Below are 115,343 nucleotides of genomic sequence, written 5' to 3'. Positions count from 1 at the left end.
AAGCGGTTATCATCGTGTACTTCTGGATGCGAACGTATATGGACAATTAGAGCTTGATTGCGACAGATGCGGGGTGACATATACCTCCCCGGCAGACTATGCACTCAAGCTCACGTTGAGCGATATGTTCTCAGAAGATAAAGATGATTTGGATATAATTGAGTTTTTAGATGGCGTAATAGACCTTACGTACATTCTTGAAAGTGAAATTAATGCACTCAAAGAGAGTTATCACTACTGCAGTAAATGCGATGACAGCGATGAAGACTTTGAGATAGAATACTAAAATTTACATAAAGGATATACCATGGCAGTACCTAAGAGACGAGTGAGTCATACAAGAGCAGCGAAAAGAAGAACACACTACAAGTTGACACTTCCTATGCCTGTAAAAGATGCAGACGGAACATGGAGAATGCCTCACCACATGAACATGACAACCGGTGAGTACAAAACGACCAAAGCATAATAGCAATGATTAGAATTGCAATTGATGCAATGGGTGGGGATTTCGGTCCCGAACCTATCATTGAAGGTGTCGTTCAGGCACTTGAAGAGAAAACATTCCAGCCTATTCTTGTAGGCGATAAAGAAGAGATCCTCTCACTACTCCCCCAATATTACATAGACAAAGTAGAGATCGTAGAAGCAACGGATGTGATCGATATGAGCGATCAGGCAACCAATGCGCTTAAACGCAAAGATTCTTCCATTTACAAAGCGGTAGAACTGGTGCGCAACAAGGAAGCCGATGCTGTACTTTCCGCCGGACATAGCGGTGCGACGATGACACTGGCGACATTGCGTATGGGGCGTCTGCCACATATTTCCAAGCCGGCTTTGGCAACTTTGATGCCAAGTCTGGGGAAGAATAAAACCCTTGTGTTGGATGTAGGTGCGGTGACAGACTGTACGCCGCAGAACCTGTATGAGTTCGGTGCCATGGGTGAAGCCTATGTGGAAAAGATACTCAATATTAGAAATCCCCGTGTCGGCCTGCTTTCGAACGGTTCAGAGGACAGCAAGGGGAATGCCCTGACAAAAGAAGCGTTTGTCCTTCTCAAGAACCTCCGAGGATTTGTCGGGAATGTTGAAGGGAAAGATATTTTTAACGGCAAGGTGGATGTGGTTGTCTGTGACGGTTTCACGGGAAATATCATGCTTAAAGCCAGTGAAGGTGTTGTCACGACTGTTTTCGAACTGATGAAACAGTATATCCGTAAGTCACTGCCGGCAAAGATCGGTGCGCTGATGATGCGAAAAAAAGTTTTTGCCAATATGAAAAGACAGGTTGATAAAGACGAATACGGTGGTGCACCACTGCTTGGAGTGGATGGCTGTGCCATCGTATCGCACGGAGCTTCCAATGCCAAAGCGATCAAAAATGCCATCTTCCAGGCGATCCTCTTTACAGAGTCAGGTGTCAACTCCCAGATTGAAGAACTGCTCAGCGAAAAAGAATAATCAGAGACGATTTTTGACGTTATACTCTTACTCTTTGTAGCAGGAGTGTAGCTCTTTTTGCTTTCCCAAACCCCTTTTTTAGAACCCTCCTTAGTGGTGCCCTTAGAATATTATGGTAAAATACAGCTATTATTTTGCTAAGGATAACTATGTCACAAACTAAGCCAGTCTATGCTTCCTTCCGTTCGATCGGTGCCTATGTCCCCTCAAAGATCTTAAGTAATGCAGATCTTGAAAAAATGGTAGATACTACTGATGAGTGGATCGTAAAACGTACAGGTATCAAAGAGAGACATATTGCAGCTGACGATGAGTATACCAGTGACATGGGTGCCAAAGCAGCGAAACTGGCGATCGAACGTGCAGGGATAGAGAAAGAAGATATTGATCTTGTACTCTGTGCAACAGTGACACCAGACTATTTCAATATGCCTTCAACCGCCTGTATCATTTCTGATAAACTGGGAATCAGAAATGTTCAGGCCTTTGATATTTCTGCGGCATGCAGCGGCTTTGTCTATCTGCTTACTGTTGCGAAGGCTTTCATTGAATCGGGCATGAAGAAGAATGTACTGATCATCGGAGCGGAGAAATTCTCCTCAGTGGTGGATTATACGGACAGAAGCACCTGTATCCTTTTCGGAGACGGTGCCGGTGCAGCAATAATCTCGGCAACAGATAAGAAAGAAGAAGGTTTCATTGATGTTCATGCCTCTGCGGATGGATCGTATGCGGATTTCCTGGTAACACCGGCTCCGGGAGCGATCAACCCTGCAAGCCAGAAAGTGATCGATGAGGGACTGAATTTTGTACAGATGAAGGGGAATGAGACTTTTAAACTGGCAGTCAAGACCCTGACGAAAGATGTCAAAGAGATCCTGGCAAAAAACAAGATCGATTCAGGTGATATCCCTCATTTCATTCCGCATCAGGCAAATTACCGTATTATCAAAGCGGTAGGCGATGCTTTGAAGATGCGTGAAGACCAGGTGGTACTGACAGTTGGGAAATATGGAAATACATCTGCAGCATCCATTCCTATGGCTATTAATGAGATCTGGGAATCGGGCAGACTGAAGACCGGTGATCTGATGTTGCTCGATACTTTTGGCGGTGGGCTCACCTGGGCAAGCGCATTGTTGCCGTTTGCCGGGGAGAGCGTTCAGCGTTAAGCGCTTAGCGTTCAGTATTTATTCTTTGTCACTGAGCATTTGGTGTGCCGATGCGAAGGCGTGCAATATTGCGTAGCAACACGCCGAGAGCAGCGAAGCACACTTGCGAAGTGACGCTTTTTTGTCTACTTTTTATAAAAAAAGTAGGTAGAAAGACCTTACAAAAGATACAGCATGTTTTTCAGTAAAAAGGCTTATATTTGAAAATCGGATTTATAGGGGATGTGGTCGGTAAGCCCGGTCGGTTAATGATCAAGCGGCATCTCAGGCGTCTGCAGCAGGAACACTTCATCGATTTTACCATCGCCAATTATGAGAACGCTTCGCACGGTTTCGGGCTGACGCAGAAGAACTGTGATGAACTGCTGGGATACGGTATCGATATGATGAGCGGGGGGAATCACAGTTTTGATAAAAAAGAGATCCTGAATCTTTTTGGGGACTATCCGCTTATCCGTCCCGTGAACTATCCCAGAGAGACACCGGGTGAAGGTCTTTTTAGAACAACACTGTTGGGTAGGGAATTGGCCGTGATCAACCTGATGGGATATTATACGATGCCTATGGTGGACAATCCTTTTACGATGATCAAAGGTATCGTTGAAGAACTGAAGGCAGAGGGTGCCCGGCATATCATTATCGATATGCATGCCGAAGCTTCCAGTGAAAAACAGGCACTGCTTCATATGCTTAAAGAGGATGTTTCTGCCATCTTGGGGACACATACCCATGTGGCGACGGATGATCTGCATATTGCGGAAGGCTGCTGTTATGTGACTGATGTAGGCCTGACAGGTTGTAGGGATGGGGTGATTGGTATGGATACAGAAGTTCCTATAAAACGCTTTTTAACCGGTCTTGGCGGACATTTTGATGTACCGGACAAGTGTAAAGCGATCTTTCAGATGGTCGTTTTTGAGTTGGATGAGAATGGCAGGTGTATTGATGCGGAGAAGATCAAGATCTATGACGACAGACCCAAGATCGTGACCAAGGCCTGGCAGGAATCTTAGGGTGCGTAAACACGCACCATTTATACATTTTTCTTTATTCTGACCTTCTTGGGGTTCAAAAGTTCCATGGCTGCCTTGACCATAGGTTCTTCCAGCAGTGTTGAAGGATCTTTCTCTTTGGCTGCTTCCGTTTCCCCGGCATCGGGAGCGATACAGGAACTTTTCATCTCCAACTCTTCGATCATGGAACCGCTGTTTGCATCGTTATGGATCTGTTTAGGTGATTCGGCATTGAGTGTTGAGTGTTGAGCGCTTAGGGAAGAAATTTTTTGTGAATCAGGCCTTTCGTTGCTATCTGCTACCTCTTCATTGCTCGTTGTTATCGTTTTTTTTTTAGCGATATTGACTATTTTGGTCTCAAAGCCGAAAAGGTCTTTGACGAACATGTTGATGAGGCCCCAGTTGTTGATGAGCATCTTTTTGTCGTCACCTTCTGCGGTGGAGTTCCATGTTAGTTTATTGTCGGAAAAACTTTCAAATTCGATGTTTCGCTCAAAGCAGCTTCCCAGTTCATAGTTTCTATCATAGATCTTTGAAACAAGTTCTTTGAACTTGTCAGTGTTTAGCGTTGAGCGTTGAGCGTTGAGGGAGGGTGCAGCTGTTATTTGGGTTTCTTCTTTTGCCTTTGGTGCTTCCGTGACTGGTGTCTCCGGAGATTTTTGTTCCTGTTCAGTAGTTTCTTCAGATACTGTTTGTTTATCTGGTTTCATCGTAGGAGTGGGGGCACCCCGACCTACGGTTTCTTCCGGTCTGTTTTGTTCTTTTATTGTATTTTCAGGAGAAGTTTTTGGTAATGGTTCAGTTGTTTCTTCTTCCTTTTCAGCGCTGAACGCTGAACGCTGAACGCTCTCCGTCTGTGACGGAGTTAATATATCCTCTTCGGTGATGGTAATGACTTCTGAGGGTGTGGAAAGGTCCGGAACCGGTGTGGAGACCATGATTTCGCTTACTTCAACACCTTTAAGCTCTTTCTCGAGACCGCGGATCATCGTGTCGATATCTTTGATCTCAAGGGCTTCCATCATTTTAAAGAGCGCCAGTGAGAGTACGAACTCTCCGTCACTTCCCAACGCGAGCAGGCTTTTTGACTCGGCAATGACACGGAAAAAACGCTCAATGATCATTGGATTTAGCTTGCCGCTTCCCGTAAGCAGGAGTTCCTTGAGATAGAGGGTCAGTTCATCGAGGATCATCTCCGCTTCATAGTCCGATGCTAGCTTAATAAACTCGAGTATCTTCGTAGTATCCTTTTTTACAATATTACCAAGAAGTGCCTCAAGCAGGCTGGGTTCGATGATCCCGAGCATACCGGTGACCGTACCGACATCCACAAAATTTTTGGAGTAGACGATGGCCTGGTCAAGCAGGGTAAGGGAGTCTCTCAGGCTTCCCGCACCCGAACGGGCAATGATCTCAAGTGCCTCTTTCTCATACTCTATCTTTTCAAGGTTCATAATGTGCTCAAGATGGCTCAGCACAAGGTTCTGCGGGATCTTTTTGAATCTGAAATGCTGTGTACGTGAAAGAATGGTCGCAGGCAGTTTCAGCGGATCGGTCGTTGCCAGAATGAACTTGACGAAATCGGGTGGTTCTTCCAGTGTTTTGAGCAAAGCGTTAAAGGCCTGTGTGGTCAGCATATGGACTTCATCGATAATGAAGATCTTGTATCGTGCCGAACTCGGTTTGTACTTGGTATGCTCGATGAGATCTTTGATGTCGTCGATCCCCCTGTTGGATGCGGCATCCATTTCTATAATATCCATATGGCGGTTCTCCGCTGCCATGACACAGTGGGTGCAGGTACCGCAGGGGTGGGAGGTCGTTCCCTGTTCGCAAAGCAGCGCTTTTGCAAAAATACGGGCCGTGGAAGTCTTGCCGCTTCCTCTGAGACCGGAGAAGAGGTAGGCATGGGAGAGTCTGTTCCCGTCAAGCGCAAGAGAGAGTGTCTGCGAGACGGAATCCTGCCCGATAAGGTCATCGAAAGTGGCAGGACGGTATTTTCTTGCTAAGGCTAATGACACGGACACTCCTCATTTTTCAATGCATATATTGTAGTTAAATTTTACTTTTGATTGGTATAATCAGATAAGAAATAATAATAAAGGGTCTTTCATGAGAATGGATGATGAGCAAGAGAGCCGTAATGTAGACGACAGGCGTGCCAGTACCGGTAGGGGTGGACGGATGGACATGCGTACGATGCTGATGCTCTGGCCGCTTATCCGGCCGTTGCTGCGTTCGAAGCTGGGACTGTTGATCATCGGAGTGGGTGTGGCGGCCTATCTGATGGGCTATAATCCGCTGGCGCTGGTAGGCATAGGCGGCCATTCTGCCCAGCCGGTCAACAAGGCCGAGGATGAAAAACGGGCAGTGTTCATCAAAAAAGTGCTGAAAAGTACGGAAGATGTCTGGAGTCAGATCCTGCCAAAATACGGACTGCGCTACACAGAACCGGTGATGGTCCTGTATCGCGGCTATACGCAAAGTGGCTGCGGCGGGGCACAGTCACAGATGGGTCCTTTCTATTGTCCAAGAGACAAGAAGGTCTATCTGGACCTCGGTTTTTTCGATGAGTTGGCGAAACGGCACAATGCACCGGGAGATTTTGCACAGGCTTATGTACTGGCACATGAGATAGGCCACCATGTACAGGACCTTCAGGGTACACTTGACAAGGTACAGCGTATGAAACAGAGTTGGGGCGGCAACAGCAAAAAAGCCAATGCGCTGCAGGTACGGGTGGAACTGCAGGCGGACTGCTATGCCGGTATCTGGGGGCACTACGCCCAGAAAAAATTCCATATGCTTGAGCCTGGAGATATAGATGAAGCCCTCAATGCGGCAAGTGCCATAGGTGATGACAGGTTGCAGAGAGAAGCGACCGGGCGTGTGCGCCCCGATGCCTTTACCCATGGTTCTTCGAAACAGAGGGTAGAGTGGTTCAAGCGTGGATTTGAATCCGGTGATCTTCGACAGTGTGATACGTTTCGATAAATATTAAATGAATTGGTGTTGTCGGGGGACAACACCCTACAGTTTTATAATAAAAGTACAATCAATTACAAATTGCTGCCGTAGGGTGTTGTGCCCTCACAACACCAGGAGCAAGAGACAATATAGCAACCATTAACCCCATCTTCGATATAATCCTTTCAATTAAATAATCATACAAGAAGCGAGAAAACAATGAGTTACAATCCAAATGAGATTGAAGCCAAATGGCAGAAAAAATGGGATGAGGAACAGGCCTTCGAGCCGTCGGATTCGCATGAGCAGAAGAAAAAGTATATCCTGAGTATGTTCCCGTTCCCCAGCGGCCGTCTGCATATGGGGCATGTGAGAAACTATGCCATTGGCGATGCCTTTGCACGCTATTACAGAAAACAGAACTTCAATGTCCTGCATCCCATTGGCTGGGATGCCTTCGGTATGCCTGCCGAGAATGCGGCGATCAAGCATGGACGCCATCCCAAAGAATGGACCTACAGCAATATCGACTATATGCGCAAAGAGCTGAATACCCTGGGACTCTCTTTCTCCAAAACACGTGAGTTCGCTACCTGTGATCCGCTCTATACCAAACATGAGCAGAAGTTCATTATCGAAATGTTCGAGAAGGGGCTGCTTTACCGCGAATCGACCACGGTGAACTGGTGTGAAAGCTGTCATACGGTCCTGGCGAACGAGCAGGTCGAAGAGGGGTGCTGCTGGCGCTGCGACAATGAAGTAGAGCTTAAAGAGATGCCGGGGTATTATCTGGACATCATCAAGTATGCCGATGAGCTGCTGGATGATCTCGCACAGCTTGAAGGCAAATGGCCTTCACAGGTCATCGCGATGCAGCGTAACTGGATAGGGAAGTCACAGGGACTGGAATTCACGTTTAAACTGAGCAAAGAAAGCAAAGCCAAACTCGGAGGCAAATTCGACGGATACAAAGTGTTCACTACACGTCCCGATACGATCTACGGTGTGACCTATTCGGCATTGGCAGCAGAGCATCCCATTACCAAATACCTGGTGGAACATGGTTTGCTGGATGCCGAGGTAGCGGAGAAGATTACGGCAATCAGCAATATGACCGAAGTGGAGCGTGCGCAGGAGGGCAAAGAAGGCTATCCTTTGGGGATTAGTGTGATCCATCCCCTGACGGGAGAAGAGATACCGGTATGGACAGCGAACTTTGTACTGGCCTCCTACGGCGGTGGAGCGGTCATGGCCGTTCCGGCGCATGACGAGCGTGACTTCGAATTCGCTACCAAATATGATCTTCCCATCAAGCGTGTTATTCAGGGGGGTGATGAATTGCCATATACTGGAACAGGTAACCTGATGGACAGTGGCCGTTTCTCCTGTGTTGGCAGTGAAGAAGCGAAGATTGCGATCACCAATATCATGGAAGAGGAAGGCAAAGGAAAGGGTACGACCAACTACAAACTCAGGAACTGGGGTGTGAGCCGACAGCGCTACTGGGGTGCGCCTATTCCTTTCGTGCATTGTCCCAACTGCGGACTGGTACCCGAAAAGAAAGAGAACCTTCCTGTCGCCCTGCCTGACGATGTAGAGATCACCGGAGAAGGGAACCCGCTGGAGAACCATCCGACATGGAAACACTGCTCCTGTCCGAAATGCGGTGCCGATGCGATACGCGAGACCGATACGCTTGACACTTTCGTACAATCAAGCTGGTATCAGTTCCGTTATGCGACCAACCCGAAGAAGTGGGAAGAGGTAGGCATAGACAAAGACGATGCAAACTATTGGCTGGGAGTGGACCAGTACATCGGGGGTATCGAACATGCGATCCTGCACCTGCTCTATGCACGTTTCTTTACCAAAGTACTTCGTGATCTCGGCCATCATGACATTGATGAGCCGTTCACAAGACTCCTGACGCAGGGGATGGTACTGATGGATGGTGCGAAGATGAGCAAGTCCAAAGGCAATACGGTTGACCCGGATGCCCTTGTAGAGAAGTACGGTGCCGATACGGCAAGACTCTTCATCCTCTTTGCCGCACCGCCGCAAAAAGAGCTGGAGTGGAATGACTCCGCAGTAGAAGGTGCGTTCAGGTTCATCAAGAAGCTTTATGACAGAAAAAGCAAAGTAACAGGCAACATGCTGATAGACATCGACCACAGCGGGCTATCCAAAGAGAGTAAACTGGCACGTGTCAAAGTCTATGAGGCTCTGCAGAAATCAACGGATGTCTATGAGAGTACCTTTGCGTTCAATACCCTGATCGCAGCCTGTATGGAAGCACTCAATGCTTTGGACAAGCAGGACAACGGCGATGTCTGGGCAGAGGGAATGTACATCATGCTCAATCTGCTCGAACCGATCATCCCGCATGTGACTGCAGAATTGAGTGAACAACTTTTCAACAGAGAGAATCTTGCTGCCGTACTCGAAGTCAAAGAGGAGGTCTTTATACAGGACAGTATTCTTTACGTTGTTATGATCGGTGGCAAGAAACGGACCGAAATAGAGGTCAGCCCAGGTGCATCAAACGAGGAGATACTGGCTGCTGCCAAAGAGGCTGGAGACAAGTGGCTACAGGGTATGCAGGTCGTAAAAGAGATCGTCGTACCCAATAAATTGGTGAATTTGGCAGTTAAGCCAGCGTAAATAATAAATGAAGGTCTTGGCATGCATAAAAGTTTTTTGAAAAAAAACATACTGAAATTTTTAATTTTTAATTTTTCATTATTAATTCTTGTGAGTTGCGGCTACAAGCCTTCTTCACATCTTATCAGTAATATTTTTTCCGATTCGGTTTATGTCGAAGTAGTCATTGACAGGGTGGAACCGGAAAATGCGCCGTATGTCAAAGATGAGATGAACCGTCTGGTCTATACGCGTTTTAAAGGACATATCGTTCCAAAAGATCAGGCAGAGAGCCAGATACGCATCGATTATAAAGGCAGTACCTTTACCCCTTTGACTTATGAAGACGGATATGTTGTCCGCTACCGTGCCAACATCAGAGTGAAGTTCGATATGGTGACCAAGAAGGGCAAGCTCTCCAAAACGATCGTTTCGGTATTTGAATCTGATATCGAAAAGAGTTCCCTTAGCTCTTCAGCCCTCAGAACGGAAGCGATCCGTAAAGGACTGGAGAAATCACTCAATGAGTTCCTTGCCTATGCCAGTGCGAAGGGAATGTTGATAGAAAGTAGTAGGTAACAGTGAAGGATTTGACATTTGCGGAATTTTTAGACAAAAAGCCGCTTTATTACAAAGAGATTGACCATGAGCGGGTACATGTCGCCTATAGGATGCTCAAGCCGCATATCGACCGACCAAAGACAGTGCATGTTGTCGGAACGAATGGCAAAGGATCGACGGGACGCATGATCAGTCACCTCGCTTACCAGGGAGCAGGTTTGTCTGTTGGCCATTTCTCCTCTCCGCATATTCTGAAATTCAATGAGCGTATCTGGATGAATGGCAGTGATGCCTCTGATGAGGTTCTGGAAGCGGCGCATCAAAAGCTTTTTGCTATTTTGGGTGAAAAGATGAGTCATGCACTGAGTTATTTCGAGTATACCACTCTGTTGGCATTCGTTGTATTTGAGAATTGTGACCTGATGGTATTGGAAGCGGGTCTTGGCGGAGAATTTGATGCGACTAACGTCTGTGACAAGGAGCTGAGTGTCATTACTCCAATTGGGATCGATCATCAGGTTTTTTTGGGAGATTCCATAGAAGAGATTGCTGCAACTAAAATACGCAGTATCCAGTCCGGTGCTAAAGTACTGATCGCTCCACAGCCTTATGAAGAGGTAGTGGAGGTGGCAGCACAGATCGCAGAGAAGAAAGGAGTGGAGTTTTTTCTTAGTGAGCAGAAAGCAGAGACCAGGGAGCAGTTAGAGTATGTTGCCTTGGAAAAATCTTGGGGCAGTTATCTTGTGGATAATGCAATGGTGGCGTTGCAAGCACTGGATATTCTGAATATTCCATATGATATAGAAGCGCTTGGAACATTGGAACTTTTCGGGCGTTTCTATCCTTTAACGAAGAATATCCGTATCGATGTTGGACATAATCCTTTGGCGGCAAAGGCGATCGTCGGAGCGATGGAGCCGGATACGGTGCTTATCTACAACTCTTTGGATGATAAGGACTATGAAGAGGTTTTGAGAACATTGAAACCCAAGGTTAAACGGGTAGAGATTATCAGGATCGATTCCCAAAGAGCGACAACCGTAAAGGATATTGAAGCTGCATTGGAGAAAGTTGGTTTACCGTACAGTGATTTTCAAAATAGCATGGAGGATGATCAGCATTATCTGGTGTTTGGTTCTTTTTATACGGTGGAAGCATTCTTGAAAAAATTAAAAATTAAAAATTAAAAGTTAGAAATTAAAATGGTGTATCAAAGTAATATCTATGAATATTTGGAGAACGTAAAAGAAGAAAAGCTTCTTTTGTGCAAAGACGATAAGGAAGCCTTGCAAATAAGAGATGTAGCACAACTGCTAGGGTTCGATACCTTTGTTCTACCCGATATCAGGGTCAATATGGGTGAAGACCTTCGTGCCTATGTGGAGGACCTTCAGCTCTTTTTTGCACAGCTTTCCGCCTATCATGCTTCCGACAGAAAAAAGATTCTCATCTCGCCAGTCCGGACTGTACTGCTGCCATTTCCAAAACCTGAATTTTTCAGGAATAAAGTCCTGGAATTCGGCGACACGGTCGACCTGAATGAACTGAAAGATACTCTGTATCAGTGGGGATACCACTTTACAGATATTGCTGCAAGCAGAGGTGAGGTTTCTTTTCGGGGGGACATCATCGATATCTTTCCCATCGATGCTGAAAAACCCTACCGTATTTCCCTTTTTGATGATGAAATAGAGTCAATACAGCATTATGACGAAGCGACACAGAAGCGTTTCGAAGAGGAGTTGGACAGTGTAGAATTTACGCCGGCTTTCCTTGCGCTTGACAAGAAGCAGTATGAGGCCCTTAGAAAAAGAGTAGAGCGAAGCCGTTATGATACTTTCGTCAAAGATATAGATTCTCTTGGATTGTGGCATCTTGAAGATCTCGGTCAAAGTGCACTCGAACAGTTCCCTGCCGTTTGGGCAAGCAATCTGGATGAGGAACTTAAAGAGATCTACGAACTGGGTGAACCGCTGGTACCAAGAAAGGAATTCCTGCTCCCTGCCATTCCCGAAGGCAGCCGCTACCGTGACCTTGAAGTCGTCGATCCTAACAAACTGCTTGAGGCCCACAAAGACAAAAAGATCACCGTCATCGCCCGTAACGAGAGTATCGTCCGAGGCTCTGAGCTGAGCACTTTTGAGAATATCGAGTTTGTCTACCAGGACGGTATTGTCAATATCATGGGGGATGACAGGCTCATCCTCTCCCTGAACAAACCGCTCAAGAAGAAACGGGTCAAGAAAGCGACGATCATCCTTGATGAACTCAAGCCCGGTGACTATGTGGTACATGAGAACCACGGTGTGGGTATCTTCAAAGGGATAGAAAAGCGTGATGTTCTTGGGGCGACCAGTGAATTTGTGGTGATCTTTTATCAGAACGAGGATTCTCTGCTCATCCCGGTCTCCTCTCTTGAAGTGATCGACCGCTATGTGGCAGAGGGCGGGGCTCTGCCTGTTCTGGACAGGCTCGGCAAGGCAAGTTTTAAAAAGCTCAAAGGCAAGGTCAGGGAGAAACTTTTTGCCATCGCTTCCCAGATCATCAATCTCTCTGCCCAGAGGCACCTGAAAAAAGGTATCAGGATGAAGATCGACAGAGAGGAGCATACGCTTTTCATGTCCAAAGCCGGGTTCCTGCATACCGAAGATCAGGAAAGGGCGATCAACGATATGCTCGATGATATGAGTTCGGGCCGGATGATGGACCGTCTGCTCTCTGCCGATGTGGGCTTTGGAAAGACCGAAGTGGCGATGAACGGGATGTTCGTTGCCGTCAGGAACGGTTATCAGGCCATGATGATCGCACCGACCACACTGCTGAGTTCCCAACACTACAAAAGCCTCAAGGAACGTTTTTACGATTACGGCTTCAAAGTGGCCAAACTGGACCGTTTTTCTACGACCAAAGAGAAAAATGCCATCCTGAAGGGACTGGCGGAAGGGACTATCGATGTGGTAGTGGGTACCCATGCACTACTCAAGGCAAAGTTCAAGAACCTTGCTCTGGTAATCATAGACGAAGAGCACAAGTTCGGTGTAAAACAGAAAGAGGCACTCAAAGAGATGAGTATCGATGTGCATCTGCTCTCGATGTCTGCCACACCTATACCGCGCTCGTTGAACATGGCGCTTTCAGAGGTCAAGAGCTTTTCTGAAATACTTACACCTCCGACAGAACGCCAGGGCGTCCGTACTTTTGTGAAGAGTTATGACGACAAAGTGATCAAAGAGGCCATTCTGAGGGAGATGCGGCGCGGTGGGCAGATCTTCTATGTCTTCAACTCCATTGCCGGGATAGACGAGAAAAAGAAACAGTTGCTTGAAATTCTGCCTAAGCTTCGTGTTGCCGTACTGCACTCAAAGATCTCCGCCAAAGAGACGGAAGATGAGATGCTGAAGTTCGAGGATGGAGAGTATGATGTACTGCTCTCCACCTCCATCGTCGAGTCAGGCATCCATATGCCACATGCCAACACGATGATCGTCGAAGGGGCGGACAATTTCGGTATCGCCGACCTGCATCAGCTCAGAGGCCGTGTCGGACGGGGCGGAAGGGAAGGGTACTGCTACTTCATGGTAACGGACAAGGACAGATTGACCGAGAATGCCAAAAAGCGCCTCATTGCGCTGGAATCGCACTCCGATCTCGGTTCGGGTGCCGTGCTGGCTTTCCATGACCTCGAGATTCGTGGTGGTGGTAACATTATCGGGGAAGCACAGAGCGGACACATCAAGCAGATCGGTTATTCGCTCTACCTGCGTATGCTTGAAGATGCCATCAAAGAATTGAGCGGACAGGACAAAGAGGTGGCGCACAATATCGATATGAAACTTTCGATTGATGCCTACCTGAACGAAGAGCTCATCGAGGAGGACAGGCTGCGTTTGGAGCTCTATCGGAGACTTTCGCTTTGCGAAACGACGGGAGAAGTTTATGAGATAGAAGCCGAGATCGCAGACAGATTTGGTAAACCGGATACTATTACAAGACAGTTCATCGATGTCATGGTGATGAAGGTACTGGCAAAACAGCAAGAAATCTCCAAAGTTTCTTCTTATGGTGAAAATGTGTTCATCGAATTCAGAGAAGAGGGGAAAGAACGTGTGGTGTTGAAATCAAACTCAAAAGACGATGATGATATCATTGCTGCAGCGATGGGGTATCTAAAGGGAAATAATATTTAGTCAACCCTGAAAAACCTACTTCTCAGACAGACCAACTATTCTATACCATCAATTCTACCACAACCTGTAAAGTATCAGATAAAGATCAGCATATTTTCGTCTTTCTTCGGCTCTGATATGCAGCATAAAGTAAATGACATATGCAATTTTGACTAAAAAAAGCACCACCGAGAAGTTATTCATCCACTTCTTGAGATTGAATGCCGTTGCAGCCAGTAAAAGGTTGATCTGATCTTCCACAAATCCTTTCAAATAGTTCCTTTGCAACCTATGGTCTGATTTTATGTGACCAATGATGGGTTCAATGGCAGCCCGTCTTCTGAACTTCTTTCGTTTTTGTTCTTTCTGGTATTTGGTATCTCGTTTCTTTGGAGTATCAGGAATGCAGATAGCTGTACTGCCTACTTCTTTTTTGCCACGGTATCCGCTATCACAGATGGCTTCAACAATAGGTTTGGTTCTGTGCTTGTTTGCGTGTGATAGTGCAGCTTCCAGTGTTTTGGAATCGTGTTCATTCTTTTCGTGTACCACAGCACCGATAATCACGTTACTCTTCATAGTGGTCACCAGTGAAGCCTTGGTGCCATACTCATATTTCTTATGGTCTTTGCCTTTGTTTTAAGGAGGTGTTTGGGTTTTTCAGGGGTAACTAGATATACTTCAAAACATCTCAGAACTTTTAAGGTATCAGACATTTATAAAATCTGCTAGTTTCCATGGTTATGTTTCCCGTTTAGAACCAGCATGTAGCCATGTGTCGGGACTGTTTGGATAAACTTGTGTTTCAGTTTCTGTCGCAGTCTTCTTACCAGTGTCCGTATGGTATTGTTGTTGGTTTCTCTCTGTGGCCATATGGTACTTTCAATACTGTAGAAATCTACCACATGATCTTTCCGGTCGATTAAGAGCTTTAAAAGTTCCTGTTCTTTTTTGGTTAGCAAGATCATTTCATCACAGCAATAGAGTATTTGCCTGGGGAGATCATAGGAGAATTCCCGGTCCAGTACGATCCGGTCTTTTTGCTTTGTATTGGTTTCATTGTCTTTCTGTATTTTGTGGACAGCGATTTTTAAAAATGCTTTTAACTCCTCTCTTTTAAAAGGCTTGGAGAGATAGGCGGTAGGGTTGAGTTCTACCGCTCTGTCCACATTGTAGTCATCTAAATGGGCGGTTAAAAAAATGATCTCAGTATCAGGATATTTTTCTTTTATTAGTGTGGCAGTTTCGACTCCATCCCTCTTTCCTTTAATGCAGATATCCATTAAAACAATGTTGACATCATTCTCTGAAACGACCTCGAGTGCATCGTCTGCATGGGAGCATATGCCGGCTACTGCATATTCAAGTTTTTTGATATAACTTTCTATTTCCATTGCAACGATGCTTTCATCTTCGACAATGAGTATGTTGATGTTATTCATATTGTAAACTTTATTGTGTATTTTGTATGTTCATTTGTTTCTGTTTCCAGAGTCCCTTCAAGCTGATCATAGATCAAAGTATGTATTAGCTTCAGTCCAAGACCCTGTTTTTGTTTTTCATGTATATAACCTTGTCCGCTATCTCCCACAATAAGCACATATTGATCTGCTTCTTTGTTCAGTCTAATGCTGATATGCCCCTGTTGGTCTATAAAAGCGTGTTTGTAGGCATTGGTCACGAATTCATTGATAATCAGGCCTATATAGATGGCTTTTTGCAATGGCAGTACAGCATTGATATCTGTTGAAGTAGAGATATGATGATATCTGAAATTGTAAGCTTCAGAGATATCTAAAAGCAGGGTTTCGATATAGGGTTTCATATTGATCCTTTCAAGGTTGTCTGTAGAAAGAAGCATCATGTATGTTTTGGCAATGGCATTGACTCTCTGTTCGAGATTGGTCAATTTATCATTGATTTCAGGATTGTCGATCTCATCATTTTGCAAACGTAACATGGAGAGAATGATCTGCAGATTGTTCTTAACCCGATGGTGTATCTCCTTGATCAGAAGTTCTTTTGTCTCGACTGCCTGCTTGAGCTCTCTTGTCTTTTCGATCACTTCTTTTTCAATCATCGAGGCTCTGTTTTTTGATTCCAGCAGTATGCGGGCATCCGCTTTTTCTTTTGCAGTATGCAAAAGAGTATATTTGTCTGCAAATGCCAAAGAGAGTATCATCGCTTCAAAAGCGGTACTGAACATAAGGAGATTTCGAAACTGTTGCATTACAGAAGTAAGACCGATGGCATCAAGGATCATCAGAAGGTAGGAGACAAACACGATCCCGAATCCGACGATAAACAGTCGTGCCTGCTTTTGGCCCCGAAGGTAGGAGATGATACCTGCAAAAAGGTTGAAAACAATAAAAATAGTACCTGTAGCCATGAGAGTATTGAAATAATACATACCTGGTATAGAAAAAATGATGGTCTCTATAAGTGCCAGGAAAATGAAGAGTTTATATACTCGGTGCAATGCTGGAATTTCAGGTGTTTTTAGAAAGTTCATAGCAAACAGTGCAGAGGTAATGAGCAATAGATTTATTTTGAGTACAACCATATCTATGTCCCATAGTACAAAAAATGGCGGAAAATAAATCTGGGTCAATCCGATATATGTCAACTGCTGATAGACTAGAAAAAATAGATAAAAACTGTAATAACGGTAGCTTCTGTCTTTGGTATAAAAAGAGACAAAAAAGCTGTAAAGCATCAAGGCAAAAACCATACCGATCAGCATACTGTTGATAAACTGTTCATGGCTGTCTTCCAAAAAATATGCTTCTGACTCTTCTATAAAAATACCAAAATCTACAGGTTCGAAAGAGGAGTTGACTTTCAGATAGTAGGTTTGGAAAGTATGAGGTGCTACGTGAATGTCATAGTAGGGAAAGAGTGTGGTGCGTGTCTGTGTTTCTATGCTGTTGACACCTTTTTCGATTGGGTTGTCCAGTGTATCTGCTGTATAGAGTGCTATATGTTCAAGAAGCGGAGAGGTGAGTATCATGGATTTTTTTATGGGTTTCTCTGTGGGGTTATTGAGTTCCAGTTTGATCCAGATCGTTTTTTGAGATACGCCAAGATTGATATAGGGCTCCCTATAGTCTTTAAAGAGGTTATTTGCCAGTAGTTGCTGGATTGTTAGCTCTTTGTTCGCAACATAAATACTGCTGTGTTCCAAAAGTGATATTCTCGTGTCTTTGGAAAGGTCAACTGTGTCCGCGTGTAGTATTGACCCTGCAAAAAGGATAAAAAGAATGATAATGCTTTTTATATAGTTGTAAATCATAAAAAATTTTATCCAAAATGATGTAAAAAGCTCATTTTGTCACAATTTTGTCACAACAATTGATTATAATAGATGTATCCATAAAATTTAAGGAGTAAAAATGTATATCAAAAAAATAAAAACAGTTACCTTGGTATCGATAGCTACAGCATTACTTGGAGGGTGTGCTTCCACAGGAACGAGCAATACCACAGACGGACTGATAGGGGGAGCAGCACTTGGAGCGCTGGCAGGACAGGCGATAGGTCACGATACAAAATCTACCATGATCGGTGCGGCAATTGGTACCGCAGCCGGTGGATTGATCGGTTACAGCCTTGATCAGCAGGCCAATGACATTGCCAGGTCACTCGGTACAGGAGTCAACAATGATCCTCTTGCCTATCTTGATCCCAATCAGGATCTTATTGTTTCCAATAACGGCAGATATGTGAAGATCATGTTCCGTGACCGTATGATGTTCCCTACTGGTTCATCCAGGTTAACTTCAAGTGCATCGTATAAAGTAGGTAAAGTAGGCAAGATCCTTCGTGAGTACCCGCAGACGATTGTACAGGTGGCAGGTTTTACGGATGACAGGGGAGGGTACGACTACAACTACAGACTTTCCCGAAATAGAGCGAAGACCGTATCGGACAGACTCTACAGAGAAGGTATCAACAACCCTAGTTATGTAACAGGTTGTTCTTATAACAAGCCATTGGTACCGAATAATTCGGAACGCAATATGGCACTTAACAGAAGGGTTGAGATATATCTTTATCCAAATAACGATGTACGTGTAGACCCTTGTCGTTAAGGTGTCCTTAATTGTCTTTTCCCTCTCTTTTGGGAAGCGACAATTTTCTTTTTTTCTTTCTGTCCTCATAATCCAAATTTAAAAGGTGTGAATCATATGAAAACTCTATTTTTACTGATAACTTTATGTCTGGCTCTGCTCTATGGAAAAACCATCAGCATTGTAGGAACAGCGGACTTGCAGGGGATGCTGGAGCCGTCCATTCAAAAGGTCGATATTGATGGAGACGGAAAGCGTGAGAAGGTGGAGATGGGCGGGATCAGTCATTTAGCTACTTTGTATAAGCAACTTAAAAAGGACAATCCCAATACTGTAATAGTCTCTGCCGGTGATGATTTGATGAACCGTTATTTTCATGTCTATAAAGGTAAGGCAATACTGGGGATGATGTCTGCGGCAGGCTATGAAATACTGGCTCTCGGGAACCATGAGTTTGACAAAGGTACTGATGTCCTGGCAGAGGCTTTGGAGGGGACAAGCTTTAGTACACTTTGCAGTGACCTTGATGTGTCTGAGTCAAAGTTACAGGGTAAATGTGAAGACTATCTTATCAAAGATATCGATGGCGTGAAGGTTGGATTTTTCTCTCTCATTACGGAAAGTCTGCTCGATGCCAGTTCGGCCAAAGGGATTCGTTTTAAAGGCAGCAACGTAGAGATGGCGAAGGAGATGGTCAAAGTACTCAGAAACAAAGGTGTAGATGTTATTGTTCTAGTTTCTCATATAGGGTACAAGGAGGACAGGGCATTGGCCAAACAGGTTAAAGGGATAGATGTGATCTTTGGTGGTCACTCCCATGCCTATATAAAAAAGATAGGACACATAGGCAAAATAGCCATTGTCAATGGGGGTGAACAGGGCTCACAAGTGGTCAAAGTTGACATTCCGCTGGATGAGAACAATAAGGTCTTAAGCCACGATATACGTATGACCAAGATCCCTGTAACTTCAAAATATATTGCAGATGCTGGTGTAGAAAAAAAACTTTTGCAGTTTAAATCAAAACTCCCTAAAACTCTGGTCTTGGGTCAGACCAAAAAAGAGTGGGTGATGGACTCCAAGGTGACACGCAGAGGTGAATCTGTGGTAGCAGATATGGTAAATGATCTTATGCGAAAGAAATACAAAGTAGACATGGTCCTTAACAATGCAGGGGCATTCAGGGGTAAAAAGATCTATCCAAAAGGAAATATCAGCAACACTATGCTCAAAGAGATAGACGAGTTTGGCAATTATGCGTATTTGCTGACGATGAAAGGGAAATATATTTTAGAGATACTCGAACACAGTGCCGCACAGTATAAGTTGGGTGGTTTTATGCAGGTTTCCGGATTGAAATATACAGTTAAGCTCCCTAACAAAATACAAAAAATAGAAAATGAAAAAATAATCCAAAAAGGGGAACGTGTTGCCGAAGCCAAAGTTCTTCAAAATGGAAAATGGGTAGATATAGAGCCTGAAAAAGAGTATACAGTCTTGACCAATTCATTCATCGCACTCAAAGGCGGTGACGGATATTACTGGTTTACTAAGTATGGCACCGATGCACAAAATACCTATGCAACTTTCTATTCTATCATGGCAGAAGAGGTATCTGAGCATAAAGAGTTAACGCCAGGCAATAATGATGGCAGAATAATGGTTATACATTAAAATAATGAAAAATATTATTTTAGGGGTGATGTTCATTATATTGGGTGGATGCGTGAATACAGATATGAAGAGCAGAGTCGATACGAGTTCTCTTCCTGAAAAATGTGGAGAGTATGAAGTGCATTATGGTGTACCACATGGGTACAAGAAAGCTGATGGGAGCGTAGGTGAGCCAATTACGCTTAATGGGAAAAATATGAGTTATCTGGATGCAAAATACGTGGGTAAAGAAGTGGCTGTATTTACTTGGGTTCAGGTGGTTGGCGGATTGCCTATGCCTGATGGTAGTGGTGGTGAGGCTACATATTATTATAACCCAAAAAGAGTATTGCCGTTACGAAATGAATACAATATATTAAATTGTGATGCTATAGATAATACGTGTCGTGAGCTGAAGCGTCGTGAATACTAAGGATACTCTTATGAGAATTATTGGATTAGTGTTTTTAATATGGGCAATGGCAGAGCTTCATGCCAAAGAGATACAATGGAAAAGTCTACAAAATATTTACAAATACTCAGCAAGTGATTTTCATCTTAGAGATGATATTGTAGCGATGGAGATCAGATGTTATGACACCTATGATAACTATAAAAAATACAATAAACCAACTGTTGAAATGAAATTTTATAAAACATCACTTAATCTCCTGGATTCAAAGTTGGTCAAAAGGTTTCAAAAAGCTGCACCCAACCTATCAAAAAATGGTAATATTCACAGGACTTCAAAAGTTCAGTAGAGATTTCCAATGCTTTTATCATTGATACCACTGGAAAGATACTGCGAATGAACGAGATCGTAGATGTGATCGGCTATATGGGAGAGATAGATACTCCGGCAGAAGCTCAGTTGATCTTGTGGCTTCACAGCAAGCATGAGGGAAAACAGTATCGTAAAACATCCAAAGGATATGGAAAAATAGCAGAGATTTGTGAAGAGTATAGAGAAGTGATCGATAAAGCTATAGTTAATAAAAAAGGTAAAATTGTCAGTTATAAGCAAGTGAGTATAGCTAAAAAAGGTCAGGTAAGCTGTATTCATCCTGGGCAAAATATAGTAGATGGAGTATATCAATGAGAAATTATCAGAATATTTTACATAGAAGCTTGTTGGTGTTTATGAGTCTTTTTATATTTTTAGGGTGTCAGCAACCTATGCTTGACAGTGGTGAGACAAAGTTTAAAAAGTTAAGTGAGTATCATTTAAGTGATTTTGGATTGGGTAAGAATGTACGCTATTTTGAGATTGTAAGACATGGGTCTACTCCAGTGATAGTTATTAAATACGGAACAAAAGGAGATATCACTATAGATGCTGCCATAAATAACTATAGCAATAAGCGTATCAGAAAAACCTCGTGGGATAAACTTATGAAAAAATTACATGCGTATTCATACGGTATGATGTTTGGCGGTTTTTATACAGTGAGATACATTGATAGTCGTGGAGAGTCCTTTGCCATTACTCAAATAAGTGAACTCAAACATTTTCTGGGTCTAATAGATACCCCTGCTAAGCTGCAAATGTGGTTCTATCTGAGCGGAACAAAATTAGGCTATAGCTACAAAAAAGAGCATGATTTCTATATTGTGAGGTGGGACTATCAGTTGATTAATGATACAGGAATGTGTACAAAGTATCGTTACAGAGGCATAGTGGACATTCATGGAAAGGTTATTAAAAGATTTGATAGTCAAAAACCAGAAAAATGCCCTCGTTTAGGGAAGAGGTAAGTGAGATAAAATGAAAATATTTAAAATAGTATTACTAGTATTATTAATAGTCAGCGTAAGCACCAAAATTACTTTTGCCAAGTCAGGTACATTAACACAGAAGCAGCTTAAACACTATAAGCCGTTGAAAGCGAAGGAAGGTAAGGTTTTGAAGTCATTGACGGATTATATGCTTAGTGATGTCCATTTGGCGAAGCCTGTAAAGTATTTTGATATTAAAAGTTACTCTTTGGATAAACCTTATTCGGGAAAGTTAAGCAGAAGTAGGGGTTCTACAGCCTGGTCTTTCGATATAAAAGCCTATAGAAAGCTCTCAAATAAAGAGAAAAAAGAGATTGCTTCTTTGCATCCGGCTTCAGATGGGTTTGGAACTACATATTATATAGACGGAACAGCAGGCATAGCATCTGTCTATAACTTACACTATATTGACATGAACTCCAAGGTACATACTGTCTTTTCTAAATCTGAACTTGTAGGTTTTTTAGGTGAGATAGATACACCTGCTGAAATGCAGATAATGCTTTTGTCTTATCCTGGAATACATCGATATAAAGAGAAGGATAATCTTTATATTATTCGTACAGATGATATTTATGAAGAAAGTGATGGAGTTTATACTCATGAAATCTATCATAGAATTATGAATAAACAGGGTTCGGTCGAATCGGAAAGAGTTAAATTTGTACAATCTTCTTCTAGGAAGAGATATAAATATTTACTTAAAAAATTTAAGTAGTGGGAGAAAAAATGAAAATATTGAAAATAGTGTTATTGGGATTATTGATAATCAGTGTTAATGCGCAAGGTGCAAAATGGCAGAAACTTAAGCCACTTAATGCCTATAAGGGAAATGCCTATCATCTCAAAGAAAATGTTGCATATATGGAGATACGCTGGTATGCCACGAAAAAAGGCAAGAAAATAACTGAAACTTTAAAATTATATCGAAAGCCTTTGGAGAGTTATCCTGAGGATACTATTCTAAAGTTTAGATCGTTGAAACCAAAATATTCAAATAATGCTGATATTGGATGGTCGGGAAATGCTTTTTTTATTGATACTGAAGGTAAGATGTTTCAGATGGATATGAGAAAAGACATCATGAGTTTGTTGGGTAAAATAGACAAACCGGCGGAAGTAGAGCTTATTTTGTATTTGAACAATGCGGAGGGCAAGCATTACTTTAAAAAAACATCTAAGGGGTACAGGGTAAAGACAGTCGAGAAACTAAAAGGCTGTACCAGTAAGGTTGGTCAGGGGATGGTTAACAGGTCTGGAAAATATACTGATGAATTCAGATACAACCTTCAGAGAAAAGGGTGTAAAAAAAGAAAGCATACTAAATTTATACACAATAAAAAAGTCAATTACCAGTCCTATGATAAAATTGTACTAGATGATAAGGGAAATATTTATGTTTTAGGAAGTGTGATAAAAAGTAAATTGAGTGATGAGTATAATAGTTTTTATGTATTGGAAAAATACACTAATAATGGAAAGAGAGTATGGAGTAAAAAGTTAAAAGGTTATCCCACAAGCCTTGTCGTAAAAAATAGTTTAGTTTATGTCTTTAATGATAAAAAATTGAAAGTGACATACAGGTTAAATGGTAAGAAAAGCTCATTTGGAAAGGTTGTTGCAGTAAGTCAAAAAGAGAAAAATATTTATGAAAAAAAATATTCTCCTGAGGGTTTGCCAAACAAAAAAGAGGCTACTGATTTTTATTTGAGTGATTATGCCAAAGATAATAAAGGCAATATATACATAGTGGGCAGTGAAGTGTTTTACCCTAGCGGAAGCCCTGATGATGTACCTAGTGGTGAGTGTGGAAATGTAGAAGAGGTACACGGAGCACTTATAGCAAAACTGAATAGCAAAGGTAAAACAGTATGGGCAAAAGTGATAGACAGAAATGATTAAAAGTATGAAAATAATATGAAAATTTTAATAGTAACCATGTTTCTGATATGGATAGGTGGATGTGCAACACGGTATGCTCAACCTCCGCTTCTCCTGAAAGCGCCAACGATCGAGTCAAATCCTCCCTCTTTTTCAGAATCTTGGGGCAACGGTAAAACCCAGAAAGAGGGTGATCATAGTATTATTCGCAAGGAAAATAGCCAAGTGTATATCATTACTTCTGAAAAAAATGGCGAGAAGGATGGTACTGAGATACGCTACGACAAAAAAACAAAAAAGATAGTCTCTGAGACTAGCTACAAAAATGGTCTGCTTGAAGGCTTGTCGAAAAAATACAGTCCAGAGGGTGGCTGGCTCTATGAAACGATACTCTATCGCCATGGTAAGAAAGTAGAGGTCAGAGAGTACAACCAAAAAGGGCAGATGGTACACAGTACACCCTATAAAAATAATCAAAAAAATGGTGTAGAGCAGCGTTTTGGATATATATCTGGTGTATTGGAAAGTAGGGTTACCTATGTTAATGGGACTGTCAAGGATCTAAAATCATACTGTAGTAACGGAAAGCTCTCTCTCGAGATGAAACTAAATGGATGTCGTGTGGGACCTGAGAAGAGTTGGTATTGTGATACGGGTATCCTCCAGCGTAAATCTCCCTATAGAAACTGTAAATTAAACGGTATTGAAAAGAGATATGACAATGCGGGTCATTTACAGTATGCTGTAAGCTATCGTAATGGTTTAAAAGATGGGTATGCCAAAGAGTATTATCCTGATGGGAAGGTTAAGTATGTGGTGTTCTATCACCAAGGGAAAGTGGACGAGAAAGGGTATTTTTACGGTACCGATGGCAGTAAAGAGCGAATGGATTACGATACGCTCACTCATTTTTGTGATAAATTTCCGGAAGTTTTTACTGAATGGTGGTGGGCAAAATGAACAAGTTTTTGATAGTAATGGCACTGTTTTTACAGTTTTTAAGTGCAGAGGATACAGTGGTTATTGGTAATACAATGTATCAAAATCAGCCATTTACGAAAAAAGATAAACATATCTTTGATACGGATTGGGAGGGGCTGCGTGTATGGCGCTGGAACAAAGCTCAGGACTATTGCAAGAAGTTGAATATCAATGGTTATAGTAATTGGAGAGTTGCCAGTCAAAAAGAGCTTCAAGCTATTATGACAAAAAAACCTACTGCTAAAGGGTTGTTTGTTAAATCTGAATTTGCCTCTTCCATGCCTGAGGTGGGCGGTAAATATGATGATGTATGGATGTGGACGAGAGAAGATCGTGGAAAGCTGGGTGCCTTTGTAAACTTTAAAAAGGCAAAGAGTGGTTGGGCAGACAAAAAGTACAAAGGGTATGTGCTTTGCACTAGAAAGGTTACAGCACTTTCGCCTAAACAAAAAAGAACAGTATGTAAAGACAATGCCAGACAGGAGATGACTTATAGTGCAGACTGGGTAAAGGCATGGCATACCTGTTCGGGCTATACGGCACTCAAAAAAGATGGAACGCTTTGGCAGTTTGGAAAAGTTGGAGAGTGTGGTTGGGGAGGGATTACGCCTTTTGACCCTCAAACAGGTAAGGCAATATACAAAGAGAAACATATCTATACACTAAAACCTAAAAAAATAGGGAGTGGTTTTAGAGGAGCTAAAATTATCAATGGTGGATATCGTCTCTATGCTATCAAAAAAGATGGAACACTTTGGGGATGGGGTGAAGGTTTGGGAGTGAAGCCTATAAAGCTGGATGCTTCCCATAATTGGTCTGATTTTGCTGTCAAATATGAGGGAAATGGCTGTTGTGCTTATGATGTCGGATTAAAAAAAGATGGTACGCTTTGGCGTTTTCCCGATTCTGCTTTTGCTCTTGGTAAATATAAGACTGCACTGAAATTAAAAAAAATCAGCCAATTTAGTGACTGGAAGAAGATTATATTGGATTGCTGTAGAATCTATGGAATGAGAAAAGATGGTTCACTATGGAGAGCAGATACTTGGAATGGTCCTAAAATTATTTTTAAGAGATACAGTAAAGCTAAAAAAGAATCATATGTAGAACTAGATAAATATCCGGTTCTCAAATCAAAAATGAACAAAATGTCATTGGGAACAATCTACAGCTCTAATTATTTTAACAAAAATCTAAAAGCCAACAAAGATGGCACACTTTGTTTGTTGCCTATAATAAAAGAAAACTAAAAAGAGGAGGAGCGAATGAAGTTTTTGATTATACTGATCTCAATGGTATTGTTTCTGAATGCCCAGACCGTGACACTGATACACAAACCTGTCCCAAGACTTTCCAAAGGTGAAAAAAAGTTTAAAAAAATAAACTCATACGGATGGAGTGATTTTCATTTAGGATGGCAGGTAAGCTATTTTGATGTGGTCTCTTTCAATACCAAGCCTTCTGACGGTAAACATTTTGAGCTTCCTGGAGGTAAAGCGGTTTTTAGAGAAATTTTGCACATTGGCAAAGCAACAAAAAAGCTCAATAATCGTTCACAGCAGTACCTTGCAAAGGCCATTATGAAACCAGCATATTTCTGGAAGTACCCTCAGCCACTGCTGAATGACTACACTTTTTACACACTTCGTTTCATAGATGCCAAAGACGGAAAACTCAAAGCCATAGAAACACTTGATGACGTACAACAGTTTCTTGGTAACATAGATACAGAAGCGGAAATACTTCTGTGGATTATGGCATCGGACCATCCTGGACGAAGAAGTTACAGTTATAAAAAAGTGGGCAGGAACTACAGAGTACGTTTTCTTGATTCAGATATGGGTGAATGTTATTTTCATGAATATTTTCGCTATTACGATGAGAAGGGAAAAGTGATGAAAGAAAAAACACTTAGAGAGGTACATGTTAAAGGCTGTGTTGAGATAATGATATGATGCATTAAAGTATGCATTTCAAATATGTAGAGGGGTTTGATTATCAAGCGATAGTGCTACCCTATTAAGAACAATGGCACTTCAATGGTCGTCATTTTGCCTAGTAAGGGGAAGTATGATCGTGTAGTACGTAATCTTGGTAGGCGTACCTTGATCTCCTAAAATAAAAGTGATGAATGTAAACAGACCGTTTATCGTTGTTGTCAAAGATGAAGAGACAGAACAAGTTCTATTTATGGGGAATATAGCAAATCCCAAAAAGTAAGTTTTTAAATTTGTCACATTTTTGTCACATCTTAATGGTATTATATGAAGGGTACCTCTAATAACCCCAAATACCCATAATGGGTTTTGCAAATGTGAGATTTTGCATGAGGCTTTCAAGTCCTAGCCAAAGCTAAGATGAAGTAAGTATCTTGTGAAAGATTGTGTTTGCAAAGCCCACCCTGCGGGCATCACTAGCTTTCGCCTATGCGTTGTTACTTTTCGACTTAGCTACGGCTAGGCCTTCAAAAGAGTGTCTAGCCCAGATAAAAGCCAGAGATGTTATGAACATCTAGGGTTATTAGAGGTGCCCTGAAATAAACCTATGAGGAGAAAAGTATGAAAAAAACAGTAATGGCTATGTTTATGATGGCAGCGGTTGTACAGATTGAGGCAAAGCAACCCAATGTAAGTGCAAATGATATACACCCAAGTGAAAATGTCAAATGTCTGGAAATACGATCATATGAAAACAGTCCAAATAAGAAAAATACATACCACCGCTGGATAAGACATGTGACATGGTGTTCAGAACCTATATCGGACATTGATCCTGCGCTTTATAAAAAATTTAGTATGGCAAAGCCGATGCGTACAAAAGAAAGCAATATTGGGGGGAGTCATCCCGGTAGACTTATTAATGGTTTTCTGATTGATAAAAACAATAAAGTGTGGAGAATGGATGAGGTTAAAGATGTTATTACGCAGCTTGGTGAGATAGATACTCCTGCAGAGGCACGCTTGATCCTATGGATCCACGGATATACAAACGGTAACCATTACTATAAAACAGCAAAAGGGTATGAGATTACCTATACGTATGAGACGACAGACAAGGAGTGCAAAGGATGCCCAGGCACTACCCAATGTGTGGAGAAAAAAGAAGTGACTGAAAAAGCCCTTGTCAATAAAAAAGGTGAAATTGTTTCACGAAAAAAGCTCAAATCACGATCTTTAAAAAAAGAGTGTATCTAGTAGAAGACATCATAAATGAATAGAGGGATAATATTGATCTTTCTTCTCTCAGGCATCTGCTTTGCAGGTGGCTTATACTACAAAGTAACAGGTATAGAAGATGATGATACCCTGAGTGTTCGTCAATCTGCTTCTGCCTCGTCTAAAAAGACAGGGACTCTACTGTCATACGACACGGGTATTACTGTAGGTAAATGTAAGAAAAATGGTTCTACTGTTTGGTGTCATATAGATTTTTTACCTGATGATACTATGTTCTTTGTTAGAGATTTTCCACGTAACGGAGGCTGGGTCAATAAAAAATACCTTAAACCTGCCTCAGACATCATCTACTCACCAGCTATACAATACAGGAAAAACCAAAACATATTTAAAGTAGTGGGTGTAAGATCTGACGATAACCTCAATGTTAGAGAACATCCACGAAACAGCTCCAAAAAAGTTGGACATCTCAAGTACAACGATGTAGGCATAGTAGCAGCCAAATGCCAAAAAATTGGTAAGAGTAGCTGGTGTTATGTTGCTTATGATTTTACGATGGGTTGGGCAATGGGTCCGGAGAGTAGCAAAGTACCATACGCAGTGCTAGGCTGGGTAAATATGAGGTATTTAAAGTTAGATGACAATATAAAGAATCACCGCTTACCGGAGATGACTTTTCCTGGTGAGGGGTATTGATCAAATACAAATAAAGTATCAAAGGGGGGATAAAATGAAACAGGTTTTAAAAGTATGCATGGTGTTAGTGTTGGTAACGGGTATTTTGTCGTCATCACCATTGACAGGTGATTGGCAGATAGATAAGCAGTATACATATAAAAATAATAATGCGAAATACAAAGATATTCTTGGCATGACTATGTCCATGTTGTCTGAGTTGAAAATATCCGATAATAATACAATAGTAGCTGCAAAAGTTGGTTTGAAAGCTAAACTTAAAAAAAGAGGAAAGCACTATGCTTTGGTTTTAGATGAAAGGGAACTGCCTTTGTATCTGTTAGATGTCAATCATATAAAGCTTATACAAACTGCACCGGATAATTCAAAATATGCTATGTTCTACAGTCGTACAAAATTAAAAAAAGTGACCAAACAATCCTCTCTCAAGCAGTCGCAGGTGAAGTTCAAGCTAGACAGGGTGTATAGAACTAAAATAAAAGAAGATTATGCTTTTATCTTGCTATCTAAAAACAGGACGATGTATTTCTTGCAAACAGACAGAAAAAAGAAAATTAGTGCAAAAGAGATAAAAACAGGAAAGCTGAAACTGCAAAAAAAGCAAAGTGGTTTTACATTTTCAGATAAGGCTGTATATGAGCTAAAAAATTGTAATCCATATACAGTATTGGAGGGCAAGGAAGTAAAAATTATTTCTTCTAAAAAGTTTAAGTACAGAGGTAATGTTTATGAATTGCAAAAGTAATTATACAACTAATGTTTTATGTTTTTATCACTTTAAATACAAAAGCTTAGGATCATTTGACAAAACACTCTCCAGGTTTGAGCTGTTTGATGGACGTATGGGGTATACAGACAAGAAAGGAAAAGAATATTATGATTAAAGCAGTAATACTATTTGGTATATTTTTACTTTTTGCAGGATGTAGCCATAATGAAGTTATTGATCCAGATAATAGTCAAAATCAAGAACACAAATGCAAACAAGAACTAAGTAAAGCCAAAGACTGGATGGCCTCATGGAAAACTTGTGCAGGTGATGGAGCCATCAAAAAAGATGGTACGCTGTGGCAACTTGGTGAAGTAGGGGGTTGCAACTGGGGTCAGATGCTCCCTCCTCTAGATCCAGATACAGGTAAGCCTACATATACAACTAAGTATATTTATCACTTGGAACCTAAAAAGATAGGGGATGGTTTTGCCGGAGCGAAGATCATCAATGGTGGTTATCGTGTGTATGCCATTAAAAAAGATGGAACACTGTGGGGTTGGGGAGAAGGGCTGAGAAAAAAACCTCTGCTTTTAAGCTATAGTCATGATTGGGTTGATTTTGGAGTAAAATGGGCAGGTAATGGATGTTGTGATCATGATATTGGGCTGAAAAAAGATGGAAGCCTATGGATCCTTCCTGAGGATCTGAATTATGCTCACAAAAGCCCTTTGCCTGATTTGAAGAGAGTAGGAAAACAAAAAGGTTGGGACAGGGTTATTTTAAATTGTTGTTCTATGTACGCTATGAAAAAAGATGGCTCTCTTTGGGTAAATCGTGATAGATTAAAAGGATTGAAATTTGTAAAGTTTGACCCGAAAGTTGACTGCAATACAGGAGAAGCATCTTTTTGTAAAAATCTTAGAAGTGCTTTTTCTAAAATGCCTTCGCAATCTATTTACAATTATTATTCCAATTATGATGAAATGAAGAGTCAGAAAGTAAAAGTTGGTGGTAGTGCGGGTACATTGTGCATTATACCTGAAACGGTTTATAAGTTTTAGAGGAGAAAAAATGAAACAGATAAAAACAATACTCATAATCATACTGCTGACACTCTCTACCAATGCAGGTTGGAAACCACTTCAATCACTTGATCATTATGGACCAAAAGCATTTACGCTTAAAAAGGGTGTGGCGTATGTAGAGATTCGCAAGTATACTGAAACATATATTCCCAATGCAGCAGGGAGTGGTGATACTGCAAAAAAGAAAGCTGTGGTATTTAGAATGTATCGGCATCCTTTGTCATATTTTGGATCTGCAACTAAACATGCTTTTCAGAAGATTTCTTCTAAAAAAAGATATGGATTCAAAAAAGGTGCTTATGCATCGCTTGGACCCAGTTCAAAGTGGTACTATGATGCTTTCATGCTTGACAGTACAGGAAAGTCCTGGAGACTAGAGAATATTCAGGATGTTGTAGATATGGTCAAACCTGTCGATTCACTGGCAGATCTCAGCCTTGTTCTATGGCTACATAGTAATGCCCAAGACCTGTCGGATAAAAAGAGTTATAGTGCCAAGTATCGCAAAAATGGCAGTGGGTATGTGGTTCGAGAGCATCATATTGCTCATGGTGGCGGTGATTGGATTTATGGATGTGGCGATTATACTTTTGAGTATAAGGTTAATACTTCAGGTAAGGTGGTACAGAAAAAACTTATCAAAAAAAGAAAAGTTGAGTGTGGGGGAGAGTAAAGATGAAACAGATAAAAACAATATTTATAACATTGCTGCTGACACTCTCTGCCAACGCAGGCTGGAAACCACTAAAGTCACTTGAACATTATGGATCTAAGGCATTTACACTTAAAAAAGGTGTAGTGTATGTAGAATTGCGTAAATACAGTAAAACAACAGAGATGTCTCGTCTACCAACGGTCACTAAAAATACAAGTGTGGCACTACGGATATATCAATCAGCACCTCGCAACATGAATGTTTTTAGCCGTATTCCACTTAAAGAACAATATGCAATCAAAAAAGGTAAATATGTGGGATTGGGAGGCTCCTCAAGTTGGTATTACAATGGATTTATGCTTGACAGTAAGCGTAAGACATGGAGACTTGAGAACATTATGGATGTTGTAGATATGGTCAAACCTATTGATACTCCGGCAGAGCTTAGTCTTGTGTTGTGGTTAAATAGTGATGCTGGAGAGAAGGCTGAGAAGTATAGTGCCAAATACCGTAAAAGTGGCAGTGGGTATGTTGTCCGAGAACACCATGTTTCCCATGAATATAATGGCTGGAAGTATGCATGCGGAGAGTATATTTTTGAGTATAAGATCAACGTTTCAGGCAAGATCACGCAGAAAAAACTAATCAAAAAAAGAAAATTTAAAGTATGTGGGGGGAGAGTGATGTGCAGTTATAAAAATAAATTTGAGGAGAAAATATGAAAACAGTAATAAAAGTATCACTTATGGTAATGATGCTAGTAGGCATGCTTCAGGCAGAGAGACTTAAGTGGTATGCAGTTAAAAGTGGGAAGGTGACGTATGATATCAGCGGAGAAAAAGAGATTAAAGCCTTAGGAATTAAAGAGAATATAAAAGGGAAGAAAAGGATTATTTTTGATGACTATGGCAACAAAGAGATTGTAGAATTTAAAAAAATTATTGAGAGTAAAAGCCGGGGTAAAAGTACTTTTGCGAAAGAGCATGAAATGACATATACCAATGGCATTAACCAGTATCATGTTAATTTTGACAGAAACAGGATCAAAAAAGTGAAGAATCCTTACTTTGCTGCGAACTATACTCTGGTTGACGGAAAAGATATACAAGCGTTCATGCCCAAAGCTAAAAAAGCAGGTATAGAAACTGTGGCAGGTGTGGAGTGTACTGTATGGAAGAAGAAAAATGAATCTATGTGTATTTATAAGGGGATCGTACTTAAACACTATTCTGATGGTGAAACTACGGTAGCTTCTAAATTAGAGTTTGATGTACCAGTAGGGCAAGATGACTTTAAGTTACCGGATTTTCCTGCGTATGATAAACAAGGTAATGAGATAACATTGGAACAAAGTACTATAGAAAATGAAGATAAAGCAGACAATACAAGTAAAACAAAAAAAGGTGCAAGTACAGCAATAGAAGCAGGATTGATAGCAGCGCAAAAGGCTGGTTTTAAAGGCAAAAAACTGTTTGACTCAAATGTAAAGATGACAAAAGAGCAAGAGCAGGCAGCAGGTGTGGCAATGGCAAATTTTGACTACCCAAAACAGAAACAAAAGGTATTAAAAAAAGAAAAAGCGATGCGTTTTGCTAAAAAGTGTCTCTCTGGTGCTAAAGATAAATCTCAAGCTTCTCAATGTGTCTTTCAAATAGAAGAGATGGGTGGGTGGGTAGAGTTTAATAATAAGTGGGATGAAAAGATAAAAAAAGATATTTTGGCTGATGTGGATGAATTTTTGAATGTGAGAGTACCTTGTGCAAAAAGTTCTTATACAGGTAATGTGTATAGGAAGTGTAGAGAAGAGAAGAAGTAAGAATAGTCAAGTTGTCACATTTTTGGCACATTATTATGTTAAAATCAATTCAAAACAAAAAAGGAGAGAGATAATGAAGAAATTGTTGTTGGGTTTAGTGCTTGTCGTAGCTGCACTTTTTACACAGGTTGCGGCAGAAGATAATCCTCGTGCGGTCATCATTTTTGATGCAAGTGGTAGTATGTGGGGTCAGATAAATGGTGTCACTAAAATAGAGATAGCTCGTGATGCATTGAAGAATGTAGTCAGAGAGTGGAATCCCAATGTAGAGTTAGGATTGACGGTTTATGGGCATCGCAGCAAGGGGGATTGCAACGATATCGAAGTGGTCATCCCTATCGGGAAGGTAGATAAGAAGAGGGTGATCGATACCGTGATGAAGATCAAGCCTAAAGGCAAGACGCCCATCAGCCGCTCGCTGAGAAAAGCGGCTGGGGAGTTGAAATATACCGAAGAGAAGGCAACGATCATCCTGATATCCGATGGCAAAGAGACCTGTGATCCTGATCCCTGTGCTACGGCTAAAGAGTTGAAAAAAGAGGGAATCGATTTTGTCGCCCATGTGGTTGGTTTCAATGTGGACAAAAAGACCGACAAGCAGCTGGAGTGTATCGCGAATGCAACGGGGGGAGAGTATTTTTCTGCCAAGAATGCCGCTGCGTTGAACAAAGCGATGAAAACGATCGTCAAGAAAGTAGAAGTGGCCAAACCTAAAAAAGTAGAAAAGAATCTGCAGATCACGGCTTCGGAGACCGAAGGCGGAAAAGCTGTGGCAGCACTTCATCAAATCTACAAAGATGTTGGCGGGAAACCTTCGGATAGATATGAGCATCTATGCGAATCTGACAAGAAAGAGCCCTGTCTCGAAAGTGTACCAACAGGAAAATATATCATCGTGACACAATACAACAAATACAAGATCAATACACCTGTTGAGGTAAAAGAGGATGAACTGACCAAAGTCAATGTCATCATGGGACAGACCGGGGAAGCCAAGATATATGCCAGTGAAACGGAGGGTGGCAAGTGGGTCAAGTCATACCATTATATACACAGGGTAGTTGATGGTGAAGCGGAAGAGAGCAGCACAGATTCTTGTCAATCCACCAAAAAAGAGCCCTGCCTGAGGAGGCTGCCTGTTGGAAAGTATGTGGCCAAATCTTCTTATAGCAAATTCAAAAAAGAGACACCGTTTGAAGTAAAAGCGGATTCGGTAGTGAAAGTACCTGTCGTATTTAGCCAGACCGGAACGGTAGAAACCTCCGCATCGGAAAAAGAGAATGGCAAATGGGTACGGGTGTATCATGAGATCCATGAGGATGACAACGGAAAACCCGGAGACATGATCAGCGGCACCACTTCCTACAAGAAGAAGCCCGGAACAGTACAGTTACCGGTAGGAAAATATATTCTCAAATCGAGCTACAACAAATTTAAAAAGATTACACCGTTTGAAATCAAGCCCGGTGAAGTGACCAAAGTTCATGTCATAATGGGGCAGACCGGAACTGTAGAAACCTCCGCATCGGAAAAAGAAAACGGCAAATGGGTACGGGTGTATCATGAGATCCATGAGGATGACAACGGAAAACCCGGAGACATGATCAGCGGCACCACTTCCTACAAGAAGAAGCCCGGAACAGTACAGTTACCGGTAGGAAAATATATTCTCAAATCGAGCTACAACAAATTTAAAAAGATTACACCGTTTGAAATCAAGCCCGGTGAAGTGACCAAAGTTCATGTCATAATGGGGCAGACTGGAACGGTAGAAACCTCCGCATCAGAAAAAGAAGGTGGAAAGTGGATACAGGTTTACCACGGAATATATGAGGACGATAATGGCAAACCCGGAGAGAGCATCTCCAGCGCCACTTCTTATAAGAAAAAGCCCGGAAAGGCTCAATTACCGGTAGGAAAATATATTCTCAAATCAAGTTACAATCGATTTGATAAGTTTACTCCGTTTGAAATTGAGGCTGGAAAAACAACAAAAGTGCATGTGCTTTTTGGAAAGTTTATGATAGGTGCAAAATGTGCAGATATGAATGCCAAAGTCAGCTATGAGGTGTATGCAAACGATGGGCGTCTTGTGGATGATAAGAAACTGAACTGTTCTGACACTTGGGAGGTTATACTCGATGACGGTAACTACAGGGTTGAGGCTGCGATAGATGCAGGTTCTGGCGAAGCGGAATTTACTGTCGGTAATGGCAAACCCAATAAGCTCATCCTGGATTTGACCAATCTTAACCATGAAGAAGAGATAAAAGCAGACTCAGAAGAAGCAGTAGTTGTACCGGTTACTTCTAAGAAAAAAGAGCCTGAAAGGCAAAAAGCAGATACCCAAACCGTTTCTATTGGTGGCAAAACTGTACAAATTGACGGCTTAGATCAAAAAGATGTCGATGAAGTAAAAAAATCTCTAGCAGGACTTGGTGCTTTACTTGGTGGTGCAGGTGGCGTACAAAAGAGTATAGAGAGTAAGCCAATGCAGGGAATAAAAGAGAGTCTTATAGTGGCACTACCATATATGGAAAAAACCAAAGAGTGTTATGGTGCATCTAAAACTTTAGAAGATGCAAAACTTTGTGATGTTATCGCCAATGATGGTGCAAAGGTTGCACAGGAGAAAATGGAAAGTGTGGTTGGGATTAAAGGCAAAAAGCCAAAGACCATAGCCCATACTGAGTGGAGTGAAGAGATACGCGTAAAAGAACTTGCAAGAGAAACAAAAGACATCAAAAATGCAAAGCTTTACATCGTCTGCATCAACAAAGGTGTAGGTATGGGACAACTTAAAGAGTGTGCTGCCAATAATGGAGAATTTACACCTAAAAAAACTGAGGTTGAGCAGCTTGGTGATATGTTGAAGATGTTTGGTGGAATGAAATAATAAATGTATAAATTATTTTTTTTAATACTTTTTTCTGTATCGTCATTAGTGGCACTTCCTAATGGGCTTCCTCCTGGTTTTGCTAAAAATGGAATAGTCCTTGGTTACAATCCTGCTGACATGACTGTTATTATTGAAGGTGAAAGTTTTCCATCAGCTTGGGTGCTAGTGGAGATTGAAGAGGAATTGACAAATTCGTATTTGTCAAATGATGGTCATAGGTGTGATTTTTACTTTGCATTAGATGAGGTCCGGAAAAAGGCCAGAGAAATAATGGAAAGAGATAAGAATGATGAAAATATTGATCCTGATAGTCGCATCCATGAGCATTTTATTTATGCAAGCTATTTACTGAAAGGAAGTGTAATTACTAATAATGGGTGTGGAATGGTAAATTTGAGGCTTGAAGACCTCAAAGGCTGTGTAAGAGCTCAGAAAAAACTCTCAGTTAGCGGTATGAAAAATTGGTTAGAAGTTGAGAACTTAATAAGGGAAGCTGCACGTTCATTGGGTCATCAGATGTGCAATGCTAAGTCTGATGAGCAAACTTGTTCTAAATCTCATTATTCCGATGAACTCTTCTGTCCCCATTATTATACTATGCGAACAGTGGTAAAAAAAATAGAGATCCAAGAGCCAAATATGAGAACGGGAGGACGAAACTTCGATCTTACAACTGTCACATTAAAAGATACAAAACAAGTGATAAATATAGAAACAGTCAAAGGTCAAATTACAAATGCTCCATTTGTAAAAGAGACTTCTGTCAAAAAAACATCAGAAAAATATAAGCTCAATACATCAAGTTGTCAGTATGAAATTGTAAAAAAAGTAGAAGGTCTACCCTATCACAAGGCATCATTTAGCTATTTAAACAATTTTAGTTCCAGTAATGCATTTACTAAAGATACCGTTTTGGATTTACAGATATCTTCAATTAAAGATAAAGTGATAAAAGTACCTTGGAAAACTTTGAAAGATACTGGTCGTTTTTCTGATAGCTCAAATTGGGTACAGAAAAAAAGTCAAATTGAAAAAGATACTGAAGTTAAAAAAATGTTAAAACTTAATGCTGAAGGAAAAGCAAAAATTCCTCAATTAAAAGAGATTAGTGATTTTGGAATAGCTGTTGAACAAGCATTGGGACAAGATGCAAAAGATACAAAGTGTCGTATCCAAAGAGAGTTTTATGATGTACTTGAAAATGGTGCAAATATTATGCATCCAAAAGTCTCTTATAGATATAAAGTTAATATATATAAATCAAGTAAAAGTGATATTAGAAAAGCAAAAAAAATTATCGAGAATATGGAAAACTTTAGTGGAAGTTACACAGAGGAGAAACAGATATATGATGATATAAATAATCCATTATATGCACCTAAAAGAATTGAAAGGAAGAAAAATTCTTCGTCAGAAAACAAGTCAAGTGGAATTTTGGATGTACTTGTACCGCAGGATGATTCTGATGGTATGACCATAGATGATCTTCAAATGTTTACAAAATAAAAAAGGAAAATAAAATGATAAAAATAGCAAAAGTAAGTTTAGTAGTATTGATGGGTAGCAGTATGTTGGTTGCAAGTGCAGATCAGATGAAACTTTATGATGTAAAAAGTGGGAAGATCACTTATGAGATCAAAGGTTCCGGTGAGATCATGGGGCAAAAGATGCAGACTGTCGGGAAAAAAAGAGTGATTTTTGATGACTATGGTGCCAAAAATCTTACAGAAGAGGTCAAAGTAGAAAAACAGGTCGTCATGGGACAGAAGCATGTAAATAAAACACATACGATGACTTACCTGAAGGAAGGAATGGTCTACCATACTGATTTTAATAGGAAAAGAATCATGCGTATGGAGAACATGGGTGCAGCTATGGGGGCACTCATGGGTGGCAGAAAGAATATGGGGCAAACCGGAAAAGACATGATGATAAAAATGGGTGGCAAAAAAACAGGTACCGATAAAGTACTGGGCTATACCTGTGAAGTATGGAATCTTATGGGGACAAAGCAGTGTATCTATAAGGGGATACCGCTTAAAGTAGAATCAAATATCATGGGTATAAAAAATACTGAAATAGCTACAAAAGCAAAATTTGACATCTCGCTTTCAAAAGATGATTTTAAATTGCCTGATTTTCCTATTTATGATATGGAAGGTAACAAGTTGGACAAAAGTAAACTGGATGCTATGGATAAAAAGTCTGAAGTTCAAGCTGCAGAGGCTGCTGAAAGTATAGCAGTAGCGAAAGTAGCTATGGCAGCAGCAGCAAAAGATACGGGGATAAAACCGGGAGAAAAAGTTACTAAAGCTCAGGAGAAAGCTATGGGTGATGCAATGATGAATGCAATGTTCCCGCGTATGAAACAGAAAATCTTGGCAGAGGGTAAAGCATTGCGTTTTGCTAAAGAGTGTTTAAGTGATGCTGATACATTGAAAGAAGCAAAAATATGTACGCATAAAATGGATGAGATGACCGGAGAAAGTAGCGATCCGGAAGATGAACTTACAGAGTGGAATGCTAAGACAAAAAAAGAGACACTGGGGTTTATAGAAGAGGGATTGCAAAACATGAAATGTGTAGAAAAAGCCAATAATATGCAAGATATGCAGCAGTGTATGCAGTAGGGCCAAAAGATAATACATAAAAATAAAAGGAGAAAATAAAATGAAAAAGATACTGATAACAACAGCAGTGGCAACGCTTACAACAGCCATGATGGCAGCAGAGAAGATAGACATCTACAAATATGACATTATAAGTGTGTATAAGAATGTCCCCGAGATGATGGCAGATTTGGAGCTGGATGGTATAAAAATGACAAATGATGGCGTCAATCCCTATAAAGTACTTAAAGGCAAAGTATTGAGTTGCAAAGAACTGGGTTTTAAGGGGAAACCGGTAGAACAGTCTTTTCCTGATCTTGTGAGTTATGGTTATACCAAAAAGCTTAAAAATGATGTCGAGGCAGTATGTACAGAAATTATCTATAAAGGCGGAACAGTCAATTTCAGTGTTTTGATTGATGGCAATGATTAGGATAACAGGATGAAAAAGACTGTTTTGTTTCTGGTAGTTACACTGACATTAGCAGTTTCAGCTGAAAATTTATCGGGCTATAAGTATCTGGATTTTCAGATAGGTATCAATTCTAAATATGTACAAAAATATGTTTTAGGTGCTAAAAAACTTGGTATGCATAGTATGGTAGATACCAAGTTGAGATGTAAAGATGCAGGATTTACAAAAAAAGACAGCATTGCAGAAGGGGTGATGTATGGTAAAAAGAGAGCAGATGGTTCTATAGATGTCAGTGGTGTAGGTGACTTTAAAATGTACAGATACGCGCGATATATGAAAAATGGTAAAGAGTGTATAGAGACCCATTACTTCAAAGATGATCCCTCTTTTGGGAAGAGAAGTTTTCTTATGATGAATAAAGGCAGCTAATCAATGTTACGCCGAATACTCCTCTTCTTCCTTTTTCCTCTTTTGATATGCGCAGAATCTTTTCATCCTTATGCTGTAAAGTCTGGAAAAATCACTTATGAAAAAAGAAAATACTTGATACAAGCTTCATTTTATATGGATTCCAACGGTTATGTGCAGGGGAAGAGGACAACACCCTATTATGTGGAAGAGGAGGTGGAGTATTTTTGGAATGAGTATGGTAATGTGGCTTTTGAGCGTTCATTTTCAGTCAGTCGATTTGGCGGGAAAAAACTTGCCAAGCCTCTGCTGAAGTATGAAATGCTTTGGAAAGGGGATAAGCGTTATTACTATAATGCTAAAAAGAACAAAGTCTCTATCAATCCTTACTATATGCGTATTGAATGTTCGAAGGCAGGAAGGTTCTTTGAGGTTTCTGGTTGGGTCAAAGTACTTTATCCTTCAGTCATATTGAAAGGCAAGCTTGAAGTAGCAGGCAGGATGACTGAACATTATTTCATTGATGCGTTTGAAGATCTGTATCTTTGGAGGGGGATCGTTTTAAGGCAGATGGATTACTCTACGTCACCCAAAGGGGAACGCATGGACCCTGACAGAGAGAAGATTGCTGTGAGTATAGAGGTCCATAATACAATAGATGACACCATATTTTCTCCTAAATGGATGGAAAGATAAAAGATTTGGCGCATATCGGTTTAAATCTTTAGGATAGCTCCAATAAAAATATGAGAACAGAGAGGAAAATAAGCATGTGTAAACAAATATTTGGAATATTGACTTTTATCTTTCTTGTATCGTCTACAGTGACAGAAGCCAAAGAGTATCCCATTTTGGCATTGGGTGTACAGTCTGTTCGCGGTTCTCATATAGGAAGATGGGAGAGAGAACGTTTTTTGGATGGTCTGGAAAAAGAGTTGAACCTGAGAGGGCACATAGAGTTGCATAGGAATGCACCTTTTTTAATGAAAGTTCAAATAAGCGGTTATAGTACAAATTTTGGCAGAAGTGGTGGAAAGTTTTTGGGAAGAAAACAGTACCGCTTTAAACAAAATGTACGACTTCGGGCACGATATGAAGTTTTTGACAGAAGAGGTTATGAACTCTATCACGGTAACCTCTCCTACAATGTCCGTATGGATACAGGCTCCTCAATCTCGTATGAAGATGCTATGATGAAAGCACGAGAGAGTATGCTCGAAGGTTTGGGGGAGCGTGTCGGGAGTAGGATAAATGACCGTTTTCATTTTATGGTAGATTTTGAAGATCAGATGTATGGGCAGTACGGAGAGCCCAAGTCAAAGAAAAATGTCTATGGGCACTCCGGTTCAGCAAGGCTTCCTTCAGGGTCAAGTTTGGATTTTGAGAGCGGTAAAGTAAGCAGAAAAAATAGTTGGGGAGATCTAAAGTGGGAAGCATTGCCCGGAAAAGTGGATATGCACTTTTTTAACCCACTTAAAAAGTCGCGTTTTGCTATGGTTAAAGGGAAATCTTACAATAGCATTGACAAGTCTTATGTTAAAAGAAAAAAGCTTTCAGGCATGCCCCTCATAGCCTTTGATTTTGACAGAAAATTTTCCAAAGGAAGTGTATTTGTTTTTAAGACAACAGAGGGGCATTACGGGAAGATGCAGATACTCGGGTTTCGCTCAAAGGGAGCGATGCTGCATCATACCTTACGCTTGAAATGGATATTGTTTTAGGAGAGAATCATGTTTATATTGAAAAAAGCGTTCTTGGGCGCATTGCTGTTCGTATCGTTACAGGCTTCGGCAGACTGGAAGGATACACTTTTTGCTACGGTCATTAATCTAAAAGAAAATGACACCCTCAATGTCAGAGAGAAGCCTAATTACCGTTCCAAAAAAACTGGTGCTTTACCTCTTGATGCTTATGTAGGTGTAGATAGCTGTAAACAAGTAGAACACTCGATATGGTGTAAGGTATTTCATCTTGCCCAACATGATTATGATGGGTTTGGGTATGATGCCAGGCCGGGATGGGTGAATGCCAGATATCTGAAGCCAGATAATGAGGGATATGTAATCATTGACGGGAAACCAGACTGTGACTATACTTTACGTTGTCAAAAAGGAAGATATGAAGTAGTGGAAAGTTATGAGACAGATAAACAGTATGAAATTACCTCCATTAAAACCAAATGGATCGATAGAGATCGTCTGAAAGCATCAACCAATTTTGGTGCTATGACTGAAGATCCTGAAGCTTCGGGTTACTGTACCGATGGAAATCATATTCAGGACTATCTACATCAAAAAAAGCTACATAAGTTAGAGGGAAACAATCATGATACTGTACGAAAAAGAGTGATATTCTTTGTAGATGATCTAAGTAATATCGTTCTAGATAAAAAAAATATTCTACCTTGCCTGCATCCTAAAAAAGGGATAGTAATGACATGGAACGTACTCTTTGGCGGGAAAGAGGATATGTTGTTTGGTTATAATGATATTGTAAATATAGAAAAGAACAGATATCAAAAGATACATTGGGGACAAACTTATGGAAAAGGCGATGATGTCTTCATGAGCCTATATGATTACGTGTCGGCGTTAACTAGATCTTTTAAAGATATCAGTAAAATTGAAGAAATTAAAGATCTCAAAGGGTTTAAGTGTCCATCTAAAAGTGAATGTAAAGGGTATGAAGTCTTTTGGATCAATGATAATTCTGACACAAAAGAGTATGACTGGCAGGGATTGGTAGTGATTTTAGAAAAGTATCATGGTAAATGGTATGTGGTTGCGATGCTAAGAGACAGGTGGACAATATAGGGAACCTCTAATATCATTAAGCTAAGGGTTGTCGGAAGTGAAGAGTTTACTCTCACCTCTATGTTTGGTGGGACTAAAGTCCCCACTTCCAGGTAGATATATGCTTAGCTTAATGGCAGTGGAGGTTCCCTATAGTCTAAACAGAAAACAAAAGGAGATAAAAATGGCAGCACAATGGTACATAGAATATGATGACGGGCGAAAATACGGACCTGTAACGATAGAAGAGGCAAGGAAATATGTGCAGGATGATGCCGGCGGGTATGCATGGACAGAGGGCTTCAGTGGATGGAAGCCGATAAGTGAAGTAGTGGAACTGACTGCAAACGATGCGATGGTAGCATCATCATTTACACCTCCTTCCCGGGCAAGGGGAAGCAGACTTAACAGTGCCGATGAGATCGATTATACGATCTATGGAGAAGATATACAGTATGTAGAGATAGAACTTGATCCGGGAGAGAGTGTTGTCTCAGAAGCAGGGGCCATGATGTATAAAAACAGCCATATTGTGATGGATACAGTGTTTGGGGACGGTTCAGGTTCCAAAGAAGATACGGGAGGTTTGTTTGACAAGCTGGTAGGCGCGGGAAAACGTCTGGTCACAGGTGAAAGTCTTTTTACCACGGTCTTTACCCACAGAGGAAACGGAAAGGCTACAGTGGCTTTCGGTGCACCCTATCCGGGACGTATTATTCCGGTCGATCTTGATGAGATGGGCGGGACGCTCATCTGTCAGAAAGACTGTTTCCTCTGTGCGGCTAAAGGCGTTTCCATCGGTATCTATTTTCAGAAAAAAGTATTGACGGGACTCTTTGGCGGCGAAGGGTTCATTATGCAGAAACTTGAAGGGGACGGACTTGCATTCATTCATGCCGGTGGTATGCTCAAAGAGATAGAACTCAAAGATGGAGAGGAATTGCATCTCGATACGGGTTGTCTGGTCGCCATGCAGCCTCATGTCCATTTCGATCTTGAACAGGCAGGAGGCATAAAGACCGGTTTGTTCGGAGGTGAGGGGTTCTTCTTTGCCAAACTGAGAGGGCCGGGTAAAATATGGATACAGTCGCTTCCATTCTCGAGACTGGCCGGACGTATGCTTTCCGCCGCGCCGCAGGGTGGAGGAAAAGATACGGGTGAAGGCTCTGTTCTGGGCGCGATAGGTGACCTGGCAATGGGTGACAGGTTCAATTTTTAGGAGGAATAAGATATGGATAGATTTACAGAAACAAGTTATACCGGTTTTGGACAGAATATAGGTAATTCGCTCAAGGGTTTTTTCATTGGGTTCTTTCTTATTGTCGGAGCGATCATACTGCTTGCATGGAATGAAAACAGGAGTGTAGAACAGGCAACGGCACTCAAAGAGATGGAGCAGAAGATCATAACGCTCCCGGATACAAGTTATCAGAAAGTAAATGATGGCAAGGCTGTGCTGCTTCAGGGGGAAGTAAAGCCTTTGCACGAGGTTGTAGACCCTGAATATGGAGTGAAAACAGATGGGCTTGTGTTGCAAAGAAAGGTGCAGATGTATCAGTGGAAAGAGCATACACAGAGCAAAAGTGAGGATAAGCTCGGCGGTGGGACCGAAACGGTCACAACCTATTCTTACACGAAAGAGTGGTCTGAACATGCAAATAATTCTGTGAGCTTCAAGCATCCCGAAGGACATGAAAATCTGCCTATGACACACCGTGGAGCAACATACAGTACCGACGCACAGCTTGGAGACTTTTATCTTGGTAAAGAGATTATCAATCACATAGGTGCTACAGAAGGCTTTCCCGGTTTGTCACAAATGCCGGACACTGTAGCAGATGCCAAAAACTATAAAGCGTATCTCTATATTGGCGAGAATCCTGCAAAACCGCAGATCGGTGACACAAAGATCACCTACACTTATGCACCTGCAGGTATTTATACATTTGCAGGGGAACAGGCAGGAAAAACATTGACATACTATACAACAGAGAATGGGAAAGACTTTCTCTTTGCACGCTATGGAAAAGTTTCTGCCAAACGTATTTTCAAAGAGGAGCTCGATGCCAATGCATTGTGGACATGGATCTTACGGGGTATCGGACTTCTGCTGATGTTCATCGGCTTTAGTATGATGATGGGCATTTTGGCTACTTTGGCAAATGTCATACCAATGCTAGGTACACTCGTGGGAGGTGCGACCGCTCTGGTAGCAGGAGTATTGACACTTATGCTGGGTTCTTTGGTCATCGCCATAGCATGGTTCTCCTCACGGCCGATGATGTCATTGATGATCCTTGCTACAGGTGTTGCCATCGCTTTCGCCCTTGGTAAAATAGGGAAGAAAAAAAGCACAGCAAGCACCTCTGAGAGAGAAGAGCAGGCAAGTAGATCTGAGAAAAAAACGGGAAGCACTCCACCTCCTAGAAGAACCAGGGATAAGAGTGAAAAATAGTTTTTTGGATCTTACGGTGATGCATGAAGTTCGCATCTATGTATATAAATCAATGGAGAGAATAAACATGAAAAAAATACTTATGACAACAGCAATAGCAACATTAACAACAGTAACAATGGCAGCAGAGAAGATAGACATCTACAAATATGACATGATAACAATCTATAAAAATGTACCATCGACTATTGCAAAAATGGAGATGAGTAGTATTAAGATGACCAATGACGGTGTCAATCCCTACAAAGTACTTAAAGGAAAAGTATTGAGCTGCAAAAAACTGGGCTTTGATGGTAAAGAAGAAAAACAGGACTTCCCTGACCATCTTCTGTATCATTATACCAAGCATCTTAAGAATGATGTAGAAGCATCCTGTGATGAAAATGTCTATAAAGGTGGAACAGTCAATTTCAGTGTACTCGTCGATGGTAATGATTAGGAGAAGATAATGAAAAAAGTTATTGCACTATGCATGGTGACTATGGCAGTAGCAGTGTATGCAGAGAATCTCTCTGTGTACAAGCATTTGAATTTTCAAATACATATCAATTCCAAATATGTACAAAAATATGTAACAGGTGCCAAAAAATTTGGAATGACAAGTATTGTCGATCCAAAATTCAGATGTAAAGATGCAGGTTTTTCAAAGAATGACAGTGTTGCTGAAGGTATTATGTATGGTAAAAAAAGAAAAGACGGCTCTATAGATATCAGTGGTGTGGGAGACTTCAAGATGTATAGGTATGCACGCTATATGAAAAATGGTAAAGAGTGTATAGAGACATATTATTACAAAGGTGATCCTTCTTTTGGAAAGAGAAGTTTTGTGATGATGAGTAAAGAGAATTAATCGATGTTCCGTCTGATTTTACTCTTTATGATTTTTCCTTTTCTACTTTTGGCAGAGGCATTTCACCCTTATGCAGTCAAGTCAGGAAAGATCACTTATGAAAAACGAAAATATTCGATACATTCTACATTAAAGATAGATGCCAATGGTCAGATTCAGGGTAAGAGAACAACACCCTATTATGTAGAAGAGAAAGTGGAATATTACTGGAGTGATTACGGGAATCTTGTTTATGAACGTTCTTTTCTGCTTAGTTGGTTTGGCGGGAAAAAACTTGAAAAACCAATACTGAAGTATGAAACACTTTGGAAAGGAGATAAACGTCATTACTATAATGCCAAAAAACATAAGGTTTTGGTCAACCCCTACTATATGCGCATTGAGTGTTTGAAAGCAGGGAAGCTTTTTGAGCGTTCAGGTTGGGTAAAAGTGCTTTACCCAACAGCGACCATCAAAGATCAAGTTAATGTAGAAGGGGAAATGACTGACCATTATTTTATTGATGCTTTTGAAGATGTATATCTTTGGAAAGGGATTGTTTTAAGAGAGATGGATTATTCTACCTCTCCTAAAGGTGAACGAATGGATCCTGATCGAGAGAAGGTCGCTGTTACTATAGATGAGAAAAATACAATGGATACTTCTATATTTTCACCTAAATGGGTAGGAAAATAAAAGATGTAAGTCTATTTTTCCAAGAGTGTGATATTGAAATGGTTGACTCTCTGTTTTCTTTTGGGAGGTACAACAGGATGGGCAAAAGAGGCACCCCTTTTTGCATCAGTGATAAATATAGCACAAAATGATACTTTAAATATGAGAAAATCTCCAGATTATCATTCTGAGAAAATAGGCGCTTTACCTCTTGATGCCAGAGTAGGTGTAGACAGCTGTAAAAAAGTGGGACATTCGACATGGTGTAAGGTATTTCATCTTGTTCAGTATGACTATGACGCGTTTGGATATGGTGCTAAGCCTGGGTGGGTCAATGACCGTTATCTAACATTTTCCGATAGAGGTTACGTACTTATTGAAGGAGAAGGAAACCGTGACTATGTACTTGGATGTAATCACGGTAAATGTGATATAGTCTCCCATATTTCAACAAAAGGTGACAAAGTGATTGGCATTCAAACCCAAAAGATAGCTAGAAACAGGCTCAAAGGAGCAAGTCATTTTGGTGCTACAACCAAAGAAATGGATGAATACTGTGTGACAGGCAGGTATATTGAGGATTATCTGAGGGAAAAGGCATTGAAAACACTGCGTAATAACTATGATTATCCTGCCTACCAAAAAGCGGTTGATTTTGTAAAAGATTTTGATGTAATGTGGTTGGAAAAGATTGCCAAATATATGCATAGCAATCTTGGGTTACAGGTATTGTGTCAGACCTACTTTGGTAAAGAGAGCCGGCTTTTTACCGACCATGAGATACGTATGATGGACAAGAGCCGAAGCCAAGTGCTTTTTGGGGGATATACGGAAGCCAAGGGAGATGCAATACATAAAAGTCTGTATGATGTGATAGATGAAATGGAACTACCTCTCATAGACATTAATTGTGTTAAAGTACTGACTTCTCTACGAGGATTCCGTTGCTCAGAACATGGACAATGCAAAGGATATGCTTTTTTGCATGTCAATGAAGATTCTGCTACGAAGGAATATGATTGGAAAGGTATAATTGTCATTGTGGAAAAATATCACGGGAAATGGTATGTAGCTGGAGTGTTTGGAGACAGATGGACCATGTAGCGTAGATTAAAAAATTTGCTGTCAAATGTTGTGTATTAAACCTTAGTTAACCTCACTCAAGTAAACTACTATTATCAAATAGTTTTAGGAGAAAAACTTGAGTCAAATCATACAAAATATCAGAACGGAAATTTCCAAAGTATTGGTCGGCCAGGACAAGATGGTCGAAGGACTGCTTGCCGGGTTGCTTTGCCGCGGGCACATACTGCTTGAAGGTGTACCCGGGCTTGCGAAGACCACTGCGGTCAATGCGCTTGCGAAGACATTGGGGCTGAACTTCAAACGTGTGCAGTTCACACCTGACCTGCTGCCTTCAGACATTATCGGAACGGAGATCTATGATCCTTCCAAGAACTCTTTCAAGATCAAACAGGGACCTGTATTTACTAACCTTTTACTTGCAGATGAAATAAACCGTGCCCCGGCCAAAGTGCAGTCAGCACTGCTTGAAGTCATGCAGGAGAGACAGGTGACTATTGGAGATGAGACCTTCAAGATCGATTCACCATTCCTTGTTATGGCAACACAAAACCCGGTAGAGCAGGAGGGGGCATACGAACTTCCCGAAGCACAGCTTGACCGTTTCATGATGAAAGTGGTCGTGGGCTACAACACGAAAGAAGAAGAACTTGAGATCGCCAGACGTGTGGCGAACAACAGCTTCGAAACTATCCAGCAGGTAGCGAGCAGAGAAGAGCTTGAACAGATCCGTAAAGAAGCGCTGGAAGTGCATATGGATGAAGAGATCGAAGCGTATATCATCGAACTTGTCGCTGCAACGCGTGACCCCAAAGCGTATGGCCTTGAAGAGCTTGAACCGTACATTGAATTTGGTGCGAGTCCTAGAGCGAGTATCGATATGTATAAAGCGGCACGTGCGATCGCCTACCTCAAAGGACAGGATTATGTGTCGCCTATCGAGATAGCCTATATCGCCAAAGAGATCCTTCGCCATCGTATCATTTTGAGCTATGAAGCACAGGCTGAGGATATTACGCAGGATCATATCATCGAGAAGATATTGGCAGCAGTACCAATTCCGTAGGAATCGGGATGATGATGGAAAATGAAATAAAAAATGTAGGGTGTTGTGCCCTCACAACACCACAATATAGAAATATAGTGAGTGGTGCTGTCGGGGAACAACACCCTACGCAAGAGGTAGTATGAATAAAAAAGCGAAAAAGATCGTTCTCAAAACGAAGAAGCAGGTGTACGGGGATATGCTCGGCAACAATGCTTCGATGTTCCAGGGTGAGGGCTTTGAGTTTACGGAGCTTCGTGAGTATGTCTACGGGGACGATGTCCGTAAGATAGACTGGAAGACGACGGCCAAATTGGGCAAGCCTTTTGTCAAGATCTACAAAGAAGAGAGAGAGCTCAATGTGGTGGTCGTCTCGATGCTGGGAGGGTCCACCTATTTTGGGACAGTGAAGCAGAAATCCGACATCATCGCCGAAGTGGCGGGTACACTCGGTTTTTCTGCCGTGAAGAATGCAGACCTCTTCTCCCATATGATCTTTGCGGACAAACTCTATGATCTGAGCAAGCCGAGTAAAAAACTTTTTTCCGTAAATAGAGCGGTTGAAAATATTGTCAATTTTGAACCCATCGGCAAAGAGGGTGATTTCAAAGCACTAGTCGAGACTTTGAACAACCGTTTAAAGAAGAAAGCACTGCTTTTCATCCTCTCGGACTTTGTGGGTGATGTGGACTTGAAACTGTTGAGCAAGAAACATGATGTCTTTGCGGTCATCGTACGTGACAAGTTTGAAGAAGAGCCGAGTGAATTGGGGTACCTCAGACTGATCGATATGGAAACGAAACAGAGTTTCGAAGGCAACATCGACAGCGGAACACTGAAGAACTATAAAAAAGCTCTTCTGAAAAATGATGAAAAACTTTACAAACAATTCAAGAAACACGGCATCAGGTTCACCAAAGTGTATACGCACGAAGACGGAGCCCTGAAACTGATGAAGAGTATGAGGAGATGACAGTGAGTAATGAGAAGATAGCAGGTAGCAGTGAAGGAAAATATGATGAATGAACAAAATTTGACAGCACAACTCAAAGATATCAAACCTTTATTGGAGATCCCGGATAACTCTTTCTACATTTACTGGGGACTGATAGGTTTCGGTGTCCTGTTGCTGCTTGCCGTACTCTTTTTTGTCATCAAGAAACTCTGGGAGAACAGAAAAATCAACCTTGCAAAGGGGTATCTGGCGAAACTCAAGGAGATCGACTGGAAAGACTCGAAGAAGTCGGCGTATGAAGCGACGCATTATGCAAGGCTGCTGGCAACCGATGAGAGAAGAAAAGAACTTTTTTCCCAGCTTGAACCGATGCTGGAAAAATACAAATATAAGAAAAAGGTAGATGAAGTGGATAGTGATACAAAAAATAAATTCAACCTTTTTGTGCAGGTGGCAGATGAGTCAATTTAGTTTTGAATATCCGTTATTACTGTTGGTGCTGCTACTCTTTATCGTATGCAGCAAATGGTGTAAAGAGCGGAGCCGGGCGATCTTTTTCCCGCATGTCAACACGCTGATAGCCAAAGAGACGAACAAGTCTTCACTGCTTTCCTGGTTGAAATGGGTCGGAATTGTTGCTGCGGTGGTTGCGCTGGCGTCACCGATTCTGACAAAGAATTATATCAATTCCAAGAAAGAAGGACGGGACATTGTCCTGGTCATTGACAGTTCCGACTCGATGAGACAGATGGGATTTGACCCGAAGGATCCGTACAAGAACAAATTCGATGTGGTCAAAGAAGTGGTTGCCGACTTCATCAAGAAGCGTAAAAATGACCGTATTGGAATGGTAACGTTCGCGGATGTGGCATTCATCGCCTCGCCTTTGACTTTTGAGAAGGATTTTCTGACCAACATTACCGAGATGCAGAAACTTGGAATGGCAGGAAAAAGAACGGCCATCAATGATGCGCTGGTCCAGGCGTACAATCTGATGAGCAAGAGTAAAGCCAAATCAAAAATAATCATTCTTCTGACAGACGGAAGGGACAATATGTCCAAGATCCCGTTGTCGGATGTGAAACATATGATCGAAAAAAGAGATGTGAAGCTTTATACCATAGGTATCGGTGGTCCAAGGGATTATGATGCGCAATACCTGAAAACACTTGCAAAAGCAGGAAAAGGCCAGGCGTATGCAGCACGGTCGGCAGCCATGTTGAGCAAAATCTATGATGAGATCAACAAACTTGAAGTTACGAAGCTCGATAGCAAGAAGATCGTAGAGCATACCTATCTGTATGTCTATCCTCTTTTTCTTGCTGTGTTGAGCCTGTTGTTATTTGTGTATTACAGAAATTCGAAAGGAGTATAAATGGAATTTGTAAACCCGTATCTTTTTTGGATCCTGCTTGTACCTTTTGTACTCTTTGCATTTTTGATTTCTACGAATAAAGAACGTCTCTCACGTATTTTTGACGAAAAAGTACTGACGCGTTTGACGGCAAGCTCTGAGGGAATGCCTCTCAGATTGAGAAATATCATCATGTTCGCAGCGATCTTTTTTATGATCGTTGCACTGGCGCGCCCGGTCAAAGAGCTGGAAGACAAAGTGGTGAAAGTACAGGGATTGACCCTGCTGACGGCATTGGATATTTCAGGTTCCATGCGAAGCAAAGATGTCTACCCGAACCGTTTGGCCTTTGCCAAAAAGAAGATGAATGAATTCTTTGATGCCATGCCGAGTGACGAGATAGGGGTTGTCGCCTTTGCCTACAGTCCCTTTGTGCTTGCTCCGTTTACCTCTGACAAAGAGACCCTCAAGATGATGGTAAAAGGGGTGGATGACTCCTACATCAATATGGGGTCTACAGATTTCCTGGCATTGGGTGAACTTGCGAGCTCTCTGCTTGAAAAGAAAAACCCGAAGATCCTGGTACTCTTTACAGACGGCGGTGACGAAAAAGCCATTGCCGGTTTTGCGGATGTGCTCAAGGCCAACAAGATTGACCTGTATGTGGTACTCGTGGGTACGGAGAAAGGTGCACCGGTCATCGATGAAAACGGCAAACCGATCATGCAGAAGGACGGTACTATCGCGATTTCACAGAGAAACGATGCGTTGGGGCTGTTGGCCAAAGAGAATGGCGGTGCCTATGTGATAGCCGGACCCGGAAAAGAAGATATTGAAAACCTGGCCGCAGTGATCAAAGGAAAATACAAAGAACAGCAGCAGGGTGAAGTCAGGGTCAAGCAGAGAGTGGAGTATTTCTACTATCCGCTTGGGCTGGGACTCTTTTTACTGCTGATCGGATTGAGTTCGTTTCCCAGATTCAAAAGCCAAAAGAAAGCATCCGGTAAAGATGGAGGTAAAAAATGAAAAAACTACTATTACTGATACTATTCACTTTTCTGCATGCCGGGTTGACTGACTTTAAAACGATTGAAGCGGCAAAACAGGCATATGACAGTAAAGAGTACAGCAAAAGTGCGGCACTTCTGCACTCTTTGGACAAAGCGGCGCCGCAGAAAGAGTATGATATCGGAAATGCCTACTACAAGTCCAAGAACTATGATGCAGCCATTCAGTCCTATAAAAAGGCAAAAGGGATAGACAAGGCGATGCGTTTGCACAATATAGGCAATGCCTATTTTCAGAAAAAAGATCTTGACAATGCGATCAAAAGTTATGAAGAGGCTTTGAAGATCCGGGAAGACAAAGATACACGTTTCAATCTGGAACTTGCCAAAAAGATGAAGAAAAAAGAAGAAGAGAAAAAGAAAAAGCAGCAGAAAAAAGACCAGAAGAAAAAGAAAGATAACAAGAAGAACAAAGACAATAAGAAAAATAAAGATCAGAAAAAGCAGAATCAGAAGAACAAAGACCAGAAGAAGAAAGATCAGAAGAAGAAAGATCAGAAGAACAAGAAGAACGATCAGAAAAAAGACCAGAAGAAACAGGGCGACCAGAAAAAGAAAGATAAAAAGAACCAGGAGAAAAAAGACCAGAAAAAGAAAGCCGATCAGCAGAAAAAGAACAAAGAGGGACAAAAGAAAGAGAAGAAAAAAGAGAATGATAAAAAAGAGGGCGACAAGCAGAAGTCGGGTTCCCAAAAAGAGAAAAAGCCCCAGAATAAAAAGGGTGAGCAGTCCTCAGGTGCAGCAAAAAAGCAAAAGAAAATGTCCAAAGAAGAGAAAATCAAGCAGCAGGAACTCAAAAGGTTACTGAAAAAAATGCAGCAAAAAGGGACGCCGACCATGATGTACCAGATGAGCAATGACAAAAAGTCAAAAAGGAGCGATGGTGCCAATCCATGGTGATCAGGGTATCCAGAAACTACTGTTATTGATCCTGGCACTATGCACATTTGCAAATGCCAATGAAGTTGAAGTGTTTTCATATGTTCCCGAAGCAAAAGCACTCGTTTCAGATACGGAGATCGTTGCGGGGCATATGGTACGGCTCAAGATCAGGGCAAACGGAGATAAAGTGGTATTTCCGAAAATTGATGAGATAGACGGGGTAAAAGTGTTGGAAGAGCGTGAGATTGTTGTCAACAGGCCTCATTACATAAACGGTGTACTGAAAAAGGAACGTACCATACGGATCTACACGTTTGCGCCTCATCATGATGTGACCATCCCCTCCTATAATGTTGAGATAGACGGAAGAACGTATAGAACAAAACCTATCAAAATAAAAGTAATGCCTGTAAACGCACAAAATACGGAAGACAGTAACAAGTTTTTCCTCCATCTCGAGACAGACAAGAAATCTGCAATGATAGGCGAACCGATTGTGGTTACGGTATCCCTTTCATTGAAAATAGGGACAAGGCTCTCCAAGAACCCCATATATACCAGACCGGCATTTGAGGGGTTTTTTTCTGAAGATCTCGGTGAGGAAAAGGTCTACATAAAAAGAGACCGGCAGATCACGGAAGTGAAATACCTTTTAACCCCACATACTGCAGGCAGTTTTTCCGTAGGGCCGGCAAGAGCCAAGATAGGCGTGTCTGACAGAAGAAAACTGGATATGTTCGGAAGAGCTGTGCGTACCTATTGGGTACCGATCGCTTCCAACAGTGTCAAGATAGATGTTGCAAAAAAATCGCAGGAGAGTGATCTTGTGGGGCGATTTACCATAGAGAGCTCGCTTGATCCAAACAATGTAAAAGCCAACGAACCGGTAACCCTTACCGTAAAGATAGCAGGGAACGGGGCACTCGAAGGTTTTGAGTTTCCCGATTTTGAGATGGATGGGGTAACCGTTTACAGTGACGATGCAGAGGTCCGGACTACACTGGATGGAAATCAGGTTAAAAGCGATTATGCCAAAAGCTTTACCTTCATCTCCGACCATGATTTTACCATCCCGGCACGACGTATATCCGTGTATGATACGAAAAGTAAAACAGTGAAATATCTGGAGACGCCTTCCTATGATGTACATGTGGAGGGTTCACGGGCGATCGCCGCACAAAAGTCCCAAAGCCTGACAGCAGGTACAGGCAAGGTGCACAGCGATTTGAAACAGCCCCAAAAGTCGATGCTGGATACCGAAGAGGGCAAAAACCTTTCCGAAGTGCAGCTTCCGCCGTGGTGGATGATAGCCTCGGCTTTTGTTTTGGGTTTGCTGGCCATGTACCTGTTTCAGTATTTCCTTTCAACAAAACGGAAGAGAAGGAGAGCTGCAGTCAAAGAGAGCGAAGCGCTTCAAATACTTTATCCGCACACCAACAGATCCAAAGCGGTCGAAGATATGGTGCGTACATTGTATGCGAAGGAAAACGGTGATAAAACTATCGTCATCGATAAAACGGCATTGAAAATGCTGATAGAAAAATATGAAAATAATTTAGAAAAGAGAAGTAAATGATATTTCAGACAAGAAAAAATAAAAAAGGATTAAAAATGCAAAACTTTAATAATATGAGCATTCGTAAGTTACTAATATTCTTTGTGGCGCTGTTCACCGTAGCCAATGCTGCCGGTGTTGAAGCAAGCCTCTCCGATACGGAAGTCGTACAGGGGAATATGGTGCAGTTAAAGATAAAAGCAACAGGAGACAGGGTAGAATTTCCCGATATTCAGGAGATCGATGGTACAAAAGTGCTGGGACGTTCGCAGTCGCAGAACAATTCCATCACCTATATCAACGGAAAACTGACAAATGAACATTCGACGAGTCTCATTCTGACCTTTGCGCCTCAGCATGATGTCACGGTTCCGTCGTACGGCGTGACCATTAACGGAAAGGTTTACAGGACCGATCCCCTCAAGGTCAAAGTGGTCAAAGCAGCTGCGCCCGGTGTGGGCAGTAATGTGAAATATTCCCTTCAGATGCGTGCGAACAAGAAAGAGGTGATCGTTGGGGAACCTCTGGTCATAACGGTCTATTTTAGTCTTAAAACGGGTGTCAGGCTTACGGACAATCCACAGTACACCAAACCGGAGTTCAAAGGTTTCTTTGTCAAGGAAGTCAATGATCCAAGAGCCTATATCAAAGGTGATCAGCAGATCCAGGAGCTCAGATATATCCTGACACCGCAAAAAGAGGGTACCTATACCGTCGGGCCGGCAACTGCCGTCATTTCCGAAATGGACAGAAGCAGAAGGGATATGTTCGGAAGATTCTTTGGTGGGAAGCAGAAATCGATCGCTTCGAATACTTTGACGATCACGGTGAAACCAAAACCGGAAGATACGGATCTGGTCGGAGAATTCAAACTGGAAAGCCATCTGGACCATGCAAAGACCAAGGCGAACAAGCCTGCCAATCTTACTGTGCGCATAGAAGGTAACGGGTCCCTTGAAGATTTTGACCTAAGTGACTACGAGATAGACGGAGTGACCGTGTACAGTGATGATCCGAAGGTGGAAAGCAAGCTTTCCGGAAATGCTCTCAAAAGTACTTTTGAGAAAAGTTTTGCCTTTATTTCTGATCATGATTTTACGATTCCTGCCAGAACCATTTCTGTGTACGATCCAAAGGACGGTAATGTCAGCAAACTTGAGATCCCTTCTTATGAGGTGAAAGTGGCTGCCGGACAGAAAACGGCTGTGGCGGCACCGTCCGGGAACCAAACAGTCGGTAAAGTACAGACCAATTTGAAGCAACCCGGCAGTACTTCTGGGAAAGTCATAGAGAAAAAAGTGGAAGTGGAGCGTGTGGCATGGTGGATGCTCCTGCTTGCCGTCATTGCCGGTGCCGTTCTCATGTACCTGTTGCAGCAGCTGCCGAAATTCAAAGGCAGGCATGCCAGTCCGTTCAAAGAATCGGAAGCCCTGAAGATACTTTATGCGCATATCAATGATGACAAAGAGGCTGAAGAGATGGTACGCAAACTCTATGCAAAGAAAAACGGTGATAAAAGTGTTATAATTGATAAAAAAGAATTGAAAGCATTGGTGGAAAAGTACAGAGTCCATTGATCTTTTGATATCGAGGGGAGAGAAGTCAGATGGAGCTCTCGCAGATTGGTTATATCTACGGAAATATAGAAGAGGAATTTCTGGATACCTGCCGTAAAGTACTCAAAGATGAGAGGGTTACCTATATTCCTCTTGCCAGGATGCATGCCATAGAAGAGGGTAAATATTTCCATCTTATGGTCTCGGGGCAGCTCGATGAAGTAAAAGAAGCCATTACTTATGCCGAGTCGGCAGGGATGAGTATCGGTATCGTACCGCTGCCGACACAGAAGAACCTTATGCGCACTTTTGCACTTCCCTCCAAACTTGAAGAGGGTATCGCTGTGGCAAAAGAGAAGGCAGAAAAAAAAATAGACCTGCTTTTCTGTAATGATGAACTGGTATTACAGGAAGTGGTCATCGGTGATGCTCCGCCACTGGATATCTATGATACCGTACTGAATCAGCAAAGTTTTTTCAGCAGAATACAGCTTTTCTTCCATACGCTGCGAAAAGTAAAACGTTTACATCATACCCGGGTTACACTGATTGACGAGAACGAACAGGAGACCAAAGTGTCTGCGGTAGGTTTGGTAGGGGTGGAGTATCAAAACAGTACCTTTGCTTCGAAGCTTATTGTTTCACAGATCAATGCAGCGGATGGTAAGCTTTCTTTGCTGATTTTGGCACCGGTTTCTATTCTTCAGTATATGGGCTATCTTTTCAGGTCGCTGTTGTCACAGTGGAAATCTGACCAGCTGCCGAGATCAGTGGGCTATATGCGCAGCAGTAAACTGGAGATCAAAACCGAAAGACCGCTTGAAGTACTGATTGATTCCTCTGTACCTTTTGAAACACCGGTGGTGCTGCGTAGTACCAAAGAAGATCTTCAGTTGAGTGTAGGGGAATCATTCTGGGAAAAACAGAATAAGGATGTGACGGGGAAAAACAGTGTCAAGATAGACCACCTTCCCCGTGATGAAGAAAGTGCAACTTATCTGGCAAAAGCCATTCCTCTGTTCAGTCATGCCAGCCAGGAGCAGTATGCTTCGCTGTTTTCAAGTCTGAGGGAAGAAGGGCGGTTGAGCAGTACATTCATGGTGCTGCTGATCCTGGCAACGATGATCGCAACATTCGGTCTTTTTATCAATTCAAGTTCTGTGGTCATCGGGGCAATGCTTCTGGCTCCCCTGATGCAGCCTATCGTCAGTATGAGTATGGGTGTACTGAGGCAGGACAGTACCTTGGAACTCTCTTCTGTGAAGACGATCGTTATCGGGGTGCTTTCGGTGCTGCTGACCGCGGCGCTGATCGCCTGGTTCATTCCCATTGAGAAGTTGACCACCGAAATGTCAGGACGGCTCTTTCCTACGACCCTCGACCTTTTTATCGCCATAGCATCGGGGATGGCTGCTGCCTATGCCAAAAGTAATGAAAAGATCTCCGGTTCACTTGCAGGTGTGGCAATCGCGGTAGCATTGGTGCCTCCCCTTGCTGTGGCAGGTGTCGGTTTGGGCTGGGCTCAGTGGCATATGTTCAGCTCGGCTTTTCTGCTTTTTCTGACAAACCTGGTAGGCATCGTTCTGGCAGCGGCACTGACCTTTGTCGTGCTGGGTTACTCTCCCCTCCGTGTAGCAAAGAAAGGGATCTTGATCTGGTTTATGATCGTAGCACTTGTGTCTATCCCTCTTTACAGTTCTTTTGAACAGATGAAAGAGAATATTGCGATACAGAAGACCCTTGCCAATATCCACTTCAAGCTGAACAAACAGGAAGTAGTTTTAACCCACATTCAGCTCATAGAACACAGCAAAGTACTTGAAGTACGCTGTGAAGTGATCGCCAGTGGTTTCCTCTCTCCAGAAGAGAAGAAACTGCTCAAGGAGGTCATAGAGAAAACCATCGGCAGAAAAGTGGAAGTGATCGTGACGTTCAGATATCGTTTGTAGAAGTATTTTTCTATGGAAGTGGAGACTTTAGTCCCACAAAAGTTTAGGGGTGAGAGTAAACTCTTCACTTCCAATATATTTGTGTTACAAGCTATAGGATATCATGCAGTGTATTGGCTTTGGACATCCATCGGTTGAGGATTTCCCACTCTTCATTCTCTACCATGTTTCTGCATTGTTTGAGCTCTGTCTCGAAGGCTTCGACCGCTTCGATGAGGTTCGTTTTGTTTTGTCTGAAGATGTCTTCCCACATCTTCGGAGAAGATTTGGCGATACGGCTCATGTCCTTGAATCCCCCGCCGGCAAGAGCAACGATGCTTTCCGGGTCCTCCTGTTCCATCACGGAGTTAGCCAAGGCATAGGAGAGGGCATGCGGCATATGTGAGATGAAGGCCGCATGTCTGTCATGCTCTCTGGCACCCATATAGACGAGTTTCATTCCAATATCGGAGAAAAGATTTTTGGCGACACTTTGCTGATGTGCACCACTCTTTTCCATATCGCAAAGCACTACGACCTTGTCTTCATAGAGATCATCAAGCGCAGCGGTCGGCCCGAATTTCTCCGTACCGGTCATGGGGTGGGCGGTCACGAAGTTCTTTCTGATATTCTCTGGAATGCTTTCAGAGATCTTCGCTTTGGTGCTTCCCAGGTCTATAACTGTACAGTTTTCATCCAGTTCTCCCAGTTGTCTGGCGACAGAAATGATGCCGTCGACAGGAATGGTCAGAATGATGACATCGCACCTTTTTATCTCGTCGAGGGTATATACTATCTCATCGACAAGCCCTAAAGAAAGTGCCTGACTAGAGTGTTTTTCATTATGGTCAAGCCCTGTAAAATGGTAGTTTCCTGACGTTTTTTTCAGTGCGAGGGAGAGTGAACCTCCCATCAGTCCAAGCCCGATGATGCCGATCTTTGTTGCCATTGGTACCCTTTTGTATAGACGGTGTTTTGGCTGTGATTATAGCATATTAACTACTCTCTTATTGAAAAAAAGATAAAATATTGCACTTAATGAACAAGGTTGACCAATGATGACAAGGAAAATTGCTCTTTCGTGGATGCTGCTGGGCTCACTGCTTCTCGCACAGAAAGTCACTCAGATAAAATTTGAAGGTTTGGCACACCTTTCTCCCACCGTGGCCAAAGAGGTGGCCGGTGTCCATATAGGGGATACTATCGACAGTGATATGCTTGATGAATCGGTAAAGAATTTTTTCGATCAGGGCTATTTTGAGGATGTATGGGTTGAGCAGAAAGGCGGTACGCTTATCTACCATTTCAATGAGAAGAGAGCTATTGCCAAAGTGATTGTGAACGGTTATGGTGACGACGGTAAGAAGCTGCTTGAAAGTGCCGGTATCAAAAAAGGCGATCTTTATGACGAAATGCGTATAGAGAGAGCCAAGAAGACGATGCAGGCAGCACTTGAAGCCAAAGGAAATTATGACTCAGTTGTGGAAGTGACTACCAAACCGGTGGGCAAAAACGCTGTAGCTGTGACCTTCGATGTCAACAAGGGTGAGAAGATCAAGATCAAGAAGCTCAACTTCATCGGAGCGAAAGCGCTGGACAAAGGCGATCTGGAAGATTCACTGGTGAACCAGGAAGAGGATGCACTCGGATTCATTCCGTTCTTCTTCCATAACGGTGAAGTGAAGGTCGACCAACTGGAGTACGACAGCTACAGGGTCAAAGAGACTTACATGAAGCATGGTTATATCGATGCGCAGGTCAGTAAACCGCTGATGCGTGTGGATTACAGCTCCTATTCTGCGGATGTTGATTACAAGATCAATGAGGGAAAACAGTACAAGGTCGGCAAAGTAAGTGTTTCACAGAGTATCCCGGGGCTTAGTACGGAGGAACTCGCATCCGATCTCGACTTGCATTCGGGAAGGATCTTCAACATCACCAAAATGCGTAAAGACATGAAAATGCTGGAGAACAAAGCGGGTGATCTTGGGTATGCCTATGCCAAAGTGACACCGAACATGCACAAAGATCCTGAAAAAGGTATTGTGGATATTCAGTATATCATCACTCCGGGACAGAAAGTGACCATTGGAGATGTTCTGATTTCAGGAAATGATGAGACAAAAGACAGGGTCATTAGACGCTACATCTATCTTGCTCCGGGCGACTTCTACAATGCGACAGACCTCAAAGAGAGTAAGAATGCACTTCAAAGAACCGGTTTTTTCGAAAAAGTGGATATTCAGAGCCAAAGGGTTTCTGAAGACAAGGTCAACCTGCTTGTCAAAGTGAAAGAGACGCAGACTGGTACCATCTCAGCAGGCGGTGGTTACGGCTCCTACGAAGGGTTCATGCTGAATGCTTCCATTTCCGACAGGAACCTTTTCGGATCGGGTATCAACTCTACGCTTGGGTTCGAGTGGTCGAAGGTATCGCAGAACTACAACCTCTCATTCGTCAACCCGAGAGTCTGGGATAGCCTGTATAGTCTGGGAGTGAGCTTCTACAAAAGAAAGTATGATTACAACTACGAGCAAACGGATGGTTATACGATCGATCAGCTGGGTGGTTCACTCAATGTGGGGCGTGAGTTCTGGAGGCATTTCTACGCTTCTGTAGGGCTTGGGTATGTGGATAACCAATCTGAGTATAGTGATGAGTACCTGCAGAACACGAATTCAATTTCCAACCAATTCTATAATGACCAGTACAGTAAAACTTCCGGTTTTGCTTCTCTGAGATTCGACAATACAGATGATTATCTTCTGCCGAGAGAAGGTTTCATTGCATCTGTTAACGGTGAGTATTCCGATATGAATGGCGATTTGACGCCGGAAAATATAGCGAGAGGATATACATCGTTTGACAGCTTCACAAAAGTTCGTGCCCGTTTCGGCGCCTTTTACGGGCTGGAAGACCTGATCGACTATGATCTCATTTTACGATTCAAAGCACGATATACCAAGATATTCTCACAAAATGACGAGTATATTCCTATTGCTGAGAGACTTTTCATGGGGGGTATAGGGTCAGTAAGAGGGTACAACCCCTACTCACTCTCTCCTGATGTCATCGGTAAAGGTGGTGTACCCGGTTATCCTGGTAGTAGGATTGGTGGTACGGAACGAGAATCTATCTCTTTAGAAGCAAACATTCCTCTCTCGGATGCGGCAAAAATGCGTCTGTCCGCTTTCTACGATATCGGTAGGATCAGCACCGATGCGGTACGTACAGTTGGTGGAGGATATGTGGATTTCAATAATCCGGACCAGTCATACTATGGCGATTCACTTGTAAGATCCTCAACGGGTGCCGTGATAGAGTGGCAATCGCCTTTCGGTGCGATCAACCTGATCTTCTCCTACGCAATTGACCCTGATGAATATGATGACACGGCAACCTTCGAATTCTCCATGGGTAACCAGTTCTAAGAGAGTCGGCTGACGATTACTTCGGTCTGCCGAACTATTTCCAGCTCTTCATCGGTGGGGATAACAAGAATATCTGTTCTGCTCTCCCTGCTATGGATGGCAGAAGCCTCTTGCTTTGCCGAATCATTTTTCTTTTTCTCTAATATGATCCCAAAAGTATACTCCATCCCTTCACATACCATTTCCCGTACCAAAGCGGCATGTTCTCCTATGCCTCCGGTAAAGACCAGTGCATCCACATGTCCTAGTGTTGCACTGTAGGCACCAATATATTTCTTGATGCGATAGACGTACATTTCCAAAGCAAGCCGGCTCTTTTCATCACCTTCGTCCATCTTGTCAATGATCTCCCGCATGTCATTGTTCCCGCAGACACCCTTGAGGCCGCTCTCTTTGTTAAGCATGCTGTCTATGGTTTCCACATCTATTTTTTGTGTACGTACAAGATAGGGGATGATCGCAGGGTCGATGTCACCTGAACGTGACCCCATCATCAGGCCTTCAAGAGGTGTCATGCCCATAGACGTGTCAATGCTTCTGCCTTTTTTAATAGCAGTCGCACTGGCCCCGTTACCCAGATGCAGGGTGATGAGATTGAGTGTTTCCAAAGGCTGTTGAAGTATCTTGGCCGCTTCCTTGGCAACATAAGCATGAGAGGTACCGTGAAAGCCGTAACGACGCACATGAGCCTCTTCATAAAGATCGTAGGGCAGAGGATAGCGCGCTGCATATTCGGGCATGGTCTGATGAAAGGCTGTATCGAATACGGCGACCTGTTTGAGCGCCGGATAGACTTTTGCAATGACCTCTATACCTTCAAGATTGGAAGGGTTGTGAAGTGGTGCCAGAGGTATGAGCGAGCGTATCTGTTCTATGACCTCTGTATTGATCAGTGTCGGTCTGGAAAAATGTGGTCCTCCGTGTACTATGCGATGGCCCACTGCATTCAGTTCAGTGACATCTGTAATGATGTGAGATTCCTTTAAAAGGGAGAAGAGTGTATCTATGGCATCATGATGGTTCTTGACAGTTGAGGTATGTTCTCTTTTTTCATTGGCATATGTAAGGAGTGTATAGCTCTCTTTCTCTCCGATACGTTCAATGGTGACAGAAGCGATACTCTCTTCGTCGATGAAATACTGGCATTTGAGCGATGAGCTGCCTGCGTTGAGTACCAGGACCTTCATGATCTATCCAGGTGCTGTGCCTGTACCGCTGTAATGGCCACGGTATTGACAATGTCATCGACCAGACAGCCGCGGCTGAGATCATTGACAGGAAGTTTCAGTCCCTGTAGAATGGGACCGATAGCAATGGCACCCGTGGAACGCTGTACCGCTTTGTAGGTGTTATTCCCTGTATTGAGGTCCGGGAAGACGAATACTGTTGCACGACCTGCGACTTTACTGTCGGGCAGTTTCTTTCTGGCAACCTTCATGTCGATGGCGGCATCGTACTGTATGGGCCCTTCGATAAGAAGGTCAGGGCGCATCTTCTGGGCTATTTTTGTCGCTTCTCTTACCTTCTCGACATCAGGACCGCTCCCTGAATCCCCCGTAGAGTAGGAAAGCATGGCAACCCGTGGTTCTATGCCGAACTGGGCAGCGGTATCTGCCGAGGAGATGGCTATGTGTGCTAGTTGTTCGGCATTGGGGTCGAGGTTGACAGCACAGTCACCATAGACCAGTACCTTTGTATCCAGCAGCATGAAAAAGATGCTTGAGACGATGGAAATACCAGGCTTTGTCTTGATGATCTGCAGAGCAGGACGGATGGTATCGGCTGTGGTATGCGTCGCTCCTGAGACCATACCGTCCGCCATACCGTTGTAAAGCATCATTGTAGCAAAATAATTTTTGTGTTCCATGGCATCTCGGGCGGTATCGAGTGTCAGTCCTTTGGAGGCACGGAGAGCTTGGAACTGCCGGGAGAACTTTTCAATCAGTCCACTTTTGGCCGGCTCCATGATCTGTGCTTTTGAAATATCGACTCTGAGCTGTGCCGCTCGATGATGAACACTCTCTTCCTCTCCGAGCAGAATGATATCGACGATATCTCTCTGCAGGAGGATAGCAGTAGCTTTGAGGATACGCTCATCATCACTTTCTGGCAGGAGGATACGCTTGCGTAGGGAGCGTGCCTGTTCAAAAAGGCTGTACTGGAACATGAGGGGTGTCATTACATTGTTTTGACTCTGTCTGAATTTCTGAGCTATTCTCTCTTTGTCGACATATTTGTCGAAGAGCACTTTGACCAGCGTGATCTTGTCTGTGTCTTCGGGACTGATCTTTGCCTGGACTTTAGCCACTGCAATTGCTGTTTCATAGCTGTCACTGTGTATGGTAAAAATAGGAATAGGAGCAGAAGCGGAAAAATCCTTGATCAGATCGATAATGGTATTGCTGGGTTCTATGCCGCCACTGAGTATCATTCCGACAATGTTAGGGTGATTCTTTGCTGCATAGGAGAGGAGAGAAGCCAGTATGATGTCATTGCGGTCTGCCGGTACGATGATAAGATGCTCGTCTTCGATACGCAAAAGATAATTTTCTACACCCATCGCCACGATCTTAGTACTGCGCACCAAATGGTTGAGCTGCTCTCCTTCTCCCAGGATCATTTTGGCATCGAGTGTTTTGACGATCTGCCGCAGTGTAGGAGTATCGACTTCCTTCACCTCAGGGAGAATATAGACCTGTTTCTCCTTTCCTAAATTTTCTACTTCCTGCAGTACGGTTTTCATGCACTCATCATCACAGCGGTTTACAAAGGTGGCAAGTTCGCTGCAGCCTTCGGTTTTTATGGCCTCTGTGATGATCTGGATCTCATTGATGATCTCATCACTGTTCTTCTTCCAGGCACTGATCACAGGAATAAAAGCCGTACCGAGGTTTTTGGCGATCTTGAGGTTGATATCGAAATCAAAGGTAGAGGCAAACCGGTTTCTCGGATACCCGTCTATCATAACAAAATCATACTCCCTGTGCAGCTTATCCACTTTGGCCATGAGTGCTTCAAATAGTACCTCTTCAAGGTCATCCGCAAAGGCCTGAATGACTTCTGACTCTGTGAATCCATAGCAGGCTTCATAAGGGATCTTCAGCCCGAAATGTTCACGCATGAAACCGATGTGGGTTTCATCTTCTTTTTGGTCAGGAATGATGGGGCGAAAAAAAGCGACATTGGTATAGCGTCCTTTGAGCATCTCCATGAAGCCAATAGCAATGATCATGGTTCCCGACTGGGCTTCTGTGGAAGCGATGTAGATGCTTGCATGTTGCATAGAGATCCTTTGATATGATAATAATAGATTTTAACATAAAACATCAAAAGGTATAATGTCACAAATATTTTATATCAGGATACCCATGCACTCATATATAGAGATCTTCAACTTTACGCCGACGCCCGAATACAGACCGCTTGAAAGCCTTGAACCCAGCATAAGGGAAAGTATGCGCAACCAAAAGGCAGCATCTGTTCTGGGAGAAGGTAGGCTGGATACATTTGCTCAAAAGATCCTGGAATGCATGCAAGTCTATTACCGCCTTGTGGGCATCAAAGAAGAGGTGATAGCAGGGAAGGGCAGTGTAGCACCGCAGGGAATACTGCCAAGGTTCACCGACGGACTGATACACTATTTCCAGGCTCTCAAAGAGGATACGGCAGGGAACAAAGAGATCGCGGTTCTTCAGAGTTCCGGGATCACGACGATCAAAATACGTTACAAATATACGGACAGTGTGATCAAAAAACTCGTCAAGCTGGGGCTTAAAGATCCGGCTGTATTGGACGACCCTCTCAGTATATTTATGAAAGGCGGGGCACTGCATGATCTGATCGGTATGCTTTTTATCTGTTCAAGCCCCTATGAGCGCGAATGGGCGGCAAGGGTACTTTACAGCTTTTTTGATTATGAGCACCGAACGGATGACCATCTGCTTTATGGTTTTTACAGTGTTAAACGAAAGAGTGGATACCGGGGCCTGCACTGTGACCATACCCGTTTTTATCCTCGTTTCGATATACGTTTCAAAGAGGAAAAATCATCTGGAGATGATATTTTTGAAGCGTTCGATCCTGCAATGTCGAAGATTGAACTGCTCGATCGTTTTCGGGATTCTTTCAATATTGAGATACAGCTGCATACGGCGTTCGAAAATCTCTGGGCGGGGATGGAGCATCGGAACAGTTACAATATTCAGGCCAAGGGGGCGGGCCGAAGTGAGAAGATAGCCGTACAGTGGAACCTGCTTTCCGATACAATGAAAAACCTGGAAATGCAGTTCGAGCGCTTACAGGTCGATACCGAACAGGCCCGTTTCGATGTGGGGTACCGTCAGGGCTATACCTTTGTTAAAAGTGTATTGGAACGGTTGGACACATCGGCATATCAGACCTATCTTGCTTATGTGAAAAAGAGTGAATCCCTTGAAACGCTGCTCAAGGACCATGAGATCTCAAGGCAGGCCTATGTGGAAGAATCCCATGTGCTGGCCGGAGAACTTGAAGAGATCGCCAAGAGGCAGAACTATCCGACACTGCAGATACTTTTTTTGATGCAGAGTGCCTATATACATTACGGGCTGGCCAACCACCGGAATTACTTCAACAGTGAAGATATTTACCGTTTTGTTCAGGAAGCACTGAAACGCTATTTGGACATTTATGATCTGCTCAAATCAGATGAGAGTATCTACAAGTGTAATCTTCTGATGATCATCGTAATCCTTCGTTACCAACAGTTGGCACAGCAGTATGGACTCGGGTTGATCCATACGGGAGAAGGTGTTATGAGCGAAGAGGAGCTTTCTCTGGTGAACTATGCGACCAATCTTGAGCTCTTCAAAGATCTCCTGACACAGTTGAATGAGCTTACTCCCGAAGAATTAGCAGAGATAAAGAACGATGAGTCTGCGTTTTTGAAGATGGTACACCGTACGGATGTGCTTGCCAGAGAGTGGGAGCTTCTTGTCAATGAATCACCACAGGAACATATAGACATCGCCAGAGAAGTGGCACGTTTCAGAACACGCTACGTCACACCGGAACTTTGGGAACATTTCAAAACACTGCTTGAACGCAACAAGATCAAAAATGTCAGTTATGTGGTGAAGTTCTATACGACACTGGTCTGGCACGGGATCATCGTGCCCCTGGAAGCGCTGAAGCAGATCATACGCTACTCGGCCTACGACAAGATCAAGGTGAGTGACCTTTTCTATTATGAACTGGCCGCCTACAAATTTTTGGTGGTCGACAGGTGCGAACATCTTGAAGACTGTAAAGACGAAAAAGAGGCACGTAAGATGTCAGAGCAGAGAAAAGAACATTTTGGGGATTTCCACCGTAAAAACATGATACGACAACTCTTCCAGATCTACAGGAACGAGCCGCACTTTACCTTCCTGCGGGCGAAATACCGCTTCGAGCAACTCACGGGGATCCCCTTCAAGATGGACCGCTTCAGTGAAAGCCTGGTGAACGCCTAAGCGTCGGCTTCCTTCTCTTCCTCATCAGCGGGATGGCTTTTGGCATAGAGAAGAGCCAGAGGCTGCGCGCTGAAGCCATGCAGGAAGATACTCAGAAAAATGGTCAGTGACGCGACACCGAAGATCTCCTCATGTCCCTGGATACTGCCGAGCTCATGGAAAGCAACGAGAATATAGAGGATCGACGCGATCCCCCGCGGGCCAAACCAGCCGTAAAAAAGACGGGTGGCAAGATCCACTTTGAAAAAGCCGAATCCGAGGACCACTGGAAGCATACGAAGAACGGTCAGGCTCAGAATGGCGAAAGCGAACGCTTTGAGGTTCCAGTAATCGATGGACATAGGGATGAAGACCAGGCCGAAGATGAGAAAAGAGAGCATGACAAGGAATTCACCCTCACTTTCAGCAAAGCTCTCGACCCGTTCGCGCAGTACTTCGCTGGTATTGCCCAGAAAAAGTCCGGAGAAGAAAGCGGCGATATAGCCGTTGCCTCCCACAAATTCAGCCATATAGAAAGAGAAGATCGCCAGCGCAATGGGAGCGAGGTTACTGTACTGGTACTCCATCCACCCTTCTTTGATGGCACGCATCATGACCTTCGCGCCCGCCCATCCGACCACTCCTCCGGCAAGTGCACCGACGAGAACCTGCTGTGCGATATAGGAGAGCCACCCGCTCTCAGCCGTAGTACTGTTGGATGTGATCATGGCGAGTACAGTAAGCAGTACGGGAAAAACGATACCGTCGTTCAGGCCGCTCTCCACATTGATGGTGTTGCGTACTACCGAAGGGATACGTTCGTCGCTGACCACGATCTTTCCCAGCGCAGCATCGGTTGGTGCCAGTATAAGCGCCAGGAGAAGCACGTAGAGCGTCGATTCGTTCGGGAAAAACCACATGGCAGTGAGTGTCGCGATGACGATGGTGACAGGCATGGCGACAAAAAGCAGGCGTGTGGGAAGCCGCCAGTGTGCTTTGAGCTGTGAAAGGTTCAGTGCAGCAGAATCACTGAAGAGTACAAGTATCAGGGTGATCTCGGCAACGACCTGTACGGCTTCGGCATTGGCATGAATGGGTTCTCCGCCCAGCACGAGAGGGGAAAGCAGTATGCCTACGCCGGTAAAGACCATGGGGCCCGAGATGTTGTACCTCCCCAGCAGTTTGGAGAAGAGGCCGTACCCCAGTACGACAAGGCTTATGCCCAGGAAGACCAGATGTTCATGCATCTATTTTGCCTTTTTGGGTGCAGTATAGTGCATTCGTTTCGTATCGAAACTTCCTCCCAGTGCAAGATAGAGGTTGACACGGTTGATCAGGCGTTTTTTTGTCACCTGCAGTTTTTGGATCTCAGCCGAAATCCATTTTCCTTGGATGATCAGGATATCAAGAACGGTACTCTGTCCGATGCGGTACTTCTCTACGGTCATGGTGTAGGCTGCTTTGTACTCTTTTACCATCTCTTGCGTTGCTTTGTATCTCGTGGCAAGATGTTTCTCTCCCGCCAGAGCATTTTCCACTTCCTGGAACGCACGCAGTGTGGTTTTGGCATACTGTGCGATCGCCTCTTTTTGTTCCGCATTCGCCACGGCGACCTGGGCTTCGATAGCACCGCCGGTATAGACCGGTGCCAAGATGCCGCCTGCCAGGCTGGTGATGGCATCGTTCAGGGAATTCGGCCCCAGGCCGAGGTTGAGACGGATGTTTGGCATATGGAGCAGATCGGCTGAAGCCTTCTGATGGAAAGCGGCTGCCACGCGCTGTTCTGCTGCGATGAGGTCAGGCCTGCGTTCAAGCAGCTGTGCCGGAAGGCCGTTGGGAATACGCGGCAGCACGGTATCGAGTTTGCCTGACGAGAGCTTGCCCGAAGGGTAGCGTCCCACCAGTACTTCGAGCGCCCTTTGTGAACGCTCTTTGGCCGAGAGTGCAGCGCTGGCAGAATCTTTTGCCGAGGCGACGAGGGCTCTGGCAAGGTGGACGTCACGCTTGTTCCCCTGTCCGATCTTCTCACGGGCTTCGAGGATCTTCAGCGTCTTTTCCTGAAGTGAGATGATCTTTTTTGTGAAGCTGTATATCCTGCTGTTGGTGTTGTAGAGGAACCATGCCCTGGCTGTGTTGGCAGCCAGCGACTGTCTGGCAAAGTCATAATCGGCCAGTTGTGCGGCGGTAAGTTCCCGGTCTGCTGCAACGAGATTGCCTACGCGTCCCCATACATCGGGTTCCCAGCTTACGCCGAACCCGCCAAACGCGATCTCCTGGGCACCTTCGGCATTGTTGTCACGGTAGTAGCCTCGCATATTGACGGTCGGCATAAGGTTCGACTCGGTTAGCTGCGTGAGTGCTTCAGCCCTTTCGACTCTGCTCGCAGCGATCTTGAGGCTGGGGTTGTTGCGCTGGGCTTCATCGACCAGGCGGTCGAGTTTTTTGTCTTTGAATGTTCTAATCCAGCCATCATTTACTTTGGCGGAGTTGATGGACTGGCTGTATTTGCCGGGCGTTTTGAGTGTATCTTTTCCTGTTTTGATATCGGCTACCGCTTTGTCGTAACCGGGGATGTTCTGCGCACATCCCGTCAGCAGAAGCAGCAGAGAGCTTGAGAGAAGTGTTCTTTTATGTATCGTCATCATGCACCTTCTCAATGGAATCGCAGGAAGTACTGCCAGCTCTGCATACGCAGGAGGATCTTTCTGATGATCGCTACATGAGACCAGAACGGACTTGACATATCATAAGTCGCCACGACAGCATCCACGCCTAAAGGCATATTGTAGGCTGAAAGATTGTCATCGATCTTGATCACTACAGGTATGTACCCCGGAGGGAGCTGCCGGTTAAAGGAGAACATCGCCCTGTCCGGTGAGATCTCACCTTCGGCCATGGTAGGCAGTACCTGCTCTACATGCGCCTGGAAGGAGCGGCCCGGAATGGAAGGGAAGATCACTTCGGCGAGATTTCCTTTTTTGATATTGGTCAGCGGCTCCTGGGCGAATGCGGCGATAAAGGCGATGGAATCCGTGTTGACGAAAGTAAAGAGCGGGAATGCAGGGAACGGTACCGCCATCTGTCCTGGACGGACACGTATCTGGGTGACATAACCGTTGTTAGGTGCCTTGATGACACAGCTGTCAAGGTCAAACTTCGCTTTTTCCACTTTTGCCTTCAGACTGTCGACCTGCATTTCATACTCGTGGATATCGAACTTGGAACCGCCCGCAACCTTTCTAAGCTCGATGTAGTCTGCCAGACGTTTTTTAGCAAACTCCAGCTGCGCTTCGAGGTCTTTGAGTACAGCCTTGTAAGGCGTATCGTCGATCTTGAGAAGGATGTCTCCCTTGTGCACCGGTTCGTTGGGCTTCGCATCGAGTTCGGTGACCATGCCTCTGACATTGGAGACGATCGGTGTGGTCACGAAGTAGTTGCGTGCGCTTTTGGACCCGGGATGGTAGAATGCCATCCCCATGAGAATGACAGCAAGCATGATGACACCACCGAGTACGGCAGTGGTCAGGGACCATTTGTTCACAGGTATCTTGAAGACCTTGAAGACGATCCAGCAGAAGGTGGCATAGGTGAGGACCATTAACGTTTCCATCTATTTTGCCTCCTCTTCGCTGTTCTTTGTCTCTGAGGCAGCACTTTGGGCCGTGCCGGCTTCAAGCTTCGCTTCCAAAGCTGCCAAACGCGCTTTGAGTGTTTCGATCTCTTCCTGGGCTTCAGGGGATTCCTTGATCTCGACGGTCTCGAGCCCCCAGCCTTCTCCCGGTTTGTACAGATAGGCCCAGATCCAGAGGAACGGCCATATCACGTGCATCAGAAAGAGGCTGACCCAGCCGGCTATGTGTATGGCGTCCCGGTGGGGATGGTTCCTTTTCTTTGCGATCTCATAGGGGATATCGTGGATGTAGATCACGAGATAGATGAAGACGATAACGACGGTGACGAAAATGCCGAGCGCAACGTAATCGAGCGTTCTGGGATCGATAGCCAATGCCATGGATACTCCTTGATTGATTGAAATGATTTGTTATGGGCAAATCTAATAACCCTAGATGCTCATAACATCACTAGCTTTTGTCTAGGCTAGGCACTCTTTTGCAGTCCTAGCCGTAGCTAAGTCAAAAAAGAGTAACGACGCATAGGCGAAAGCTAGTGATGCCCGTAGGGTGGGCTTTGCAAACGCGATCTTTCACAAGATGCTTACTTCGTTTTAGCTTTGGCTAGGACTTGAAAGCCTCTTGCAAAATCTCACATTTGCAAAATCAATTATGAGTATTTAGGGTTATTAGAGGTGCCCTTCTTATTGTATCGAAACAGGCTTATTTTGGCGGCAACCCTTCCCGCAAAAGTGCCTGAGTATCACAAGAAGGAGAAATAATACATATTTTCTTTACAATTTGTAACTACAGTAATAAATGGATGGGCTCAAAAGCGATACTTATGAAAGCCTGTGATAAAATCAACGAACAGACCGATTTCCAAGGAGAGAATGGATGAAAAGAATGCTTTACTACCTGCTCATACTGCAGATGGGCACAACGATACTTTTTGCAGCAGGCCCGAAAGGAGAGAGCGGAGCGAAGACACTCTATCCGCTGCCATCGGCCATCATCATGAATGCGTACCGTTACCTGGGGAAGCTCCAGCATTTTTCCATCGATGCGGTCACGACCAATGATGACGAATTTCAGGGAAAAATGCTGGTAACATATACCCACTGGGTACACATTGACCTTCAGCGTCCAGGCAGACTGCACATCTCTGTCGATGGTGACCTGAAAGAGAGAAGTTTCTATCTGGACCATGGCCGTTTTGCCATTTATGACAAGGTCCTTGGGTACTACGGTACGCTGAATCTACCGCAGAATATCGATGCGGCGCTGGACGATCTCTTCGAGCAATATGATATCAAGACCGCGCTTGCCAACGTGCTCTATTCTGACCTGTACAGACGCATTCCTCCCAAGCAGGAGGGGTACTACTTCGGCCTGTCGGATGTGGATGATATTGTCTGTCACCATATCGGTTTCGCGAACGATGTGCAGGAGATACAGTTTTGGGTTGAAAAGGGGAAAAGGCCTCTGATCAGAAAATTTATCGTGACCGACAAGACGGAAAAACTTCTTCCCAGAAGCGGTACGATACTCCACTGGAACCTGACGCCGAAGTTCGGTGAAAAGACCTTTACCTTCATCCCTCCCGAAAATGCGAGGGAGATCCCCATCGAGTCCCAAACCGGAAAGGAGAAAAGATAATGAAGAAATTTAGCATATTCGGATTGAAATTTTTTGTCGTCTTTATGGCGGTAGGTTTCTTCTCTCCTACGGTCAATGTTGAAATCGACCAGAGAACAGGTGTGGTATCGGAAGTACATTTTACCCTTCTCAAGGAGCTTGAAGCACGTCGCGGCGGTGGAATGCGTGGTGGTGGAATGCGCGGCGGCGGCATGAGACGCAGCGGCGGTTTCAACAGAGGCGGTGGAATGAGACGAAGCTCTTTTAACCGTGGAAGTATGAACCGCAGTTCCTTCAACAGAGGAGGAATGCACAGGGCACCAAGCCGTAGCCGTTATCAGGGAGGGAACTTCTCCAAGGCGAAACGTCCGGTGGTAAGCCGTCCCAAAACAAGACCTGCAGCAAGCAGGCCAAAGACACGACCTGCCAAGCGTCCTTCGACAAAGCCGAGTACGAGACCATCGAAGCGTCCAAGTACCCGTCCGTCCACCAGACCGGTACAAAAGCCGGGAAGACCGGGAGCAGGGAAGCCCAACAAACCAGGTAACAGTCAGAGACCGAGTACACGCCCGACAAAACCCGATAGCGGAAGAATTCCAAGTAGACCGGGAAAACCGGGAAAACCACAGCGTCCGAACAGACCGGGCCAACCGGGGAAACCGCTCAAACCGGGCATAAAGCCTCCGGGTGATCGTCCGGGTGGAGGAAGACCGGACAGGCCTGGTAACGGACATCGTCCTGGACACGGCAGGCCGCCGCATGGAGGGCATCCTCCGCATCATGGCCATCACCATCATCATTATCACCATTATCCACACTACGGATGGGGTGGTTACTGGCCATGGTTCTGGGGAAGTGCCATTACGATCGGAGCGATCGTTTCCACCATACCGGACAATGACTGTGATGACATTCATGTAGACGGCAAATGGTACAAAGAGTGTAACGGCGTTCTCTTCGAACCTGTCTATCAGGGTGATGATGTAGAGTACAAAGTCGTAGAGATCAAGAAAAAATAACAGAAGGAAGAGTGATGAAACTGAAATATGTAGGAGCCAAACCGAGCGTATCGGCCAAAGGGGTCTCTTTTGACCAGAGCAAACCGGATAGATATACTTTCCTCAATGCCGCGATCGAATTGCTTGAAGCACTTGAACATACTCCGGTCGAAGAGAGAAAAGTCGACCTCCGTGGAATGGAGCCGAAAATTTACAAACCGGATGAACTTCTGGAACTGCTGAAGAAACATTGCAAAAATGTTGACGAAGTGTTCGAAGGCAGAGAAGAGAAGACCAATGCATTGATCGATAAATACAGGCTCAGGGTACAGAACAATCCAACCATCACGGAAGATGAGCGTAGGGCGTGGCTGGGCAATATAGACATCATGCGTGACTATTATCTGCAGTACGTGACCAATGAAAGTGCCTACGAATGTGCACTGAATGCCCTGGCAGACAGGATACACGAGTCGCATATCAATGAGATCATCTTTCCTCTGGGGAACAATTACGGCCTGGTGTTCAGCCATCTCATTCCTGTACTGACCGACCATAAACCGCCTTATGATGCAGAGTTTGTCTGGGAGCAGGTTGACGGTGAAACGATCGGTAGGATCGATATGCATAGACCTACACCGGTCAATGTATAAAAAGGTGAGATATGTTAAGTGAAATCTGGGAGTTTCTGGAACTTGTCACGCCCTATGTGCTGAGTCTGCTCTTTGTAGTGCTGGTCGCCCTGTTCATTTATGACAGGTTTATTCAGCGAAAGCACTCTCTTCTGGTGAATTACCCGGTGATCGGCCGTTTCAGATATCTGTTCGAGGCTCTGCGTGAACCACTCAGGCAGTATTTTGCAGAAGAGAACTTCTATGAATCGCGTGACAAGGTGGACTGGGTCTACAAAGCGGCCAAAGACCTCCCCAACTACAAATCGTTTTCCGTTGACCAGCCTTTTGCTGAAGACCGTTTTATTGTAAAACATGCTACGAACGTGCTAAACGATGATGAAGTATCGGAGGACATGAGCGTTACATACGGACAGGACCGTGAAAAACCCTATGTGGCCAAAACACCGATCGTCCGTTCCGCTATGTCCGATGGTGCACTCAGCCCGGAAGCAGTACGTGCATTCTCTTTGGGAGCAGCGCTTTCAGGCTATACACTCAATACCGGTGAGGGAGGATTGACCTCCAATCATCTCTATACACTTAATCCGGAACCGGGTGATAACACGGACTATCTGGAGATCGTCAGAAGTACGCCTCTGGCGGATACGGTATTCAACCTTGTAGACAAGCTGATGAACCGTACCTATGCGATCAAGGCATACCGAAAAACACTGCTGAACAAAAGAACGGAAAATACCTATATTTACGGCAAAGATTCTAAGATCCTGTTCCGTGTCAACTGGAGAGCACCGTTGAGTGCCTTCCCAAAAGAGATCCCGGAATCTCTGCCGGATATGATCTTTCAGATGAGTTCCGGGTTGTACGGGGTGCGTGACGAACACGGGAAGTTCGATGAAGAACGCTATGCCAAAGTGATGACCTTCTGCCGTATGACGGAGATCAAGATCGCCCAGGGGGCCAAGCAGACGGGAGGAAAGCTTGCCGGTTCGAAAGTCACAGCCGATATCGCCTATTACCGGGGAATAGAAGAGGGGAAAGACCTTTTCTCTCCCAACCGTTTCCCTTATGCGGATACGCCTGATCACCTGATGGATTTCATCGGACGGCTGCAGGAGATCTCCAAAAAACCTGTCGGTGCTAAGATTGTTATCTCGGATGCCGATACGGTGGATAGGCTGGCTGCCAGAGTGGCAGAACGTAAAAAGAAAGGACTGTCGATCCCGGATTTTCTTACCGTGGACAGTGGAGAGGGCGGGAGCGCGACTGCACCGCTCGAACTGATGGAAGCGGTGGGGCTGAGTACCTACAACGCACTTTATGTACTTGATTCGGCGTTGAGACGGCATGGTCTCAGGGATGACATCAAGATCATCGCCAGCGGAAAGATACTCACACCCGATGATGTGATCATCACTATGTCGCTCGGAGCAGATGCCGTGGGGATCGCGCGAGGCTTCATGATGAGTGGCGGATGTATCCGTGCACGTATGTGCTCAGGCTACGGCAGTCACAAGTGCCCGGTAGGTATGGCGACGCAGGATCCCAAGAAACGGGCTTCCTACATGGTCGTCAAGCAGGCATACCAGATGTCGAACTATCACAACAATCTCATCAAAGGGATGAAGATGATGCTGGCGATCATGGGCTTTGACCATAAAAGCAAACTCAGCAAAAAGAACCTGACCTTCAGGAACCGTAACGGTGAGATCTTTTTTGATGTGGATGAGTATTTCGAGAGTAAACTGCATACCCACATCCAAAAACAGAAAAAAGCCGTTTAAACTCCCAAAGCCTTATTTTTGGGGATCTTGTTCCTGTCTTTGATAATGATGGCAAAAGGAACAGGCTTCTCAAGTTTTTTGATCTTCTCTTTCGCCAAATAGAGCGGCTGGTCCGATGTGATCGTCAATGTTTTGTCCTCATAAGAGAAATCGATCTGTGCAGAGTGTGAATTTTCATGTAAAAATACAGTAAGTGTATAGATAAAGCTGAGCCACAACAGTGCCTTCTTTTTCGGAAGAATAGAGCTGTACTCATCGACAAGCGGTTGATAGAGCAGTTCCCTGCCATGCATACGCAGCAAAGAGGAGATGAGGATCATCTCCTCGTGTGTGAAGCCGTAGTTCAACTCCTGTATGGCAATGTAGAAGGCTGTTTCATGTGAATTGTATACATTGAGGAGCTCACCGATATAGGAGAGTTTCAGTGCCCAATGAAGTTCATTTTTATACTGTTCGCTATCATTGATCTCTGCCTGCATGACCCTGTAGAGTTTCGAGGCAATTTTCAGTTTGCCCCTGTTTTTCCGCTCCAGTTTGATGAGAGGATGAAAACGGTCAAGTATGGAGATGACGCTGGGATTGATGTCTTTGGGGAAAGAGAGTCCCTCATCTTTAAGCATCTGTTTGAGAAAAACCCCTTCACGTACCCCAACAGCGCTGCTGATGACTTTCTTGGCTCCAATATGGGAGAGTATCTCATTGAAAATGAGTGTTCCCTCTCTGATGGTATCGTAACGGCTCTTTTTCAGGTTGAATTTCCTGAGGCCCTTGGCCGAGCTTTGGGGAATGGCTTCGAAGTAGTCACGCCACGCTTCGACCTCATAGGTGAAAGCGTGCAATTTATCCAGCGGATGTTCACTTCGTCTCATGATCCCTTTGCTCAGCGTCCTTGCCGTACCGCCGATACCGACAGCCAATGTGTGTCTGAAAGTTTCAGGAACGCTTTCGAGTGCCTGATGAATGAATGCCTTGGCTCTCATATTGCTCTCTTTAACGGAACACTCTTTGTCGAAGAAGAGTTCCTTGAGCCGGACCGTACCCAGATCAAGTGAATAGGTATCGACAATGTGTCCATTTTGGATGAGTGCCATATCGGAAGAGCCGCCTCCGATATCGATGGTGATGGCATCATTGAAGGGAAGCAGGTTGTTCGCGGCGATTGCACCGAATCTGGCTTCCTGTTTACCATCGATGATCCTGATAGTGAGGCCCAGCTCTTTTTTGATCCATTTGACAAATAGTTTTCCGTTAGGAGCATCCCTGAGTGCAGAGGTCGCGACACAGATTGTTTTGTGTACCTGATATTTGTTAAGGGTATAAATGAAGGACTGGAGTGCAAGAAAAGCACGTTCTATACCGACGGGTTGGAGATACCCCTCTTTTTCGTAAGCGCCTTCACCGATGCGCACCTTCGATTTTTGTTCGCAGATGAGATGAAAGCCGTAATGGCTGCTTTTTTCAAAGATGACCAGTCTGGCTGAGTTCGAACCGATATCGATGATCGCGGTTCTCTTGGCCATTATCTAACTACTCTTCTTCCTGCAGTTTTTCAAATTTGAATTTAAGTTCTTCTATGTTCTCAACGTTATCCGGGTCAGAAATAATACAATCGACCGGACAGACGGCGATACACTGCGGTTCGTCAAAGTGTCCAACACACTCCGTACAACGGTCCGCATCTATAATATATATCGGATCATTTTCTTCGATCGCCTCATTGGGACACTCTTCTCTACACGCGTCACAAGCTATACATTCATCAGTTATTAAAAGTGCCATTCATTCCTCTGTTTTCGGCCGTTAGAGAGGGCCGTTAGTTATGTATCCGAGTTATAACCCAATAAACCTTATGCTTTATTTAAAAAAAGTGCAAAAAGGAAGTTTGGAGAAAAATTGGAAAGTGAAGGAGCATTTTGTGGCTCCTTCAAAAGTTAGATCAGGATATTTTTTTGGGGAAACAGAATCGGTAACCGCGTCTTCGGACTGTTTCGATAGTGGTAATATCGAGTGGTTTGTCCATTTTTTGGCGGATCTGGTTAATAGCGACTTCAATGACATTGGGTGTGACAAGTTCCGGTTCTTCCCAAATGGCATCGAGAAGCTGCTCTTTGGATACGATCTGGTCTTTATGCATGGCAAGATGTGTCAATACTTCAAACGGTTTACCTTTGAGTTCTATCTCATTGCCTTGATAAATGATCTTTTCCTCCTCAGGATTGATAATGAGCTCTTCAATCTCGATGATATTGGAAACGCCGAAGCGCAGTTTGGCTTCGATGCGGATCAGCAGAACATCTTCATCGAGCGGCTTGCGAATGAAATCATCCGCTCCGGAACGCAAGGCTTCAATTTCTGTCTCTTTGTCAGTATCTTCGGAAAGAATGATCACGGAAGTCTTATGCGTCTCTTTTTTGATATCTGCTATCAGTGAGACATTGTGCTCATCTGTTCCCCACCCTATCAATACAAGGTCGTAGTTACGGATATCAAGATAATATTTGGCATCTCCCATATTTTCGGCCAGGTCACATTGGTAATTGTTGTCTACAAGCAGCTGTGTTAGTGTGTTGCCCAAGGTTTTATCTTCTTCTATGATCAATACTCTCATATGAATCCTTTATCATTTACATTTGTTACTCATATTTTCTTTACCTGCTTATTTAAGCCATTCTTAATTATAGCATAAAAAGAGGGGTTTCTGAAAGTTTTTTTAAAAATCTTGAAGAGAAGAATACTGTTATACGGTCTTAATCCAGAATCCATTGTTTACTCAATGCAACACTGCATTTGGGGAGGATGTCAGGTTTCGTGATCTTCAGTGAAAGTGTTTCTATCTGGGGGTAGGCAGTGGTAATGACACTTTTCAGACCGAGAAGGGCTTCTTCGAGCAGTTCATAACGTTTCTCTTTGAGCTCTGTTTCTATCAGTATGACAATGTCTGCATAGTCGATGAAGTTCTCTTCATCGTAGTCATAGTCTGCTTCCGTATCGATGATGACCTTTTGAGTATGTTCACGCTCGAAGTCCAGAAGGCCGATGATCACATCGAGTGTCAGGGCTTTAATGTGTATGGTCATTTAAACTTTGGCCTCTTCATGCTTGAAAAGACGGACGATATTGGGGATGTGTTTGTAGAAGATAATGATGGAGATAATCCAGATAGGTGCATGTGAACCGATCCCCGGTACTTCAGGATAGAGTACATAGGAAGCGATGATAAAGGCTACAAGTGCGATGAGAGAAGAGAGAGAAGATATCTTCAAGCCTTTGCTTACCCCGATCCAGACAGCGATGGCGATAAGGGCCGGAACAGGCATCATGACAAGCAGTACGCCAAAACCTGTCGCCACACCTTTGCCCCCTTCGAACATGAGAAAGGCCGAGAAACAGTGTCCCACGACGGAAAGAACAGCCAATGTCCAGAGTACGCTTTGCGGTGCACCAAGCATTTTGGCAATGAGGATGACGATGATCCCTTTGATGGCATCGAGAAAGAGGGTAGCTGCACCAAGCTTCTTGGCAAGTGCTGGGTCTTTCTCTTTTACGACGCGCAGTACGTTGGTCGCACCGATATTTCCGCTGCCTGCCTGTTTAATATCCACGCCGGCGAACTGTTTGGCCAAAAGGTACCCGAAAGGGATGCCTGCGATGAGATAAGCCGAGAGGTAGAGAATGATATTGATGTTCATAAGAGTTCCGTGATAATAGATTTGATGGTGCAATTTTAACCGAATTTTGATAAAATAGCCAGAAATTGTCATCAACCTGTGTATAAGTAGTGACAGTATTTGATGAAATCCAGGTTCAAGGAAAGCTATGAGTATTGATTATAAAGCAGAGATAGAGAGACTCAAGAAAGAGCTCCCTGTTACCGTGGTCGCACATTATTACCAGAGGGATGAAGTCTTCGAAATGGCAGATATTACCGGAGACAGTCTGGAGCTGGCACGCAAATGCAAGGCGGACGAGAATCCCTGGGTGGTCTTCTGCGGTGTCGGTTTCATGGGGCAGAGTGTGAAAGTGATCGCACCCGAAAAGCGTGTTCTGATGCCCAAGATCGCCTGCTGCGCCATGGCGCGTATGATCGACGGGAGTTATTTTGACGATTCGATCGACTACATGGTAAAACACGGGATCGAAAAAAATAACATACTGCCCATCACTTACATCAATTCCGATGCAACGGTCAAAGCCAAGGTCGGAGAGATGGGCGGGATGGTCTGTACTTCTTCCAATGCTTTCAAGATCATCGAAAAAGGGCTGGAGAGTGGCAAGAAGATCCTCTTCGTGCCGGACAGGTGTCTGGGACAGAACTTTGCCATACAGATGGGATTGAAGTCCTGTGTGATCGGTGAGGGAGAGTGCGACCCCCAAGAGGCCGACGTGATCTGTTTTAACGGTTTCTGTTCCGTACACCAGCTCTTTACCCTGGATGATATCGAGTTCTACCGTAATAAATTCCCGGGGATCAAGATAGCGGTGCACCCGGAATGTGACCCGAAGATCGTGGCCGCCGCAGATTTCTCCGGTTCGACCTCCCAGCTTATCAAATACGTCTCAGAACTCGACCCTGGGCAGAAAGTAGCGGTAGGAACAGAGTACAACCTGGTCAACCGAATGCGGAAGAAGAACACCTATGTCCTCTCATCTACGAAACCGGAGTGTCCGACCATGAACGAGACAACACTCGAAGACCTCTACAATACCCTCAAATCCATCGAGGATAACCAGCCGATCAACGAGATCGTAGTGGATCCCCATACGGTCAAGTATGCCAACCTTGCATTGGAACGTATGCTGGCTATAAAATAGTCTTGCGTGCTACGTGCTACGAAATAACTCATAGTACGTAATCCGTAACACATCATTCAAGGAATGTACATGTTAAAAAAAAGATTTATAGAAGCCTTGGTTTCTGAAGATATCGGACGGGGAGACCTTTTTTCGCGTATCAGTGAGAGCAGGGGTATCCGCGCCTATATCATTGCCAAAAGTGACGGGGTGTTTGGCGGGCGAGAGTATGTCGAAGTATTGGCCGATATGTACGACCTGGCACTCAGCTGGGACATACAGGATGGGGAATCTTTTAAAAAAGGACACAAATTGCTTCTGGTCAGCGGAGACTCCAAGACCATTCTCTCTCTGGAGCGTTCTATTCTCGATATGATCCTGCATGCTTCTTCCATCGCCACATTGACAGCACAGTATGCCAAAGCGATAGAGGGTACGGATGCCAAACTGCTCGACACCAGAAAGACCCGGCCTCTGCTGCGTGAATTCGAGAAATATGCCGTGCGATGCGGCGGAGGACTCAACCACCGTATGGGATTGGATGACTGTCTGATGCTCAAGGATACCCATCTCAAGACCATCGACGACCTGGATGCCTTCATGCAGGAAGTACGGCAGAAGATACCTTTCACTTCCAAAGTGGAGATCGAGTGTGAAAGTCTGGAGATGGTCACAAAAGCAATGCAGGCGGGTGCGGATATCGTAATGTGTGACAATATGTCCCTGGAGGAGACCAGAGAAGTGGTGACTTACAGGAATGCGAATTATCCGCATATTTTGCTTGAAGCCAGCGGCAATGTGACGCTTGAAACCATTGCCGAAATAGCTGCAACGGGAGTAGATGCGATTTCTTCGGGGTCCATTATCCATCAGGCGAAATGGATAGACCTTTCCATGAAAGTTGAATAGTTGTGAGGGATAAAGAGGATTTTCCGTATGATGAGGCCAAAAAGCTAATCGAAGAAGCAGATTTCGTTACAATACTTTCCCATCTTAATCCTGATCCGGATGCCATCGGTACGGCACTGGGTATATACAATCTGTTGAAAGAATTGAAAAAACGAAGAGTGGAGGTTGTAAATGCCTCCAGAGATCTGCCGCGTCATCTTGATTTTCTCTCAGGTTTTGAGAGGATCAAAACAAAGATGGAGTATGACAGCAGCCTGGTCATCGCCTGCGACTGCGGAAGCATAGAACGGCTGGGTTTTGAACTGAAGGGACGTCAGATACTCAACATCGACCATCATCGAAGCAATGACCGGTACGGCACGCTCAATGTGGTACTGCCAGAGTATGCCTCTTCCTCGCAGGTAGCGTTTGAACTCTTTAAAAAGCATTATGATATTTCTGTAAATAGTGCAGAATGTTTTTATGCTGCCCTGCTTTCAGATACACGCTATTTCACTACCTCTTCGGTAACGGCCCAGGTCTTTGAAGTGGCCAAAGAGATGGTTGAGATCGGAGTCGACCCTGCAAAAGTTGCTTATCACTTCACACAGAGACGCTCCCTTGCGTCATTTCGTATTCTGCAGCGGGCACTGAAGAGTTTGAAACTCTATAGTGATGCCCGTATCGCCGTACTCTACGTGACCAAAGAAGATATTGCTGAAACGGGCGCAACGGTACCCGACATGGACGGGATCGTAGACTATGCGCGTTCCCTGACAACAGTGGAAGTGGCGGTGTTCGTCATGGAGATGAAAAATAGCATCAGAGTCTCGTTGCGCAGCAAAGGGATCGATGTCAACGCCATCGCCGCGGACTTCGGTGGAGGAGGACACAAGGTCGCGGCCGGTGTAACATTTGAAGCAGGTAACTTACAAGAAATAATCGATACAATTATAGGAAAACTTCAAAACGCTATAAAATTAAAAGACACAGGATTGAAAAATGGCAAAAAAGAAACGTAGCGGGAATCTCGCGAACAAGATATTCAGTGTACTCCTGCTGGCGGGAGTGGCTGCAGGTGCATGGTATGTCTATACCGCACCGGAGTTTGAAAGGGTCAAACCGAAGATCGAAAGTCAAAAGCATATTTTCTGGAACAGAAAGGACCCTCTGAAGGTCAAGGTAACGGACAATGTTGGCCTGAATTCCTATGAGGTCAAACTCTCTGACGGCACAAAGAGTGTGATCATCGACCAGGGCTTCTTCGACAAGGGGACCAAAGAAGCAGTCATTAAAGTGAAGTATCCCAAAGGGAAAGTACTCGATCCCAAAGCGAAAGACTACAAGTTGACCGTTACGGTAGGTGACAGCAGCATGTGGAACATGATGGAAGGTAACAAAGCGACTAAGAGTATTGATGTGACTGTGGACTACAAAAGGCCCAATGTCAATATCCTTTCCAATTCACGTATGATCAACCAGGGCGGTTCTGCACTGATAGTCTTCCAGGCGGATGATGAAAATATGGATGAGCTTTATGTGCTTGCCAATAAGAACAAGTTCAAGCCGGAACCCTACAAAAAAGAGGGATATTATGCCGTACTGGTCGCCTGGCCGTTCACGGACAACAGCTTTGATGCCAAGATCGTAGCGACGGACCTTGCCAGGAACCGACGCGAACTGCATGTTCCTTTCTATCACGGCAATCCAAGGTACAAAACATCCCATATCAAAGCGACTGATAAATTCATTGATGGAAAGATCACTGATCTGGCTTCCAGTGATCCTGAGTATGCGGAGATTACAGACAAACTTAAAAAACTCAAAGCGATCAATGAAACTATGCGTCAGAAAAACGAGGTACTGATCCATAAGTTAAGCAAGCCTGTTTCTAACGAGATGCTCGACAGTTGGAAGATCAAGAAGTTTTATCCGCTGAGAAACGGGAAGAAAGTGGCAAGTTTCGGTGATCACAGATATTACTACTATGGAAGCAAGGACAATACCGTGTCCGAATCCTATCATGTGGGCTATGACCTTGCCAGTAACAGCATGGCCGATATCAAGGCATCAAACTCGGGAAAAGTGGTCTTCACGGATGACAACGGTATTTACGGCAATATGCTTCTGATAGATCATGGTCTGGGACTTTACACCCTTTACGGGCACTGTTCTCAGTTTCTGGTCAATGAAGGAGATGAAGTACATGCAGGACAGACGATCGCCAAAACGGGTATGACCGGACTGGCGATGGGTGACCATTTGCATTTCGGTATGCTGGTTCAGGGTAACGAAGTGAGACCGGTCGAGTGGTTTGACCAGTCATGGATCAACAAGTTCATCAACAAGGTATTTAAGCAGGCAGACGAGATCATCTCCCCTCCGCCAGTGAAAGAGAAGAGAAAAAAGTAAGATCATAAACCCAAATCCGTAAATAGCCCCAAAGTAATCATAAATTGAACTAAAATCAACGAGAGATATTATGCTAAAAGATTAGATGCATCATAAATTTGCGTATTACCTTGTTGTTTTTAGCACACCGACATGTTTATGCTAAAAATGCTGTTTTTTTAGGCACTATTCTAGTGTTTGAAGTTTCTATCGTATTGATGTTTTTGGTGACTTTATACGGGTATCATTCCAGTGAAACCCTATAGATGCATTCTCTTATGGAGTGAAATATTTCTACAAACTCTTTTTGAACTTTCAAGATAGTCTGCCTACTGTGTTTCACTACCTTTCCTGCTAAACGATAAAACTTATAGCGTATCGTGGCAACCGTATGTTTTTGCCAGCTATTTTGCAGTATTTGTTTAAAAAGAATGAAGAGATTATAAGCCAGTACACCTATCTGAAAGTAAAATGCATTGGAGATAAAATTTGATGAAGGAAGATAATTGAGATTGAAACCATTTTTAAGTTCTTTGATCCGGTTCTCGCTTGTATCTCCACGCTTGCGATAAAACCTAACAACATCCTGAGCAGACATGCTTTCATCTGCATTGGTAGCGATGACATAATAATGCTCTCTGGCAAGATCAAGTTTTTCGTCTATACTCAACATATCCCAGATCTCCGGAAGTACCGGTGTCACTGTCTTTTTGACAACAATCAGTCTAAAGGCATGGTCTGTGTGCTGCATGGTATGTATAAACTCAGCTACTTCTTCTTTAAGGTGATGTGCTGTACCTTCTTTGGTTTGGAATGATTGCCACTCTTTAATTTCTTTGATATTGGCGTAGACGGAATGATCTAAGTTAGCGCCCACGGTATAGGTGATATGATGATTATTGCAGTGGTTAAAAAGTTCAGCCTGATAAGAAGCAGAATCTGCTCTAAAAAAAGAGAGTGATTTTGCTTTGGGTAATTGTTCCCGACATCTTTTTAGAAACGTCAGATTATTATCTGCGGGCGCAATATTGCCTGAACGAAATTCACTGTGAATCACATATCCGCCATTGATATGACCAATCATAGGTATATATCCGCTTTGCATTTTATAAGTTGTCACTGCTGTACTTTTTTGTGAAAATATTACCGAAGCATCAATATCAAGTACTAAAGGCTCATCTATCGTTTTTAAATGTCTTCGCAACAGTTTACGATTGATGGATTCAATACCATAGATACCATGTAGTCCGTGACGTGTGATCCATTTTCCTACACTCTCTGATACAGGTATATGTTTAATCTTCAACGTCTCTTTGATGGCTTTATCTTTATGAATCATACGTAAGTCATCCAGGACCCTTCCTCCGCTATGAAGCATAAGAAGTAATGGTTGCATGTGTTCAAATGGCATATAACCTCGATTACTTTGAGGTAAAGGTAGATAGGCATTACAGAATTGATCGATTTTAGTTGCTTTTAGATATTCACCGAATAATATGGTTCCGGCATTGGAAGTAAGTGACTCTTTAGTTCCCTCTACAGAAAAATTTAACACACCTTGTGGCATACTTTTACTCCTTGGCAAAAGCTTCACCAAATGGGTGAAAGTGTTTAGTGTCGCTTTTGTCTTTCTTTTCCCCTATTTTACGATACTTCTTCTTTTATGGTTATTTTCTATTTACGGATTTGGGATAAAGTGCTTTTTGCAATTATCTATATTTTATAGTATAATAGTGCGAAATCAAGTGAAGGAGTCTCTTTATGCAGCAGCGTACCATTCAAAAAGCTGTCGAAGTCGTCGGTATCGGTCTGCATAAAGGCGAGCCGATCAGATTGAGACTCGAACCGCTTTCTGCAAATGCGGGCATTGTGTTCTATCGTGAAGATCTGGCGCTGAACATTCCTCTCTCCCCTGATTCTGTCATCGATACTCGTATGGCTACGGTCATAGGCAGTGAAAAAGGGTTTATCTCAACGATCGAACATTTTCTGTCGGCTGTCTATGCTTACGGTATAGACAATATGCGTGTGATAGTGGACGGTAACGAAATGCCCATTATGGACGGTTCATCGATCTCCTTCTGCCTGCTTCTCGACGAGGCGGGTATCAAAGAGTTGGATGTCCCAAAGAAGGTCATTTGTGTCAAAAAAGCCGTTGAGATCAAAGAGGGTGACAAGTTCGTACGCCTTCTTCCTTCGGACAAGGCCACTTTTGATTTCAGGATCAAGTTCGACCACCCGGTCATCGGAGTGCAGAGTGAGAGCTTTGAATTTGGTACCCATAATTTCATCGAAGAGATCGCAAGGGCGAGAACCTTCGGTTTTGCCAAAGATATTCAGTATCTTCAAAGCCAGAACCTTGCTCTTGGTGCGACCTTGCAAAATGCCATCGGATTGGATGACCATAAAGTACTCAATCCCGAAGGACTCCGTTTCGAGAACGAATTCGCCAGACACAAGATCCTCGATGCGATGGGGGATATGATGGTCTCCGGGCACAATATCCTTGCAAAGTATGAATCGTTTGCAGGCAGCCATAACCTGAACTACAGACTTACTTCCAAATTACTGGCAGACAGCAGGAACTATGAATTCGTTACAGTAAAAGAGTTACAAAGCAGAGCTTTTGCAAAATCCTTCGCATAAATTCCAGCTTCTCATTATCTCCATCGCTTCACCGCTTCTGGTGGGTGTTTACAGAGAAGGTGAACTGATCGAGGAGATCAGCTCCGATAAAAAAACTTCTGAAGTACTGCTTCCGATTATCACTGAAATGCTGGAACGTTACTCTGTAGAAAGTATCATTTATACAAGAGGTCCAGGATCCTACATGGCGATCAAGCTGACCTATATCATGCTCAAGACCATTGAGATCGTACGTAATATTCCCTGTTACGGATGCAGTGCGTTTATGGTGAATGGAGGCCAACCTGTCAAGGCGATAGGCAAGCTCTACTTTATCAAGGAAAAAGAGACTATAATTACAAAAAAATATGAACAGCCACCTGTAACGAAGTTTGCATTGCCTCAGCGTATTCATGATCTTGAATTGGATGAAGAGTCGACACCTGAGTATGTACTTCCGGCCGTTTGACAAAGTAGTAACAGATGTTAATAAGTGTACCGGCAACCAGCGCAAACTTGGGACCGGGGTTCGATACCCTGGGACTTGCAGTCGATCTTAGAAATGAGATCGTCATCAAACCCTCGAAATTTCTGAGTCTTTCAACGCATGGAGAAGGGGCAGATAACCCAAAGATCAAGAAAAATTCGCTTTTTTTGAGTATTTTCAATGAGAACTATAAACGTTTGAGCGGTAAAGCGAACAACTTCAGATTCGAATTCACCAACCGCATCCCAATCTCACGAGGTCTGGGAAGCTCCTCTGCTGTGATCGTCGCGGCTCTGAGCGGTGCCTATGCTATGGCAGGGGTGAAATACAATAAACGTGAAATCCTCAATCAGGCACTGCGTTATGAACACCACCCCGACAATATCACTCCGGCAGTGATGGGTGGTTTCAATGTTGCCTGTGTGGAAGGGGACAGGGTTTACAGTAAAAAGCGCCGGATGCCCGACTATCTCCGGGCGGTCGTGGTCGTACCCAACAGAACGATCTCCACGGCACGTTCGCGTACGGTACTGCCTAAAATGTACCGAAAAGAGGAAACCGTCTATTCCCTTTCGCGAGCAGCCTATATGACAGCCCTGTTCATGAGCGAGTCATGGGACCTGCTTCGTATCGCCTCGAAGGACAAGCTGCATCAGGCCAGACGTATGAAGATGATGCCTGAACTCTTTGATGTGCAGAAGTTGGCACTCAAACAGGGAGCATTGATGAGTACGCTCTCAGGTTCTGGGTCGACATTCTTCAACCTTGCCTATGAAAAAGATACCGACAGGATCGCACAGAGTTTGCGGGCCAGATTCCCCCAATTCAGGGTTTTTGTACTCGCTTTGGACAATAATGGTGTCATCACCAAATAATAGCCCACAGGCTTAATCTCTTTTTAGGTATAATACGCATGAAAAAATCACAGCCCATTCGAATGTGCATCGCCTGCCGCAGTAGACATCCTCAAAAAAGTTTGATCAGATTAAAGCATGACGGTAAAGAGATAGTGCAATTCAATGGTATGGGTAGAAGTTTTTATCTTTGTAAAAGCTGTGTGAAAGATGACAAAAAGCTCAAAGGTCTTGCCAAACGTTTCAAGCAGGATGCGGAACAGTTGGCAAGACTTTTGGGAACGCTGGCATAAAGCCGGTCTATGCGCAAAGACGCAGTATATTAAAGGAGTTAATCAAGTATGGATAAAGTTAAGATCCAAGAAATAGCAGAAGAAGCGGGATTGTCTAACGGCGAACTGATAGAGAAAGCCAAAGAGTTGGGATTCAATGTCAAAGCGGCCAACAGTGCCATCAGCATGGATGACGCCGGTATTCTTGTAGACTTTGCTATAAGCGGAACTCTGCCTAAAGGTTTCAAGAAACCGGGTGAGAAGCCGAAACTTAAAGTAGTTAAGAAAAAAACAGTGGAGAAAGAGCCTGAAACAATAGTTGAAGCTCCTGTTATCGAAAAAGAAACAGCACCTGAAAAGACAGAAGTTATTCCGGAAGAAACAGAAAACACAGTTGAGGAATCAACTGCTGCAGAAACAGTAGAGAGTGAACCTGAAACTGCAGTTATTGAAGAAATTGAAACGCCTGCAGAGACCGCTAAAGAAGAAACAGTAGAAGCCGCACCGGTCGTCAAAGAAGTGAAACAGCGCAAAGGTATCTCTGTGGTGAGTAAAAAAGCTGAATCTGAAGCGGAAAAGGGAACAGAAATAGAGAAGCCTAAACGCAGAACCCTTTCCCGTACAGGGATCAAGATCGTCAGAAAAGCGAAGCCTGCACCGGTCCGTGCGGCTACAAGAATATCGATGGGGAGTGGAGCACCGACACCTCCGAGTAAGAAAAAGGTCAAAAAAGGGCCTGCAGAAGCAAGAGAAACAGGAAAGAAGATTGATATCTTCAACCATGACAGTATGAGCGGAGATATAGACAGCGGTTTTGGAGAAGAAGAAGTGGTCCTGCTTGACTTCTCTGATAAGAATATCTATGAAGATATGATGCGCCAGGAACAGAAGCGTAGAGAAGAGGCAAAGAAGAGAGAAGCTGCGAACGGCGGTCCTGCCAAAGGCAGACAACCGTTCCGTCCTCAGCAGAGACGATCACTTAAGCGTGGCGGAAAGCGTAAGAAATATACCAAAGAAGAAAGCAGTGAGGTCATAACATCAGTGGAAATCCCGGAAAATGTAAGAGTCTATGAATTCGCCGAGAAGGTGAACCGGTCCGTGGGTGAAGTGGTGAAAGTCCTCTTCGCTCTTGGGATGATGGTGACGAAGAACGACTTCCTCTCCAAAGATGAGATCGAGATATTGGCAGAAGAGTTCGGTGTGGAAGTCAGTACGATGAACCCGCTCGATGAGCTTGATTATGTTCAGGCATATGATGAGGTGGAAGATACGCACCTTGAAGAGAGACCGCCGGTCATTACGATCATGGGTCACGTTGACCACGGTAAAACTTCTTTGCTTGACAAGATCCGTTCTGCGAAAGTGGCGGACAAAGAAGCGGGCGGTATCACGCAGCATGTCGGTGCCTACCAGGTAGAGAAGAACGGCAAGAAGATCACGTTCGTGGATACCCCGGGTCACGAAGCCTTTACGGAGATGCGTGCACGTGGTGCCCAGGCGACCGATATCGTTATTATCGTTGTTGCGGCCGATGACGGTGTGATGCCTCAGACTAAGGAAGCGATCGCACATACCAAAGCGGCCGGTGTTCCGATGATTATTGCGATGAACAAGATGGACAAAGAGAGTGCCAACCCAGACAATATCAAATCGCAGCTTGCCGAGATAGATGTTATGGCTGCGGACTGGGGCGGCGAATATGAATTCGTCCCGGTCTCTGCACATACAGGATTGGGTATCGATGACCTGCTTGAGACGATCCTGCTGCAGGCAGAAATGATGGAACTGAAAGCGGATCCGACCAGAAAAGCGAAAGCTGTCGTGGTAGAGAGTTCAGTCGAAAAAGGTTTTGGACCGGTTGCCAACGTTATCATCAAGAACGGTACGCTGCATGTGGGTGACAATGTGATTGTAGGCACAACCTACGGTCGTATCAAGGCGATCAAACTTGATGACGGAAGTGCTGTCAAGGAGATCGGCCCAAGTACACCTGCGGCAATCGTGGGACTGAATGAAGTACCGGGTGCAGGTGAAGCACTGGTGGCTATGGATACGGATAAAGAAGTGCGTGAACTTGCTGAAAAAAGAGCGGAATACGACAGAGCCAAACAGCTCTCCAAGAGTACCAAAGCTTCTCTTGATGACCTTTCAGCGCTTATTGCCGAAGGCCAGCTAAAATCCCTTCCTGTTATTATCAAGGCAGATGTTCAGGGATCACTTGAAGCGATCAAGGGAAGCCTTGAAAAACTCAGGAACGAAGAAGTGAAGGTCAACATTATCCATGAAGGTGTTGGTGGCGTAACAGAAAGTGATGTCACATTGGCAGATGCCAGTGAACATGCCGTGATCCTCGGGTTCAACGTACGTCCTACGGGATCCGTCAAGAAGAAAGCCAAAGAGCTCGGTGTTGAAGTCAGAACCTATACGATCATCTATGACTTGCTGGACGATGTCAAAGCATTGCTTGGCGGTATGATGAGTCCGGTGATCAAAGAAGAAGTAACAGGACAGGCTGAAGTACGAGAGACCTTCGTAGTCGGAAAAGTCGGTACTATTGCAGGATGTAAAGTTTCTGACGGTGTGATCACCAGAAATTCCAAAGCGAGACTTATCCGGGACGGTGTGGTCGTCTATGAAAGTAAGATCTCTTCACTCAAGCGTTTCAACGAAGATGCGAGAGAGGTTAAGAACGGATACGAGTGTGGTATCATGCTTGAGAACTTCAACGATATCAAAGAGGGTGATGTGATCGAAACATTCAAAGATGTTGAAGAGCAGGTCACATTGTAAAATGACACAAGAAGAAATTAAACGGCACAGGGTCGAGTCCGTTCTCAAAGAGATCATTCCCGAAGCGTTGAGCACCCTGGATGATGAACGAATCAATGCGTTGGTGGTCACCGATGTCATTTGTTCAAAAGGGCGTTCGGATGCCAAGGTCTATCTGGACAAGTCCTTTCTCTCTCCCAAAGAGCAGAGTGAAGCACTCAGACAGCTTAGAACGGTTGCAGGGTATGTTCAAAACCACTGTAAACAGAGTGAAGGATGGTTCAAAGCACCGCGCTTTACTTTTGAGTTCGATGAACAGCTGGAAAAAGTAAGCCGCATGGAAGAGCTGTTCAAGCAGATCAGTAGAGAAAAAGAGGATGCAGAAGAAAAGGACAGTCCAAATGAATCTTGAAGCACAGATCTCAAAGATCGTAGAAGCAAACGGAGCGGCGCTTTATGATATCGAAACAGCGAATGAATTCGATGAGACGATCTACCGCGTACTTATTACCAAAACGGGCGGTGTGAATCTCGATCTGTGCGCAACGATCTCCAATGAACTCTCACCTTTTCTAGATGTACATCCTCCCATGAACGGCCATTATCGCCTGGAAGTGAGTTCTCCCGGTATCGAGAGAAAACTCTCCAAACCAATACATTTCCAAAATGCCATCGGTGAAAAGGTCAAGGTCAAACTCTTAGGGGGTGACAAGCTCAAAGGTGTATTGAAAGCTGCCGATGATAAGGGCATCACTGTTGAAACAAAACAGGGTGAAGAGAGCTACTCATACAGTGATCTTGGTACAGTAAAAACCTATTTTGAGTGGTGAGAACCGTTAAACAAAGGACAACTGCTTGTCCTTTGTAGGTTCGAAACCGAAGTGGTGGAGCAAAGCGACCCACGAAGGCAAAGCATAAAAAAAGGAGTGGCAATGAGCGATGAATTTTATATGCAACTCGCACTCGATAAAGCCTGGGAGTATCAGCTCCTTACCTATCCGAATCCTGCCGTTGGTGCCGTAGTAACACTTGATGGTACTATTCTTGCTGTTGAAGCCCACAAAAAGGCAGGAACTTCACATGCAGAAGTACTTGCCCTGCTTAAAGCCTATGAAACACTTTCCCAAAGTACTGTTGATTTCGACCGGATGGATGCCCAAAAGGCACATAATTTTCTTCACACCATACCCAAAGATTTTTTTTCGGAATGCAGTATCTATGTCACGCTCGAACCCTGTTCCCATGAAGGCAGAACGCCTGCCTGCGCGACACTCCTGGAAGCACTGAACCTCAAAAAAGTCATTATCGGGACAAAAGACCCTATTGAAGGGCACGGCGGTGGAATGGATCGTTTGAAAAACAATACTTCAGGTGTACTTGAAGAAGCCTGTCAGGCACTGATAGAACCTTTTCTAATATGGCAAGAGAGAGCCTTTGTGCTTTTTAAGCTGGCACAGACGACCAACGGACGTATCGGCGGCGGGTATCTCAGTTCAAAAAGTTCACTCAAGCACGTGCATCAACTCAGAGAAAAATGTGATAGGCTGCTCATTGGAGGAAATACGGTACGAACGGACAGACCAACATTGGATTGCCGATTTACAGGTGGTACGGTACCGGATGTTGTGATCTATTCAAAAAAAGATGATATAGACAGAGAAATGCCACTTTTTACTGTCAAGAATAGAACGGTCACTGTTACAGATAAGTTAAACTTTTTGGAAAAACCTTCTTTTGTTCTTGTGGAAGGGGGTGAGGGTATGCTTAATGCACTCAAAGAGAAAATAGACTGGATGTTGATCTATCAGACGCCTAAGCTCTCTACCAACCAATTATCCTATAATATCGACATGAATTTGACATTTTTGCATCAGGGTAAAAAAGATGTGGATCTGTTACTATGGAGTAGAAGAATTGGGCATTGAAAAACTGACGGACAAAGAGGAAAAACAGGAAAAGATCGTACATATGTTCGATGATATCGCATCGACCTACGATAAGGCCAACAGGGTACTTAGTATGGGTATCGATATACAGTGGCGTAAAAAAGGTTGTGACAAAGCCTTTGAAATTCTGGGAAAAGAGAATCTGGGGCAGATCACGGATGTTGCGACAGGTACAGGCGACCTGCTGATTTACTGGAAAGAACAGGCGGCAAAGCAGGGTGTCAACATAGAGAAGTTCGTAGGGATCGATCCCTCCGTAGGTATGCTTGATGTGGCTCGCCAAAAAGTGGATTTTGCCGAGTTCATAGAAGGCAAAGCGCAGGAACTGCCTATAGGCGACGGAAGTACAGATGTGATCTCCATCTCTTATGGTATCCGCAATGTCGTTGACAGAGTTGAGGCTCTGCAGGAGTTTCACAGGGCTTTAAGACCAGAGGGTATTGTAATGATACTCGAGTTTACCAAACAGGAACGCAGCGGACTTGTAGATAAAGTTGTGGATTTTGGAATGAAAAATGTGCTTCCAAGAGTAGGCGGTTTTATCTCCAAAAATTATGAAGCGTACAAATACCTGCCAGATTCGATCGAAGAGTTCCTGACCACGGAAATGCTGGCCAAAGAACTTGAAGAAGCCGGATTCGAGATGAAATATACCAAGTCTTTTTCAATGGGCATTTCAACATTGCTGGTTGCACAAAAGAAATAACGTAGGGTGTGCCATTGCACACCAAATAAAAATGAATACACAGAGGTGTGCTATTGCACATCCTACAAGGTAAATAATGTCAAGTATGATGACAGTATCTTCCCTCAATACCAAGATCAAATCCCTGCTCGAGGCAACCTTTATGCATATCCTTGTTGAGGGGGAAGTGGCTTCTGTGACCTATCACTCTTCAGGACATCTCTATTTTTCCATTAAAGATGACAAAAGTGCCATTAAATGTGTAATGTGGCGTTCTTCGGTTGCCAGGATGAAATTCCGTATTGAAAAAGGGATGCACATCGTTGTGGAGGGGTCGGTCTCCGTCTATACCCCCAGAGGGGAATACCAGTTTCAGACTGTGCGCATAGAACCCTATGGCAAAGGTGCATTGGCTCTAGCGTATGAACAGCTCAAAGAACGGCTGAAAGCCAAAGGGTATTTTGATGCGCATCGAAAAAAGCCTATACCAAAAAGCATACGGAAGATCGCACTGGTGACAGCCAGAGAGAGTGCCGCTCTTTACGATATGCTTAAGATCATAGAGAAGCGCTGGCCGCTGTTGGAAGTTACGATCGTTGATACTCTGGTACAGGGAGAGTCTGCAGCAGGACAGATCGCCCATGCGCTTCGTTATGCGGATACCCTTGAAGCTGATGTCGTCGTGGTTGGACGGGGAGGTGGAAGTACGGAAGATCTCTGGTGTTTTAACGAAGAGCTTGTGGCTGATGCGATCTTTGCCATGCAGACGCCGGTTGTCTCTGCGGTCGGGCATGAAGTGGATGTGATGATCAGTGATCTTGTGGCGGACCTTCGTGCTCCGACACCCAGTGCTGCGATGGAAATGATACTCCCCGATCTTCAGGAAATTCTTTACACCCTTTCAGAGTATGAGGAGCGTTTCAAACAGGCGATCACTTCCAGACTCACTCAATCGACACGGGAACTCAAACATGTAAAAGAGATGCTTCATCGTTCATCACCGCTGCGAAGACTGGAGGAGTCCAAAATGGAATTCAAGCGCATGGAGGAAGAATTCAAGCGTATGATCTCTTATAGAATGGAACGTTTTGAGTCAGTATTGCCAAGCATGAGAGATGCTTATGTACAGACGATGCAGTTCACGCTACAGCGAAAAGAACAGCATCTCGACCATTTGATGAAAAAACTTCGGATGAGTGATCCCCGCTCACAGTGTCGTATAGGGTGGGCACAGGTTTCACAGGGTGGTAAGCCCATAGCCCTTGCATCGATCGAAAAGAATGCGCACTTTATTCTCGAAGATGCCTCTACAAAGATCGAAGCGGTATGCGTCGACAAAAAAAGACTGTATGATGATTCAATATAACTGTTTTACATCGGATATGATATAATGACCTTTAATTCTTTTCAAGGTAGCTTATGAGTACACTATCGGCAGTAGGTGAGACCATCTCTCAGCAATTTACCCCGACAACGCTTGTTGTTTTCAGTATAACATTGATTCTTTTTTTGGCACTATATATTTTTTCTGTCAAGCGTGAAAAAAGAAAATTTCAAGCAATGGTCTCAGGCAAGATCGACGTGATGCAAAAGGCGTTTGAAGTCTGTAAAGATGCTGTCCTGATCCTTTCCCGGAAGCAGGAGATACTCTATGCCAATAAACCAATGAGAAAACTGCTTAAACTGGATGAAGACTATCAGAAGACGGTTTTGGACAACAGTATCAAGGTCGATATGGGTAAGGAGTGGCGTACGCTAAGCCGCCTGATCAAAGAGAAGCGTACGGAAAATGAGTCCTATCGTTTTTCACTGATGCAGACAAAGCTTCTCACGCATGAGAAGAATGAAATACCTGTCAACTTCTACATCGACACAGCAGAAGAGGAAGATGATGGCAGTTCCAGGTGGAGTATTGTATCGATACATGATCTTACGGAAGAGAAGCAAAAGGAAGAGGCAGAGTATTGCCATCGACTTACGAATCTGCCAAATCAGATCAAAGCACTGCAGGATATCAATGTGCTCAATGCAAGGCTCCATCTTTCTGATGCGAAAATAGCACTGGTCCTGATAGATATAGACAACCTTTCCGTATTACGTTCCATTATAGGCTATGAGCAGACCAATGCCATACTGAAAAAATTTGCTGAGTATCTTAAAAATCTGGCCAAAGAGTATCATTTTACTCCTTACCACACTTTTTATAACAATTTTTTGCTGACGGTTACAGATGTGGACGATATTGATGAGATCAAAGCGTTGACGGAGAAAATACAGGAAGAGTTGTGTACCTTTTACAAAATAGGGGAAAACAGACTCTACCTTTCCGCTTCCATGGGTATCAGTATCTATCCAGACAGTGGCCCGATGATCAGACTTTTTGACAATGCCTATCGGGCTTTGGCCAAAGCGGAGAAGGCCGGTTACGGAAGAACAGAACTTTATCTTTTGGAAAAGAAGAAGTATGATTATGATGAATTGACACTTTACAATGATATGCATGCCGGACTGGAACGTGAGCAGTTCGAGGTATACTATCAGCCTATTGTAGATTCCAAAAGTAAAGAGATCGCTTCTGCCGAGGCACTGATACGGTGGCGTCACCCCAAATACGGTATGATCCCACCGGATGTCTTTATTCCGATTATGGAAAAGACCGGTTTCATTGTCGAACTGGGAAAATTCGTACTCAATGAAGTGCTCAGGCAGCAAAAACGCTGGGAACTTTTCAAGTTCCAACAGATCGAGGTATCTATCAATCTCTCCCTGCTTGAACTTGAATCAGGTAACTTTGTAAACAATGTGCTCGATCGCCTGAAACATCACCAGGTCAATCCCGAATTGATAAAGTATGAGATCACCGAGGGACTGGCGATGAAGAATGAAGAACGTTCATCCCAACAGTTCATAGAACTGAGAAAGCTCGGTGTAGCTATTGTATTGGATGATTTCGGTACAGGGTATACTTCTTTTGCCTATCTTAAAAGATTTCCGGCCACAACTCTAAAAATAGACAAAGAATTGATCGACTGTATCATAACCAATGAGGAAAATCAGCATATTGTGAAATCAATTATTAATCTTGGTCATAGTTTGGGAATGAAGGTTGTTATTGAAGGGATAGAGAATAAAAATATGGTTGATCTTTTGGAGAATTATGGATGTGATTATATGCAGGGGTATTATTTTTCCAGACCATTACCGGTCTTCGAGTTTCAAAAGATGTTGCGTTAATAAAGGGGGAAAAGATACGACAATATTGCCGTATCATGATGTAAACGCTGCAAAGCGTTTACATCATACCAGGCATACCGCCCATGTCAGGCATTGTCGGTGCTGGAGTCGGTGCTTCTTTAATGTCTGAAACAGTCGCTTCCGTTGTGAGCAGGAGACTTGCTACGGAAGTGGCATTCTGAAGTGCCACACGCGCTACTTTCAACGGATCAATGATCCCTGCTTCAAGCATATTCACATATTCTCCTGTTGCTGCGTTAAATCCAAGGTTCGCCTCACTGTTGTTTGCGATCTTGTCTGCGACGACACCTGCATCGAACCCTGCATTCTGTGCGATCTGCTTCATCGGAGCATAGACAGCTCTTAGGATGATCTCCGCACCTACAGCTTCATCATGTTCAAGGTCAAGCTTCACTGCTTTGCTTGCTTTGGCAAGTGCAGCACCACCACCGATAACGATACCTTCGTCCACAGCTGCTTTGGTTGCAGAGAGTGCATCATCCACTCTGTCTTTCTTCTCTTTCATTTCGGTCTCTGTCGCCGCACCGACCTTGATGACTGCTACACCGCCTGATAGTTTTGCCAGTCTCTCCTGGAGTTTTTCTTTGTCGTATTCACTTGTAGTGTTCTCGACCTGTATTTTGATCTCAGCTACTCTTGCGTCAACAGCAGCACTGTCGCCTTTACCATCTACGATAACTGTATTGTCCTTGTCGATGACCACTCTTCCTGCCTGACCGAGGTCGTCCAGTGTCGCTTTGTCTAGACTGAGCCCAAGCTCTTCTGTGATGACATTTGCACCTGTGAGGATAGCGATGTCTTTGAGCATCTCTTTCTTTCTGTCACCGAAGCCAGGTGCTTTGACCGCTGCGATGTTGAGTACGCCCTTGAGTCTGTTGAGTACCAGTGTCGCCAGAGCTTCACCCTCAAGATCATCGGAGATGATGAGCAGAGGTCTTCCACTCTGCTGTATCTGCTCAAGCACAGGAATAAGATCTTTGAGAGAAGTGATCTTGGAATCTGTGATCAGGATCAGTGGATTCTCCATCTCGCAGGTCATCTTCTCCGTATTGGTCACGAAGTAAGGGGAGAGATATCCTCTGTCAAACTGCATACCTTCCACCACTTCAAGGTCATCATTGATCCCCTTTGCCTCTTCAACGGTGATAACACCGTCTTTGCCCACTCTGTCCATCGCCTCTGCGATGAGATTACCGATAGTTTCGTCAGAGTTCGCGGAAATGGTCGCTACCTGTGCGATTTCTTTTTTGTCTTTGACCTCTTTGGAGATCTTCTTGAGCTCTTCTATGATCGCTGCACTTGCTTTGTCCATACCTCTCTTCACTTCAATCGGGTTCGCGCCGGCTGTGATGTTCCTGAGGCCTTCTTTGAAGATGGAGTGCGCCAGTACCGTTGCGGTAGTGGTACCGTCACCCGCTTCATCTGCGGTGTTGCTCGCTACCTCTTTGACCAGCTGCGCACCCATGTTCTCGAGTGTATCCTCAAGTTCGATCTCTCTGGCCACGCTCACACCGTCTTTTGTGATGTGCGGTGCGCCAAAACTTTTTTGAATGAGTACATTCCGCCCTCTTGGTCCCATAGTTACTTTTACTGCATCTGCCAGTTTCGTAACACCTTCAAACAGTCCGTTTCTTGCTTTGTCTGAAAAAAATATCTCTTTTGCCATGTTGTATCCTTTTTTAATTCTTGGTAAATTGGTTTAATATTATATAAGTATTCCGAAGATGTCGGAGCTTTCCATTATGAGGAATTCTTCTCCATCCAGGATGATCTCATTTCCGGAATATTTCCCGAATACGACCGTGTCATCCACATTGATATCTTCAACTTCACTGCCTACAGCAATCACTTTACCCTTTGACGGTTTCTCTTTTGCATTGTCAGGTATAATGATTCCTGAAGCCGTTGTATTGGCTTCTTCAACTCTCTGGATCAAAAGTCTGTCACCTAATGGCTTAAAATTCATGATATCTCCTTACGATTTATGATTTTGTAAAAGAATAATACAAAAAAATGTCTGTTTTGTCAATAGCCTTTAGTGTAAATGACTAAAGTTTTTTAACAAATTATTTTAATCTATTGTTGAATTCGCTTTCTAAATGTTGTATAATTATTTTAAAAGTATTAGAAATAACATAAAGGAGAAGATGAAATTATGGAAAAAAAACAGAAAAAAGTCGTACTCTTTACCACACCGACATGTAAATGGTGTACAACTGCAAAAAACCACCTGAAATCACACGGTATTAAGTTCAAGGTTATCGATATCTCCAAAGACCAGAAAGCAGCGAAAGACTGTGAACAGCATGGATGCAGAGGTGTACCGGTTTATCTGATCGGTTCGCAATGGATTTGCGGATTCGATCAGAAAAAAGTGGAAAAATTACTAAATCTATGATTTTTACAAAAAACTATTGACAATAAAGCAAACTTTAGCTAAAATTCCGGTCTCTTCATTAGTGGCAAGATAGCTCAGTTGGTTAGAGCGCTGCTCTCATAAGGCGGAGGTCCGGGATTCGAGTTCCCGTCTTGCTACCACTTAATTTATGAACAATCCCCTTATTTACTTACACTCTGAAAATTTATCCAAAGCCATAGTACTGTTCAGTATTTACAGATTTTGAGTCGGAGGTCTACACTTTTGTCCCGAATTTGTCCCGATTTTTGTCTCGATATTTTTTTAACTTTTACACCGCTTTTAAAAAGTATTTTTCACCTCTTTTAGAACACATTGTATCTTAATGCTAAATGTTGCTATTTAGATTGCTATAATGAGTAAATAACGTGACTTAGCAATTGGTTTATACTCTTAGTTGTAATTTAGGTTAGAGGGGCTCAAATGACTACTGAATAGATTATAAAACCTCCTATGCAGTCACCTGTTAGTTGTTTGTTAAATATACATGGTTAGTTATTTTTGGATTCCAGTAATTTTAATTTTTAAAACTAGCAGTTCTTTCTGTTTTTCGTATTTTATCCTTTTCTCGCTCCTTCCTGATTACCGTATCGTGTATGACAGAAGAGTCCAGATAGAGAGTGAGAGCACCCCACATCTATTTGTGAAAGAAGCGGCTATAGGTTGCCTGGGAAGGCAGTCTCTTGATCTCGAATATCTCTTGTAGTGTTGTATAGTCTGCGTGAATGTATCTGCTTGCTCCTGTAAAGATACTTAGCCAAAACCCCTAAATGATATTTACAGGGTTATATCCCGCATTCGATGAAGGATATGGAAGGTTTATGCTTTCCGGTTGACACCAAAGGCAAAGACCATAAGAAATATGAGTATGGCACCAAGGCTTCACTGGTGACCACTATGAAGAGTAACGTGATTATCGGTGCTGTGGTACACGAAAAGAATGAACACGATTCCAAAACACTGGAAGCTGCACTATCACACGCAAACAAGCACAGAACCAAACCTATTGTTGAAGCCATCTGTGATAGCGGATACCGTGGCAAAAAAGAAGTAGGCAGTACAGCTATCTGCATTCCTGATACTCCAAAGAAACGAGATACCAAATACCAGAAAGAACAAAAACGAAAGAAGTTCAGAAGACGGGCTGCCATTGAACCCATCATTGGTCACATAAAATCAGACCATAGGTTGCAAAGGAACTATTTGAAAGGATTTGTGGAAGATCAGATCAACCTTTTACTGGCTGCAACGGCATTCAATCTCAAGAAGTGGATGAATAACTTCTCGGTGGTGCTTTTTTTAGTCAAAATTGCATATGTCATTTACTTTATGCTGCATATCAGAGCCGAAGAAAGACGAAAATATGCTGATCTTTATCTGATACTTTACAGGTTGTGGTAGAATTGATGGTATAGAATAGTTGGTCTGTCTGAGAAGTAGGTTTTTCAGGGTTGACTAAATATAAATAATCTTAGAAGGAATCTATATGAACAAAAAAAGAATATGGGGAAAAGGCATATACCTTCTTCTCCTTGCGGTTACTGGTTTTGCCCTTTTTGTGAGTGGATGCGGTAGTTCGTCTTCAAAATCCTCACCACCCTCTCCTCAACCAGCTCCGTTTATCACGATATGGGAAACGAATGCTACAGACAGTGATATCATGATCCCCACTAATGCTAAATATGCTTATGATTACACAGTAGACTGGGGTGACGGAAGTGAGGATGAGCATGTTGATGGCAACATTACCCATACTTATGCAGCGACAGGAAGTCATCAGGTAAAAATCAGCGGCCAATTCCCTGCAATTGCTTTTGATGGTCCCTTGGCTTGTCTTTTTGCTGATCTAAATGAAAGCAATGATAACTCAAAACAGATCCGGCTTATTTCTCAATGGGGTGAGAACCCATGGCAAAGTTTTGAAAATGCCTTTACATGTTGTCTAAATCTCGAAGCCAATACGACAGACAAACCCGACATTTCGAATGTAAAAAGCCTGAAAAATATGTTTTGGGGCACTGCATTTAATCAGGATATCTCAGACTGGGATGTCTCCAATGTTACCAATATGCAAGGGATGTTTGCCTATAGTATGTTTAACCAGGATATCTCACAATGGGATGTTTCCAGTGTTACCAATATGGCTGAAATGTTTAGGAGTAGCTTATTTGATCAACCAATCGGTAGTTGGAATGTCTCCAATGTAATCTATATGGATAACATGTTTGGAGATGATATCTTTCTCACTGTATTCAACCAGGATATATCTGATTGGAATGTCTCAAGTGTTAAAAGTATGGCTGAAATGTTTAGGGGTAGCTTATTTGATCAGCCAATCAGTAGTTGGAATGTCTCCAACGTTACTAATATGGCTGGGATATTTAGAGATAGCTCATTTAACCAAGATATCTCACAATGGGATGTCTCCAGTGTTATCGATATGGGTTCTATGTTTAAAGATAGCTCATTTAACCAGGATATCTCACAATGGGATGTCTCCAGTGTTATCGGCATGTATATGATGTTTGCCTATAGTCCATTCAATCAGGATATCTCACAATGGGATGTTTCCAGTGTTTTAGATATGGGAGGGATGTTCAAGAGTAATGTACAATTTAATCAGCCAATCGGTAGTTGGAATGTCTCCAATGTAATCTATATGGATGCCATGTTTGAAGGCGATGGTTACACTTTCACTGTATTCAACCAGAATATCTCACAATGGAATGTCTCCAGTGTTACCAATATGGCTAGGATGTTTAGATATAGCTCATTCAACCAGGATATCTCACAATGGGATGTTTCCAGTGTTACCAATATGGTTAGGATGTTTATGAACAATGTACAATTTAATCAGCCAATCGGTAGTTGGAATGTCTCTAGTGTTAAAAGTATGGCTGAGATATTTAGTAGTTATAGCTCATTCAACCAAGATATCTCACAATGGGATGTTTCCAGTGTTACCAATATGGCTAGGATGTTTATGAACAATGTACAATTTAATCAGCCAATCGGTAGTTGGAATGTCTCTAGTGTTAAAAGTATGACTGAGATGTTTAGAGATAGCTCATTTAACCAGGATATCTCACAATGGGATGTTTCTAGTGTTACCAATATGGCTGGGATGTTTGGTTGGTGCGACTCATTTAATCAGGATATTTCACAGTGGGATGTCTCAAGTGTTACCAATATGTCTTGGATGTTTGTTGATAGCTCATTCAATCAGGATATCTCACAATGGGATGTTTCTAGTGTTATCGATATGGGTTATATGTTTGAGGAAAATAAAAAATTTGATCAACCTGTTGAAAAATGGAATGTTTCAAACGTGCTCTATATGAATAGGATGTTCTATAATGCTTCATCTTTCAGTAATCATGATTTGAGTCTGTGGAGTGTCGGAAAGGTTAAAGAACATGATGAGTTCTTAACGGGGGCAGGACCAGGAAATATTGAGCCTAACTGGCCATAGGAAAAAGTTTTGCCCTCTTGTCTCATGGAGGGGTGGAACGATATCAAAAAAGTTATAAACATACGGGTGTGGCTTGTGCAGCTTGATCTTTCAGGTTATTTGGTGGGAGAGTAATAATGATCAACTTTTTGCGGGAATTTGCAAGTGGTTCTAAAAAATAATATTTTTAAATATTTAATTAAAAAAACAAAATTTTTATGGTATTCTATGCAGGTAGAGTATTTTTATGTAAATAAAATTTAAATAGGAGTAAGTGTAATGAAGAAATTAATGTATAGCTTGGCAATGTTAACTTGTGTATCTTCTTTAGTAGCTGAAGATATTGCAATAAATGAAAAAATCATAGGAGTGGAAATTGGTTCGGCACAGATAGAGGCTGATACATATGGGCCATTTGGGGAAGAAAGTCATAGGTCAGCATATAATGTTGAATACGGTTTGCGTCTTGGTGCCCAAAATGATACATGGCGGACTTTATTGATTGTTAATTACTTTGATAGTACAGATGATGATCAGAAATATTATAGAGGTTTGGGAACTTTTGACTACCTATTGATGCAGGATTCTTCATTCAAACCTTTTATTGGAGTAAATATAGGCTATATGAACTATAAAACATCCAACCCTAATGGAAATAATGATGAAAATAGTTTTATTTATGGTGGACAGGCTGGTGTTCTTTTTCGTGTAGCAGATGAAATAGAGTTGGATTTAAGTTACAGGTATTCATTGTCAAGTAGTGAGTATGTCAACAATACAGGTAGTATTCTTTTTGGCCTGAACTACATATTTAAATAAGCAAAAGGAAAATAAATGATGAAAAAATATTTAATGCTTATATATAGTCTTTTGGCTACGCTGTTTCTGTCTGCATGTGGTAGTAGTGGAGGAGGTGGAGATACTCAGAGTGGTGAAATTTCACTTAGTAATGAAAATGCTGTAGAACTTGTTAAGGCAGAAGACATATATTATGCTTCAGTGAATACAGTGAAATCTGGCAGTGAAGTAAAATCATTTACTTTAACTGTAAGATACAAAAAAAACCTCAGTAACAACTACAATGTGGAAGTGGAAAATACTGCTATCGATATTGTTGGTTGTGAAGTTTCTGAAGTAACATTTAGTCCTAATCCTGTAGTATTAAACGGAAATGGGGATTCTTCCATGCCTCTTATTGTTGCAGGAAAAGTTGATGCTGAGTGTGAAAATAAGATAGATTACGTACTAAGTGGTGTAACAAAAATAACATTGAATGGTAAAACACAAACTGAACCATTTGTTGCGAAATCAATGAGTACAGGTTATAGGTTTGTCAACAATAATCCACCTATGAATATAAGCTATCCAAGTCAAATTAAAAAGATAGAGATGCAAGTCATGGCCAATAATGGGCCGTTAACATCTATTACAGCATGTGAACCAAATGACAACAACCTTTCTGCACTCCAAAATTGTGTGCTGGTTGGGAATCTTCCACGTGAATTTGGAAAGATACGTCTTGCTCCAGGCTGTACCGAGGGGACATGCAGCGATGATAATTTAGGATATCTTACCTTTGAATATATATCTCCTGTTACATCTGAAATGCCTAAAGAAGATAAAAAATATAAAATGTATTTTTATTATATTGATGGTGAAGGAACTATAGCTGCACAAACAAATGTAAAAATCAATATGCAGCCAAAAGGCCCTTTCCCAGGATATGCATTAGCAAATGCTACGACACCAATCGTTGTAACACAGCCTAATACAAACAAAATTATCAGTGTCCAGTTGGTAAATAATGGTTTGCCAGTCTTACCGGTACGTCCCTGTACGATAAGCAAGGATCGGGCAAATAGCTCTGAAACAGTTGTCAGCGATTGTGTTATACCAGAGTCTTTACCCAAAGAATTTGGACGTATCAACAATATAGTATGGAACCAACAAGATGATGGAGACGTAGATGTAACAGATGGGATCAATGATAACGGATATATCAGGTTTGAATATGTAGGCCCCGATAGTAACGATATACCCGAAGACCGCAAAGAACATGATATGCATATATACTATGTCGATGCTGAAGGAAACAGAGTAGCTAGTACAACTATTAAAGTGATTATAGATGCCAAGATTAAATTTGGTCCAGTGAGTACCCTTTCACTGACATACAATAATACTCAATGCCTTGATGAAGATCAAGATATTACCAATGGTAATACGAACTACGGATCTCCTGATGGCAGGATGGCTAAAATGGTATTTACTGTACAGGCGGTTGATAGTCACGGTAACCCGGCTAAAGGGGGCGTAACACTGATCCCGAGTATTATCAATGGGGTAAAAGTTGTCAGTCGAAAAAATCCAAGTGGGGAGCTTAAACCTGGTAGTTATGCAACATTTATTGATCCTAGGGGTTCTTTTACAGGTAGTGGCGTAACCAATGAAGATAGCTTGGCTATATTGCCTGATGCTCAAAATTATAACAGTGGCTATCTAGGTAGATGGGATATAGATAATGTTACAAGCAGGACCCTTTTTCTTGATGAGAAGTATAGTGGAAAAACAGTTACTGGATTGGCCTATGTAGTGGGTAACGAGAGACGATACATCCCTGGATTTGGTGTAGCAACAGCCAATATATCACGTTCAGGAAAAGAGACATCAGATGATTATGGTGTCACAAAGACAAACTATGTAACCAATGAAGATGGTATTATGACATTTGAAGTTATCTATGATTATAAATTGGCGGGCAGAACATTTACTCTATCCGTTGTTTCCAATGACGTAGATGCTAATGGAGAAGTAGTTCGAGCAGGCATATCTAAGGTCGATGCATTCAGATGGCCTGGTGGTAGTGCGTCTGGACCTGGTGGATATGGATCTACGGAACCTGAAGTTCCCAACGATGGTCAAACACACAAGGTTCAAATGTCTCTGTATGTCAACCAATGTGATGGTAGTCAACCGATAGAGGCTTTATCAGGAGTCAATATAGTTCCTGGGAGTATCACGGTTAAGCCTGATGTTGAGGATCCCCTCAGTGGCAAACAGTGCAGCATAGACCAAGCAAACTCAAACTTTATATCTGATATAAATGGTAATATTGAAATTGCAATTGTAACGAAGGGGACTGCAGGGACTATAACGATGAATTGTATTGCTAATTGGACCAGTGATGGTGGTAGTATTTATTTGGAGTATTGATCAGAATATCAATCTAGTCGGGATTTCTACCCCGGCTCCATATGCCTTTTGATCTTCTTTTTCTACACAATTAACTATAATACCACTATCAAATTACATACACTATCTGGAGTTGACTTTTTTAATCTTTTTTTTTTAATTTTCTACTATAATTTCATAAATATCTCATATTAGGTTATATAACTATGATAGACTTAAAATACCTCCAAAATAACTTTAATGAAGTAAGTATGAAACTGCAAAAAAAAGGTGTAGATGCAGCATCACTTGAGCATCTGCAGACACTTTTCAAAACACTCAAAGAAGCCAACGCAAAACTGGAAGCGGCAAAAGCGGAACAGAACAGCATGTCAAAACTCTTTGGACAGTATAAGCGTGAAGGAAAGGATATCACTGAGCTCAAAGCAAAAGTCGATGCCAACAAAGAGGCGATGGTTCCTCTACAGGAAGCAGCGAGAGAAGCTGAAGAGGCACTCTATGCCGTAGCTCTTGCCATACCCAATTTGCCGGATGACTCAGTACCGGAAGGTGCAGATGAGGAAGATAATGTTGAACTTATAAAAGTCCTTGAACCGAGAAGTTTTGATTTTGAACCTAAAGAACATTGGGACTTGGCAGAGAAAAACGGATGGATAGACTTTGAACGTGGAGTTAAACTTGCCAAGAGCCGTTTTTCTGTACTTCGTGGAGATGCTGCAAGACTGGAAAGAGCGTTGATAAACTTCTTCCTTGATACGAACAGGGAAAGAGGATTTGAAGAGTTCTGTGTACCGTTCATGAATAATGCTGCAATGCTTCAGGGTACAGGACAGTTGCCCAAGTTTGAAGATGACCTTTTTAAGATCGAAGATGAAGACCTCTACCTGATCCCTACTGCTGAAGTGCCGCTTACCAATATGTATCATGATGAGATACTTGCAGAAATAGATCTGCCTGTGCTTATGACCGGCTATACACCCTGTTTCAGAAAAGAAGCTGGGTCAGCCGGACGTGATACACGCGGGATGATACGTCAACACCAGTTCGACAAAGTGGAAATGGTAGCTATTGCTCATCCAGACAACAGTGATGAAGTATTTGATATGATGGTACAGAATGCGTCGGATATTCTGACGGCACTGGGACTGCCGCACAGAGTGGTAGAGCTTTGCGGAGGTGACCTTGGTTTTTCAGCAGCAAAGACGATAGACCTTGAAGTATGGCTCCCCGGGCAGAACAAGTACCGTGAGATCTCTTCCATTTCCAATACCAGGGATTTTCAGGCACGACGTGCGAAGATCAGGTTTAAAGACGGCAAGAAGAACAGACTTGTCCATACCCTGAACGGTTCTGCATTGGCAGTGGGAAGAACGCTGATCGCGATTATGGAGAATTATCAGAATGAAGATGGGACGATAGAGATTCCGGAAGTGTTAAAAAAATATATGTAGGGTGTGCAATTGCACACCAATTTAAATATGATTAAAAATATAACACAATTATTTATATGAGGTGTGCTATTGCACACCCTGCGCAAAATATAATCATATCGTCTTCGAACTGTCACTGTAGCGTGACTTCAATTTCCCTTCCATGCTCAAATAGCTGTTCAATGCACCTGTATAGGCTCTCGCAGATGCCAGCATGGTATCGATGTTCAGACCGTGCCCTATAATAGCAGGTTCTCCGTTGAAGGATACTTTGACTGTCACGTTTGCAAGAGCATCCTTTCCTTTGCTGACCGATTTGACCTTGTAATCCAACAACTGACCCTCATAGCCGGATATACGGTCAATGGTCTTGAAAATGGCATCCATAGTCCCGTCACCGATACTCGCATCAATGATCTCATTGTTATCTTTTTTGATGCTTACCGCTGCCGAAGGCACACCGTTGGAACAGTCCATCAGCTGCAGGGAGATCAATTCGAAGATCTTCGGAGCGGAAGTCATTTCATTGGTGACCAGTGCTCTCAGATCATCATCGTAGATATTTTTTTTCCTGTCCGCAAGTATCTTGAAACGCTCGAAAGAACTGTTCAATGCTTCATCTGTCAATGTAAAGCCCAGTTTGCTCAATTTGTCTTTGAACGCTGCACGGCCCGAATGTTTACCCAGGACCAGAGTGTCTTCCATATCCAAACCGATATCTGCGGGACGGATGATCTCGTAGGTCTCTTTATTTTTTAACATACCGTCCTGGTGTATACCGCTCTCATGGGCGAAAGCATTTTTTCCGACGATCGCCTTGTTCGGCTGCGGTTCGATGCCGGTGATACTTGCGATCAAACGGCTTGATGGGTAGATCTCTTTGGTGTTTATATTGGTTTTGAAATCCGAAAAGACATCCGAACGTGTCTTCAATGCCATGACGATCTCTTCCAGGGCGGCATTCCCCGCGCGTTCTCCCAGACCGTTGATGGTGCATTCGACCTGTCTGGCACCGTTGATGACAGCTTCAAGCGAGTTAGCCACACCCAAGCCCAAATCGTTATGGTTGTGTACCGAGATGATAGCACGTCCTTTGACGTATTCGCTCATCTCTTTGACCATTGCCCCTATCTCGAAGGGAAGCCTGAAGCCTACGGTATCCGGCAGGTTGATGGTAGTGGCACCCGCTTCGATGACCGCATCGGAGATCTCTTTCATGAAGCCTATGTCGGAGCGTCCCGCATCTTCGCAGGAGAATTCCACATCCTCAACGAAAGTACGGGCGTACTCTACCGCTCTGACCGCTCTTTTGATGACTTCGTCAGGAGACATTTTCAATTTATGCTCCATATGTATCTTCGAAGTTGCGATGAAAGTATGGATACGTTTCATCTTGGCTTTGGTTACAGCTTCGCCTGCTGCTTTGACATCCGAGTCTATCGCTCTTGCCAAAGAACAGACTGTAGAGTTGCTTACACGCTGCGCGATCTTTTCAATGGCATCGAAATCTCCCGGGCTTGCCGCGGCAAATCCCGCTTCGATGATGTCCACACCCAAACGCTCCAACTGCGTAGCGATCTGAATCTTCTCTTCAGTGTTCATGGAAGCCCCTGGGCTCTGTTCACCGTCTCTCAATGTCGTGTCAAATATTTTAATTGTTTCTTTACTCATGGTTATAACCTTCGTGGTATAAAAAGCCCATCGGCTTGTAAATTGTCTAATTTTACCTAAAACTTGGTTAGGGGATTAGAATAGTGATCTGTTTGAATGTAAAAAAGATAGATAGTTAGACTATTAGAATGCGAGCAGTAGCAGGAGAGAACAGTCTTTGGTGAAAATAGTTGTATGGATTCTGATTGTTTTCATAGTGTTCTCCTGTCAAATTTTTCAAAAGTATACACTCTTTAGGACAATGTGTCAAGCTGCAGGATGATCCCAAATCCGTAAATAGAAAATAACCATAAAAGAAGAAGTATCGTAAAATAGGGGAAAAGAAAGACAAAAGCGACACTAAACACTTTCACCCATTTGGTGAAGCTTTTGCCAAGGAGTAAAAGTATGCCACAAGGTGTGTTAAATTTTTCTGTAGAGGGAACTAAAGAGTCACTTACTTCCAATGCCGGAACCATATTATTCGGTGAATATCTAAAAGCAACTAAAATCGATCAATTCTGTAATGCCTATCTACCTTTACCTCAAAGTAATCGAGGTTATATGCCATTTGAACACATGCAACCATTACTTCTTATGCTTCATAGCGGAGGAAGGGTCCTGGATGACTTACGTATGATTCATAAAGATAAAGCCATCAAAGAGACGTTGAAGATTAAACATATACCTGTATCAGAGAGTGTAGGAAAATGGATCACACGTCACGGACTACATGGTATCTATGGTATTGAATCCATCAATCGTAAACTGTTGCGAAGACATTTAAAAACGATAGATGAGCCTTTAGTACTTGATATTGATGCTTCGGTAATATTTTCACAAAAAAGTACAGCAGTGACAACTTATAAAATGCAAAGCGGATATATACCTATGATTGGTCATATCAATGGCGGATATGTGATTCACAGTGAATTTCGTTCAGGCAATATTGCGCCCGCAGATAATAATCTGACGTTTCTAAAAAGATGTCGGGAACAATTACCCAAAGCAAAATCACTCTCTTTTTTTAGAGCAGATTCTGCTTCTTATCAGGCTGAACTTTTTAACCACTGCAATAATCATCATATCACCTATACCGTGGGCGCTAACTTAGATCATTCCGTCTACGCCAATATCAAAGAAATTAAAGAGTGGCAATCATTCCAAACCAAAGAAGGTACAGCACATCACCTTAAAGAAGAAGTAGCTGAGTTTATACATACCATGCAGCACACAGACCATGCCTTTAGACTGATTGTTGTCAAAAAGACAGTGACACCGGTACTTCCGGAGATCTGGGATATGTTGAGTATAGACGAAAAACTTGATCTTGCCAGAGAGCATTATTATGTCATCGCTACCAATGCAGATGAAAGCATGTCTGCTCAGGATGTTGTTAGGTTTTATCGCAAGCGTGGAGATACAAGCGAGAACCGGATCAAAGAACTTAAAAATGGTTTCAATCTCAATTATCTTCCTTCATCAAATTTTATCTCCAATGCATTTTACTTTCAGATAGGTGTACTGGCTTATAATCTCTTCATTCTTTTTAAACAAATACTGCAAAATAGCTGGCAAAAACATACGGTTGCCACGATACGCTATAAGTTTTATCGTTTAGCAGGAAAGGTAGTGAAACACAGTAGGCAGACTATCTTGAAAGTTCAAAAAGAGTTTGTAGAAATATTTCACTCCATAAGAGAATGCATCTATAGGGTTTCACTGGAATGATACCCGTATAAAGTCACCAAAAACATCAATACGATAGAAACTTCAAACACTAGAATAGTGCCTAAAAAAACAGCATTTTTAGCATAAACATGTCGGTGTGCTAAAAACAACAAGGTAATACGCAAATTTATGATGCATCTAATCTTTTAGCATAATATCTCTCGTTGATTTTAGTTCAATTTATGATTACTTTGGGGCTATTTACGGATTTGGGATGATCCTATTTCCTGATTTTGATCTTTCTTAAATTCAGTGTTCTCAAGGCACGTATTGGTCCATAAAGTACATAGGCCAGGATGATAAGTGCAAATCCTTCGACAGAAAAGAGGTAGAGTAAAGAGATGATAAGCACCAGGGCGATCATAGTCTTAAAGACCATTGGTCTATCAAGCTGTATCTTTTTGAAAGAGGGGTATCGGAAGTTGCTGACCATAAGGATAGCAACACCAAGGGCAAGAAAAAGAAGTACGATACTGTACTGCTCAAGGGTGTATTGGTCAAAAAGGAGTATCCACATCGAGATGAAGATCGCGGCTGTTGGAATGGGCAAGCCAATGAAAACATTGGGATCCGCTTTTGCCGTACAGATGTTGAAACGTGCCAGACGAATGGCACCGAAGATGACATAAAGTGCCGATACCAGTATACCGAAACGACCAAATTCGTTCCCTGTGAAAAAATAGAGCAGCATGGCCGGTGCGATACCAAAAGAGATGACATCGGCAAGTGAGTCGAACTCCACACCAAACTGGCTGGTGGTATTGGTCATACGGGCAACACGCCCGTCAAGGCCGTCAAAGACCAGTGCGAGAAGAATAAGCCATGACGCGGAGTTAAAATCCCCTTTACTGGCTTCTACGATACTGAGTACACCGATAAAGATACTGCTTGCGGTAAAGAGGTTCGGCAGTAGGTAGATCAGCTTTATGTTGCGTTTCATCTAGGCTTCTTTGTTGTTATCACTCTCTTCGGATATCTCTTTTTTTAATGCTTCTTCTTTTTTGTCTGCCTCTGCTTTGTTTTTGGCGACCTTGTCTTTATGGGCAAGACGGCTAGGCATACCTTTTTCTTGTTCGTACTCTTCAATGATCCTGCGGACTGTCTTCCCTTCGATCACTTCAGTTCCCAAAAGCTCTTTAGCCATATTGTCGATGGCGCCATAATAATTCTGGAGTGTTTCCTTTACATAGCCGTAGCGTTCGTTCAGAGTGGATTTGATATAGCTGTCCATAGCCTCAGCTGTCTTATCACTGTAGTCTGTCGATACAGCCCCGGCTCCGAGGAAAGAGTTCTGGCTGCGGGAAAGGACCATGAGCCCGGCTACATCGGTCATTCCGTACACTGAGACCATATCTTTTAAGATGGCAGTAGCACGGTCAAGGTCGTTTCCTGCTCCCGTAGAGATCTCTCCAATGAATACATCTTCAGCCGCACGTCCGCCAAGGAGTACATCGACTTCTGCCATCAGTTCATGTTTCTGTTTCAGGAAACGCTCTTCATCTTCGGGAAGATGCAGCGTATAGCCAAGTGCGCCCAGCCCGCGTGGGATGATGGAGACCTTGGTGACACGGGTAGCGCCTTCGCTGAGTTCAGACATGAGTGCATGTCCGCTCTCGTGATAGGCAACGATCTTCTTTTCCGTCTCGTTGATCTTGCGATTCTTTTTCTCAAGTCCTACAAAGGAACGTTCAATGGCTTCAAGCAAGTCTGACTGTTCGATCTGTTTCTTGTTCTGGCGTCCCGCAAGCAGAGCCGCTTCATTGATAATGTTGGCAAGATCGGCCCCGGCCAGCCCGGCAGTCTGTTTGGCAACGATCTCAAGGTCAACATTCGGTGCCAGCTTGACATCTTTGGAGTGTACCTTGAGGATCGCCAGACGTCCTTCGAAGTCCGGTTTGTCCACCAGTACCTGTCTGTCGAAACGTCCTGCCCTGAGTAGGGCGGCATCAAGTGTCTCGGGACGGTTGGTGGCAGCCAGTACAATGACAGGTGTATCGGTACCGAAGCCGTCCATTTCTGCAAGAAGCTGATTGAGGGTTTGTTCTCTTTCATCATTTCCGCCCATTTGTCCGCCGGAAGCACGGCTTTTACCGATGGCATCGATTTCATCGATGAAAATGATGGAAGGTGCTTCTTTCTTTGCCTGTGCAAAAAGGTCACGCACACGGCTGGCACCGACCCCGACGAACATCTCTATGAATCCGGAACCACTCACGGAAAAGAACGGTACAGAGGCTTCACCTGCCACCGCTTTGGCAAGCAGGGTCTTACCTGTACCCGGAGGTCCCACAAGCAGAACCCCTTTGGGGATCTTGGCACCGAGTTCTATGTAGCGTTCCGGGAATTTGAGGAAATCGACGATCTCTTTGACTTCGTCTTTGGCTTCCTCAACCCCCTGTACATCGTCAAAACGGGTGTCCGGTTTTTCGGAATTGATGAGTTTGTCGGCCTTTCCTGCTCCCAGAATACCCCCACCCATACCTTTGCTCATTTTTTTGGCAAGAAAGATCCAAATAGCAAAGAAAATGAGGATAGGCAGCATCATGCTGATCAATTCAGAAAAGAAACCGTTGCCTACCACACCTTCGTAGGAGATCTTTTTTTTGTCAAGCAGTGGAATGAGATCTCTGTCGTATGTTGGGACATTCTGTGCCACATAGCGGACTTTACGCCCGTTGTCCTCAATGATTGCTTCGACCATTGAGGGAGTCAATTTGACACTTTTAACCGCTCCCTCTTCGATTCTCTTCTTGATCTCCGAATATTTTACCTGTTTTGTCTGCGCTACACCCTGAGTATTCATCATAGTACCGAGACTTTCTCCTTCACCGACGAAGGATTTGAAGATCAGGATGATGACAATGGAAAAGATCGCAAAGGCGAGCAGGGGATTGTCATTGAAAAAGTTGTTATTATTGTTTTGCTTATTATCATTGTTATTGTTTGGATTAGCCATTTATTTTTTCCTTTTTGTAGACGAGTGTTACCCACTCGTCTTTTAGGGTTCTTTTTTCTAAAGTCAGATCTTGAAAAGATGCTTTGACCAGTTCTTCTTTTTTATCTAAAATACCTGAAAGTATCAGGTATCCACCTTCTTGTACTGCGGCTTTAAGATCCCTGGAGATGAATCTTAGCACATCTGCGATGATATTGGCAATGACCACATCATAAGTACCTACGGCTTTATCAATAGAGCCTTCCCAGAGTTCGTCGTACTGCGCTTCATTGAGCTTGAAGTTCTCTTTGCAGCTTTCAACCGAAAGTGGGTCGGTATCACACAATTCGACAGTGGCACCCAGTTTTTTTGCCGCAAGCCCCAAAATACCGGAACCGCATCCCACATCAACAACACGGTCTCCTGCTTTGACAGTTTTACTGATCGCTTCAAGGCAGGAGAATGTCGTGGCGTGGTGACCGGAACCAAAGGCCAGTGCAGGGTCTATTTTAATATTGATATACCCCTCTTTTGGTTCGTACCAGCTGGGAAAGATATAGAACTTTCCCGCTTCAATAGGCTGAATGGACTCCTGATAACTTTTGATCCAGTCAATATTCTCTTTCTCTTCCAAGTTGAAATCCATATGGATGTCACTTTCAAGCTCATCCTGTAAGGCTACCAGTGCATCTTTAACGAAGGTTAAATCGGATTCACTTCGCATGACGATCTTCCCTGTAGCGAACTCCAAGCCTTCATCATGGATATTCATAATGTAATCAGAAATAAGATCGACATACTGATCATCCAGAGTGATCGTCAGTTCATAATACTTATCCTGCATTTACAGTCCTAAACGCTTCTTCGAGGTCGAGGGTACCTTCATAGAATGCTTTGCCGACAATAGTACCGTCAATGCCCGCTTCAATGAGCGCATTGATATCCGTCATATCTTTCAATCCGCCGCTTGCGATAGTCTCCAGTCCGGAGGCTTCCTTGATGGCAAGGGTGAAGTCAATGTTCACACCTGTCATCATCCCGTCGCGCCCCACATCGGTACAGATAATGGCTTCAACACCGGCATCGGCGAATTCCTTTGCAAGGTCGGTGGCTTTCATATCGGACACTTCTCCCCAGCCTTCGACCGCAACCATGCCGTCAATCGCATCGATACCGACAACGATCGGGTATTTTGCTGCCATCTCTCTGACGAATTTTGGGTCTTTGACAGCAATGGAACCGAGAATGAGTCTGTCGATGCCGAGATCAAGATACATTTTGATGGTCTCTTCATCCCTGATCCCCCCTCCAAGTTCAAGTTTGAGGTTGCAGTTCTCCCTGATCTTCTTGATCTGTTCAAGGTTTTCAGGTTTTCCGGCAAAAGCACCATTAAGGTCGACAAGGTGTACCCATTCGCTTCCGAGTTCTTCAAAACGCTTGGCAACCTGCCACGGCTCGTCAGAGTAGATCTTGGCTGACTCCATGAGCCCTTTGCTTAGTCTGACGGCTTTTCCGTCTTTTAAATCGATAGCGGGCAATATTGTCATTGTTTTCCTTCGTAGGGTGTGGAATCCCACACCGTATTATAATTTTGTGAAATTTTCTATGATCTTCAAACCGTTCCCATGGCTTTTTTCCGGGTGTGGCTGAATACCGTATATATTCCCGTTCTGTACGGCTGAAACAAACTCGTATCCGTAATGTGTTTTTCCTATAGCATACCTGTCATCACAGACAGCATGGAATGAATGTACAAAGTAAAGATAGATTTCTTGAGGCAGTCCTTCAAATATAGGTGTTTCTTTTTGCACAAAAAGCTCATTCCATCCCATATGCGGTACTTTCTGGGGATGATCGAACTTGCTCTCATCAAAAGCCACCACTTTCCCGGGGATCAGACTAAGACCTTCTGTTTCACCGAATTCCTCGGAACTCTCAAAAAGCAGTTGCATTCCCAGACAAATACCCAACAGTGGTTTTTCGGAAGCAGCAAATGCTTTGACCGCTACATCCATACCGTTACTTTTCAAATGCGCCATCGCATCACCGAAAGCCCCCACACCAGGGAGAATGAGTTTGTCATATTGATCGAGTTTGGAAGGGTCGCTTTCCAGTCTGGCATCCGCACCCACTTTTTTGAATGCATTGATGACAGAGGCAAGGTTCCCCATATTGTAGTCGACGATACCGATCATGATTTGGTATTCCTTGTTGAGGGCACCTCTCATAACCTCAGATACTCATAACATCACTAGCTTTTGTCTAGGCTAGGCACTCTTTTGAAGGCCTAGCCGTAGCTAAGTCGAAAAAGAGTAACGACGCATAGGCGAAAGCTAGTGATGCCCACAGGGTGGGCTTTGCAAACGCGATCTTTCACAAGATGCTTACTTCGTCTTAGCTTTGGCTAGGACTTGAAAGCCTCTTGCAAAATCTAACATTTGTAAAACCCATTATGAGTATCTGGGGTTGTTAGAAGTGCCCTTTAGTTAAATAACTGTGATTATAGCCAATTAAATTGAAAGAGCTTGTATCGGCTCAGCGGTAAAGGTCATTAATTTGTTCAATATTTCTTTGCCGTAAGCAACATTGGCTGCAATAGTATCATTGAAGATGTATACCCTTTGTGTTACGATGAAAATGGTATTGCGTAAAGATTCCAGTGAAAAATGATCAATACTCTTCCCGTCTATACTGATCTCACCTGAGTTTGGATCATATAATCGCATGATGAGGTTGACGATTGAGCTTTTCCCTCCACCACTACCACCCACGAGTGCCAACTTTTCTCCCTTTGAAATGCTAAAGTCAATACCGTTAAGCGCATTTTTTTACCATACTTGAGTGTAACGTCTTTAAATGCCAGCGTATGTACATCTTCAATAGCGGCATTTTTCGTTTAAATTGTAGGTTTCTGGTCGAAAATATGGAGTATCATCTCTTGCGGTAATGGCATCCTGCAGACTTGTTGTAAAGATTAGGAGAGCCTTTTTTCTCAAGGTCGCTTCAATACAGGATTTTG

General features: G+C 43.4%; 106 protein-coding genes, 1 tRNA gene and 2 pseudogenes (2 of these 109 only partly in view). 82 read left to right on the top strand and 27 right to left on the bottom strand.

All coding sequences use genetic code 11. The features are described 5' to 3' along the window. The 5 genes from SUN_RS10635 to SUN_RS10615 form a co-directional block, all read left to right on the top strand. Positions 1-286: the 3' portion of a hypothetical protein gene (locus tag SUN_RS10635; RefSeq protein ID WP_012083813.1), read on the top strand. The gene continues 89 nt to the left of window position 1, outside the view; only the last 286 of its 375 coding nucleotides appear in the window; its start codon lies off the left edge, out of view; its stop codon occupies positions 284-286. A 21-nt stretch (positions 287-307) separates the two neighbouring features. Continuing rightward, a complete protein-coding gene (rpmF, locus tag SUN_RS10630; RefSeq protein WP_012083812.1) occupies positions 308-469 on the top strand; it encodes a 50S ribosomal protein L32 in 162 nt (53 codons plus the stop codon). Between the two features lie 5 nt (positions 470-474). Then, positions 475-1,464, top strand: coding sequence for a phosphate acyltransferase PlsX (plsX, locus tag SUN_RS10625; RefSeq protein WP_012083811.1), 990 nt, complete (start codon positions 475-477; stop codon positions 1,462-1,464). Between the two features lie 149 nt (positions 1,465-1,613). Further along, a complete protein-coding gene (locus SUN_RS10620) occupies positions 1,614-2,636 on the top strand; it encodes a beta-ketoacyl-ACP synthase III (protein WP_012083810.1) in 1,023 nt (340 codons plus the stop codon). Between the two features lie 200 nt (positions 2,637-2,836). Further along, positions 2,837-3,649: a TIGR00282 family metallophosphoesterase gene (locus SUN_RS10615; RefSeq protein ID WP_012083809.1), complete on the top strand. Its 813-nt coding sequence runs from the start codon at positions 2,837-2,839 to the stop codon at positions 3,647-3,649. Positions 3,650-3,669: 20 nt separating this feature from the next. Here the strand turns inward: SUN_RS10615 and SUN_RS10610 are convergent, their stop codons facing one another. Then, on the bottom strand, positions 3,670-5,670 hold the full coding sequence (locus SUN_RS10610; protein WP_012083808.1) for a DNA polymerase III subunit gamma/tau: 2,001 nt from the start codon (positions 5,668-5,670) through the stop codon (positions 3,670-3,672). 91 nt (positions 5,671-5,761) lie between these two features. Between SUN_RS10610 and SUN_RS10605 the strand changes: the two genes are divergently transcribed. The 5 genes from SUN_RS10605 to mfd all read left to right on the top strand — a co-directional run bounded on the left by SUN_RS10605 (position 5,762) and on the right by mfd (position 14,004). After that, positions 5,762-6,643: a KPN_02809 family neutral zinc metallopeptidase gene (locus SUN_RS10605; RefSeq protein WP_012083807.1), complete on the top strand. Its 882-nt coding sequence runs from the start codon at positions 5,762-5,764 to the stop codon at positions 6,641-6,643. 192 nt (positions 6,644-6,835) lie between these two features. Beyond that, entirely contained in the window at positions 6,836-9,277 is a 2,442-nt protein-coding gene (gene leuS, locus SUN_RS10600; protein WP_012083806.1) for a leucine--tRNA ligase, read from the top strand. Between the two features lie 21 nt (positions 9,278-9,298). Then, positions 9,299-9,835, top strand: a complete 537-nt coding sequence (locus SUN_RS10595) for a hypothetical protein (protein WP_012083805.1) — start codon at positions 9,299-9,301, stop codon at positions 9,833-9,835. Between the two features lie 2 nt (positions 9,836-9,837). After that, the gene (locus tag SUN_RS10590; RefSeq protein WP_012083804.1) at positions 9,838-11,004 is read left to right on the top strand and encodes a bifunctional folylpolyglutamate synthase/dihydrofolate synthase; all 1,167 of its coding nucleotides are present in this window, start codon (positions 9,838-9,840) and stop codon (positions 11,002-11,004) included. A gap of 15 nt (positions 11,005-11,019) precedes the next feature. Beyond that, on the top strand, positions 11,020-14,004 hold the full coding sequence (mfd, locus tag SUN_RS10585) for a transcription-repair coupling factor (RefSeq protein ID WP_012083803.1): 2,985 nt from the start codon (positions 11,020-11,022) through the stop codon (positions 14,002-14,004). 54 nt (positions 14,005-14,058) lie between these two features. Here mfd and SUN_RS10580 read toward each other — a convergent pair. The 3 genes and pseudogenes from SUN_RS10580 to SUN_RS10570 form a co-directional block, all read right to left on the bottom strand. After that, a pseudogene (locus SUN_RS10580) lies at positions 14,059-14,607 on the bottom strand (transposase); the annotation flags it as partial. Between the two features lie 104 nt (positions 14,608-14,711). Further along, positions 14,712-15,425 carry a response regulator gene (locus tag SUN_RS10575; RefSeq protein WP_012083802.1) on the bottom strand — a complete coding sequence of 238 codons (714 nt, stop codon included), beginning with the start codon at positions 15,423-15,425 and terminating at the stop codon, positions 14,712-14,714. After that, the gene (locus SUN_RS10570) at positions 15,422-17,275 is read right to left on the bottom strand and encodes a 7TM diverse intracellular signaling domain-containing protein (protein WP_012083801.1); all 1,854 of its coding nucleotides are present in this window, start codon (positions 17,273-17,275) and stop codon (positions 15,422-15,424) included. Before SUN_RS10570 ends, SUN_RS10575 begins: the two co-directional genes overlap by 4 nt. A gap of 100 nt (positions 17,276-17,375) precedes the next feature. On the opposite strand from SUN_RS10570, the gene SUN_RS10565 reads away from it, so the two are divergent. The 43 genes and pseudogenes from SUN_RS10565 (at position 17,376) to SUN_RS10365 (ending at position 57,012) form a co-directional block, all read left to right on the top strand. After that, the gene (locus SUN_RS10565) at positions 17,376-18,074 is read left to right on the top strand and encodes an OmpA family protein (protein WP_012083799.1); all 699 of its coding nucleotides are present in this window, start codon (positions 17,376-17,378) and stop codon (positions 18,072-18,074) included. Between the two features lie 96 nt (positions 18,075-18,170). Next, positions 18,171-19,727, top strand: a complete 1,557-nt coding sequence (locus tag SUN_RS10560) for a bifunctional metallophosphatase/5'-nucleotidase (RefSeq protein WP_012083798.1) — start codon at positions 18,171-18,173, stop codon at positions 19,725-19,727. Between the two features lie 4 nt (positions 19,728-19,731). Further along, complete coding sequence (locus tag SUN_RS10555) at positions 19,732-20,139, top strand: hypothetical protein (protein ID WP_012083797.1); 408 nt, start codon at positions 19,732-19,734, stop codon at positions 20,137-20,139. A gap of 10 nt (positions 20,140-20,149) precedes the next feature. Further along, positions 20,150-20,467: a hypothetical protein gene (locus SUN_RS10550; RefSeq protein ID WP_012083796.1), complete on the top strand. Its 318-nt coding sequence runs from the start codon at positions 20,150-20,152 to the stop codon at positions 20,465-20,467. Positions 20,468-20,514: 47 nt separating this feature from the next. Then, complete coding sequence (locus SUN_RS10545) at positions 20,515-20,805, top strand: hypothetical protein (RefSeq protein WP_041672759.1); 291 nt, start codon at positions 20,515-20,517, stop codon at positions 20,803-20,805. After that, complete coding sequence (locus SUN_RS10540) at positions 20,802-21,461, top strand: hypothetical protein (RefSeq protein WP_012083795.1); 660 nt, start codon at positions 20,802-20,804, stop codon at positions 21,459-21,461. Before SUN_RS10545 ends, SUN_RS10540 begins: the two co-directional genes overlap by 4 nt. 10 nt (positions 21,462-21,471) lie before the next feature. Further along, a complete protein-coding gene (locus SUN_RS10535; RefSeq protein WP_012083793.1) occupies positions 21,472-22,200 on the top strand; it encodes a hypothetical protein in 729 nt (242 codons plus the stop codon). Between the two features lie 11 nt (positions 22,201-22,211). Then, a complete protein-coding gene (locus SUN_RS10530) occupies positions 22,212-23,384 on the top strand; it encodes a hypothetical protein (RefSeq protein WP_012083792.1) in 1,173 nt (390 codons plus the stop codon). Positions 23,385-23,399: 15 nt separating this feature from the next. After that, positions 23,400-24,323: a toxin-antitoxin system YwqK family antitoxin gene (locus SUN_RS10525; RefSeq protein WP_012083791.1), complete on the top strand. Its 924-nt coding sequence runs from the start codon at positions 23,400-23,402 to the stop codon at positions 24,321-24,323. Beyond that, entirely contained in the window at positions 24,320-25,594 is a 1,275-nt protein-coding gene (locus tag SUN_RS10520; protein WP_012083790.1) for a DUF1566 domain-containing protein, read from the top strand. The genes SUN_RS10525 and SUN_RS10520 overlap by 4 nt, the downstream gene beginning before the upstream one ends. Before the next feature lie 15 nt (positions 25,595-25,609). Continuing rightward, positions 25,610-26,299, top strand: a complete 690-nt coding sequence (locus SUN_RS10515; protein ID WP_012083789.1) for a hypothetical protein — start codon at positions 25,610-25,612, stop codon at positions 26,297-26,299. A 172-nt stretch (positions 26,300-26,471) separates the two neighbouring features. Continuing rightward, complete coding sequence (locus tag SUN_RS13880) at positions 26,472-26,564, top strand: serpin family protein (RefSeq protein WP_148154697.1); 93 nt, start codon at positions 26,472-26,474, stop codon at positions 26,562-26,564. 338 nt (positions 26,565-26,902) lie between these two features. Beyond that, a complete protein-coding gene (locus SUN_RS10510) occupies positions 26,903-27,538 on the top strand; it encodes a hypothetical protein (RefSeq protein WP_012083788.1) in 636 nt (211 codons plus the stop codon). 15 nt (positions 27,539-27,553) lie between these two features. Beyond that, positions 27,554-28,216 carry a hypothetical protein gene (locus SUN_RS10505; protein ID WP_012083787.1) on the top strand — a complete coding sequence of 221 codons (663 nt, stop codon included), beginning with the start codon at positions 27,554-27,556 and terminating at the stop codon, positions 28,214-28,216. Positions 28,217-28,250: 34 nt separating this feature from the next. Then, entirely contained in the window at positions 28,251-28,961 is a 711-nt protein-coding gene (locus SUN_RS10500; protein ID WP_012083786.1) for a hypothetical protein, read from the top strand. 131 nt (positions 28,962-29,092) lie between these two features. Next, a complete protein-coding gene (locus tag SUN_RS10495) occupies positions 29,093-29,989 on the top strand; it encodes a hypothetical protein (protein WP_012083785.1) in 897 nt (298 codons plus the stop codon). 10 nt (positions 29,990-29,999) lie between these two features. Continuing rightward, the gene (locus SUN_RS10490; RefSeq protein WP_012083784.1) at positions 30,000-30,686 is read left to right on the top strand and encodes a hypothetical protein; all 687 of its coding nucleotides are present in this window, start codon (positions 30,000-30,002) and stop codon (positions 30,684-30,686) included. 2 nt (positions 30,687-30,688) lie between these two features. After that, positions 30,689-31,390, top strand: a complete 702-nt coding sequence (locus SUN_RS10485) for a hypothetical protein (RefSeq protein WP_012083783.1) — start codon at positions 30,689-30,691, stop codon at positions 31,388-31,390. After that, a complete protein-coding gene (locus tag SUN_RS10480; protein WP_012083782.1) occupies positions 31,387-32,484 on the top strand; it encodes a hypothetical protein in 1,098 nt (365 codons plus the stop codon). The genes SUN_RS10485 and SUN_RS10480 overlap by 4 nt, the downstream gene beginning before the upstream one ends. 73 nt (positions 32,485-32,557) lie before the next feature. Beyond that, entirely contained in the window at positions 32,558-35,380 is a 2,823-nt protein-coding gene (locus SUN_RS13185) for a VWA domain-containing protein (protein ID WP_012083781.1), read from the top strand. Positions 35,381-35,383: 3 nt separating this feature from the next. After that, positions 35,384-36,889: a hypothetical protein gene (locus SUN_RS10470; RefSeq protein WP_012083780.1), complete on the top strand. Its 1,506-nt coding sequence runs from the start codon at positions 35,384-35,386 to the stop codon at positions 36,887-36,889. 14 nt (positions 36,890-36,903) lie between these two features. Then, on the top strand, positions 36,904-38,013 hold the full coding sequence (locus tag SUN_RS13180; protein ID WP_012083779.1) for a hypothetical protein: 1,110 nt from the start codon (positions 36,904-36,906) through the stop codon (positions 38,011-38,013). 40 nt (positions 38,014-38,053) lie between these two features. Then, complete coding sequence (locus SUN_RS10460; RefSeq protein WP_012083778.1) at positions 38,054-38,425, top strand: hypothetical protein; 372 nt, start codon at positions 38,054-38,056, stop codon at positions 38,423-38,425. A 9-nt stretch (positions 38,426-38,434) separates the two neighbouring features. Next, on the top strand, positions 38,435-38,836 hold the full coding sequence (locus SUN_RS10455) for a hypothetical protein (RefSeq protein ID WP_012083777.1): 402 nt from the start codon (positions 38,435-38,437) through the stop codon (positions 38,834-38,836). A 114-nt stretch (positions 38,837-38,950) separates the two neighbouring features. After that, positions 38,951-39,511 carry a hypothetical protein gene (locus tag SUN_RS10450; protein WP_232501333.1) on the top strand — a complete coding sequence of 187 codons (561 nt, stop codon included), beginning with the start codon at positions 38,951-38,953 and terminating at the stop codon, positions 39,509-39,511. A gap of 74 nt (positions 39,512-39,585) precedes the next feature. After that, positions 39,586-40,536, top strand: a complete 951-nt coding sequence (locus tag SUN_RS10445) for a hypothetical protein (protein WP_012083775.1) — start codon at positions 39,586-39,588, stop codon at positions 40,534-40,536. 9 nt (positions 40,537-40,545) lie between these two features. Then, on the top strand, positions 40,546-41,628 hold the full coding sequence (locus SUN_RS10440; protein WP_012083774.1) for an SH3 domain-containing protein: 1,083 nt from the start codon (positions 40,546-40,548) through the stop codon (positions 41,626-41,628). 100 nt (positions 41,629-41,728) lie between these two features. Further along, positions 41,729-41,935: pseudogene (locus tag SUN_RS13875) on the top strand (DUF4339 domain-containing protein); the annotation flags it as partial. 27 nt (positions 41,936-41,962) lie between these two features. Then, a complete protein-coding gene (locus SUN_RS10435; protein ID WP_255322725.1) occupies positions 41,963-42,826 on the top strand; it encodes an AIM24 family protein in 864 nt (287 codons plus the stop codon). 12 nt (positions 42,827-42,838) lie between these two features. Continuing rightward, complete coding sequence (locus tag SUN_RS10430; protein WP_012083772.1) at positions 42,839-44,062, top strand: TMEM43 family protein; 1,224 nt, start codon at positions 42,839-42,841, stop codon at positions 44,060-44,062. A gap of 67 nt (positions 44,063-44,129) precedes the next feature. After that, positions 44,130-44,501, top strand: coding sequence for a hypothetical protein (locus SUN_RS10425; protein ID WP_012083771.1), 372 nt, complete (start codon positions 44,130-44,132; stop codon positions 44,499-44,501). Positions 44,502-44,510: 9 nt separating this feature from the next. After that, complete coding sequence (locus SUN_RS10420) at positions 44,511-44,912, top strand: hypothetical protein (RefSeq protein ID WP_012083770.1); 402 nt, start codon at positions 44,511-44,513, stop codon at positions 44,910-44,912. Positions 44,913-44,915: 3 nt separating this feature from the next. Beyond that, positions 44,916-45,587, top strand: coding sequence for a hypothetical protein (locus SUN_RS10415; protein WP_012083769.1), 672 nt, complete (start codon positions 44,916-44,918; stop codon positions 45,585-45,587). Between the two features lie 33 nt (positions 45,588-45,620). Continuing rightward, the gene (locus SUN_RS10410) at positions 45,621-46,670 is read left to right on the top strand and encodes an SH3 domain-containing protein (RefSeq protein WP_012083768.1); all 1,050 of its coding nucleotides are present in this window, start codon (positions 45,621-45,623) and stop codon (positions 46,668-46,670) included. A gap of 97 nt (positions 46,671-46,767) precedes the next feature. Next, a complete protein-coding gene (locus SUN_RS10405) occupies positions 46,768-47,715 on the top strand; it encodes an AAA family ATPase (RefSeq protein ID WP_012083767.1) in 948 nt (315 codons plus the stop codon). A 121-nt stretch (positions 47,716-47,836) separates the two neighbouring features. Beyond that, positions 47,837-48,667, top strand: coding sequence for a DUF58 domain-containing protein (locus tag SUN_RS10400; RefSeq protein WP_012083766.1), 831 nt, complete (start codon positions 47,837-47,839; stop codon positions 48,665-48,667). A 45-nt stretch (positions 48,668-48,712) separates the two neighbouring features. Then, positions 48,713-49,120: a hypothetical protein gene (locus tag SUN_RS10395; RefSeq protein ID WP_012083765.1), complete on the top strand. Its 408-nt coding sequence runs from the start codon at positions 48,713-48,715 to the stop codon at positions 49,118-49,120. Continuing rightward, the gene (locus SUN_RS10390; protein WP_012083764.1) at positions 49,107-50,024 is read left to right on the top strand and encodes a vWA domain-containing protein; all 918 of its coding nucleotides are present in this window, start codon (positions 49,107-49,109) and stop codon (positions 50,022-50,024) included. Before SUN_RS10395 ends, SUN_RS10390 begins: the two co-directional genes overlap by 14 nt. Beyond that, entirely contained in the window at positions 50,025-51,029 is a 1,005-nt protein-coding gene (locus tag SUN_RS10385) for a vWA domain-containing protein (RefSeq protein WP_050748058.1), read from the top strand. It begins immediately after the preceding gene. Then, entirely contained in the window at positions 51,026-51,970 is a 945-nt protein-coding gene (locus SUN_RS10380; RefSeq protein ID WP_041672755.1) for a tetratricopeptide repeat protein, read from the top strand. The genes SUN_RS10385 and SUN_RS10380 overlap by 4 nt, the downstream gene beginning before the upstream one ends. After that, complete coding sequence (locus SUN_RS10375; protein WP_041672754.1) at positions 51,927-53,528, top strand: protein BatD; 1,602 nt, start codon at positions 51,927-51,929, stop codon at positions 53,526-53,528. Before SUN_RS10380 ends, SUN_RS10375 begins: the two co-directional genes overlap by 44 nt. 35 nt (positions 53,529-53,563) lie before the next feature. After that, positions 53,564-55,084: a BatD family protein gene (locus SUN_RS10370; protein ID WP_232501332.1), complete on the top strand. Its 1,521-nt coding sequence runs from the start codon at positions 53,564-53,566 to the stop codon at positions 55,082-55,084. A 29-nt stretch (positions 55,085-55,113) separates the two neighbouring features. Continuing rightward, positions 55,114-57,012 (top strand): TIGR00341 family protein, encoded by a 1,899-nt coding sequence (locus SUN_RS10365; RefSeq protein WP_012083761.1) that lies wholly within the window; start codon positions 55,114-55,116, stop codon positions 57,010-57,012. A 91-nt stretch (positions 57,013-57,103) separates the two neighbouring features. Here the strand turns inward: SUN_RS10365 and SUN_RS10360 are convergent, their stop codons facing one another. Then, positions 57,104-57,940, bottom strand: coding sequence for a prephenate dehydrogenase (locus tag SUN_RS10360; RefSeq protein WP_012083760.1), 837 nt, complete (start codon positions 57,938-57,940; stop codon positions 57,104-57,106). A gap of 106 nt (positions 57,941-58,046) precedes the next feature. On the opposite strand from SUN_RS10360, the gene bamA reads away from it, so the two are divergent. After that, positions 58,047-60,422 carry an outer membrane protein assembly factor BamA gene (gene bamA, locus SUN_RS10355; RefSeq protein WP_012083759.1) on the top strand — a complete coding sequence of 792 codons (2,376 nt, stop codon included), beginning with the start codon at positions 58,047-58,049 and terminating at the stop codon, positions 60,420-60,422. On the opposite strand, the gene SUN_RS10350 is transcribed toward bamA, so the two are convergent. Continuing rightward, on the bottom strand, positions 60,419-61,609 hold the full coding sequence (locus SUN_RS10350) for an acetate/propionate family kinase (RefSeq protein WP_012083758.1): 1,191 nt from the start codon (positions 61,607-61,609) through the stop codon (positions 60,419-60,421). The genes bamA and SUN_RS10350 overlap by 4 nt on opposite strands. Next, a complete protein-coding gene (pta, locus tag SUN_RS10345) occupies positions 61,606-63,705 on the bottom strand; it encodes a phosphate acetyltransferase (RefSeq protein WP_012083757.1) in 2,100 nt (699 codons plus the stop codon). Before pta ends, SUN_RS10350 begins: the two co-directional genes overlap by 4 nt. Positions 63,706-63,790: 85 nt before the next feature. On the opposite strand from pta, the gene SUN_RS10340 reads away from it, so the two are divergent. Further along, complete coding sequence (locus tag SUN_RS10340; RefSeq protein WP_012083756.1) at positions 63,791-65,914, top strand: hypothetical protein; 2,124 nt, start codon at positions 63,791-63,793, stop codon at positions 65,912-65,914. On the opposite strand, the gene SUN_RS10335 is transcribed toward SUN_RS10340, so the two are convergent. Genes SUN_RS10335 through SUN_RS10320 form a run of 4 tightly spaced genes read right to left on the bottom strand, consistent with a single transcriptional unit; the run spans position 65,911 to position 69,905 of the window. Next, positions 65,911-67,140 (bottom strand): cation:proton antiporter, encoded by a 1,230-nt coding sequence (locus SUN_RS10335; RefSeq protein ID WP_012083755.1) that lies wholly within the window; start codon positions 67,138-67,140, stop codon positions 65,911-65,913. The genes SUN_RS10340 and SUN_RS10335 overlap by 4 nt on opposite strands. Continuing rightward, complete coding sequence (locus tag SUN_RS10330) at positions 67,141-68,535, bottom strand: TolC family protein (RefSeq protein WP_012083754.1); 1,395 nt, start codon at positions 68,533-68,535, stop codon at positions 67,141-67,143. It abuts the gene before it with no gap. Positions 68,536-68,546: 11 nt separating this feature from the next. Beyond that, positions 68,547-69,503 (bottom strand): HlyD family secretion protein, encoded by a 957-nt coding sequence (locus SUN_RS10325; protein WP_012083753.1) that lies wholly within the window; start codon positions 69,501-69,503, stop codon positions 68,547-68,549. After that, on the bottom strand, positions 69,504-69,905 hold the full coding sequence (locus SUN_RS10320; protein WP_012083752.1) for a DUF3302 domain-containing protein: 402 nt from the start codon (positions 69,903-69,905) through the stop codon (positions 69,504-69,506). A 496-nt stretch (positions 69,906-70,401) separates the two neighbouring features. On the opposite strand from SUN_RS10320, the gene SUN_RS13175 reads away from it, so the two are divergent. From SUN_RS13175 to SUN_RS10295, 4 genes are read left to right on the top strand one after another with little or no spacing between them, the layout of a single operon-like run. After that, entirely contained in the window at positions 70,402-71,163 is a 762-nt protein-coding gene (locus SUN_RS13175) for a DUF2092 domain-containing protein (protein ID WP_012083751.1), read from the top strand. Then, entirely contained in the window at positions 71,163-72,161 is a 999-nt protein-coding gene (locus SUN_RS13170; protein WP_050748056.1) for a hypothetical protein, read from the top strand. Before SUN_RS13175 ends, SUN_RS13170 begins: the two co-directional genes overlap by 1 nt. A gap of 14 nt (positions 72,162-72,175) precedes the next feature. Next, entirely contained in the window at positions 72,176-72,793 is a 618-nt protein-coding gene (locus tag SUN_RS13625) for a hypothetical protein (protein ID WP_041672752.1), read from the top strand. 11 nt (positions 72,794-72,804) lie between these two features. Further along, positions 72,805-74,556, top strand: coding sequence for an FMN-binding glutamate synthase family protein (locus tag SUN_RS10295; protein WP_012083748.1), 1,752 nt, complete (start codon positions 72,805-72,807; stop codon positions 74,554-74,556). On the opposite strand, the gene SUN_RS10290 is transcribed toward SUN_RS10295, so the two are convergent. From SUN_RS10290 to plsY, 5 genes are all read right to left on the bottom strand, one after another. After that, positions 74,553-76,076 carry a Ppx/GppA phosphatase family protein gene (locus SUN_RS10290; protein ID WP_012083747.1) on the bottom strand — a complete coding sequence of 508 codons (1,524 nt, stop codon included), beginning with the start codon at positions 76,074-76,076 and terminating at the stop codon, positions 74,553-74,555. The genes SUN_RS10295 and SUN_RS10290 overlap by 4 nt on opposite strands. Positions 76,077-76,083: 7 nt before the next feature. Then, complete coding sequence (locus SUN_RS10285; protein WP_012083746.1) at positions 76,084-76,335, bottom strand: YfhL family 4Fe-4S dicluster ferredoxin; 252 nt, start codon at positions 76,333-76,335, stop codon at positions 76,084-76,086. Between the two features lie 157 nt (positions 76,336-76,492). Then, positions 76,493-77,164: a homeostatic response regulator transcription factor HsrA gene (hsrA, locus tag SUN_RS10280; protein WP_012083745.1), complete on the bottom strand. Its 672-nt coding sequence runs from the start codon at positions 77,162-77,164 to the stop codon at positions 76,493-76,495. A 139-nt stretch (positions 77,165-77,303) separates the two neighbouring features. Beyond that, a complete protein-coding gene (locus SUN_RS10275) occupies positions 77,304-77,633 on the bottom strand; it encodes a dihydroneopterin aldolase (RefSeq protein ID WP_012083744.1) in 330 nt (109 codons plus the stop codon). Next, the gene (plsY, locus tag SUN_RS10270) at positions 77,634-78,245 is read right to left on the bottom strand and encodes a glycerol-3-phosphate 1-O-acyltransferase PlsY (RefSeq protein WP_012083743.1); all 612 of its coding nucleotides are present in this window, start codon (positions 78,243-78,245) and stop codon (positions 77,634-77,636) included. A 127-nt stretch (positions 78,246-78,372) separates the two neighbouring features. Here plsY and nadA point away from each other — a divergent pair, with 127 nt between their 5' ends. The 4 genes from nadA (at position 78,373) to SUN_RS10250 (ending at position 82,647) form a co-directional block, all read left to right on the top strand. Next, positions 78,373-79,368, top strand: coding sequence for a quinolinate synthase NadA (gene nadA, locus SUN_RS10265; RefSeq protein ID WP_012083742.1), 996 nt, complete (start codon positions 78,373-78,375; stop codon positions 79,366-79,368). Positions 79,369-79,437: 69 nt separating this feature from the next. After that, entirely contained in the window at positions 79,438-80,256 is an 819-nt protein-coding gene (nadC, locus tag SUN_RS10260) for a carboxylating nicotinate-nucleotide diphosphorylase (protein WP_012083741.1), read from the top strand. A 2-nt stretch (positions 80,257-80,258) separates the two neighbouring features. Beyond that, a complete protein-coding gene (locus SUN_RS10255; RefSeq protein WP_012083740.1) occupies positions 80,259-81,257 on the top strand; it encodes a DHH family phosphoesterase in 999 nt (332 codons plus the stop codon). Continuing rightward, positions 81,238-82,647: a M23 family metallopeptidase gene (locus SUN_RS10250; protein WP_012083739.1), complete on the top strand. Its 1,410-nt coding sequence runs from the start codon at positions 81,238-81,240 to the stop codon at positions 82,645-82,647. Before SUN_RS10255 ends, SUN_RS10250 begins: the two co-directional genes overlap by 20 nt. A gap of 223 nt (positions 82,648-82,870) precedes the next feature. Here the strand turns inward: SUN_RS10250 and SUN_RS10245 are convergent, their stop codons facing one another. Continuing rightward, a complete protein-coding gene (locus SUN_RS10245) occupies positions 82,871-84,193 on the bottom strand; it encodes an IS1380-like element ISSlsp1 family transposase (RefSeq protein WP_011980420.1) in 1,323 nt (440 codons plus the stop codon). A 194-nt stretch (positions 84,194-84,387) separates the two neighbouring features. Between SUN_RS10245 and lpxC the strand changes: the two genes are divergently transcribed. From lpxC to SUN_RS10190, 11 genes are all read left to right on the top strand, one after another. Then, the gene (gene lpxC / locus SUN_RS10240) at positions 84,388-85,272 is read left to right on the top strand and encodes a UDP-3-O-acyl-N-acetylglucosamine deacetylase (protein WP_012083738.1); all 885 of its coding nucleotides are present in this window, start codon (positions 84,388-84,390) and stop codon (positions 85,270-85,272) included. Next, positions 85,253-85,720: a hypothetical protein gene (locus SUN_RS10235; protein ID WP_012083737.1), complete on the top strand. Its 468-nt coding sequence runs from the start codon at positions 85,253-85,255 to the stop codon at positions 85,718-85,720. The genes lpxC and SUN_RS10235 overlap by 20 nt, the downstream gene beginning before the upstream one ends. 14 nt (positions 85,721-85,734) lie before the next feature. Continuing rightward, positions 85,735-86,613, top strand: coding sequence for a homoserine kinase (thrB, locus tag SUN_RS10230; RefSeq protein ID WP_012083736.1), 879 nt, complete (start codon positions 85,735-85,737; stop codon positions 86,611-86,613). A 38-nt stretch (positions 86,614-86,651) separates the two neighbouring features. After that, complete coding sequence (locus SUN_RS10225; RefSeq protein ID WP_012083735.1) at positions 86,652-86,885, top strand: YlxR family protein; 234 nt, start codon at positions 86,652-86,654, stop codon at positions 86,883-86,885. Between the two features lie 48 nt (positions 86,886-86,933). Beyond that, positions 86,934-89,654 carry a translation initiation factor IF-2 gene (gene infB, locus SUN_RS10220; protein WP_012083734.1) on the top strand — a complete coding sequence of 907 codons (2,721 nt, stop codon included), beginning with the start codon at positions 86,934-86,936 and terminating at the stop codon, positions 89,652-89,654. 1 nt (position 89,655) lies between these two features. Further along, the gene (rbfA, locus tag SUN_RS10215) at positions 89,656-90,045 is read left to right on the top strand and encodes a 30S ribosome-binding factor RbfA (protein ID WP_012083733.1); all 390 of its coding nucleotides are present in this window, start codon (positions 89,656-89,658) and stop codon (positions 90,043-90,045) included. Then, positions 90,035-90,463 carry a ribosome maturation factor RimP gene (gene rimP, locus SUN_RS10210; RefSeq protein WP_012083732.1) on the top strand — a complete coding sequence of 143 codons (429 nt, stop codon included), beginning with the start codon at positions 90,035-90,037 and terminating at the stop codon, positions 90,461-90,463. Before rbfA ends, rimP begins: the two co-directional genes overlap by 11 nt. A gap of 102 nt (positions 90,464-90,565) precedes the next feature. Then, positions 90,566-91,558 carry a bifunctional diaminohydroxyphosphoribosylaminopyrimidine deaminase/5-amino-6-(5-phosphoribosylamino)uracil reductase RibD gene (gene ribD / locus SUN_RS10205; RefSeq protein ID WP_012083731.1) on the top strand — a complete coding sequence of 331 codons (993 nt, stop codon included), beginning with the start codon at positions 90,566-90,568 and terminating at the stop codon, positions 91,556-91,558. Further along, positions 91,548-92,285, top strand: coding sequence for a bifunctional demethylmenaquinone methyltransferase/2-methoxy-6-polyprenyl-1,4-benzoquinol methylase UbiE (ubiE, locus tag SUN_RS10200; RefSeq protein ID WP_012083730.1), 738 nt, complete (start codon positions 91,548-91,550; stop codon positions 92,283-92,285). The genes ribD and ubiE overlap by 11 nt, the downstream gene beginning before the upstream one ends. Before the next feature lie 76 nt (positions 92,286-92,361). Beyond that, complete coding sequence (gene xseA / locus SUN_RS10195; RefSeq protein ID WP_012083729.1) at positions 92,362-93,630, top strand: exodeoxyribonuclease VII large subunit; 1,269 nt, start codon at positions 92,362-92,364, stop codon at positions 93,628-93,630. Positions 93,631-93,683: 53 nt separating this feature from the next. Further along, a complete protein-coding gene (locus SUN_RS10190) occupies positions 93,684-95,498 on the top strand; it encodes a sensor domain-containing protein (protein WP_012083728.1) in 1,815 nt (604 codons plus the stop codon). Between the two features lie 58 nt (positions 95,499-95,556). Here SUN_RS10190 and groL read toward each other — a convergent pair whose 3' ends face one another. Together groL and groES are read right to left on the bottom strand one after the other, a co-directional pair. Further along, positions 95,557-97,185, bottom strand: a complete 1,629-nt coding sequence (gene groL, locus SUN_RS10185) for a chaperonin GroEL (protein WP_012083727.1) — start codon at positions 97,183-97,185, stop codon at positions 95,557-95,559. Positions 97,186-97,224: 39 nt separating this feature from the next. Next, complete coding sequence (groES, locus tag SUN_RS10180) at positions 97,225-97,485, bottom strand: co-chaperone GroES (RefSeq protein WP_012083726.1); 261 nt, start codon at positions 97,483-97,485, stop codon at positions 97,225-97,227. A 189-nt stretch (positions 97,486-97,674) separates the two neighbouring features. Here groES and SUN_RS10175 point away from each other — a divergent pair, with 189 nt between their 5' ends. The 7 genes from SUN_RS10175 to serS all read left to right on the top strand — a co-directional run bounded on the left by SUN_RS10175 (position 97,675) and on the right by serS (position 106,029). Further along, positions 97,675-97,917, top strand: a complete 243-nt coding sequence (locus SUN_RS10175; protein WP_012083725.1) for a glutaredoxin family protein — start codon at positions 97,675-97,677, stop codon at positions 97,915-97,917. Positions 97,918-97,980: 63 nt separating this feature from the next. Next, positions 97,981-98,057 (top strand) — tRNA-Met (locus SUN_RS10170). A gap of 688 nt (positions 98,058-98,745) precedes the next feature. Further along, positions 98,746-99,336 (top strand): transposase, encoded by a 591-nt coding sequence (locus tag SUN_RS10165; RefSeq protein ID WP_050748054.1) that lies wholly within the window; start codon positions 98,746-98,748, stop codon positions 99,334-99,336. Positions 99,337-99,421: 85 nt separating this feature from the next. Beyond that, positions 99,422-101,407 (top strand): BspA family leucine-rich repeat surface protein, encoded by a 1,986-nt coding sequence (locus SUN_RS13165; RefSeq protein WP_012083724.1) that lies wholly within the window; start codon positions 99,422-99,424, stop codon positions 101,405-101,407. A 258-nt stretch (positions 101,408-101,665) separates the two neighbouring features. Then, complete coding sequence (locus SUN_RS10155; RefSeq protein WP_012083723.1) at positions 101,666-102,205, top strand: outer membrane beta-barrel protein; 540 nt, start codon at positions 101,666-101,668, stop codon at positions 102,203-102,205. Between the two features lie 15 nt (positions 102,206-102,220). After that, complete coding sequence (locus tag SUN_RS10150; protein ID WP_012083722.1) at positions 102,221-104,599, top strand: hypothetical protein; 2,379 nt, start codon at positions 102,221-102,223, stop codon at positions 104,597-104,599. Positions 104,600-104,784: 185 nt separating this feature from the next. Then, positions 104,785-106,029, top strand: coding sequence for a serine--tRNA ligase (serS, locus tag SUN_RS10145; RefSeq protein WP_012083721.1), 1,245 nt, complete (start codon positions 104,785-104,787; stop codon positions 106,027-106,029). A 93-nt stretch (positions 106,030-106,122) separates the two neighbouring features. Here serS and SUN_RS10140 read toward each other — a convergent pair whose 3' ends face one another. Continuing rightward, a complete protein-coding gene (locus SUN_RS10140) occupies positions 106,123-107,679 on the bottom strand; it encodes a 2-isopropylmalate synthase (RefSeq protein WP_012083720.1) in 1,557 nt (518 codons plus the stop codon). A gap of 387 nt (positions 107,680-108,066) precedes the next feature. Between SUN_RS10140 and SUN_RS10135 the strand changes: the two genes are divergently transcribed. Next, positions 108,067-109,389, top strand: coding sequence for an IS1380-like element ISSlsp1 family transposase (locus SUN_RS10135; RefSeq protein ID WP_011980420.1), 1,323 nt, complete (start codon positions 108,067-108,069; stop codon positions 109,387-109,389). A 220-nt stretch (positions 109,390-109,609) separates the two neighbouring features. On the opposite strand, the gene pssA is transcribed toward SUN_RS10135, so the two are convergent. The 7 genes from pssA to SUN_RS10100 all read right to left on the bottom strand — a co-directional run. After that, complete coding sequence (gene pssA, locus SUN_RS10130; protein WP_012083719.1) at positions 109,610-110,329, bottom strand: CDP-diacylglycerol--serine O-phosphatidyltransferase; 720 nt, start codon at positions 110,327-110,329, stop codon at positions 109,610-109,612. Beyond that, positions 110,330-112,345 (bottom strand): ATP-dependent zinc metalloprotease FtsH, encoded by a 2,016-nt coding sequence (ftsH, locus tag SUN_RS10125; protein ID WP_012083718.1) that lies wholly within the window; start codon positions 112,343-112,345, stop codon positions 110,330-110,332. It lies immediately after the preceding gene. Then, a complete protein-coding gene (locus SUN_RS10120; RefSeq protein ID WP_012083717.1) occupies positions 112,338-113,168 on the bottom strand; it encodes a 50S ribosomal protein L11 methyltransferase in 831 nt (276 codons plus the stop codon). Before SUN_RS10120 ends, ftsH begins: the two co-directional genes overlap by 8 nt. Then, complete coding sequence (hisA, locus tag SUN_RS10115; protein WP_012083716.1) at positions 113,158-113,871, bottom strand: 1-(5-phosphoribosyl)-5-[(5-phosphoribosylamino)methylideneamino]imidazole-4-carboxamide isomerase; 714 nt, start codon at positions 113,869-113,871, stop codon at positions 113,158-113,160. Before hisA ends, SUN_RS10120 begins: the two co-directional genes overlap by 11 nt. Positions 113,872-113,907: 36 nt before the next feature. After that, positions 113,908-114,519, bottom strand: a complete 612-nt coding sequence (gene hisH, locus SUN_RS10110; RefSeq protein ID WP_012083715.1) for an imidazole glycerol phosphate synthase subunit HisH — start codon at positions 114,517-114,519, stop codon at positions 113,908-113,910. Positions 114,520-114,834: 315 nt separating this feature from the next. Continuing rightward, positions 114,835-115,095, bottom strand: a complete 261-nt coding sequence (locus tag SUN_RS10105; RefSeq protein ID WP_232501362.1) for an ATP-binding cassette domain-containing protein — start codon at positions 115,093-115,095, stop codon at positions 114,835-114,837. Positions 115,096-115,316: 221 nt separating this feature from the next. Beyond that, positions 115,317-115,343, bottom strand: the 3' end of a protein-coding gene (locus tag SUN_RS10100) for a phosphoethanolamine transferase (protein WP_012083714.1). It continues 1,578 nt past the right edge of the window; the window shows 27 of its 1,605 coding nt (coding positions 1,579-1,605); its start codon lies beyond the right edge, outside the window — the gene reads right to left on this strand; its stop codon occupies positions 115,317-115,319.

Source organism: Sulfurovum sp. NBC37-1, from assembly GCF_000010345.1.
Lineage (GTDB): Bacteria > Campylobacterota > Campylobacteria > Campylobacterales > Sulfurovaceae > Sulfurovum.
This window is presented reverse-complemented; position numbering and strand designations above follow the sequence as displayed.

Bases quoted from the DNA above. Each gene is read 5' to 3' on its own strand.
- SUN_RS10510 (WP_012083788.1), top strand. From the start codon at position 26,903: ATGAAAAAAACAGTAATGGCTATGTTTATGATGGCAGCGGTTGTACAG.
- SUN_RS10190 (WP_012083728.1), top strand. From the start codon at position 93,684: ATGAGTACACTATCGGCAGTAGGTGAGACCATCTCTCAGCAATTTACC.
- SUN_RS10605 (WP_012083807.1), top strand. From the start codon at position 5,762: ATGAGAATGGATGATGAGCAAGAGAGCCGTAATGTAGACGACAGGCGT.
- SUN_RS10415 (WP_012083769.1), top strand. From the start codon at position 44,916: ATGTTCCGTCTGATTTTACTCTTTATGATTTTTCCTTTTCTACTTTTG.
- SUN_RS10485 (WP_012083783.1), top strand. From the start codon at position 30,689: ATGAAACAGATAAAAACAATATTTATAACATTGCTGCTGACACTCTCT.
- xseA (WP_012083729.1), top strand. From the start codon at position 92,362: ATGTCAAGTATGATGACAGTATCTTCCCTCAATACCAAGATCAAATCC.
- SUN_RS10165 (WP_050748054.1), top strand. From the start codon at position 98,746: ATGGAAGGTTTATGCTTTCCGGTTGACACCAAAGGCAAAGACCATAAG.
- SUN_RS10175 (WP_012083725.1), top strand. From the start codon at position 97,675: ATGGAAAAAAAACAGAAAAAAGTCGTACTCTTTACCACACCGACATGT.
- SUN_RS10135 (WP_011980420.1), top strand. From the start codon at position 108,067: ATGCCACAAGGTGTGTTAAATTTTTCTGTAGAGGGAACTAAAGAGTCA.
- SUN_RS10440 (WP_012083774.1), top strand. From the start codon at position 40,546: ATGTTTATATTGAAAAAAGCGTTCTTGGGCGCATTGCTGTTCGTATCG.
- SUN_RS10455 (WP_012083777.1), top strand. From the start codon at position 38,435: ATGAAAAAGACTGTTTTGTTTCTGGTAGTTACACTGACATTAGCAGTT.
- SUN_RS10120 (WP_012083717.1), bottom strand. From the start codon at position 113,168: ATGCAGGATAAGTATTATGAACTGACGATCACTCTGGATGATCAGTAT.
- SUN_RS10155 (WP_012083723.1), top strand. From the start codon at position 101,666: ATGAAGAAATTAATGTATAGCTTGGCAATGTTAACTTGTGTATCTTCT.
- SUN_RS10525 (WP_012083791.1), top strand. From the start codon at position 23,400: ATGAAAATTTTAATAGTAACCATGTTTCTGATATGGATAGGTGGATGT.
- SUN_RS10140 (WP_012083720.1), bottom strand. From the start codon at position 107,679: ATGAGTAAAGAAACAATTAAAATATTTGACACGACATTGAGAGACGGT.
- SUN_RS10380 (WP_041672755.1), top strand. From the start codon at position 51,026: ATGAAAAAACTACTATTACTGATACTATTCACTTTTCTGCATGCCGGG.
- SUN_RS10330 (WP_012083754.1), bottom strand. From the start codon at position 68,535: ATGACGATACATAAAAGAACACTTCTCTCAAGCTCTCTGCTGCTTCTG.
- SUN_RS10340 (WP_012083756.1), top strand. From the start codon at position 63,791: ATGCACTCATATATAGAGATCTTCAACTTTACGCCGACGCCCGAATAC.
- nadA (WP_012083742.1), top strand. From the start codon at position 78,373: ATGAGTATTGATTATAAAGCAGAGATAGAGAGACTCAAGAAAGAGCTC.
- SUN_RS10500 (WP_012083786.1), top strand. From the start codon at position 28,251: ATGAAACAGGTTTTAAAAGTATGCATGGTGTTAGTGTTGGTAACGGGT.
- SUN_RS10400 (WP_012083766.1), top strand. From the start codon at position 47,837: ATGAATAAAAAAGCGAAAAAGATCGTTCTCAAAACGAAGAAGCAGGTG.
- SUN_RS13170 (WP_050748056.1), top strand. From the start codon at position 71,163: ATGAAGAAATTTAGCATATTCGGATTGAAATTTTTTGTCGTCTTTATG.
- SUN_RS10550 (WP_012083796.1), top strand. From the start codon at position 20,150: ATGAGAATTATTGGATTAGTGTTTTTAATATGGGCAATGGCAGAGCTT.
- rpmF (WP_012083812.1), top strand. From the start codon at position 308: ATGGCAGTACCTAAGAGACGAGTGAGTCATACAAGAGCAGCGAAAAGA.
- SUN_RS10150 (WP_012083722.1), top strand. From the start codon at position 102,221: ATGATGAAAAAATATTTAATGCTTATATATAGTCTTTTGGCTACGCTG.
- SUN_RS10520 (WP_012083790.1), top strand. From the start codon at position 24,320: ATGAACAAGTTTTTGATAGTAATGGCACTGTTTTTACAGTTTTTAAGT.
- SUN_RS10575 (WP_012083802.1), bottom strand. From the start codon at position 15,425: ATGAATAACATCAACATACTCATTGTCGAAGATGAAAGCATCGTTGCA.
- SUN_RS10570 (WP_012083801.1), bottom strand. From the start codon at position 17,275: ATGATTTACAACTATATAAAAAGCATTATCATTCTTTTTATCCTTTTT.
- SUN_RS10225 (WP_012083735.1), top strand. From the start codon at position 86,652: ATGAAAAAATCACAGCCCATTCGAATGTGCATCGCCTGCCGCAGTAGA.
- SUN_RS10495 (WP_012083785.1), top strand. From the start codon at position 29,093: ATGATTAAAGCAGTAATACTATTTGGTATATTTTTACTTTTTGCAGGA.
- bamA (WP_012083759.1), top strand. From the start codon at position 58,047: ATGATGACAAGGAAAATTGCTCTTTCGTGGATGCTGCTGGGCTCACTG.
- groL (WP_012083727.1), bottom strand. From the start codon at position 97,185: ATGGCAAAAGAGATATTTTTTTCAGACAAAGCAAGAAACGGACTGTTT.
- rimP (WP_012083732.1), top strand. From the start codon at position 90,035: ATGAATCTTGAAGCACAGATCTCAAAGATCGTAGAAGCAAACGGAGCG.
- SUN_RS10385 (WP_050748058.1), top strand. From the start codon at position 50,025: ATGGAATTTGTAAACCCGTATCTTTTTTGGATCCTGCTTGTACCTTTT.
- SUN_RS10250 (WP_012083739.1), top strand. From the start codon at position 81,238: ATGGCAAAAAAGAAACGTAGCGGGAATCTCGCGAACAAGATATTCAGT.
- SUN_RS10515 (WP_012083789.1), top strand. From the start codon at position 25,610: ATGAAGTTTTTGATTATACTGATCTCAATGGTATTGTTTCTGAATGCC.
- pta (WP_012083757.1), bottom strand. From the start codon at position 63,705: ATGCAACATGCAAGCATCTACATCGCTTCCACAGAAGCCCAGTCGGGA.
- SUN_RS10365 (WP_012083761.1), top strand. From the start codon at position 55,114: ATGGAGCTCTCGCAGATTGGTTATATCTACGGAAATATAGAAGAGGAA.
- SUN_RS10375 (WP_041672754.1), top strand. From the start codon at position 51,927: ATGACAAAAAGTCAAAAAGGAGCGATGGTGCCAATCCATGGTGATCAG.
- plsY (WP_012083743.1), bottom strand. From the start codon at position 78,245: ATGAACATCAATATCATTCTCTACCTCTCGGCTTATCTCATCGCAGGC.
- SUN_RS10370 (WP_232501332.1), top strand. From the start codon at position 53,564: ATGCAAAACTTTAATAATATGAGCATTCGTAAGTTACTAATATTCTTT.
- SUN_RS10490 (WP_012083784.1), top strand. From the start codon at position 30,000: ATGAAACAGATAAAAACAATACTCATAATCATACTGCTGACACTCTCT.
- SUN_RS10540 (WP_012083795.1), top strand. From the start codon at position 20,802: ATGAGAAATTATCAGAATATTTTACATAGAAGCTTGTTGGTGTTTATG.
- SUN_RS10430 (WP_012083772.1), top strand. From the start codon at position 42,839: ATGGATAGATTTACAGAAACAAGTTATACCGGTTTTGGACAGAATATA.
- ftsH (WP_012083718.1), bottom strand. From the start codon at position 112,345: ATGGCTAATCCAAACAATAACAATGATAATAAGCAAAACAATAATAAC.
- SUN_RS10275 (WP_012083744.1), bottom strand. From the start codon at position 77,633: ATGACCATACACATTAAAGCCCTGACACTCGATGTGATCATCGGCCTT.
- SUN_RS10545 (WP_041672759.1), top strand. From the start codon at position 20,515: ATGAACGAGATCGTAGATGTGATCGGCTATATGGGAGAGATAGATACT.
- SUN_RS10425 (WP_012083771.1), top strand. From the start codon at position 44,130: ATGAAAAAAATACTTATGACAACAGCAATAGCAACATTAACAACAGTA.
- SUN_RS10435 (WP_255322725.1), top strand. From the start codon at position 41,963: ATGGTAGCATCATCATTTACACCTCCTTCCCGGGCAAGGGGAAGCAGA.
- SUN_RS10350 (WP_012083758.1), bottom strand. From the start codon at position 61,609: ATGAAGGTCCTGGTACTCAACGCAGGCAGCTCATCGCTCAAATGCCAG.
- ribD (WP_012083731.1), top strand. From the start codon at position 90,566: ATGAGCGATGAATTTTATATGCAACTCGCACTCGATAAAGCCTGGGAG.
- nadC (WP_012083741.1), top strand. From the start codon at position 79,438: ATGTTAAAAAAAAGATTTATAGAAGCCTTGGTTTCTGAAGATATCGGA.
- hisH (WP_012083715.1), bottom strand. From the start codon at position 114,519: ATGATCGGTATCGTCGACTACAATATGGGGAACCTTGCCTCTGTCATC.
- serS (WP_012083721.1), top strand. From the start codon at position 104,785: ATGATAGACTTAAAATACCTCCAAAATAACTTTAATGAAGTAAGTATG.
- SUN_RS10360 (WP_012083760.1), bottom strand. From the start codon at position 57,940: ATGGCAACAAAGATCGGCATCATCGGGCTTGGACTGATGGGAGGTTCA.
- hsrA (WP_012083745.1), bottom strand. From the start codon at position 77,164: ATGAGAGTATTGATCATAGAAGAAGATAAAACCTTGGGCAACACACTA.
- SUN_RS10445 (WP_012083775.1), top strand. From the start codon at position 39,586: ATGTGTAAACAAATATTTGGAATATTGACTTTTATCTTTCTTGTATCG.
- SUN_RS10320 (WP_012083752.1), bottom strand. From the start codon at position 69,905: ATGGCATTGGCTATCGATCCCAGAACGCTCGATTACGTTGCGCTCGGC.
- leuS (WP_012083806.1), top strand. From the start codon at position 6,836: ATGAGTTACAATCCAAATGAGATTGAAGCCAAATGGCAGAAAAAATGG.
- SUN_RS10470 (WP_012083780.1), top strand. From the start codon at position 35,384: ATGTATAAATTATTTTTTTTAATACTTTTTTCTGTATCGTCATTAGTG.
- SUN_RS10535 (WP_012083793.1), top strand. From the start codon at position 21,472: ATGAAAATATTTAAAATAGTATTACTAGTATTATTAATAGTCAGCGTA.
- SUN_RS10620 (WP_012083810.1), top strand. From the start codon at position 1,614: ATGTCACAAACTAAGCCAGTCTATGCTTCCTTCCGTTCGATCGGTGCC.
- lpxC (WP_012083738.1), top strand. From the start codon at position 84,388: ATGCAGCAGCGTACCATTCAAAAAGCTGTCGAAGTCGTCGGTATCGGT.
- SUN_RS10285 (WP_012083746.1), bottom strand. From the start codon at position 76,335: ATGGCACTTTTAATAACTGATGAATGTATAGCTTGTGACGCGTGTAGA.
- rbfA (WP_012083733.1), top strand. From the start codon at position 89,656: ATGACACAAGAAGAAATTAAACGGCACAGGGTCGAGTCCGTTCTCAAA.
- SUN_RS10335 (WP_012083755.1), bottom strand. From the start codon at position 67,140: ATGCATGAACATCTGGTCTTCCTGGGCATAAGCCTTGTCGTACTGGGG.
- mfd (WP_012083803.1), top strand. From the start codon at position 11,020: ATGGTGTATCAAAGTAATATCTATGAATATTTGGAGAACGTAAAAGAA.
- SUN_RS10395 (WP_012083765.1), top strand. From the start codon at position 48,713: ATGAATGAACAAAATTTGACAGCACAACTCAAAGATATCAAACCTTTA.
- SUN_RS10325 (WP_012083753.1), bottom strand. From the start codon at position 69,503: ATGGAAACGTTAATGGTCCTCACCTATGCCACCTTCTGCTGGATCGTC.
- SUN_RS10460 (WP_012083778.1), top strand. From the start codon at position 38,054: ATGAAAAAGATACTGATAACAACAGCAGTGGCAACGCTTACAACAGCC.
- SUN_RS10560 (WP_012083798.1), top strand. From the start codon at position 18,171: ATGAAAACTCTATTTTTACTGATAACTTTATGTCTGGCTCTGCTCTAT.
- SUN_RS13180 (WP_012083779.1), top strand. From the start codon at position 36,904: ATGATAAAAATAGCAAAAGTAAGTTTAGTAGTATTGATGGGTAGCAGT.
- SUN_RS10595 (WP_012083805.1), top strand. From the start codon at position 9,299: ATGCATAAAAGTTTTTTGAAAAAAAACATACTGAAATTTTTAATTTTT.
- SUN_RS13185 (WP_012083781.1), top strand. From the start codon at position 32,558: ATGAAGAAATTGTTGTTGGGTTTAGTGCTTGTCGTAGCTGCACTTTTT.
- SUN_RS13625 (WP_041672752.1), top strand. From the start codon at position 72,176: ATGAAACTGAAATATGTAGGAGCCAAACCGAGCGTATCGGCCAAAGGG.
- hisA (WP_012083716.1), bottom strand. From the start codon at position 113,871: ATGACAATATTGCCCGCTATCGATTTAAAAGACGGAAAAGCCGTCAGA.
- SUN_RS10290 (WP_012083747.1), bottom strand. From the start codon at position 76,076: ATGGCCAAGAGAACCGCGATCATCGATATCGGTTCGAACTCAGCCAGA.
- SUN_RS10295 (WP_012083748.1), top strand. From the start codon at position 72,805: ATGTTAAGTGAAATCTGGGAGTTTCTGGAACTTGTCACGCCCTATGTG.
- thrB (WP_012083736.1), top strand. From the start codon at position 85,735: ATGTTAATAAGTGTACCGGCAACCAGCGCAAACTTGGGACCGGGGTTC.
- SUN_RS10505 (WP_012083787.1), top strand. From the start codon at position 27,554: ATGAATAGAGGGATAATATTGATCTTTCTTCTCTCAGGCATCTGCTTT.
- plsX (WP_012083811.1), top strand. From the start codon at position 475: ATGATTAGAATTGCAATTGATGCAATGGGTGGGGATTTCGGTCCCGAA.
- SUN_RS10530 (WP_012083792.1), top strand. From the start codon at position 22,212: ATGAAAATATTGAAAATAGTGTTATTGGGATTATTGATAATCAGTGTT.
- SUN_RS10420 (WP_012083770.1), top strand. From the start codon at position 44,511: ATGAAAAAAGTTATTGCACTATGCATGGTGACTATGGCAGTAGCAGTG.
- SUN_RS10565 (WP_012083799.1), top strand. From the start codon at position 17,376: ATGTATATCAAAAAAATAAAAACAGTTACCTTGGTATCGATAGCTACA.
- SUN_RS13175 (WP_012083751.1), top strand. From the start codon at position 70,402: ATGAAAAGAATGCTTTACTACCTGCTCATACTGCAGATGGGCACAACG.
- SUN_RS10555 (WP_012083797.1), top strand. From the start codon at position 19,732: ATGAAAAATATTATTTTAGGGGTGATGTTCATTATATTGGGTGGATGC.
- SUN_RS13880 (WP_148154697.1), top strand. From the start codon at position 26,472: ATGAATGTAAACAGACCGTTTATCGTTGTTGTCAAAGATGAAGAGACA.
- SUN_RS13165 (WP_012083724.1), top strand. From the start codon at position 99,422: ATGAACAAAAAAAGAATATGGGGAAAAGGCATATACCTTCTTCTCCTT.
- infB (WP_012083734.1), top strand. From the start codon at position 86,934: ATGGATAAAGTTAAGATCCAAGAAATAGCAGAAGAAGCGGGATTGTCT.
- pssA (WP_012083719.1), bottom strand. From the start codon at position 110,329: ATGAAACGCAACATAAAGCTGATCTACCTACTGCCGAACCTCTTTACC.
- SUN_RS10245 (WP_011980420.1), bottom strand. From the start codon at position 84,193: ATGCCACAAGGTGTGTTAAATTTTTCTGTAGAGGGAACTAAAGAGTCA.
- groES (WP_012083726.1), bottom strand. From the start codon at position 97,485: ATGAATTTTAAGCCATTAGGTGACAGACTTTTGATCCAGAGAGTTGAA.
- SUN_RS10480 (WP_012083782.1), top strand. From the start codon at position 31,387: ATGAAAACAGTAATAAAAGTATCACTTATGGTAATGATGCTAGTAGGC.
- SUN_RS10390 (WP_012083764.1), top strand. From the start codon at position 49,107: ATGAGTCAATTTAGTTTTGAATATCCGTTATTACTGTTGGTGCTGCTA.